Origin of the sequence: Bryocella elongata, from assembly GCF_900108185.1 — a bacterium.
In the GTDB taxonomy this organism is placed as follows: Bacteria; Acidobacteriota; Terriglobia; order Terriglobales; family Acidobacteriaceae; genus Granulicella; species Granulicella elongata.
Genome location: NZ_FNVA01000004.1, coordinates 1 through 115,343 on the forward strand (window position 1 = coordinate 1; position 115,343 = coordinate 115,343).

At 61.6% G+C, this 115,343-nt stretch carries 87 protein-coding genes, 1 tRNA gene and 1 riboswitch (1 of these 89 running past the window's edge); of the genes, 44 read left to right on the forward strand and 44 right to left on the reverse strand.

The features are described from left to right. Window positions 1-223: 223 nt before the first annotated feature. A complete protein-coding gene (locus C4S68_RS11980) occupies window positions 224-1,801 on the reverse strand; it encodes an aldehyde dehydrogenase (NADP(+)) (protein WP_235011549.1) in 1,578 nt (525 codons plus the stop codon). A 263-nt stretch (window positions 1,802-2,064) separates the two neighbouring features. Here C4S68_RS11980 and C4S68_RS11985 point away from each other — a divergent pair, with 263 nt between their 5' ends. Continuing rightward, window positions 2,065-3,414: an MFS transporter gene (locus tag C4S68_RS11985; RefSeq protein WP_235011550.1), complete on the forward strand. Its 1,350-nt coding sequence runs from the start codon at window positions 2,065-2,067 to the stop codon at window positions 3,412-3,414. On the opposite strand, the gene C4S68_RS11990 is transcribed toward C4S68_RS11985, so the two are convergent. The 3 genes from C4S68_RS11990 to C4S68_RS12000 are packed head-to-tail and all read right to left on the reverse strand — an operon-like array spanning window position 3,399 to window position 6,282. Next, window positions 3,399-4,439 carry a ComEC/Rec2 family competence protein gene (locus C4S68_RS11990; RefSeq protein ID WP_103933334.1) on the reverse strand — a complete coding sequence of 347 codons (1,041 nt, stop codon included), beginning with the start codon at window positions 4,437-4,439 and terminating at the stop codon, window positions 3,399-3,401. The genes C4S68_RS11985 and C4S68_RS11990 overlap by 16 nt on opposite strands. Further along, a complete protein-coding gene (locus tag C4S68_RS11995) occupies window positions 4,436-5,233 on the reverse strand; it encodes an SDR family NAD(P)-dependent oxidoreductase (protein WP_103933335.1) in 798 nt (265 codons plus the stop codon). Before C4S68_RS11995 ends, C4S68_RS11990 begins: the two co-directional genes overlap by 4 nt. Continuing rightward, on the reverse strand, window positions 5,230-6,282 hold the full coding sequence (locus C4S68_RS12000; protein WP_103933336.1) for a galactitol-1-phosphate 5-dehydrogenase: 1,053 nt from the start codon (window positions 6,280-6,282) through the stop codon (window positions 5,230-5,232). The genes C4S68_RS11995 and C4S68_RS12000 overlap by 4 nt, the downstream gene beginning before the upstream one ends. A gap of 406 nt (window positions 6,283-6,688) precedes the next feature. Here C4S68_RS12000 and C4S68_RS12005 point away from each other — a divergent pair, with 406 nt between their 5' ends. Both C4S68_RS12005 and C4S68_RS12010 read left to right on the forward strand, forming a co-directional pair. Then, a complete protein-coding gene (locus tag C4S68_RS12005; RefSeq protein ID WP_103933337.1) occupies window positions 6,689-8,083 on the forward strand; it encodes a GGDEF domain-containing protein in 1,395 nt (464 codons plus the stop codon). 120 nt (window positions 8,084-8,203) lie between these two features. After that, window positions 8,204-9,259, forward strand: a complete 1,056-nt coding sequence (locus C4S68_RS12010) for a 3-deoxy-7-phosphoheptulonate synthase (RefSeq protein ID WP_103933338.1) — start codon at window positions 8,204-8,206, stop codon at window positions 9,257-9,259. 15 nt (window positions 9,260-9,274) lie between these two features. On the opposite strand, the gene C4S68_RS12015 is transcribed toward C4S68_RS12010, so the two are convergent. Next, on the reverse strand, window positions 9,275-10,159 hold the full coding sequence (locus C4S68_RS12015) for a Dyp-type peroxidase (RefSeq protein WP_103933339.1): 885 nt from the start codon (window positions 10,157-10,159) through the stop codon (window positions 9,275-9,277). Window positions 10,160-10,276: 117 nt separating this feature from the next. Between C4S68_RS12015 and C4S68_RS12020 the strand changes: the two genes are divergently transcribed. Next, on the forward strand, window positions 10,277-13,132 hold the full coding sequence (locus tag C4S68_RS12020; RefSeq protein ID WP_146072128.1) for a VPS10 domain-containing protein: 2,856 nt from the start codon (window positions 10,277-10,279) through the stop codon (window positions 13,130-13,132). Between the two features lie 281 nt (window positions 13,133-13,413). Here C4S68_RS12020 and C4S68_RS12025 read toward each other — a convergent pair whose 3' ends face one another. Next, window positions 13,414-13,902: a metal-dependent transcriptional regulator gene (locus C4S68_RS12025; RefSeq protein WP_103933341.1), complete on the reverse strand. Its 489-nt coding sequence runs from the start codon at window positions 13,900-13,902 to the stop codon at window positions 13,414-13,416. Window positions 13,903-13,998: 96 nt separating this feature from the next. Between C4S68_RS12025 and C4S68_RS12030 the strand changes: the two genes are divergently transcribed. Continuing rightward, complete coding sequence (locus C4S68_RS12030) at window positions 13,999-17,451, forward strand: TonB-dependent receptor (protein WP_160115122.1); 3,453 nt, start codon at window positions 13,999-14,001, stop codon at window positions 17,449-17,451. A gap of 124 nt (window positions 17,452-17,575) precedes the next feature. On the opposite strand, the gene C4S68_RS12035 is transcribed toward C4S68_RS12030, so the two are convergent. The 10 genes from C4S68_RS12035 to C4S68_RS12080 are packed head-to-tail and all read right to left on the reverse strand — an operon-like array spanning window position 17,576 to window position 35,106. Beyond that, window positions 17,576-18,982, reverse strand: coding sequence for a sensor histidine kinase (locus C4S68_RS12035; protein ID WP_235011551.1), 1,407 nt, complete (start codon window positions 18,980-18,982; stop codon window positions 17,576-17,578). Next, entirely contained in the window at window positions 18,972-20,381 is a 1,410-nt protein-coding gene (locus C4S68_RS12040) for a sigma-54-dependent transcriptional regulator (protein WP_103933343.1), read from the reverse strand. The genes C4S68_RS12035 and C4S68_RS12040 overlap by 11 nt, the downstream gene beginning before the upstream one ends. An 8-nt stretch (window positions 20,382-20,389) precedes the next feature. Continuing rightward, window positions 20,390-22,312, reverse strand: coding sequence for a TolC family protein (locus C4S68_RS12045; protein WP_103933344.1), 1,923 nt, complete (start codon window positions 22,310-22,312; stop codon window positions 20,390-20,392). Window positions 22,313-22,315: 3 nt separating this feature from the next. Further along, on the reverse strand, window positions 22,316-23,023 hold the full coding sequence (locus C4S68_RS12050; RefSeq protein WP_103933345.1) for an ABC transporter ATP-binding protein: 708 nt from the start codon (window positions 23,021-23,023) through the stop codon (window positions 22,316-22,318). Window positions 23,024-23,053: 30 nt separating this feature from the next. Continuing rightward, a complete protein-coding gene (locus tag C4S68_RS12055) occupies window positions 23,054-25,504 on the reverse strand; it encodes an ABC transporter permease (RefSeq protein ID WP_103933346.1) in 2,451 nt (816 codons plus the stop codon). An 11-nt stretch (window positions 25,505-25,515) separates the two neighbouring features. Continuing rightward, on the reverse strand, window positions 25,516-28,062 hold the full coding sequence (locus C4S68_RS12060; protein ID WP_235011553.1) for an ABC transporter permease: 2,547 nt from the start codon (window positions 28,060-28,062) through the stop codon (window positions 25,516-25,518). Window positions 28,063-28,068: 6 nt separating this feature from the next. Continuing rightward, window positions 28,069-30,600, reverse strand: a complete 2,532-nt coding sequence (locus C4S68_RS12065) for an ABC transporter permease (RefSeq protein WP_103933347.1) — start codon at window positions 30,598-30,600, stop codon at window positions 28,069-28,071. 10 nt (window positions 30,601-30,610) lie between these two features. Continuing rightward, on the reverse strand, window positions 30,611-33,049 hold the full coding sequence (locus C4S68_RS12070) for an ABC transporter permease (RefSeq protein ID WP_103933348.1): 2,439 nt from the start codon (window positions 33,047-33,049) through the stop codon (window positions 30,611-30,613). 15 nt (window positions 33,050-33,064) lie between these two features. Then, window positions 33,065-33,817: an ABC transporter ATP-binding protein gene (locus C4S68_RS12075; protein WP_103933349.1), complete on the reverse strand. Its 753-nt coding sequence runs from the start codon at window positions 33,815-33,817 to the stop codon at window positions 33,065-33,067. A 26-nt stretch (window positions 33,818-33,843) separates the two neighbouring features. Next, window positions 33,844-35,106 carry an efflux RND transporter periplasmic adaptor subunit gene (locus C4S68_RS12080; RefSeq protein ID WP_103933350.1) on the reverse strand — a complete coding sequence of 421 codons (1,263 nt, stop codon included), beginning with the start codon at window positions 35,104-35,106 and terminating at the stop codon, window positions 33,844-33,846. A gap of 1,182 nt (window positions 35,107-36,288) precedes the next feature. Here C4S68_RS12080 and C4S68_RS23200 point away from each other — a divergent pair. The 6 genes from C4S68_RS23200 (at window position 36,289) to C4S68_RS12105 (ending at window position 42,553) form a co-directional block, all read left to right on the forward strand. Continuing rightward, window positions 36,289-37,788 (forward strand): hypothetical protein, encoded by a 1,500-nt coding sequence (locus C4S68_RS23200; RefSeq protein WP_160115123.1) that lies wholly within the window; start codon window positions 36,289-36,291, stop codon window positions 37,786-37,788. Between the two features lie 40 nt (window positions 37,789-37,828). Further along, window positions 37,829-39,205, forward strand: coding sequence for a TlpA family protein disulfide reductase (locus C4S68_RS12085; RefSeq protein WP_160115124.1), 1,377 nt, complete (start codon window positions 37,829-37,831; stop codon window positions 39,203-39,205). Window positions 39,206-39,452: 247 nt separating this feature from the next. Further along, window positions 39,453-40,958 (forward strand): lanthionine synthetase LanC family protein, encoded by a 1,506-nt coding sequence (locus tag C4S68_RS12090; RefSeq protein WP_103933352.1) that lies wholly within the window; start codon window positions 39,453-39,455, stop codon window positions 40,956-40,958. Between the two features lie 131 nt (window positions 40,959-41,089). Beyond that, window positions 41,090-41,536: a CHRD domain-containing protein gene (locus tag C4S68_RS12095; RefSeq protein WP_103933353.1), complete on the forward strand. Its 447-nt coding sequence runs from the start codon at window positions 41,090-41,092 to the stop codon at window positions 41,534-41,536. Further along, entirely contained in the window at window positions 41,526-41,960 is a 435-nt protein-coding gene (locus C4S68_RS12100; RefSeq protein WP_160115125.1) for a c-type cytochrome, read from the forward strand. The genes C4S68_RS12095 and C4S68_RS12100 overlap by 11 nt, the downstream gene beginning before the upstream one ends. A 113-nt stretch (window positions 41,961-42,073) precedes the next feature. After that, window positions 42,074-42,553 (forward strand): protein-disulfide reductase DsbD domain-containing protein, encoded by a 480-nt coding sequence (locus C4S68_RS12105; RefSeq protein ID WP_103933355.1) that lies wholly within the window; start codon window positions 42,074-42,076, stop codon window positions 42,551-42,553. A 33-nt stretch (window positions 42,554-42,586) separates the two neighbouring features. On the opposite strand, the gene C4S68_RS12110 is transcribed toward C4S68_RS12105, so the two are convergent. Then, window positions 42,587-43,375, reverse strand: a complete 789-nt coding sequence (locus C4S68_RS12110) for a hypothetical protein (RefSeq protein ID WP_103933356.1) — start codon at window positions 43,373-43,375, stop codon at window positions 42,587-42,589. Window positions 43,376-43,469: 94 nt separating this feature from the next. Continuing rightward, complete coding sequence (locus C4S68_RS12115) at window positions 43,470-44,378, reverse strand: hypothetical protein (RefSeq protein ID WP_103933357.1); 909 nt, start codon at window positions 44,376-44,378, stop codon at window positions 43,470-43,472. A gap of 560 nt (window positions 44,379-44,938) precedes the next feature. On the opposite strand from C4S68_RS12115, the gene C4S68_RS12120 reads away from it, so the two are divergent. The 4 genes from C4S68_RS12120 (at window position 44,939) to C4S68_RS23955 (ending at window position 47,183) form a co-directional block, all read left to right on the forward strand. Then, window positions 44,939-45,391 (forward strand): DUF6152 family protein, encoded by a 453-nt coding sequence (locus C4S68_RS12120; RefSeq protein ID WP_103933358.1) that lies wholly within the window; start codon window positions 44,939-44,941, stop codon window positions 45,389-45,391. 67 nt (window positions 45,392-45,458) lie between these two features. Continuing rightward, window positions 45,459-45,956 (forward strand): DUF6644 family protein, encoded by a 498-nt coding sequence (locus C4S68_RS12125; RefSeq protein ID WP_146072129.1) that lies wholly within the window; start codon window positions 45,459-45,461, stop codon window positions 45,954-45,956. Between the two features lie 22 nt (window positions 45,957-45,978). Further along, complete coding sequence (locus C4S68_RS12130) at window positions 45,979-46,458, forward strand: DUF6644 family protein (RefSeq protein ID WP_103933360.1); 480 nt, start codon at window positions 45,979-45,981, stop codon at window positions 46,456-46,458. A gap of 425 nt (window positions 46,459-46,883) precedes the next feature. Beyond that, window positions 46,884-47,183 (forward strand): diguanylate cyclase domain-containing protein, encoded by a 300-nt coding sequence (locus C4S68_RS23955; RefSeq protein ID WP_103933361.1) that lies wholly within the window; start codon window positions 46,884-46,886, stop codon window positions 47,181-47,183. A 446-nt stretch (window positions 47,184-47,629) separates the two neighbouring features. Here the strand turns inward: C4S68_RS23955 and C4S68_RS22950 are convergent, their stop codons facing one another. Continuing rightward, the gene (locus C4S68_RS22950; RefSeq protein ID WP_146072130.1) at window positions 47,630-47,872 is read right to left on the reverse strand and encodes a hypothetical protein; all 243 of its coding nucleotides are present in this window, start codon (window positions 47,870-47,872) and stop codon (window positions 47,630-47,632) included. A gap of 235 nt (window positions 47,873-48,107) precedes the next feature. Here C4S68_RS22950 and C4S68_RS12145 point away from each other — a divergent pair, with 235 nt between their 5' ends. From C4S68_RS12145 to C4S68_RS12160, 4 genes are all read left to right on the forward strand, one after another. Then, the gene (locus C4S68_RS12145) at window positions 48,108-49,649 is read left to right on the forward strand and encodes a tetratricopeptide repeat protein (RefSeq protein WP_160115126.1); all 1,542 of its coding nucleotides are present in this window, start codon (window positions 48,108-48,110) and stop codon (window positions 49,647-49,649) included. A gap of 135 nt (window positions 49,650-49,784) precedes the next feature. Beyond that, window positions 49,785-51,986 (forward strand): tetratricopeptide repeat protein, encoded by a 2,202-nt coding sequence (locus C4S68_RS12150; protein ID WP_103933364.1) that lies wholly within the window; start codon window positions 49,785-49,787, stop codon window positions 51,984-51,986. Continuing rightward, a complete protein-coding gene (locus C4S68_RS12155) occupies window positions 51,986-53,887 on the forward strand; it encodes a CRTAC1 family protein (RefSeq protein ID WP_103933710.1) in 1,902 nt (633 codons plus the stop codon). Before C4S68_RS12150 ends, C4S68_RS12155 begins: the two co-directional genes overlap by 1 nt. A gap of 74 nt (window positions 53,888-53,961) precedes the next feature. Beyond that, on the forward strand, window positions 53,962-54,354 hold the full coding sequence (locus C4S68_RS12160) for a hypothetical protein (protein ID WP_146072131.1): 393 nt from the start codon (window positions 53,962-53,964) through the stop codon (window positions 54,352-54,354). Between the two features lie 640 nt (window positions 54,355-54,994). Here the strand turns inward: C4S68_RS12160 and C4S68_RS12165 are convergent. Together C4S68_RS12165 and C4S68_RS12170 are read right to left on the reverse strand one after the other, a co-directional pair. Next, window positions 54,995-56,422: an ATP-binding protein gene (locus C4S68_RS12165; protein ID WP_103933366.1), complete on the reverse strand. Its 1,428-nt coding sequence runs from the start codon at window positions 56,420-56,422 to the stop codon at window positions 54,995-54,997. Continuing rightward, complete coding sequence (locus C4S68_RS12170; RefSeq protein ID WP_103933367.1) at window positions 56,419-57,120, reverse strand: response regulator transcription factor; 702 nt, start codon at window positions 57,118-57,120, stop codon at window positions 56,419-56,421. Before C4S68_RS12170 ends, C4S68_RS12165 begins: the two co-directional genes overlap by 4 nt. 134 nt (window positions 57,121-57,254) lie before the next feature. Here C4S68_RS12170 and C4S68_RS12175 point away from each other — a divergent pair, with 134 nt between their 5' ends. From C4S68_RS12175 to C4S68_RS12205, 6 genes are all read left to right on the forward strand, one after another. Continuing rightward, window positions 57,255-58,055: a hypothetical protein gene (locus C4S68_RS12175; RefSeq protein ID WP_103933368.1), complete on the forward strand. Its 801-nt coding sequence runs from the start codon at window positions 57,255-57,257 to the stop codon at window positions 58,053-58,055. Window positions 58,056-58,141: 86 nt separating this feature from the next. Further along, entirely contained in the window at window positions 58,142-59,368 is a 1,227-nt protein-coding gene (locus tag C4S68_RS12180) for a TolC family protein (RefSeq protein ID WP_235011555.1), read from the forward strand. A gap of 4 nt (window positions 59,369-59,372) precedes the next feature. Next, window positions 59,373-60,581 carry an efflux RND transporter periplasmic adaptor subunit gene (locus tag C4S68_RS12185; RefSeq protein WP_103933370.1) on the forward strand — a complete coding sequence of 403 codons (1,209 nt, stop codon included), beginning with the start codon at window positions 59,373-59,375 and terminating at the stop codon, window positions 60,579-60,581. A gap of 30 nt (window positions 60,582-60,611) precedes the next feature. Next, window positions 60,612-63,794, forward strand: coding sequence for an efflux RND transporter permease subunit (locus tag C4S68_RS12190; protein WP_103933371.1), 3,183 nt, complete (start codon window positions 60,612-60,614; stop codon window positions 63,792-63,794). A gap of 659 nt (window positions 63,795-64,453) precedes the next feature. Beyond that, on the forward strand, window positions 64,454-65,998 hold the full coding sequence (locus C4S68_RS12200) for a sialate O-acetylesterase (protein WP_146072132.1): 1,545 nt from the start codon (window positions 64,454-64,456) through the stop codon (window positions 65,996-65,998). 61 nt (window positions 65,999-66,059) lie between these two features. After that, a complete protein-coding gene (locus C4S68_RS12205; RefSeq protein ID WP_103933374.1) occupies window positions 66,060-68,690 on the forward strand; it encodes a glycoside hydrolase family 2 protein in 2,631 nt (876 codons plus the stop codon). Window positions 68,691-68,909: 219 nt separating this feature from the next. Here the strand turns inward: C4S68_RS12205 and C4S68_RS12210 are convergent. Together C4S68_RS12210 and C4S68_RS12215 are read right to left on the reverse strand one after the other, a co-directional pair. Further along, a tRNA-Arg gene (locus C4S68_RS12210) sits at window positions 68,910-68,986 on the reverse strand. Between the two features lie 211 nt (window positions 68,987-69,197). Beyond that, entirely contained in the window at window positions 69,198-69,662 is a 465-nt protein-coding gene (locus C4S68_RS12215) for a hypothetical protein (protein WP_103933375.1), read from the reverse strand. A gap of 243 nt (window positions 69,663-69,905) precedes the next feature. Between C4S68_RS12215 and C4S68_RS12220 the strand changes: the two genes are divergently transcribed. From C4S68_RS12220 to C4S68_RS12240, 5 genes are all read left to right on the forward strand, one after another. After that, entirely contained in the window at window positions 69,906-70,883 is a 978-nt protein-coding gene (locus C4S68_RS12220) for a glycosyltransferase family 2 protein (protein WP_103933376.1), read from the forward strand. A gap of 36 nt (window positions 70,884-70,919) precedes the next feature. Further along, window positions 70,920-71,885, forward strand: a complete 966-nt coding sequence (locus C4S68_RS12225) for a quinone oxidoreductase family protein (protein WP_103933377.1) — start codon at window positions 70,920-70,922, stop codon at window positions 71,883-71,885. Between the two features lie 120 nt (window positions 71,886-72,005). Next, window positions 72,006-72,216, forward strand: a riboswitch (cobalamin riboswitch). Window positions 72,217-72,248: 32 nt separating this feature from the next. Then, window positions 72,249-74,756, forward strand: coding sequence for a TonB-dependent receptor (locus tag C4S68_RS12230; RefSeq protein WP_103933378.1), 2,508 nt, complete (start codon window positions 72,249-72,251; stop codon window positions 74,754-74,756). Window positions 74,757-74,949: 193 nt separating this feature from the next. Continuing rightward, on the forward strand, window positions 74,950-75,879 hold the full coding sequence (locus C4S68_RS12235; protein WP_103933379.1) for a hypothetical protein: 930 nt from the start codon (window positions 74,950-74,952) through the stop codon (window positions 75,877-75,879). A 238-nt stretch (window positions 75,880-76,117) separates the two neighbouring features. Beyond that, a complete protein-coding gene (locus tag C4S68_RS12240; RefSeq protein WP_200821539.1) occupies window positions 76,118-77,224 on the forward strand; it encodes a branched-chain amino acid aminotransferase in 1,107 nt (368 codons plus the stop codon). Window positions 77,225-77,353: 129 nt separating this feature from the next. Here C4S68_RS12240 and C4S68_RS12245 read toward each other — a convergent pair whose 3' ends face one another. Both C4S68_RS12245 and C4S68_RS12250 read right to left on the reverse strand, forming a co-directional pair. Beyond that, window positions 77,354-78,127, reverse strand: a complete 774-nt coding sequence (locus tag C4S68_RS12245) for a LytR/AlgR family response regulator transcription factor (protein WP_103933381.1) — start codon at window positions 78,125-78,127, stop codon at window positions 77,354-77,356. Beyond that, complete coding sequence (locus C4S68_RS12250) at window positions 78,124-79,215, reverse strand: sensor histidine kinase (protein WP_103933382.1); 1,092 nt, start codon at window positions 79,213-79,215, stop codon at window positions 78,124-78,126. Before C4S68_RS12250 ends, C4S68_RS12245 begins: the two co-directional genes overlap by 4 nt. 164 nt (window positions 79,216-79,379) lie before the next feature. Here C4S68_RS12250 and C4S68_RS12255 point away from each other — a divergent pair, with 164 nt between their 5' ends. The 3 genes from C4S68_RS12255 to C4S68_RS12265 all read left to right on the forward strand — a co-directional run bounded on the left by C4S68_RS12255 (window position 79,380) and on the right by C4S68_RS12265 (window position 80,624). Continuing rightward, window positions 79,380-79,697 (forward strand): hypothetical protein, encoded by a 318-nt coding sequence (locus C4S68_RS12255; protein WP_146072133.1) that lies wholly within the window; start codon window positions 79,380-79,382, stop codon window positions 79,695-79,697. A gap of 271 nt (window positions 79,698-79,968) precedes the next feature. Continuing rightward, window positions 79,969-80,307 (forward strand): type II toxin-antitoxin system RelE/ParE family toxin, encoded by a 339-nt coding sequence (locus C4S68_RS12260; protein WP_103933384.1) that lies wholly within the window; start codon window positions 79,969-79,971, stop codon window positions 80,305-80,307. Beyond that, window positions 80,304-80,624, forward strand: a complete 321-nt coding sequence (locus tag C4S68_RS12265) for a helix-turn-helix domain-containing protein (protein WP_103933385.1) — start codon at window positions 80,304-80,306, stop codon at window positions 80,622-80,624. The genes C4S68_RS12260 and C4S68_RS12265 overlap by 4 nt, the downstream gene beginning before the upstream one ends. Before the next feature lie 71 nt (window positions 80,625-80,695). Here the strand turns inward: C4S68_RS12265 and C4S68_RS12270 are convergent, their stop codons facing one another. The 4 genes from C4S68_RS12270 to C4S68_RS12285 form a co-directional block, all read right to left on the reverse strand. Beyond that, the gene (locus C4S68_RS12270; RefSeq protein WP_103933386.1) at window positions 80,696-81,391 is read right to left on the reverse strand and encodes an adenylate/guanylate cyclase domain-containing protein; all 696 of its coding nucleotides are present in this window, start codon (window positions 81,389-81,391) and stop codon (window positions 80,696-80,698) included. Between the two features lie 46 nt (window positions 81,392-81,437). Then, window positions 81,438-82,346, reverse strand: coding sequence for a TIR domain-containing protein (locus C4S68_RS12275; RefSeq protein WP_103933387.1), 909 nt, complete (start codon window positions 82,344-82,346; stop codon window positions 81,438-81,440). A 114-nt stretch (window positions 82,347-82,460) separates the two neighbouring features. Continuing rightward, window positions 82,461-84,131 carry a chaperonin GroEL gene (groL, locus tag C4S68_RS12280; RefSeq protein ID WP_103933388.1) on the reverse strand — a complete coding sequence of 557 codons (1,671 nt, stop codon included), beginning with the start codon at window positions 84,129-84,131 and terminating at the stop codon, window positions 82,461-82,463. Between the two features lie 129 nt (window positions 84,132-84,260). After that, entirely contained in the window at window positions 84,261-84,554 is a 294-nt protein-coding gene (locus C4S68_RS12285) for a co-chaperone GroES (protein WP_103933389.1), read from the reverse strand. 303 nt (window positions 84,555-84,857) lie between these two features. Here C4S68_RS12285 and C4S68_RS12290 point away from each other — a divergent pair, with 303 nt between their 5' ends. Beyond that, complete coding sequence (locus tag C4S68_RS12290; RefSeq protein ID WP_103933390.1) at window positions 84,858-85,412, forward strand: peptidase associated/transthyretin-like domain-containing protein; 555 nt, start codon at window positions 84,858-84,860, stop codon at window positions 85,410-85,412. Continuing rightward, window positions 85,409-86,164, forward strand: a complete 756-nt coding sequence (locus C4S68_RS12295) for an SDR family NAD(P)-dependent oxidoreductase (protein ID WP_103933391.1) — start codon at window positions 85,409-85,411, stop codon at window positions 86,162-86,164. Before C4S68_RS12290 ends, C4S68_RS12295 begins: the two co-directional genes overlap by 4 nt. Before the next feature lie 39 nt (window positions 86,165-86,203). Here the strand turns inward: C4S68_RS12295 and trhO are convergent, their stop codons facing one another. After that, window positions 86,204-86,935, reverse strand: coding sequence for an oxygen-dependent tRNA uridine(34) hydroxylase TrhO (gene trhO, locus C4S68_RS12300; RefSeq protein WP_103933392.1), 732 nt, complete (start codon window positions 86,933-86,935; stop codon window positions 86,204-86,206). Between the two features lie 310 nt (window positions 86,936-87,245). On the opposite strand from trhO, the gene C4S68_RS12305 reads away from it, so the two are divergent. Further along, on the forward strand, window positions 87,246-87,878 hold the full coding sequence (locus tag C4S68_RS12305) for a class I SAM-dependent methyltransferase (RefSeq protein ID WP_268807282.1): 633 nt from the start codon (window positions 87,246-87,248) through the stop codon (window positions 87,876-87,878). 263 nt (window positions 87,879-88,141) lie between these two features. Here the strand turns inward: C4S68_RS12305 and C4S68_RS12310 are convergent, their stop codons facing one another. Next, window positions 88,142-88,942, reverse strand: coding sequence for a tyrosine-protein phosphatase (locus C4S68_RS12310; protein ID WP_103933394.1), 801 nt, complete (start codon window positions 88,940-88,942; stop codon window positions 88,142-88,144). A 188-nt stretch (window positions 88,943-89,130) separates the two neighbouring features. Here C4S68_RS12310 and C4S68_RS12315 point away from each other — a divergent pair, with 188 nt between their 5' ends. Beyond that, the gene (locus C4S68_RS12315; protein ID WP_103933395.1) at window positions 89,131-89,511 is read left to right on the forward strand and encodes a response regulator; all 381 of its coding nucleotides are present in this window, start codon (window positions 89,131-89,133) and stop codon (window positions 89,509-89,511) included. A gap of 239 nt (window positions 89,512-89,750) precedes the next feature. On the opposite strand, the gene C4S68_RS12320 is transcribed toward C4S68_RS12315, so the two are convergent. From C4S68_RS12320 to C4S68_RS12345, 6 genes are all read right to left on the reverse strand, one after another. Beyond that, window positions 89,751-90,593: a glycosyltransferase family 2 protein gene (locus tag C4S68_RS12320; RefSeq protein WP_235011557.1), complete on the reverse strand. Its 843-nt coding sequence runs from the start codon at window positions 90,591-90,593 to the stop codon at window positions 89,751-89,753. Beyond that, a complete protein-coding gene (locus C4S68_RS12325) occupies window positions 90,590-91,228 on the reverse strand; it encodes an LbetaH domain-containing protein (protein ID WP_235011558.1) in 639 nt (212 codons plus the stop codon). Before C4S68_RS12325 ends, C4S68_RS12320 begins: the two co-directional genes overlap by 4 nt. Beyond that, window positions 91,228-92,418 (reverse strand): glycosyltransferase, encoded by a 1,191-nt coding sequence (locus tag C4S68_RS12330; RefSeq protein WP_103933396.1) that lies wholly within the window; start codon window positions 92,416-92,418, stop codon window positions 91,228-91,230. The genes C4S68_RS12325 and C4S68_RS12330 overlap by 1 nt, the downstream gene beginning before the upstream one ends. A gap of 146 nt (window positions 92,419-92,564) precedes the next feature. Continuing rightward, on the reverse strand, window positions 92,565-93,791 hold the full coding sequence (locus C4S68_RS12335) for a glycosyltransferase family 4 protein (protein WP_103933397.1): 1,227 nt from the start codon (window positions 93,789-93,791) through the stop codon (window positions 92,565-92,567). Window positions 93,792-93,814: 23 nt separating this feature from the next. Beyond that, complete coding sequence (locus tag C4S68_RS12340; protein WP_103933398.1) at window positions 93,815-94,843, reverse strand: polysaccharide biosynthesis/export family protein; 1,029 nt, start codon at window positions 94,841-94,843, stop codon at window positions 93,815-93,817. Further along, window positions 94,843-97,161: a GumC family protein gene (locus C4S68_RS12345; RefSeq protein WP_235011559.1), complete on the reverse strand. Its 2,319-nt coding sequence runs from the start codon at window positions 97,159-97,161 to the stop codon at window positions 94,843-94,845. The genes C4S68_RS12340 and C4S68_RS12345 overlap by 1 nt, the downstream gene beginning before the upstream one ends. Before the next feature lie 148 nt (window positions 97,162-97,309). Between C4S68_RS12345 and C4S68_RS12350 the strand changes: the two genes are divergently transcribed. Both C4S68_RS12350 and C4S68_RS12355 read left to right on the forward strand, forming a co-directional pair. Beyond that, the gene (locus C4S68_RS12350) at window positions 97,310-98,719 is read left to right on the forward strand and encodes a UDP-glucose dehydrogenase family protein (RefSeq protein ID WP_103933399.1); all 1,410 of its coding nucleotides are present in this window, start codon (window positions 97,310-97,312) and stop codon (window positions 98,717-98,719) included. A 63-nt stretch (window positions 98,720-98,782) separates the two neighbouring features. Then, on the forward strand, window positions 98,783-99,748 hold the full coding sequence (locus C4S68_RS12355) for a UDP-glucuronic acid decarboxylase family protein (protein WP_103933400.1): 966 nt from the start codon (window positions 98,783-98,785) through the stop codon (window positions 99,746-99,748). Window positions 99,749-99,903: 155 nt separating this feature from the next. On the opposite strand, the gene C4S68_RS12360 is transcribed toward C4S68_RS12355, so the two are convergent. From C4S68_RS12360 to C4S68_RS12385, 6 genes are all read right to left on the reverse strand, one after another. After that, window positions 99,904-101,874, reverse strand: coding sequence for a capsule assembly Wzi family protein (locus C4S68_RS12360; RefSeq protein ID WP_235011560.1), 1,971 nt, complete (start codon window positions 101,872-101,874; stop codon window positions 99,904-99,906). A 280-nt stretch (window positions 101,875-102,154) separates the two neighbouring features. Further along, window positions 102,155-102,868, reverse strand: a complete 714-nt coding sequence (locus C4S68_RS12365; RefSeq protein ID WP_103933402.1) for a thiamine pyrophosphate-dependent enzyme — start codon at window positions 102,866-102,868, stop codon at window positions 102,155-102,157. A 243-nt stretch (window positions 102,869-103,111) separates the two neighbouring features. Next, on the reverse strand, window positions 103,112-105,793 hold the full coding sequence (gene aceE / locus C4S68_RS12370) for a pyruvate dehydrogenase (acetyl-transferring), homodimeric type (protein ID WP_103933403.1): 2,682 nt from the start codon (window positions 105,791-105,793) through the stop codon (window positions 103,112-103,114). 114 nt (window positions 105,794-105,907) lie between these two features. Next, window positions 105,908-107,332, reverse strand: coding sequence for a pyridoxal phosphate-dependent decarboxylase family protein (locus C4S68_RS12375; protein ID WP_103933714.1), 1,425 nt, complete (start codon window positions 107,330-107,332; stop codon window positions 105,908-105,910). A gap of 171 nt (window positions 107,333-107,503) precedes the next feature. Next, window positions 107,504-108,742, reverse strand: coding sequence for a bifunctional glutamate N-acetyltransferase/amino-acid acetyltransferase ArgJ (gene argJ, locus C4S68_RS12380; protein ID WP_103933404.1), 1,239 nt, complete (start codon window positions 108,740-108,742; stop codon window positions 107,504-107,506). 59 nt (window positions 108,743-108,801) lie between these two features. Beyond that, window positions 108,802-109,923 carry an acyltransferase family protein gene (locus tag C4S68_RS12385; protein WP_103933405.1) on the reverse strand — a complete coding sequence of 374 codons (1,122 nt, stop codon included), beginning with the start codon at window positions 109,921-109,923 and terminating at the stop codon, window positions 108,802-108,804. Between the two features lie 387 nt (window positions 109,924-110,310). Between C4S68_RS12385 and thiC the strand changes: the two genes are divergently transcribed. Further along, complete coding sequence (gene thiC, locus C4S68_RS12390) at window positions 110,311-111,816, forward strand: phosphomethylpyrimidine synthase ThiC (protein ID WP_103933406.1); 1,506 nt, start codon at window positions 110,311-110,313, stop codon at window positions 111,814-111,816. A 466-nt stretch (window positions 111,817-112,282) separates the two neighbouring features. Here the strand turns inward: thiC and mscL are convergent, their stop codons facing one another. Then, window positions 112,283-112,831 carry a large conductance mechanosensitive channel protein MscL gene (gene mscL / locus C4S68_RS12395; RefSeq protein WP_327333594.1) on the reverse strand — a complete coding sequence of 183 codons (549 nt, stop codon included), beginning with the start codon at window positions 112,829-112,831 and terminating at the stop codon, window positions 112,283-112,285. Between mscL and C4S68_RS12400 the strand changes: the two genes are divergently transcribed. The 4 genes from C4S68_RS12400 to C4S68_RS12415 all read left to right on the forward strand — a co-directional run. Further along, on the forward strand, window positions 112,803-113,549 hold the full coding sequence (locus C4S68_RS12400; RefSeq protein WP_103933408.1) for a molybdenum cofactor biosynthesis protein: 747 nt from the start codon (window positions 112,803-112,805) through the stop codon (window positions 113,547-113,549). The two genes, mscL and C4S68_RS12400, sit on opposite strands and share 29 nt — an antisense overlap. Next, a complete protein-coding gene (locus tag C4S68_RS12405) occupies window positions 113,546-114,589 on the forward strand; it encodes a VWA domain-containing protein (RefSeq protein ID WP_235011562.1) in 1,044 nt (347 codons plus the stop codon). Before C4S68_RS12400 ends, C4S68_RS12405 begins: the two co-directional genes overlap by 4 nt. Before the next feature lie 55 nt (window positions 114,590-114,644). Next, window positions 114,645-114,920, forward strand: coding sequence for an RNA chaperone Hfq (locus tag C4S68_RS12410; RefSeq protein WP_103933410.1), 276 nt, complete (start codon window positions 114,645-114,647; stop codon window positions 114,918-114,920). 222 nt (window positions 114,921-115,142) lie between these two features. Further along, window positions 115,143-115,343: the beginning of an inositol monophosphatase family protein gene (locus C4S68_RS12415; RefSeq protein ID WP_103933715.1), read on the forward strand. Its footprint extends 669 nt past the window's final position; 201 of the gene's 870 nt are visible here — the first part of the coding sequence; it begins with the start codon at window positions 115,143-115,145; its stop codon lies off the right edge, out of view.

The following is a 115,343-nucleotide window of genomic DNA, read 5'->3' on the forward strand; positions in this document are numbered from 1 at the left end:
CCACGCGCTACTGCAAATACGCTGCCACCTTCGCCAGCACGGTCAACATCGCCTGCGCCGCTCTACACCTCAAACAATATGTCGATACAGCCTAGCTGAGGCCGCGAAGGGGCTGACCAACCGTTATTCGGCTGGAGGGCGATGTTGGGTCGTCGGGCATCAGGAGCGACGGAGGTGATCCAGCGGATGGACTTGCGGCTGAAGCCCTCCAAACCCTTGTCTGCTACAGAGCCTCGCGAGTGAGCTCGCCATCGACGAGGCGCATGATCCCGAGAGGGTTTTCGTCGCGCAGGGAATCCGGCAGGGCCGCCTGTGGGAAGTTCTGATAGCAGACCGGGCGGACGAATCGCAGGATCGCCTGCGAACCGACGCTGGTGAAGCGGCTGTCCGAAGTGGCGGGGTACGGGCCGCCGTGCACCATCGCGTGGGAGACCTCGACGCCGGTGGGGAAGCCGTTGACCAACAGCCGGCCGACCTTGCGCTCGAGGATCGAGATGAGGTCGGCGTTCGCGAGGAGGTCCGCTTCGTCGCCCAGCAGCGTGGCGGTCAGGTGCCCTTCCATCGCTTCCGCGGCCTGGAGCATACGCTCGCGGCTGTCCCAGGAGACCAGCAGCGTGGTGGGCCCAAAGAGCTCCTCGTGCAGCACCGAGTCTCGCTGAAACCCTTCCAGCGTGGACTCAAGCAGAACAGCATGTGATTGAGGCGATGTTGCGGGAGCCGCTGCTGCTGTTTGTAGATCCAGCTTGCCGCGGTCTTCGAGGCCACGGTGGTAGGCGTCCGCGATGCCAGAGGTGAGCATCGTGAAGGGAGCGCTCGCGGAGGTGAGGGTGCGAAGTTCTTCGCGGAAGGCCGCGGCTCCGCCTGATTCGGGGAGGAAGACCAGGCCCGGCTTGGTGCAGAACTGGCCTGCTCCCAGAGTGAACGAACCGTGCAGTCCCTTCGCGCGGCCAAGGGGATCGCTGGCGAGCGCTCCCGGAAGAATAAAGACCGGATTCAGGCTGCTCATCTCCGTGAAGCAGGGGATTGGCCGTGGCCGGGATGCGCAAAGGTCCATGAGCGCGCGGCCTGCGCGGTGCGAGCCGGTGAACGCTACCGCTTCGATCGCAGGGTGCTGCACCAACTGTTGCCCCACGGCGATGCCATCGTCGAAGAGCATGGAAAAGATGCCGGCAGGAAGCGCGCTCTCCGAGACCGCCTGGGCGATGGCGAGCGCAGCGATCTCGCTGGTACCCGGATGTGCGGGATGTGCCTTCACGACGACGGGATTGCCCGCCGCTAGGGCCGATGCTGTGTCGCCACCAGCAACCGAGAAGGCGAGGGGGAAGTTGCTCGCGCCAAACACGGCTACCGGTCCAAGCGGCATCAGCACCGAGCGCAGATCGGGGCGGGGAAGCGGCTTGCGGCCCGGAAGCGCACGGTCGATACGCGCGTTCTGCCAGGATCCGTCCTCGACCACCGACGCGAACAGGCGAAGCTGTCCGCAGGTCCGAGCGAGTTCGCCTTCCAACCGGGCCTGCGGGAGACCGGACTCGGCCATCGCTCGCGGCACCAGATCCGGTGCAAGCTTCTCGAGGTGCGCGGCGATGGCTCTCAGCAACTCAACGCGAACCTTCGGTGAGGTCTTCGCGAAAACCGTGGCCGCCGCAGCTGCGGCTTTCGCGGCATCGTCAACGTCCTCCATGGACGAGCTGGTGAAGCCGGGATCGAGACGCTCCCCCGTCGCAGCTGCCTTGCCGAAAAACACCGTAGCGCCGCGCGAGATCCGCACGCCGGCGACGAATGAACGACCGAGAAGTTCCAAGGCTTTCTACCTCCAGTACGACGCAGCAATACCGCTGTGAATCAGATCCCGCAAGCGGATGCCCTGCGCAGGGGAATGTCTTCCCGGTGACAGGCGTGTCCCTGGGATCGAAGGACAAGGAACGAGGAACAAAGAACAAAGGGCACGCGTTGCCACGCAGTTATCGTACAGCGGCATGCAGGCTGTGGGCGGGTGGGACATGAACGATTGCTGGTCGCACGCACAGCCTCGCGGCACTTGCAACGCTTCTCGCGTAAGGTGGTGTGGCAACCGCGCAGCGGGGGGACTTGTTGCTGAACCACGAAATTCCTGAGCCAGTGTCCGCGCGGCACCTTCGGGATGTCACGCGTAGCCGTATTGGCGGCAGGCGCTGGGGTATCGGCTTTCTGCTGGCGGCGGGTGTGCTGATCAGCTATATCGATCGCGTGAATCTCTCCGTGGCGCACGATGCCCTGACGCAGCGATTCGCGATCAGCCGCCACACCTTTGGGTTTCTCCTCAGCGCTTACAACTTTACGTATTGCCTGTGCCAGCTGCCGATGGGGCTGATCCTGGATCGCTTTGGCGTCCGGCGTATTGGGCGCTTGTCGACGTTGGTGTGGAGCATAGCCTCGTTCGCGGCCGGCGCGACGACCAGCCTGGGTGCTCTGTTCGGAGCGAGGTTCCTGCTTGGAGTAGGCGAGGCTCCGACGTTTCCCGCAGCAGCGAAGGCCACGGGCAACTGGTTTCCGGAGCGGGAGCGCAGCCGCGCGACGGCGTTGTTCGATTCAGCGGCGAAGTTTGCTTCGGCCATCGGCGTGCCACTCATCGGGACGCTACTGCTTGCGATCGGCTGGCGGCTGAGCTTTGTGTTGACCGGCGTGCTGAGCCTGCTGTTCTTCTGGGCCTTCACCGCGATCTATAAGGAGCCAGAAGAAGATCCCAAGCTCAGCGCGGCAGAGCTCGCGTACATTCGGCAGGATGAACTGATGCAAGATGCTAATGAGCTTGCGCCGATCAAGCTTAGCCTCTTGGAATTACTGCGGCAGCGCAAGGTCATCGGCCTCGCACTCGGAGTGCTCGCCTACAACTACTGCTTCTACATGTTGCTGACGTGGCTGCCGACGTATCTTTCCAGCTCGCTGCATGTCGATCTGCAACGCTCTTTCCTGTACACGGGTGTGCCCTGGATTGTGGCTACCGTGGTGGACCTCGTCGTTGGAGGCTGGCTGGTGGACCTGCTCGCGGGGCGTAGCCGTAACGCGGGCAAGGTGCGGATCGCCTTCCTGGTGGTTGGCATGGCCTTCGGTCTGGGCATCCTCGGAGCTGCGCCCGCGCACACCGCAGGAGTGGCCTTGTTCTGGATCACGGTATCGCTGGCGGGCCTCTCGGCGCATGCACCGGTGGTATGGTCGGCGCCGGCGCTGATCGCTCCCCGCAACAACGTTGCGACGGTGGGAGGCATCGTGAACTGCACGGGACAACTTGCTGCTATCGCAGCGCCCATCGTCACGGGATACCTCAGCTTCAAGCAGGCATTCCTTGTGGCGGGAGCGCTGCAGTGCATGGGTATGCTTGCGTACGTCTTCCTGCTTCGGTCCGTGGAGCCAATGAAGCTTCAGCGTGCGGGATAAGCAACGGTCTTGCCGGTGCGCTCGTTGAAGACGGTGAAGGAACCATCACGCTTAGCGCTCACCTTCAGGTAGTAGCCTTTGTCGATGGCGGGATCGCCGGTGAGATTTGCGATGCGATCCTCTGGCACGTTATGCGGCCCGGCTTCTTCGGAGCGATGCAGCTGCCACATTGCCTTCATGCCCGGAATAGCATTGAGAGTGATGACCGTCGGAAGCGAGCCACCTTTGGTCGCGCCGTTGTCCATGATGGCAACCTGTGGCTTCACGGCGTCGACATAGGCGGGGCTGGAGCTCTGGTTCCAGCCATGGTGCGAGACGATCAGCAGGGAGTCTTCGCCGATGCGATTGACGGGACACATCAACGCGCGTTCCTTGTCCCAGGTGAGGTCGCCGAGGTCGGTGGTGTGAAAGCGTCCGAAGCGGATGGAGACGCCGACGGAGTGGCTGTTCTCGGTGGTGTCGTCGGGCCGAATCTCAGAGGCCGCACAGAAGGTATTGGGCTGGCCTGCGCCGGGCATTGGCTGGGCAATGACGTCGCCGTTGGCGCTGAGAACCTTCACCTCAAGATCGCGGAGCGGAAGGGAGTCGCCCGGCTTCACGGTGAGCCGCTTCGCTTTGCCTGCGGCGATGAGCGCCGTGTACGAGTTGAAGCCCGAGACGCACGTAGGGCACCGCTCGTAGAGTGGGCCGTGGTCGATGAAGGTGCCTACCGGCATCTGCGCGACGAGCTGCGGAACGCCGCCGACGTGGTCATCGTGGTAGTGAGTGATGATGACGTCATCGATCTTCGTGAGCCCTGCAAGCTTCGCCGCGGCGACGATGCGCCTGGCGTCGCGGGAGTCGCGTCCGGGCCAGCCGGTGTCGATCAGCAGCGAGTCATGGTGCGGCGTTACGAAGAGCGTGGCCTGCCCACCTTCCACGTCGATGAAGTAGATGTCGAGGGTGCTCTGCGACTGCGCTCGCGCCAGCTGAGCCATCGCGAGTGACAGCAAGAGCACTGCGATGCCCGTGAATCTGCGAATCATTTCGCCTCCTTTGGCGGCACGGTCGCGCGGGTTGCGCCGACGGAGATGCCGCCGTCGATCAACAACGTCTGGCCGGTGATGTAACGGCTTGATTCCGACGCGAGAAAGACGACGACGCCTTCGAGGTCGTCGGGGCGTCCGGGCCGCTTTACCGGAATCCTGTCGGTGAGGTACTCGACCCACTCCTGGTTTTCGTAGAGCACCTGGTTCTGCGCGGTCTTGAACCATCCCGGTGCGAGGCAGTTGACGGTGACGCCATGCCTGCCCCAATCGTCGGCGAGGCTCATGGTGAGTTGCCGGACACCGCCGCGACTGGCGCCATAGGGTGCGAGGCCTGCATACCCGAAGACGCTTGTGACCGAGCCGATGTTGATGATGCGGCCGTAGCCGCGGTCGATCATGCCACGCGCTATGGCCTGCGCCACGAAGAAGGTGCCGCGCAGGTTGGTGTCGAGGATCAGGTTCCAGTCATCCCAGGTAACGTCGAGCGCAGGCTTGCGGACGTTGCAGCCTGCGTTGTTCACGAGGATGTCGATGTTCCCAAAGGCCTGCTGCGCTTCGGCCGCCATCCTCTGGATGCTCGCTTCGTCGCGGACGTCGAGGTCAAGCGATACGGCACGACGGCCCATCGCTGTGATCTCTACAGCGAAGTCCGCGAGGGATTCGCGCCTGCGTGCCGTGAGGATGAGGTCGGCACCGGAGCGAGCCAGCGCGCGGGCAAAGGTCTGCCCGAGGCCGCGGCTGGCGCCTGTCACCAAGGCCACTTGCCCGGTGAGATCGAAGAGAGGATTCATGCCTGCGCCTCGTTCACGTCGGGCGAGAGAATTACCTTGATCAGGCCAGCCTCACGCGCATGGAGGCGAGAGAACCAGGACGCTCCCTCTTCGAGCGGAGCGACGGCGCTGATGAGCGGCTTCACCTGGATCTTTCCTGCAGCGATCAACTCCATGGCCTCCGGATACTCGCCTGCGGAGGCGGCTGAACCCTGCAGGCGAATCTGCCGCGTGACCACCTTCTGCAGTGGGAGACTGATCGTGGGCTGGATGTTGCCGATCAGGGTGACGCGACCGCCCTTGCGAACGGCATCAATAGCGGCACGCACCGTCTCCTCGCGGCCCACGGCCTCGAGGGCGAGATCGACGCCCATGCCTCCGGTTGCATCGAGCGCTGCGGCGACCAGCGCCTCGCCGGAGAGGTGCAGCGTTTCGGTCAAGCCAAGGGAGCGCGCCATGTCGAGGCGGCTCGCATCGACATCGGCGATCATGACGCGCGGTATGCCAAGGGCGCGTGCGGCCTGCGCGGTCAGCAGGCCGATCATGCCGGCGCCAATCACCAGCGCGGTACGGCAATCTGCAGGTTCGCTCAAGTGCACAGCGTGCAGCGCCACGGCGACCGCCTCGAGCATGGCAGCTTCGGGGAAGCTCAGGCCATCGGGCAGGCGATAGACGATATGTTCAGGGACGACGACGTACTCGGCGAAGGCGCCCGCGCGACGATAGTCGCCGCAGGAGACGCCGACGACCTCGCGATGATCGCAGAGGTTGACCTCGCCGCGAAGGCAGAACTCGCACGCGCCGCAGTAGACCGTGGAGTCGAAGGTGATGCGATCGCCAGGGCGGAAGCGCGTGACGGAGCTGCCGACCGCCTCGACTACGCCTGCGGCTTCGTGCCCCATGACGATGGGAGGGATGCGTCGGCCCGAGGAACCGTCGTAGCCATGGACATCGCTGCCGCAGATGCCGCAGGCCGCGACACGCAGCAGCAGCTCGTTTTCGTGCGGCACGGGGCGAGTGGCGTCGACGACTTCAAGCTGAGAATAAGCGGTGAGTGTAAGGGATTTCATAGCCGAACCTGCGAGATGACTTTACAACCTCCAACCACTCTTCGTGAGTTCAAGTTGATCGTCTGCACTTAGGTAATGACGCATGTGAGGGACGCGGGCAGGAGGCAGGGAGACTGTCGGCGGTTGCTGCAAGGCGATGGCAAGATGCTCTTCTGCATGAAGTTACATGCTGCGCGCGCGATGTGGGCGGCATTGCGGGTGACGGAGCCCTTGTTGATTGGCCCAACATCCGCCGAATTTGTGAGCATGGTCTACACATGTTGGGGAACTGCCGGGCGTCGAGTGTCGCATCCCGTCGGCTATCATTCCGTTAGCTGACGTGTGTGTTTCAGAGCTGAACAGCCGAAGCGGTTCATGTCCACCTTCACTTCTGGTTCGGGACCCATCTGCACTCTGACAACTGACCATGCAAAAGCGCTCACCTTCTGAATTCTCAAACCGTCCCGATCCTGCGCAGCTCAAGACGCTGGCGATCTTGCAGATCGTCTGCGAGGTCCTTGTGTTGATGGTGGCAGCGGTCGTCCTGGTGGGATGGCTGGTGCCACCGATCGGCCGGCTGCTCCCCTCAGGCTGGGACCTGATGAAGGCCAATACCGCTCTGGCCGCAGGCTGCAGCGCGTGGAGCCTGGCGCTTTCGCAGCCGCGGCGGTCCCGCAGCTCGCTCCTGGTCAGCCGAGTGCTTGCGGTGGTCGTTGCGGTTCTCGCTGCGACTTCGCTGGCCGAGTATGCCTTCCACCTCTCTGTGGGGCTCGACACGCTGCTCGCAGCCGATGCGCAGTCGCAGCATCCTGGCCGGATGTCTCCTCAGACGGCAGGCGCGTTCGCGCTGCTGAGTGTCGTGATGATCTGCATCCGCGCCCGGAAGCGGCCGTCATCGCGTGTCGCGGATTTCCTGCTCTTCAGCCTGTGCCTGCTGATTCTTACCATCCTCTCCGGATATGCGTTTGGCGCGGTGCACATGTTCGGCATCACGATGAGCACCCGGACATCGCTGCAGACGCTGGGCTCGTTGATGCTGCTCAGCTTCATCGCCTTCGCGCGGCGTGCCGAGTATGGCTCCTTCAGCATCCTTCTTGGCAATGGGATCGGTGGACGCATCGCCCGGATCGCGACGCCGTTTGCGCTGGCTCTGCCCTTCGCTCTGCAGGCCGGCAGCTTCCTGCTGTCGCACTCCGGCACGATGACGGTGCAGTATGCGACGGCTACGATGACGTCTCTCGCCGCGATGCTGGCGTTTGGACTTGTCATCCTGCTCGCGCGGCGGATCGACGCGCAGGAGCGCGAGATCCGAGATCTTTCCCTTCGCGATGGCCTCACCGGGCTGTACAACCGGCGGGGATTCTTCGTCCTCGCCGAGCAGGCTCTGCTGCTCTCGCAGCGTTCCGGCTCCCAGTTCTCGGTGCTTTTTATCGACCTCGATAACCTGAAGCTGGTGAACGATACATTTGGTCACGATACCGGTTCGATCTTCCTTACCGATGTTGCCGACCTTCTGCACCAGACCTTTCGCAAGACGGACATCATCGGGCGCATCGGGGGAGATGAGTTTGTGGTGGCCGGGGAAGCGGGTGAAGCCGAAATGGAGTTCGCCTCGCAGCGGCTTCAGCAGGCGGCTGCGCAAAGAAGTGCGGAGCTGGGCCGGCCGTTTCCGATCGGGTTCAGCCTCGGGCAGGTGACCTCGGATGCGAACGGAAGCGAGACGCTCGAAGATCTGCTGCGCGACGCTGACCACACTATGTACCGTGCGAAACGGCTCAAGAAGACGCAATCCGCAGCAGAGGGGCGCGCGGTCTTCGCGTAGAGTACGGCCGGATGGCCGCTGGCATGCGATAGATCAGAGCCACTTCTGTGCGGTTTGCGGCTGCGAGCAGTTGTCCGGGACGATGCCTTGTGCCAAAGCTTGTATTCTTAACGGGCAGCCATGGCATACCCCACAAACAACCTCAGAATCGCGTCGAGCCGGGTCGTAATTCCTCCCATCTTCCTTGAAGAGGAGATGCCTCTCACCGAGAATGCCTCGCGCACCGTCTTCGAGGCCCGTCATCAGATCGTGAACGTGCTCAACGGCCAAGATGATCGTCTGGTCGTCGTCGTTGGCCCATGCTCCATCCATGATCCGGCCGCAGCGCGCGAGTATGCGGGGCTGCTGAAGCATGCCATCGCAGAGCTCTCCAGCGACCTCATGATTGTCATGCGGGTGTACTTCGAAAAGCCGCGCACGACGCTGGGCTGGAAGGGTCTGATCAACGATCCGTACTTCGACGAGTCCTTCCGCATCAGCGATGGTCTGAGGATCGCGCGCCGCCTGCTGCTGGATCTCGCCGAGATGGGAGTGCCTGCGGGCACCGAGTATCTCGACATGATCTCGCCGCAGTATGTGGCGGATCTCGTGAGCTGGGGCGCGATTGGGGCCCGCACCACCGAAAGCCAGGTCCATCGCCAACTGGCGTCCGGGCTTTCGTGCCCGGTGGGGTTCAAGAACGGCACGTCCGGCAACACGCAGATTGCGATCGAAGCGATCCTCTCGGCGAGCCACCCGCATACCTTCCTGGGAACGACGGAGACGGGGCAGTCAGCGATCCTGCTGACGTCGGGGAATCCCGATTGCCACGTCATCCTGCGCGGTGGCCGCGGCGTGACGAACTTCGATGCGGCTTCGGTCGGTTCCACAGCGGACCAGATGGTGAAGGCCGGTGTGAAGCCGCGCATCATGATCGACTTCAGCCACGCGAACAGCGGCAAGGATCATCGCAAGCAGGGAGCGGTGTCGCACGCGGTTGCCGAGCAGATTGCAGGCGGGGATAGAAGAATTATGGGCGTGATGATCGAGAGCAATCTCGTCGCCGGGGCGCAAAGCCTCGTCGATGGCAAGGCTCCGGTCTATGGTCAGAGCATCACCGATGCCTGCATCGATTGGGCGGAGACGCTATCGCTTCTGCGCGAACTCGCCGCTGCCAGCAGGGAACGCAGAGGCTAGAGCCGCCTGCGGAGCTTACCTCAAGCGCCGCAGGCTCTCCACCGAAGGCACAAAGTAGTAGGAGCCGGTGAGCGGCTGCGTGTAGCGCGTCAAGGCATCCCGCGTTCCGTTGACCAGGCCCGCCATGCTGTCCAGCATCTTCGACAGCCGCGACTGCTCCGCGCTGAAGCCGACAAATACCGTGCCGTGGTCGTCGACCTTGCCGTAGGGCATGTTGCGGCGGAAGATGTTCCCGAACTCGTCCTGATCGGTGCGGGCGACGTGCGAGTCGGCCGGCTTGTTCTCAAGCTCGATGCTGTCTGGCTTGGTGCGGCCCATGATCAGCTCCTGCTGCCTGGTTTCAAGGGCCTCCCACTCCGCCGTCTTATGCTTCCACTTCTGCAGGAGGAGAACCGAGCCTGCGGCGCCGGGGACACCTTCCGGGATGAGCGCGTCGGCCGGAGCATCGAGCAGCGTTGGATTCTCCGAGCCATCGACGAAACCGGTCAGGTCGCGGTCGTGCCGGTAGGCCCAGCTGGATGTCTCTTCGCCCAGGGTTGCGAGACCTGCCAGGTCCTTGATGACCGATCGCGCCATATCGAAGATGACGTCGTATGCGCTACCGGAGAGCCACACGAGAGCGTCGTGCTGCGTGGCCGGCATCACGAATCCTTCAATTCCGGAGACGGGCTGGTTGAAGCCTTCGACATCTGCCGGGAGGTCACCCGGGACGACTTTGCTCCAGAGCTCAGGCCGGAAGCCGATGACGAAGTTCACGCCACCGGTCGTCGTTCGCGGCTCGCGGATCGCGCAGATGGTGGCGGCAAACTCGGCAGACTTCGCCTGATCCAGCAGGTCGAACTCGAGGTATGCATGCGATGACGTGCCCAGAGCGAAGATGCCAGCCTGTGGTGTGTACATGGAGGGAGTATATCGGCGTCCTGAGCTTCGGCCATTCCGTCTATTCTGGATACGTACCCAGGTCCAAAGGCTCGAACAGGTTTGCCGGCGTCTTTACGTCGGCCAGAAGGATTTCGCATGCGTCGACTTGCTTTGCTTCCGTTAGCTATCGTCTCGCTCGCTATAGCGGGTGTCGTCCCTCACGCGTTGCCTGCACAGGCTCCCGGCGTGTATCCCGCATCCCTTCTCGGTGGGCTCGAGTGGAGAGACGTTGGCCCGATGCGCGGCGGCAGGACGTATGCCGTTGCCGGGGCGGCGAGCCAGCCGGATACCTTCTACATGGGGTCTGTTGGTGGCGGCGTATGGAAGACGGAGAACTCCGGGCGCACCTGGTTCCCGATCTCCGATGCGGGCATCCCCATCGGTTCGATTGGAGCGATCGCCGTCGCGCCGTCCGATCCGAACGTAGTGTACGTCGGTACGGGCGAGCCCGACATTCGCAGCCAGCACTCGTATGGCATCGGCGTCTTCAAGTCCACCGATGCGGGCAAGACGTGGAAGTCGATCGGTCTCGAGGACAGCCGTCAGATCGGCCGCATCGTCGTCGATCCTACGGACCCGAATCGCGTGTACGTCGCAGCGCTTGGTCATGTGTATGACGCCAACCCGACGCGCGGCGTGTTTCGCTCTACCGATGGTGGAGCGCACTGGAAGAAGGTCCTGAACGATCAGAAGCTGCCGAACGATGTCGGGGCCGTCGAGCTTGCCATCGACCCGGTCCATGTCAAGACTCTCTATGCGTCTCTGTGGGGCACGCGTCGCCCACCGTGGTCCGTGTATGCGCCGTCGAACCTGCCCGGCGGCGGTCTATTCAAGTCGACCGATGGCGGCGACACCTGGAAGAAGCTCTCCGGCGGCCTGCCGTCGGATGAGTTCGTGGGCAAGATTGGCATCGCTGTCGCGCCGAGCAATCCCAATCGGCTGTGGGCGGTCGTTGATGACCTGGGGTCTTCAGTTGCGAAGGCGATGGGTGGTGGCGGCGGTGCCGCTGCACCACAGCCGAAGACTGGCGGTGGCGTCTACACCTCAAACGACGCGGGCGCCACATGGAAGCTCGTCAACGACGAGCAGCGGCTGTGGGGGCGTGGATGGTATTTCGAATCCGTCGCCGTCGATCCGAAGAACCCGGACCGTGCCTACGTCATCAACACCGGAACCTACGAGACCACCGATGGTGGCAAGAGCTTTGTTCCCGTCAAGGGCTCGCCGGGTGGTGATGACGATCATCAGATGTGGATCAACCCGCGCGATGGCAACCGCCTCGTGTTGAGTACGGATCAGGGTACGGTCGTCTCGGTGGATGGAGCGCAGACCTGGAGCACCTGGTACAACCAGCCCACGGCGCAGATCTATCATGTGGCCGCAAGCAACGACTTCCCGTATCACCTGTACGGCGCGCAGCAGGACTCCGGTGGCGTGGGGGTAGACACGTGGTCGCCGCTTGGCGTGTTGAACTTCCGCGACTGGGAGCCTACGTGTCTGGCGGGCGAAAGCAACACCGTAGTGCCCGATCCCGATCCGAAGCGTGCGCGCGTGCTTTACGGCGGTGGCGCAGCCAGCTGCGATCAATCGCTCAACGTCACCGTCCCCATGCAGGGTGAGTTGCCTGCGGCTGATCCTGCGGATCCGAACCGGAAGACGTGGACGCTGCCTGAGGTCTTTTCGCTTGCCGACCAGGCGCTCTATTACTCGAACCAGTTTGTCTTCCGGACGCGCAACCGTGGCAAGTCGTGGGAGAAGATAAGCCCGGACCTCACACGCGTGAATCCCGAGACGCCGAAGAACCTCGATGCCATCACGGCTACTGACATCGACCAGCCGATGAAGGATCGCTTCGGCGTGGTCTACACCATCGGGCCTTCGCCACTTGATGCGAAGACCGTGTGGGTTGGGACGGACGATGGACTCATCCACGTCACGACCGACGATGGGGCGCACTGGAATGATGTTACGCCAGCTGCGATGACGGCGTGGAGCAAGGTCTCGCAGCTTGAAGCAAGCCACTTCGATACAGTGACGGCCTATGCTTCCGTCGATCGGCATCGTCTTGCGGATCTGAAACCCTACATCTACCGCACGCATGATGGCGGCAAAACCTGGACGAACATCGCAAGTGGCATCCCTGAGGGTGCGTACGTGAACTCCGTCAAGGAAGACACGAAGCAGAAGGGCCTGCTGTACGCGGCGACGGAGCTGCGGGTCTATGTGTCCTTCGACGATGGCGATCGCTGGCAGCCGTTGCAGCTGAACATGCCTGTCACGTCCGTGCGCGACATCGTAGTTCATGGCGATGACCTCGCGGTGGCAACCTACGGCCGCGGCTTCTGGGTGCTCGACCAGATGACCTCGCTTCGCCAGATCGCTGCCGACGGTCAGAAGATCGCTGCGGAGAAAGCTCATCTCTTCGCTCCAGGAGAGACCTTCGCTCTGGCCGCTGGCGGGATGAATGGAACTCCGCTGCCGCACGAAGAGCCGCAGGAGTTGAATCCGCCCGCGGGTGTGGTGGTGTACTACTGGCTGCAGTCCGCGCCATCGGGACCGCTGAAGATCGAGCTAGTTGACGGGAAGGGTGCGGTGCGAGCCTGCCTTGCGAGCGACACCCCAGTGAAGCCGGTCGACACCGAAGCCATCAACGTGCAGGCGATTTGGGAAGAGCCAACGCCGCCGCCTTCGGCATCTGCGGGTACGCATCGCGTGGCGCTGAACGTTCGCGGCGGGCGTGGCTTTGGCGGCTTCGGTCGCGCGGCGGCGCCTCCGCCTGTGGATGCCTGCAACCCGCCGGGAACGCCTGCACCGCAGGCTCCCCAACGCGGTGGACGTCGTCAGGCGGCAGGTCTTCAGCCGGGTGCGTACACGGTGCGACTGACGGTCGACGGCCAGACCTACACGCAACCGGTCGCAATCAAACCCGACCCTCGCGCAAGCAAGGAGTAGCTGGGCCGAAGTAGAGCCCCTGCTGAGCGAGAGCTCTGCAGGGGCTTTTGTGTGAGGCGACGATCTTCGTGCATGCTCGCTGTGGACGTTTGAGTTCGAAAACGGATGCGGCTCGGCCTCATCGGCCCACGAAAAGCAACGATCGAGCAACTCTGTTGCTCACAAACCTCTGGACGTTGTCTTCGAAAGCTGGGTTGAGGCTGGGAGTCGGGCCGGCGGATGCTTACCCCTCACCCGGCCGCAAACGCGCCTTTCGGCTGCGAAGCTTAGATACTCGAACATCAGAGGCCGCAACGGCAGCTCACGCCGTGAGCGGGTGGCATCGTTCCATCCAGGGCTGGGATGCAATGGCCATGAGGGTCGGAAGTTGGATGCCCCAGCTTTGCCGCGATCCGCTCCTCAAAGGACTCCGAGATGAAGTGTTCCAGCCGCTCGGCTTCATCGTGAAGCTCGTCGATCGGGTAATCGAGCACTTGGAAAAGAAACGTCTCAACCAACCGATGATGCCGCACTACTTCCAGGGCGCGTCTTCGCCCGGCACTCGACAGTTTCACGCCTTCGCCTCGCTTATAGTCCACGAACGATTTCGGCTCGCTTGCGAGCTTCTGAAGCATATTCGTAACGGATGCCGGCGAAACATCAAGGCGTGCCGCCAGCTCTGAGCCGCCGACGCGCCTGCGCTCATCCCCGCCGATGGTGTGAATAGCCTTCAGATAGTCGTCGACGGATTCTGTATTGCGATCCCAATGCGCTCGCTTTGTTTTTTTCATGGTCTGGCTGTCCAGTCGGAGAACTTATGTTAGGTTAACCTAAACAGGAATTAGGTAAACCTAAACATGCGATCAACGATGAAAATTCCCGCTCTGTTGACCCTTCTTTGGTTCCTTCCCATCGCCCGCGCACAAAGCGGCACGTCCAGCGCCCTGGCCGGAACCGTCACCGACAAGAGCGGTGCGCTGATCCTGCACGCCACGGTGACCGCAACTGACGTAAACACCAAGGCATTCCGCACCGGTGAAACGGATGCAGGTGGACATTACCTGCTGTCGCAGATCAATCCGGCGACGTATCAGATCACCGTAGCCGCTCCTGGATTTGGCGTCGCCTCTTCTGGGGCAACAGCCGTCGGGGTAGGGCGCACCGTGACTGTGAACTTCACCCTGTCTGTCACTTCGGCCTCGCAGAGTGTCGAAGTGACGGCACAACAGGGCCTCCTTAGCCTGGACAATCCGAACACGACGACGACGCTGGAAGCGAAGACGATTAAGAGCCTTCCGAATCCAGGGCAGGACCTGACCTTCATCACCCAGTTCGCGCAGGGAGCCCTCATGAACACGGCGGGTTCGTCGAATGATGCCAAGGCGGCTGGCGGCTACGGCAACGTCGAATTCAACGGACTCCCCGCAACTTCGAATGGATACATCCTCGACGGTTATGACACGAATGATCCGTGGCTGGGACTGAACATCGGTTTGTCCACCAATCTTGTCATCGGCCTGGACGCGGTACAGGAGGCCACCGTGAGCACGAACTCCTATGCTGTTGACCAGGGCCGCTACGGCGCAGCGCAGGTCAACTATTTCACGAAATCCGGCGGGAGCCGCTTTCATGGCGACGTATACGAAGTCTGGAATGGCTCGCTGCTGAATGCTCAGGACTATTTCCTGCACGCGAATGACTCACCGGGGAACCTTGCCAGGAAGCCTCGATCCACAGTGAACGAGTTTGGTGTGAGCGTTGGTGGTCCGATCCTGCCGAAGAGGTTATTCGTCTTCGCCCACTATGAAGGGATTCGGATTGCGCTGCCGCTGGTGTCGCAGGTCACGGCGCCGTCGCCTGCGTATCAGCAATACGTGTTGGAGGCTCTGACGATGGGTGGAGTGGACCCGATCACCGGAGTCGCGCTACCGGCGCAGCCAGCAGAGATTCCACTCTATCGATCGATGTTTGGGCTGTACTCCAACACGAGCGGCACGCCAGTCCCGGTGAGTACGTGCCCTCTTGATGAAAATGGGGTACTCCTGCCTGCGCCCGTCGCTGGAACTTTACTGAACGGTAGCGGTTGTGCCAACCAGCGGCAGGCTTCTTTGAACAACAAGGATGGCGAGAATCTCATTGTGCTGAAGATCGATCATACGGTCAATGAGAGGAACAGCGTCTGGTATCGCTTTCAGCAGGACACCGGCTTGCAGGCCGCGTACACGGATCCGATCAATCCGATCTTCAATGCGTTCTCTCCGCAGCCGCAGCGCACGCTGGTCCTGGGGTACACACACCTCTTCACGCCCAACCTCGTCAACCAGATCAACCCCGGTGCAAGCTGGTACGCCAGTATCTTCGAGCCGAACAACTTCGTCGCCGTGCAACAGAAATTTCCGATTGTTCTCGCGGCCGGGAGCTCCAACCTGCCGTTCACTACCATCGGGGGCAATGACCAGACCTATCCGCAGGGACGTAAAGTCACGCAGTGGCAGGTGAATGACAACCTTATCTGGACGCTGCATCGACATACGCTGAAATTCGGGGTCAACACCCGCCGTGTGGACGTGAGCAACTATGACCTTGGGCAGGGAACAGTACCGCTTATCACCGTCAACGATCTCGCTCAGTTCACGTATGGAGCGGCCTATACCGCGACCCAAAGCTTCCCGGTGCGCACCCGGGAGCGGGTGGCGAATGGCAACTTTGAGTTCTATGCCATGGATAGCTACAAGCCCTCCGCCAAATTCACGCTGACTGCTGGCATGCGCATCACGTGGAATACAAACGTCGTCAACGATCAAGGTCTCTTCGCCCGGCCGGCGGGTTCATTTTTCGACATGCAGCACAGCAACGCTCAACCACTTAATCAGGCCATTCTTGCTGGTGTTCATGACCTCTTTCCGGCCACTCCTCTGTTTGTCTATCAACCTCGTGTGTCTATCGCCTATCAACTTCAACCTCATACTGCTGTTCACGCGGGCTTCGGGGTCTTCAGCGACATCATTCCGGCGCAGATCGCCGACCTGGCTTCGACGAACGCGCCCTATGCTCCGAGCTTCGCGGGTGGCCTGGGGGGACAGGTGGGTGGCGTGGCTATCTTCCCAGGAGTTCCAGGCAGCGCCGTCGATGCTCTTGTTTCCGCGAACAAAGCCTTGCAAACGAGCTTCAGCACTGGCGCTCCACCCTGCACGGGTATTGCTCCCGGCGATGCGGTTTGTCCGCTGGCGGTAGGGCTCGACACCTTTCCAACTGGCGTCCTGAAGACTCCTGTGTACTACCAGTACAGCGCCGGGGTGGAGCAACAGGTTAGCGGTACGGGCGCAGTGCGGGTGGACTTCGTCGGCACTCGTGGGCTTCATGAGCCGTATCAGGTCGAGCTCAATGGCTACCAAAACGTCTGCGTAGGTTGCTTCGCACCCTACTCGTACGGTCGCCCACTCGATCAACGCTTCGGCAGTGTGAATGAGTTCCGGACAGATGCAAATAGCAGCTACGCAGGGCTGCAGACCAGCTATACACAGCAAATTGCTGGCCTCACGCTGCGGGGAAACTACACACTGAGCCACTGTCTTGACGAGGTCTCTAACGGTGGCCTCCTGACGTTCTCCAGCCAGGGAATCCTCTCGCCTCTCCCTGGCGAACTCAGCCGCAGCTACGGAAGCTGCGACTACGATGTGCGGCACAACATCTCTGCCTTCGGAATCTATCAAGTCCCCTTTCATTCAAGGCACGCCCTGCTGCATGATCTGCTCGGCGGCTGGTCTTTCTCGGAGACAGCGTTTTTCCATACGGGATTGCCGTTAACGATCCTCAGCCAGCCCTACACCGCCAATGGAAACGGTGTCTTCCAATCCAGTGGCCCGCAGTTCGCCCGTCGTATTCCCGGAGTGCCGCTCTATAAGAAGACTGCGGTCGGCGGCGTCACCGTGGCTGGTACGCGGCAGTGGATCAATCCCGATGCCTTCGCCTCGGTCGTCGATCCGTCGACGGGAGCCTGTACTGGTGGCGACTCTGTGGCCAACTGTCAGTTTGGTGATTCAGGACGGAACACTGTGCGAGGGCCACACTTCATGGATTCGGACATCTACATCACCAAGACATTCAAGCTGCACGAGGGTGTGATCTTCCGCTTCGATACCCAGATGTTCAATGCCTTCAATCACGCGAACTTTGCGCTGCCCAGCAATGTGGAGGCCGGTGTGCCAGGCTCCTCAATCCCGGCTCGCTTTGGAACCCTGCAGAGCACCATCTCACCACCCACAGGCCTGCTGGGTGTGGGACTCGGCGGCGATAGCTCTCCGCGCATGATCGCTTTCCAGGGAAGAATCGAGTTCTAAGAAGGGATTACCGGGAGGATCTCCAGAGCTTTCGAGCGACGTTGTGTTCGTCCGCGACGCTCTTGAATTCGCGCCTCGGGGAAAGAAAAGAAGCGCGCTCGCATTGATTGCGAAGAGGCTGCGCTTAGAGTGGCAATCGCAGTTCCGCAGTACAGCCGCCGAAATGTTCATTGTTTGCGAGGGTGACGGTCCCTTTGTGTGCGCTTGCGATCTGCTGTGCCAGCACGAGTCCGATGCCGCTGCCTTCCGGCTTGGTTGTGTAGAACGGTACAAACAGATTCTCCGGATTGATCAGCCCGAGGCCATTGTCCTGCACTTGCACGATGAGAGTCGTGGCGTGCGTCGTCCACGAGAGGCGCACTTGTGGCGAGTTCGCGCTGGCGGGATCGAGGGCAGCATCGGCGGCGTTGCGAATCAGGTTGATGAGCAGCTGTTGAAGCTGGTCGGGATCAGCGCGGAGATACGTCTCAGGACCGGGAACGAGCTCAATGGAGAGTCTCGTTTCGAGGTGTGTCATCTTTTCCAGGAAGTCCAGCAGGTGGATGCGTTCGATTCGCGGGGAGGGCAGGCGCGATAGCTGTTGGTAAGCCTGCAGAAACCGGTTGAGCGAAGCGGCCCGATCTTCAATCACGGTGAGGCCACGCCGCATGTCATCGCTTGATGCGGCGACTTGATCCGCATTGCCCGCGACTCGCAGGCGCAGGCTGCCTGCGATTGACTTGATTGGCGTGAGCGAGTTGTTGATTTCATGGCTTAGCACCCTAATAAGACGCTGCCATGCGAGACGCTCCTCTTCACGAAGGGCCGCAGCGACATCCGAGAGCACGAAGAGTGTGTGGGGGATGCCGTGCAGCCGGAAGGTATTGCGGCGCACCGACCAGCGCACATGGTCAGCCTCTGTATCAAGCCTTGGCTTGGAACGCGCATAGAGTCCTTCATCGTTGGCGGTGAGTAAAGCTTCTAGGTCGAGCTCCCCTGCGGAGCGCCCCAGGCTCCTTCCATGCTGAAGATGAAAGGCCGCCTCTGCCGCGGGGTTCACGAGACGAAGGTAACCACCGGAGTCGAATGCCAGCACAGGGGATTGCATCGATGTGATCACGCGCTCGAGGAGTGTCAGGGCATCCTGTGCAGTGGATCGCTGGCTTTGCAGGGTGTTGGCAAGGGAGTTGATCTCGAGCGCGAGATCCCCGAGCGAATCACCCCTGCGTGCACCTCTTGCGCGGAAGGAGAAGTCATCCTCGCGAAGCGCAGCCACCACGTTGGTAAGGGTCTGAAGCGGGCGAATGAGCTGTCCAAAGAAGTAGATGGATCCGCCGGCGAGAAGCACCGCAACGCAGAGACCCACCATCACCGTCGCGGCTATGGAGTGGCTTTGCAGATAGATGAGCAGAGAGGAGACAACGACTGTAGGGAGTGCGAATGCTACCAGCCACAGACGGATGCGATGCTCATAACGAAGGCGCTGGCGGGATGTGCCGAGAGGTATCCGCTGGGGGCTGGTGCTCATGTTGGCGGTCGGCTCAGAGGCCATACTTTTCCATGCGCCGATAGAGCGCACCCCGGCTGAGGCCAAGAGCTTCAGCCGCCTGGGTCACGTTTCCTTGAGCCCGCGTCAACGCTTTTTGAATCAGGATCGCTTCGACGGCCTCCAGGCTGAGGTCATCGAGGCTCTGCGATGCGGACCGTTGAGTGTGCAGACCAAGGTCCGCTGCGGCGATGCGGGTTCCTTGTGCCATCAGCACGGCGCGCTCCATCGCGTGGTCCAGCTCGCGCACGTTGCCTGGCCACGCGTAGGAGAGCAGCGCCTGCATGGCGGGCGCATCGAAGCCCTCGATGGGGCGACGGTACCGCGTCGCATACGCTGACAGAAAATGCGCTGCGAGCGCGGGGATGTCCTCGCGCCGCTCACGCAGAGCGGGAAGGCGAATCTCAACGGTGTTCAAGCGGAAGAGAAGATCTTCGCGGAAGCGTCCCGCTGCTGCTTCGGCGTGGAGGTTGGCGTTGGTGGCGGAGAGCATTCGCACATCGACCGATCGTGTCGTGGATGACCCGACTCTCTCCAACTCTCCAGCCTCCAGGACACGAAGCAGCTTAGCCTGCTGGCGTGTGGGGATGTTCGCAATCTCATCCAGAAAGAGAGTCGATTGGTGTGCCAGCTCGAAGCGGCCGATGCGGTCGGCGCGCGCGTCCGTGAACGCTCCTTTTACGTGCCCGAACAGTTCGCTCTCGAAGGTGCCATCGGAGAGAGCTCCAGTGTTGACCGCGACCAGCGTGCGCTTCGCACGGTGCGAGAGACGATGGAGCGTTTGCGCCACGACCTCCTTGCCGGTCCCATGTTCGCCAGTGATGAGTACGTTGGCATCTGACGGACCGAAGCGTGTCATCCGCTCGACGACGGGTCGCATGGAAGGTGCATTGGCGATGAACTCCGGAGCGCCCTCCGCACGGAGTATACGGTTTTCGGCTTCAAGCCATTGGGTCCGGCGTAGCGCACGATGCAGCTCCATCTGGGTATGAAGAATGCTGAGTAGCCGGGCATTCTCCCAGGGCTTCTGCAGAAAATCACTGGCGCCGCGTTGCATTGCATCGACAGCAAGATCGACGTTGGCGTACGCCGTCATCACGACGATCGGAATCTGCGCGTCACGCCCCCGTATCGCAGCGAGCAGATCGAGTCCCTCACGTCCCGACGTCGTATCGCGAGTGTAGTTGAGGTCCAGCAGCACGCAATCAAACTGATCCTGTTCGAAGCGATCCAGGATCAATGCGGGCGATCGCGCCGTGGTCAGGCGGTAGCCTTCGGGGCGAAGCAGGATCTCCAGGGCATCGAGAATGTGGGGTTGGTCATCGCCGATGAGCACGCTGCACGCAGACGTTGCTTCCGTTACGCGGGCTGGAGCGGCGGGATGGAGGATCGTATCTTCCGGCATGGCTTCGATTACGGCTGCGTTGCCTGCGATGGCGGCACGCCAGTACGAGCCGATTCTACAGAAATAGCGTTTGCCTCGAGCGTCCGGCCTACGGCGCGGTCCAGTTCGACGCGAGCCTTCTGGTAGGCCGTACGCGCCGCGACGAGCGCGGACTCGGCCGTAGCAACGTCATGCCGGGCCGCCAGAGTTTGAAGGGCTGACCCGGCGCCGAGCGACTGTTCCTTCGCGGTGATCTCGAACGTCCGTTGAGCCAGTTCGCGGGCCTTATTGGCGAATTGAACGCGAGCCTGGCTTTGGTCAAGCGCGTACTGCGCATTGCGGACCTCAATACGGATCTGCTTGCGAAGCTGTGCCAGGCGCAACTCGGCCTGGCGCGACTCCAGTTCCGCGCGGTACTGATCGGACTTCGCAATCCGATTGCGAATCGGCACGGTTAGCGAGAGCCCCACGTAGTAGTCAGGTGCGGAGTTGTTGAAGGCATTGCTGAGAGCGCCGCTGTAGGAGCCGGGAGCGGTCGACGTAGTGTGCGATGCTGGATTTGCAGGGCCTCCCAGGCCCGTCCCTCCGTAGTAGGCGGTAAGCGCCAGCGTTGGAAGCAGAGCGTTGCGAGCTGACGCGAGCGACATGTCTCGGCTCTGCAGATCGATCTTTGACTCCGAGAGCTCGATGCGCGATGTGAGTGCTTGCTGAATGATGTCTTCCGTAGGACTGGAGGAGGCCGCAGCGGCGTCGAGCGATACTGTGCTCAAGTCTGTGGGCTGAACGGGCATGGCTTCCAACGTCGGGTCGTCGAGGTTCTTTGTCAGAGCGTTCTTGATGAGAAGCTCCTGAAATTGTAGCTGTGAGCGTGCGATGGTGAGGTCCTGTTGCCGGTTTGCGACCTCGCCCTCATCCTTTAATACATCGATCGCAGGAATCGCCTCGAGTTTGAGCTCTTTGCGGGCGGTGTCGAGGGTTTGGTTTGCAAAGTCAAGCGAAGCGCTCTTCACCCTCTCGTCTTCATAGGCACTCACGAGGTCCCAGTAGAGGTCCTCGATCTGGGTGATGGTGCTGATGATCTGCAGCTTGAATGCCTGGTCGGAGATCTTCTGATTGTTCTTCGCAATGCGTAAATAGCGGAGATTGGGGCCGAGGCCAAAGCCGGCCAGTAACTGCTGCTGGAACAGAACGCGATAGTAGGTGTCGATCTCAGGCGTCAGCAGCGTGTATTGGCTGTTGTTGGTGACACGGTCGTTGTCTAGCGTGACGGACAACGTCGTCCCCGAGGCAAACGCCTGGGAGAAATGAAAGTTCCCCACGATGGTGTTGGTGCGGAGCACGGGGACGTTGTACAGCGTAAGGTTCGACAGCGGCTCGGTGTAGTGCTCGAGGTTGGTGTTGGCAGTGAACGTCGGATCGTATGAGGAGACGTCCGTGCCTGTACCGAGTGTGGACTGCACCAGCCCGGACGCGCCTGTGCCCGCGCCACCGGCGCCACCACTCGTACCCCCGGCTCCCGCTCCGGAGGAGCTCGAGCCAAAGCCGCCAACCCCGCCGCCGGGCGTGTTCTGTACAACGCCGGTGTTTACGCCGCGAAAGACACCCCCGGCGCGTGTGCGTAGTACGTCGGCCGCAGCGATGGGCAGGTTGTAACGGGCAATCGCGATATCGAGATTGTTCTCCAGCGCGAGGGCGATGGCATCGCTCAGGGAGAGTTGTAACACGCCATCGTGGACGAGGGAATCAATGCGAGGCGTGTTGGCGAGATTCGGACGAGCCACGTTGCTGGCGCGATAGGCGTTGAATGGGTTGCTTGAGTGCGGTATATCCAGACGAAGCACGGGCTGGGGAGCCTGCACCGACTGGAACGATGCTTGTTGCGCCGCAACGAATGTCGAATACGGAAGGGCCAGCAGAGCGATGGATGCAGTCACGAAGTTACGAGGCGTCATGGTCTAGGCGGTCGTCTCCTGGACGGCGTGGAGCATTGGGTTAGCGGTATCGCGTGTGATCCAACCATCGCGAAGTTCGATCGTTCGCGTGCCGAAGGCTGCGTTCGTCTCAGAATGGGTGACCTGAACGATGGTGGTGCCCTGCTCGTTGAGCTTGCGAAAAAGCTGCATAATCTCCGCAGCCTGGGCCGAGTGAAGATTGCCGGTCGGTTCGTCCGCGAGAAGCAGGGATGGGTTGTGAATGACCGCGCGCGCGATCCCGACGAGCTGCTGCTGTCCGCCGGAGAGTTGCGAAGGATACAGGTCCTTCTTGCCTACGATGCTGAAGCGGTCCAGCGTATCGGCCACCAGCGCCTGGCGGTTGGATCGGGAGATGTCTTTGTAGCTCAACGGCAGGTCGATGTTTTCGGCGACGGTGAGGTCGTCCAGCAGGTGATAACTCTGGAACACCATGCCGATGCGCTGCCGCGCAACCTCTGCGCGCTGCTTGCGAGTCATGGTGTGGACAGCACGATCTTCGAAGGTGAATTCGCCATGCCAATGGTCATCCAGCATGGCCAGCACCTGCAGCAGGGAAGACTTACCTGCGCCGGAGGGACCCATGATGGTGACGAATTCGCCTGCACGAATCTGCAGCTGGATGCGGCGCAGGACGAAGCTCTCCGTATGGCCGGTCTTGTAACTTCGTGCGAGATTGCGGATATTGATCATCGAGTTCCTATCGTGTGTCGCGGGGCTGGGTTATTCCTGTCGCAAGGCTTGATTTGGGTCCAGGCGCGCAGCTCGGACGGCGGGTATAAGACAGGACAGCGTCGAGATGGCGAGAAGGAGCAGCGTTGTCATGCTGAAGGTGATGGGGTCCAGCGCTGGTGTATGGAAGAGCAGCGTCGCAAGGTAACGCGACAGAGCGACCGACGCGACGAGCCCCAGCGCAAGTCCTGTCGCGCACAGCACGAGACCGCGATCGAGCACCAACCGAAGCACGTCCCATCGCCGCGCTCCCAGCGTCATCCGCAATCCCAGTTCCAGCGTGCGTTGAGCCACCATGTAGCTCGTCACGGCGTAGAGCCCGAGCGCAGAAAGCAGTATTGCGAGGGTCGCGAAGATCGAGATCAGCAGTGTTTGGAAGCGTTGCTGCGCTGTAGAACGTGCGAGCAGGTTCGTGCGCATGGCGTAGACCGGTAGGCTTGGGTCCTGACGGACGACCGTGGCACGCACGGTCTGGTCATAACTGGCCGGATCGCCCGCAACGCGAATGGCGAACACCGGCGGGCCGATCGGCACCTGGGCAAAGGGAATGTAGTACTCCGGCTGGGCCGACTCCTCAAGGCTTAGACGAGTGACATTTCCGACGACTCCAACGACCTCGCGCGACTGCGGTTGGTCACTCGAAGAGATATCCGACTGGACTCGTTTGCCGAGGGGGTCTTCGCCCGGAAAGTAACGATTGGCGAACGCCTGGTTGATGATGATGGCCGGTGGGCTATCGGGTTGTTCCTCTCGCGTATCGAAGAAGCGGCCCCGGCGCAGCGGGATCTGCATCGATTGGAAGAAGTTCGCTGCAACAAGGCTGACACGGGCCGAAGGGGCTTCGGCTGCTGAGGTGGGATGGGTGGGGATCGTGAAGCTGATGTTCATGTCGCCTCCGGTCAGCGGCATCGGATAGGCGAACGTTGCGTCCCGAACGCCGGGGAGAACGGAAAAGCTCGACTGAAGTTGTTGCGCGAGGCGAAGAAGCTTGTCGTCGCGGAAGCGCTTGGAGGGCATGCCGACGCGGAAGGTAAGCAGATGTTGGGGCGAGAAACCTGGATCGACAGACAGGAGCTTGTCAAAGCTCCGGATCAGCAAGCCCGCGCCCACGAGCAGCACCAGACTCATCGCCGTCTCGCCGATAATCAGGGCGCTGTGAAGCCGGTGTTGACTCCGTCCCGCAGTGGCGGAACGAGTGCTGTGACGCAGTCCGATGGCAGGATCGAGTCTGCAGCCGCGCCACGCGGGAAAGGCGGTGAAGAGCAGCCCGGTAAGGATCGAAGCCAGGAGCGCGAAGAGTAGAACCTGCGGGTTGAGTGAGAGTTCGTGGAGTCTTGGAAGGTCGTCAGGAAGTAAGTTAGGACTGAGCCGCAGAACCACCGCTGTCAGGGCGACCCCACCTGCTCCTCCCAGGAGGGACAGGCTTAGCGATTCGAGCATCAGCTGACGCACGATGCGAAGCCGGGAAGCTCCAAGAGCAGAACGCAGCGCCAGTTCGGGTTGCCGTGCGACGGTCCGCGTTAGAAATAATCCTGCGACATTCGCGCAGGCAATGAGCAAGAGAAATGAGACGGCAGCGAAGAGGATGCGGAGTGGCCGCCGTAAATCACCCACGAGGTCCTGAAGCTCCGGCACGACAGCGACCGCTGTTTCTTTCGAATTATCGTCGGGGTACTGCTTCACCAGCGCCAGTTGGATGGTCTGCATCTCTGCACGTGCCTGGTCGATGCCGACCCCATCGGCAAGCCGCCCGAGGACGCTGATCTGGTTCCAGCCGCGCTGCTTGCCAGACGGATTCTTGCCCTCCATCGCGACGGACGGCGTCACCCATACCTCCGCATCGGGTGCGTTGGGGAATTGAAAGCTTGCCGGCATCACGCCGACGATGGTGTAGGTCTCCTCGTTGAGGAGAACGGCCTTGCCCAGGACTGCAGGGCTCGCATTGAATGCGTCCCGCCAGAGACTGTAGCTGATGATGACGGAACGATTGCCTGCCTGCTCCTCGGCTCGTGTAAAGGTGCGACCGAGAGCGGGGGCGACCCTGAGCATCGTAAAGAAGTCGGCGGAAACCCCCAGGCCGTCGATGCGTCGCGCCGGTGCATTGCTCAGTCCCAGCGTGAAGGACTGGCCTTGATAACTGGCCATCTGCTGAAAGCTCTTCGCCTGATCACGCCAGTCGAAGAAGTTCGGATACGAGGTGTCTGAGGGCGCGGTGGCAGGTTCGCCGCTGTTGCCGCGTGGCTGCTCCAGCGTGTTGAGTGCGACCAGCCGATCGGGCTGCGAGAACGGCAGCGGATGCAGCAAGACGGTGTCAACCAGTGAGAAGACCGCTGTGGTTGAGCCGATGCCGAGTGCCATAGTTGCCACAACCATCAGGGCAAACGCCGGAGCTTTTCGAATCTGGCGAAGTACGGATCGAAGGTCTTGGGGGATAGAGGTCATTGGCTCCCTTCTTATTCAGAGCGCAGGGCTTCGTTGGGGTTGACGCGAGACGCCCGATAGGCCGGGAGAAGGCATGCGAAGCAAGCGACAGACAGAAGCAGGACTGTCGTCTCGGCGAAGGTCACAGGGTCGAGCGGTGCGACCTGAAAGAGCAGCGAAGCCAGCAGGCGGGTGAGCATGGCCGATGCAACAAGGCCGAGGACGAGGCCGGCGCAGGCGAGACCAATGCCACGCTTCAGCACAAGCCACAACGCGTCGACGCGACGAGCACCGAGCGCCATACGGATCCCGATCTCCGCCGTGCGCCGCGCAACCATGTACGCCGTGACACCGTAAAGTCCGATCGCGGCCAGCAGTAATGCAAGCAGGCTGAAGAGCAGTGCCAAACGTGCGAGCAGCCTCTGCTGCGTGAACTGGGACGCAATCTGATCCGCGAATGTTGAGTAGTACGTGACAGGAAGATTGGGATTGATGCTGGCGAGGATGCGACGTGCTTCGGATTCCAGGCCCGCGACCTCGCCGCGCGTGCGCAGCATGATCGTGTTCGTATGCAGAGAACGGGTCTCGCCCTGGGGATCGCTGGCCGCGAGTTGCAGCAGCGGCCGGAAGAATCGGGGCGCAACGTCATCGCTGGGGTCTTCCCACTTGGCATCTTTCACGACGCCAACGATGGTGAAGTCGTTGGTGCTCGTCATGCCATTCGTGCCGAATCTCGCACCGATAGGATTCTCTCCTCCGTGAAAGAACTTCCGGACGAAGGCCTGATTCACGACGGCGATGCCAGGCGCCGCAGCGGTATCGTTGGCGGTGACGCTGCGGCCCTGGATGACGGCTTCCCCGACGAGGTCGAGCATCTCCGGGCTGACTCGCAGCCAGCGTGAATTGATGCTCTGGTCGGAGCCCGGCTCCGGGCGGCCGTTGAGGAAGATGTCTTCGCCCCAGCTGTCTCCCTCCAGTGGAGAGTAGCTGGAGAGCCCGACCTGGTCTACGCCAGGGATCGCGCGAAACCTTCGCTCCACCTCGTCATACAGTCCCTGCAGTTGGCCCGGCTTATAGCCTGCGCTTTCGGGATCCATGTGGATCACATAGCGATTCTCGGTCGTGAAGCCAAAGTCCTGATGCTCGAGTCGGGCAAGGCTCTTCGAGAGCAGGCCCGCGCCGACCAGTAGCATGAGTGAGAGCGCGGCTTGCACGACGACGAGGGACCGCTGCAGCCATGAAGCGTGGCTGCGAGTCGTTCGCGTGGAAGACCGCAAGGCCTCCGCAGGCTGCGCCATGGTGGTGATCCACGCTGGTGCCAGGCCAAAGGCGATCGCGGTCAGCATCGTGATGACCAGCGCAAAGGTGAAGACCGGAAGCGAGGGCGTTGCACTGATCGGGAGGCCCGGCGAATTGGGAAACGCGAGCAGCAGGAGCATCTTCGTTCCGGCATACGCGAGCGCAAGGCCTGCACCGCCGCCCAGGATTGAGAGTGTCAGGCTCTCGGTCAACATCTGCCGAAGGATGCGGGTCCGCTGTGCTCCCAGGGCCATGCGCAGCGAAGTCTCCGCGGAGCGCGCGATGGCCCTGACCAGCATGAGGTTCGCGAGGTTGGCACAAGCGATGAGCAGCACGAGCCCTGAGATCGCCATCAACAGAGATAGCCCGCTTCTGTATTCGGCCTGCATGCTGGCGATGCCCGCGCCCCCGGGGGTTAGCGTGATGTGCGATGCGTCGAGATGATGCCTGGCATCGGCACGCTGGTAGATGTCGACGTTGTCTCCCAGCCACTGACGCAGACTTGCGGAGATCTTCTCTTGCAGAGGACCGGTGGCTACGCCGGGCTTCAAACGGCCCAGAAGGTAGATCCAGTTCGTCGACCTGTTGTGAAGCAGCGAGGTCTGAGTCACGGTCGGTTCGAGGGAGAAAGGCAGATAGAAGTTCGCTGGAGTCCGGATCATGCGTTCACCGTAAAAGCCTGCGGGTGCGATACCGACGATCGTGACGGGATGGGTCTTGAAGAGGAATGTTTTCCCTACGATGGAAAGGTCCGAGCCATAGTCTCGCTGCCAGGTCTGGTAGCTGATGACGGCGACGGGGATAGCCTCGGGCTGGTCATCGGCCGGGGTGAGCAGGCGCCCCGCGAAGGGCGAGAGGCCAAAGGTCTCGAAGTAGTTTCCAGAGACGAAGCTGACGGGAACTCCCTGCGCGTAATCACCTGGTCGGTTGCTCAGCACCGTCATCTTCCACGGGTAGGACTGCATCGCGGCGAGTTGCTCGAATTCGGGCGCAGAGGCCTGCAGATGCTTATAGAGCTCCCACGGAAACAGGGAATAGCTATCGTGCGGAGGGATGCCGGAGAGCGCGCAGCAGTCCTCCCTGTCTCCCAGGCGAAGCAGCGTCTTTGGATCGGCAACAGGAAGATTACGCAAGAGGACAGCGTGCACCAGCGTGAAGATGGAAGTGTTCGCTCCAATGCCAAGCGCCAGCGTTAGCACCGCGGTGATGGCAAAGCCCGGGCTCTTGCGCAGTTGGCGCAGAGTGAAGCGAAGATCCTGCAGGATGGATGACATCATCATGTCTCCTTATTCCGAGCGAAGGGCTTGGGTGGGGTTGACCGATGCGGCTCGCTGCGCAGGCAGCAGCGCTGCAACGAACGCGACCAGAGTGATAAGGAGGACGGCGCCGAGGAGCGTGAGCGGGTCGGCGGGTGAGACGCCGAAGAGCTGGCTCGTGAGCAGGTGACTGAGCCCGTAGGCCAGCGGCAGAGCGATGGCGATGCCGATGGCAGCAAGCAGCAGCACGTCGGAGAAGACGATGTGGGCGATGGCAAGCCGCGACGAACCAAGCGCAATGCGGATCCCAATCTCGCGCGTGCGTTGTGCGGTGGTGAATGCCAGCACACCGTAGATACCGACTCCCGCAAGCACCGTCGCAAGAATGCCGAAAGCTACAGCCAGCATTGCCACGAGACGCTGGTTCGACAGGCTGTCTTCGATCTGCGCGTCCATGGTGCGGAGGTCTTCAAGGCCCAGCGAGGAATCGAGCTGCTGCATCACGCGGCGTATCGTAGGCAGCTGGTCGGAAGCGCTGCCGGAAGAGCGAAGGTAGTAGTAAAGCTCGCTGACTGCGGCATTCTGCTTCACAGGACGAAAGGAGGTGGGAATGATGGGATCGTTGACGGAGGTGTGTCTTGCGTCATGCACAACGCCAACGATCTGTGTATCGAGTTTGACTCCGTTGCCACCGCCGTTTGCCATCATGCGACCGACGCAACTGGCTGAGGTACCGCAGAAGTGGCGCGCGAATGTCTCGTTCACGATTGCGACCTTGGGGTGGTTGGCATCGTCGCTTTCGGTGAAGCTGCGCCCGGCGACCAGTGGCATCTGCAGGGCGCTGAAGTAGGTTGGCGTAATGCTGGGAAACTCCACGTCGGTTGATTCGTCCGGTGGGGCGATGTAGCCGGCGACGGTGACGTTACCTGCGTGGTTGTTATTGGCGAGCTCGGGATCGTCGGTGGCGGCTACGGACTGCACGCCCGGAAGCGTAACGAGGGTGTCGAGGATGCGCTGGTGAATGGCAGGAACAGCATCCTGAGCGTAGCCGGCAAGCCGAGGATTGACGCCGAACGTGATGAGGTTGCCGGGGCGGAAGCCCACGTCGACGTGCCGGAGGTTCTGCATGGTGCGAACGAAGAGCCCGGCGCCGATGAGAAGGATGACGCTGAGGCCCATCTGAAGGCAGACAATGAAGCGTCGCAGCTGCAACATGCCGCCTGTCCCTGTGGACGATTTCTGACCGAGGCCCTCGGCAAGGTTCGGGCGGCGGATCTGCATCGCCGGGACGAGCGAGAACGCCACGCTCACCAGCAGCGCTATCGTGAAGTTGAATATCAACGCGCGAAGGTCGAGGCTCGAGGTAAAGGCGACGTCAGGATTGTCGCCTGCGAGTTGCGCTACCAGCGCGTGCAGAGCAAACGGCGCGAGAATCAGTCCGATTGTGCCTCCGGCGATGCCAATCAGCAGACCCTCAAGCAGAAGCTGTTGCAGGATGCGTCTGCCGCCTGCTCCCAACGCATAGCGAAGGCTGAACTCGCGCACACGGGATGCTGATCTCACAAGCAACAGGCTTGCCACGTTGACCGAGGCGATGAACAGGACGAGCACCGCCATGCCCATGATCGCCAGCAGGGGTTTCTGGAAGTCTTCTCGCTGGTACGAGAAGCCGCTCGCGCCAGGGAGTACCCGTAAGCGGCTCTGGTCGAGGAACTCGGTAGTGAAGCGCTTCGAGCGCGTGCCCAGGGCCTTGAGTTCTTCAGCGCGCAGGCCATGCCACAGTGGTGCAAGGGCGGTTTCCGCCTGGGCCGGTGTCTCTCCGGGTTGCAGGCGGCCGATGATGTTCAGCCAGCGAGAGCTGTGGTCGATGAGACGGGTAGGCCGGGAGAGCGAGACCTGAGGCTGCATGGACATCGGCACGAAAAGGGCCGGTGTCTGGCCCCACACGGCACTGCGAAAGCTTGCAGGAGCGACGCCGAGGATCTGGAAGGGGTGACCGTCAAGGGAAAGAGTTTGACCCACGACGCTGGGGTTCGAACCAAGGTGGTTTGCCCAGTAGTCGAAGCTGAGGACGGCGACAGGGTTTGCGCCCGGCGCGGTATCGTCGTTCTGGGTGAGTAGGCGGCCGAGGAAGGGTTGAACTCCGAGGACGGTAAAGTAGTTGCCGCTGACGATCTCGCCCTGAGTGGTCTCGGATGAACCGTTCCGGCTGATCCCAACGTAGATGGGCGCGGTGGTGATGAGACCTGAAAAGACGTGCTTGCCGCCGGGGACGGTGCGGTCGCGGAGGTCCTTGTACATGGGGTAGGAGAAGTAGGCTGCGATGTCGCCGCCATAGTTGCTGGTGTTGCCGTCCCATGCAGCGCCGGTGCCTTCGAGGATGACGAGCCGCTGCGGTTCGTAAACGGGAAGCGAGCGCAACAGAGCCTGATCGAGCAGGGAGAAGATAGCGCTGTTGGCGCCGATCCCGAGAGCAAGGGTAAGTACTGCCGTCACCGCCAGTGCGGGCGACCGTCGAAGCTGACGGAGAGCGAAGCGAAGATCCTGGAAGATGGTGTGCATGAGGTTGTCCTTACTCCGATCGAAGGGCGTGCATGGGGTCGATGGTGGCGGCCTGTGTGGCGGGGAGCAGGCTCGCGGCGATACCCGCGAGCGCGAGTGCCAGCGTCAGGCCCGAGAGCAGCGCAGCATCGTGTGCCGCATGCATCTCGACGACAGAGCCGAGGATTCTCTGTAAGGCCAGCGTCAGCCCCCAGCCCATGGCGATGCCACCGGCCATCAGCAGCGTGACGCGTTGGATCACCTCAACGACCACTCGTAAGCGGGTTGAACCGAGGGCAATCCGCAAACCGATATCGCGTCTGCGTAATGTCACCTCATGCTGAATCAGCCCATAGAGACCGACCAGAGACAACAGCAGAGCGAAGCCGGCGAAGATGCCGAAGAGCCAATTTTCCATTCGGTCGAAGACCAGGGAGTCGCGCACGACCTGCGCCATCGTCTCCGGTGTCTGGAAGGGGATGGTCGGGTCGATCTGATGGAGCGCATCACGGATCGGAGCAATCAACTGCCCGGGATCACCGCTGGAGCGAACGACCAACGTCATCGAAGGAAGCATCTGGATGCGGTCCTTCGGCGGAAACTCGGTGGCAAGATAGTCCATCTCGGCCATCGGAGGCTGACGGAAATCCTGGCGAATGTCGGTCACCTTGCCGACGATGGTGGTTTTCAACTCCGCCTTGTCGTTGTCGTCGATATGAGCGCCAACAGGATCGCCTCCGCTCGAGAAGAACTTGCGCTGGAAGGCCTCATTGACGACGACGGTGCCCGCCGGATTCTGCCACGGGTCGAGTCCTTCCGTGAGCATGCGACCGCGCACAAGGTGAATGCCCATCGCGTCGAAGTAGCCGGGGGTGACGTAGCGCGTCTCCGCAGTCACGTCGAGTCTGGGTGGATAAGGTGGCTGGCCCGTAATGTGCGTATCGCGGTTGCTGCCGAAGTTTTGAATCGGGAGCACGTTGATGAAGCCTGCCGCCTGGACTCCAGGCATGTGCGAGACACGGTCCAGCAATGGTTGATAGAGAGTCGCGATCGGATCTTTGCCGGCGTAGCTCGCAGGCGACAACGTTACCTGGGTCGTGAGGATCTTTTCGGCGGGATACCCCAACTCGGTTGTGAGCATCGAGGCAAGATTCCGCAGAAGCAGCCCTGCGACGGAAAGCAACACCATTGAAAGCGCCACTTGCATCACAATGAAGCTGGAGCGCAGCCGGTGCTGGCTTCGGCTGGGACCGGTCGAGACACCGGAACGTAGCGCGAGGACTGGATCTGTTCCTGAAAGTCGAAGCGCTGGCGCCATCGACGCAGCAAGACTTGTAAGTCCCGAAAGCAACAGTGCGACGCCGAGCGCGGGCAGGTTAAGGTGTACATCGATACCGCGCGCCAGGGCAGAGATGAGGAAGGTTCGCATGGCCGCAAGCAATAACCACGCAATGGCCATTCCGAGACCAAGTCCCGCGGCAGAAAGCGCAAGGCTTTCTGTAATCATTTGCCGGATGATGCGGGCACGCCCCGCTCCAACGGCGGCACGCAACGCCATCTCACGTTCCCGCTTTACGCCACGTGCCAGGAGTAATCCCGCGACATTGACACACGCGATCGAGAGCAGCGCGAGCGCGGCAAAGCCAAGGGTCTTCAAAGGCGCTCCGGCCTGCTTGTTGATTGAAACCTGCAACGGGAGCACATGAACGGTGCGTCCCGTATCGCTCGCGGGATAGGAGCGAGCAAGATTGGTAAATGTCTCGTTGAAGTTGGCTTGTGAACGCTCCAGCGTCACTCCGGGCTTGAGCAGGCCAACTGTCTCCATCCAGTGGCATGCTCGGCACGAGATATAGAACGGATCCGCATGCAATGGGATGTAGATGGCGTGGATCGTCTGCAGTGGAAAGCGGAAACCGGCGGGCATCACGCCGAGGATGGTGAAGGGCTTGCCGTCAAGCCGAACAACTTTGCCAACGACATCCGTCTGGCTGCTGAACTCCCGTTGCCATACCTCATAACTGAGCACGGCCACGTCGTCCCGGCCGGGTTGATCTTCGCCGGGCAGGTACGTACGGCCAAGGAGCGGCTTCACGCCAAAGACCGTGAAGAAGTTATCGGTGGACTTTACCGCGGGTAGAGAGACGGGTCCACTTGGGCCTTCGAGATTGACCCTTGCAAAAGTGCTGTAACCTGCGAGCGCGGAGAAGGTGTCAAGCTGCTGACGGGCATCGAGGTAGCTCGGCAAGGACCATGGCTGGTGGAAGCCCGCAATCGCGAGCGTCTCGGGTACGACGATCTCGCCTTGATGTGCGAATGGCAACGGACGCAGTAGAGTCGCATCGATCACGCTGAAGACAGCGGTGGCGCATCCGATACCCAGCGCCAGGGTAAGGATCGTGGTGATCGCAAAGCTAGGAGCCGAGCGCAATTGGCGAAGAGTGAACCGGAGATCTTGCAGGATCGTGTGCATGACGGGCTCCTGACGCTATAGCGTGGCGGTGGTCGAGGGATTGTGCGCTGGGTCAGCGAGAAGCTGCAGCAGCTCGCCTTCGGCGACCACCTTGCCGTCGAAGAGATGAATCTGCCGCTGCGCGTGGGCGGCGAAGCGCGGATCGTGCGTGACCATGCATATGGTCGATCCTTCCGCATGCAGCTCCTGCAGCAGCTTCATCACAGCTTCCCCATTCTTGGAGTCGAGGTTGCCGGTGGGCTCGTCGGCGAGAAGGATTGAGGGCGAACCACTGAGCGCTCGCGCTACAGCGACACGCTGCTGCTGGCCGCCAGAGAGCTGTGCCGGATAGTGCCGCGTTCGATGCGCCATGTGCACGCGCTCCAGCGAGTTCATCACGCGCTCCTTCCGTTCGGCCGTGGACATGCCGGAGCGATACGTCAGCGGAAGCTCGACGTTCTCGAAGACCGTCAGGTCGCCGATGAGATTGAAGCTCTGAAAGATGAAGCCGATCTCCTGATTACGGATGCGGGAGCGCGCGGCAAAGTCGAGGTTCGCGACCTCCTTGCCGTTCAACGTGTAACGTCCGCCCGTGGGTGTATCGAGCAGCCCGAGGATCGACAGCAGCGTCGACTTGCCGCAGCCGGACGGTCCCGACATCGCCACGTACTCGCCACGGGCAATGTCGAGATGAATGCCCGAGAGCGCATGGGTCTCGATCTCGTCGGTGTAAAAGACCTTGGTGAGCTCCTCGATGTGGATGAGACTCTCGGATTCCGTGATGGCCATAAAGATTCCTTTCTGAGCAGCTGCGTCTATGGGTTCTGGAGGCGGACCTGTTGTGTGGAGTCCCAGCGAGACATGTCGGAGAGGATGACGGTATCTCCCGCGTTCAGGCCTTCGATGACCTGGATGCTGTTCACTGAGGCGCGTCCTACCTTCACCGGCACTCGTGTCGCGGTCTTGCCGTCGGACGAGACGCGGAAGAGGGAGATGGTTGAGTTCTCGTTGCCAAAGGCGGGGCGTCCAACATAGAGCACATTACTCAGTCGATCCAGGTCGATCGTCCCGTCTACGGAGAGGTCGGGCCGTGCTCCCTGCGGCAACGTTCCGGTCAGTTCGACATCCACCGTGACGGTGCCGTTCTGTACGGCCGGATCGATGCGTGTGACCTTGCCATCGATGACGCCGTTATGCGTGTCGATCTCGGCAGGCTGGCCGATCTGGATGTCGCGTGCCTGGGTCTCCGCGATCTTCAACGAAGCCTTCAGCTGGTCCGGCTGCACCACCTTGGCGAGCGTTGTCCCGATCGCGACGTGTTCTCCCACCTGGTGCGGAAGATCGACCAGTACACCGGAGATGCCGGCGCGAACGCTGAGTGCATCCTGTTGCTTCTGCCGGAGCATGAGGATCGCTTCGGCCTGTTGCACCTTGGACTGCTGCACCGCGAGTTGTGTTGCGATGGCCTTGCGGTTGAGGTCGAGGCGCTGCCCCTCGAGCTCATTGCGTTGCCCCAGTTCATCGGCCTTACCCTTGGACGCGCTGTAAGCGAGGCCGCTGATGACGCCGAGGTCATAGAGACTCTTGTCCGTTTGCGCCTGCAACTGGGCCTGTTTCTGGTCGGCGCCCACGGTTGCTGCACCGGCACGCTGCGTCATCAGGTCGCTCTGGAGACGAGCCTCGGTGTTCTTGTAGTCAGCCTGCGCCGCCTGCAGCTGGAGCTTCGCATCGAGCAGCTGTTGCTGTAACTCAGGATCGACGAGATCCATCACCACCGAATCCGGCTCGACGCGAGCGCCTGGGAGCACCCGGATTCGAACGACCGTCGCTTCGGTCTCTGCCGGGATGAGGCGAATGCGGTCCTCACGCGGGACAAGCGTACCGGGTCCGCGAACCTGGCGCACCAGGGAACCACGCTTGACGGTGTCGGTCCAGACGGCCGCATCCACCGTCGGGATGGCAGGCTTGAGCCGCATGAGGAGAAAGGCAGCCAATGCAAGGGCCGCAATGCCGGCCGCGGCCAGCGCAAGATTTCGCCGCATCTTTTTCTTGCGAAGATCAGGTCGTGAGATGTCCATTGCTTATAGTGAAGAGCACGCAGGCTGCCAGAACTCTCACCGCTCATGCTTCTTACAAGTCAACGACTTAGCTCGTGGGGGCAAGCTCCCACGCGTTCGAAGGCGAACAGCAGTGTTCGGAAATGGACAGGCATTCGAAACCTGGTCATCAAGGGCGATGTTGCCGTCGAGCATCTCATTGCCCGGCGAAATGAGTTGTCCTGAAAACAAACCCACGTGAACGCAACGCGTAAGACAGATCCCTGATGGTCGAGGACAAAAAGGGGGAACGCTGGTGGCGTGGTGGCCCGGGCAGGAGTCCAACCGGTGAGCTTCGCGATAGCAGCCCAAGGACTCTCGCGCGACTGATACTCCCCGGCAGTGCACCTGGATTTCCGAGCACTTGCAGGCATCTGCGGGTGGCAATGGCCATTCGGGTTCTAAGGAACTCGGCAGGCGCAAACGATTGCGTCTCCTGCCCTTGTAAATCAGCCTTTAGAACTGCTGTCCATTGGGCACCAGAAATGCCCCCAAAGCCCTCTGAATTACATCGCAGCCCAACCAGCGAAAGAAACGGGCAGATCATGGAGTCGACGCATCTACGAAATAGCCAAGGCAAGCCTCGATTCTCAATAAAACAACCGATGTTGTTCAGGGCAAGCATTCCCAGGTATGCTCGAGAATTTTTCGTTTGCACTTCTCTCGAAATGAAAACCTGGGGTCTAAATCGTGTGAATTCAAGTGGTGGAATCTGGAACTTGGCGCTCGTTTTACCCCGCGCATGTTGCTATTGAGCACAGACTACCTGTGTGAGCCAAATCATTCTCCCGCTATGCTTGGCTGCATCTCTCACTTCGTATCCGCAAGATGACTCTTCGCAGAACTTGCGACTTGCATCTTGACAGCCGAGCAGGACGTAGGTAAATTCCAGCCTATGGCACGTAACTCCAACATGCTTTGTTGTCCGTCGCACATTGCTGTCGGCGGATGCGGGTTTGTGTCCTACTGTTCCTGAAAAGGAATACTCATCGTTCCCAACGGTGATCGATCGCCCGCTCGCCACTCTGGCTTGAGCGGGTTTTTTGTGAATCGCGACCTTGTGACGCGCGCTTTCCGATGGCCCTGCTCGCGCGGGCGGATTCGGGTGCGTACTCCCCTGCGCACCTGCCCTCCTTATCAGTTGAAAGAGACAGGTCGATTGTCGTGATGAAGATCGAATGGCATGGCCGGGGATGGTTCTCCGGATCGCAATGGGCACGATCCTCAGGGTCGCAAAGGGCATTGCTGCAATCGCCGCGCGCGGTGCTGTTTGCGCTGGCGTGGAGCGGGTTGTCGCTGGCTGCGGTGTGGGCGGTGCATCATGCCGGGGCGCAGATTGCGGTGCGCAACCAGGGCTATGTGCCCTTCAGCGAAGCACCGATCAACTACCGGTCCGAGGATCTGCATGATCCTGTGGCGAAGCTGCAGCAGCGGCTCAACGACGGGAAGGCCACGCTGGCCTATGAGCCGCAGTTCGGCTATCTGCGCTCGGTGCTGAAGCAGCTGAACGTGCCGGTGGAGTCGCAGACGCTGGTGTTCTCGAAGACCAGCTTTCAGTACAAGAAGATTTCTCCTGACCATCCGCGTGCGTTGTACTTCAACGACGACGTGTATGTGGGCAAGGTGCATGACGGCAAGGCGATCGAGATCGTGTCATTCGATCCGGTGCAGGGCGCGATCTTCTACCTCCTGGATGAGCACCAGTCGGAGCATCCGGTGTTTCAGCGTGCGGAGCTGGACTGCACGCAATGCCACATCGCCGCGGGGACGCGGGGAGTACCGGGTGTGCTGCTGCGGTCGATCTATCCGACCGAGACAGGGACGCTGGCGAGTGACTCGCGCTCGTACATCACTGACCAGGAGAGCCCGCTGTCAGAGCGTTGGGGCGGATGGTATGTGACGGGTGTGAAGCAGGGCCATGCAGGGCTGGCGAACGCGGTGGTGCCGCAGGGCAGCGGCGATCAAGCGGCTGCGAGCGCGCCGGAGCTGCACCTGGCAGCGCTGGGAAAGAACGCGTTCGATGAGGCGAGTTATCTCTCCAACAGCAGCGATGTGGTGGCGCACCTGGTGCTGGCCCATCAGACGCAGATGCACAACCTGATTACGCTGACGAACTATCGCACGCGCATTGCGCTGTACAACGCAGCCAAGCGCGAAGGCGCGACGGACCCAAGCGCGGTGGTGCTGAACGACGGCGACCGCGAGCAGTTTGAGCGGCCAGCGGAGCAGCTGCTTCGCTACCTCCTGTTCACCAAGGAAGCTTCGCTGGCAGAGGGTGGTGCGGCGATTGATCCGCACTCTTCGTTTGCGAAGGAGTTCGCTGCACAGGGTTTGCGTGACGCGCATGGGCGGTCATTGCGCGACTTCGATCTGCGTACACGCACCTTCCGCTATCCCTGCAGCTACCTGATCTATTCGGAGTCCTTCGACGAGCTTCCCGAGCCGGCGAAGAGCTATGTGTATCACCGCTTGTTCCTGGTGCTTACGGGCCAGGACCAAAGTGAGGCCTTTGCGTCCCTCACCGAGCAGGACCGCAGCAACGTATTCGAGATCCTCCTCGCGACCAAGCCTGGTCTGCCAGAGGAGTGGAAGACCTACGCGAAGGCCAACCATCTTCGTGTCCGCCTGGCGCAGTCGCGCGCCCGCCCAAGCCGGCAGGGATAAGCGCTTACCCAAGCTTCACCAACCCCGAAAGGAAGGCAACATGAAACGCATCTTCCGCAGTGCGGGCCTCGCGGCCCTCGGTACAGGACTTCTTGCCGGCGCAGCGGCCGCGCAATCGACTCATAGCGCAACATCCGTGGACGGCCGCTGGGACGCGGCGCTGACGCGCAACGGCGTGAGCGTACCGTTCCGGCTGGACATCGAAGGCGATGGCCCAACGCTTCGCGGCGTGCTGTATGACGGTTTTCAACCGTATGAGCACACCACGTCGGCGACGTTCCAGGATGGCAACCTGACGTTGCGTATCGACCACTACCTGACGACGATCAATGCAAGCCTGCAGGGCGACAAGCTGGTGGGCGGTATCGGGTACCAGGCGCGTTCGGCGAACGTGGACTATGAGTTCAGCGCGACGCGTCATGTGGATGCGGCCGTGACGGAGTCGAAGGCGCCGTCGATCGCGGGATCGTGGATCATACCGCTGGATCGTCCTTCGGCGAAGGGTGAGAAGGCGTTCCACTTCATCGTGGAGCAGCGTGGCACCGAGGTGGCTGCGTCGATCCTGCGTGTGGATGGCGACACGGGGTCGTATAGCGGCAGCTTCCACGACGGCAAGTGGGTGTTGAGCCACTATGACGGCTCGAGGCCCGGTGTGATCGAGGTGACACCGAACAGCGACGGCACGCTGCAGGTGAAGCAGCTGAGCTTCAACCCTCAGGCTGAGAATACGAAGCCTCAGGACAATGCGTACACCGTTGCTGAGGCTGACAGCCGGTACTCATCGAACCTGGTTGCGTACCGTGCCGAGGTGGCGAAGGCCAAGGGACTGCCGGAGCCTGAGAACTACCTGGCGCACACCACGGTGCGCGATACGCATGAGGCCTTCGCGTTCAACTTCCCGGATGTGAACGGCAAGGCGGTGTCGAACGACGATCCGCGCTTCAAGGGCAAGGTGGTGCTGGCGATTGTGACCGGCACGTGGTGCCCGAACTGCCACGATGAAGCGCAGTATCTTGTCCAGCTCGACAAGAAGTACCGGGACAAGGGGCTGGCCATCGTCGCGCTGGACTTCGAAGAGCCGGAGCAGCAGGCGAGCCTGGAGCGCGAGAAGGCGTTCGTGAAGCAGTATGGCGTGGAGTACACCTACTTGATCGCGGGTGCGCCTTCCGACATGTGGGAGAAGGTGCCGCAGCTGGTGAACCTGAACACGTGGCCGGCGACGGTGTTCGTGGGGCGCGATGGCCGCGTGCGTGCGGTGCATTCGGGCTTTGCTTCACCGGCGAGCGGAGAGTTCCATCGCGACCTGGAGAAGGAGTTCACGGCGCAGATCGAGCAGCTGTTGAGTGAGACGCAGCAACAGGCGGCGGCAGTGAACATCGTTCCGCCGTCGGTTACGCCAGCGAAGGCGGGCGAGTAAGCAGCGCCGATCCATTCCTCCGGGCCACCAGGCGATAGAACGGCGCGGCCCGCACCGGTACAGCTCCGGTGCGGGCTGCGCTGAGCAAAGAAGACGAAGTAGATGGAGAAGACCATGAATCGCAAGATCACGATGTCGTGTTGCAGCTCTCCCACATGCACGAAGAAGGCTTTGCCGGAGCAGAAGCCAATCGAGAAGCAGGAGTCATCGCGCGCCCGGAACCGGCGCATCGTGAAGGAGAGAGGTTATGCATCAGCAAGGAACGGAAGCCGCACTGGGAATCACACGCCGTAGTTTTCTGCGCGGCGGCGCGCTGACTGCGCTGGGTCTGCCAACGCTGAGAGGCAGCTCCGAGATCACGCGCAACGCGCAGGTCAGCTTCAAGCCGAGCGCGGATTTGCTGGCTGCGTCGGTGCAGACGGCGAGCTGGGTGCGCAGCGCGGAGCGCCGCACGCCGCAGGGGAGCTTCTGGCTGCCGGAGCCGGATCATCCGGAGAAGCTCGCCACGATCTCACCGGCACAGGGTTTGTACAGCGGCAGCGCGGGCACGCTGCTGTTCTTCCTGCAGCTGGCGAAGGCCACGCAGGACCGCTCGTACCTGGAGGATGCGAAGCGCGCGGCGGACTATCTTGCGTCGACGTGGCGCGAGGGCGATGAGGCGGCGCAGCTTCCTGCAGCGCGGCGGTACTCGTTCTACAACGGCCTTGCGGGCACGGCCTTCGCGCTTACAGAGACATGGAAGGCCACGGGCGATGCGCGCTACAAGGACGCTGCGATTGCCATCACGGACAAGCTGGTGGAGGCGGCGCAGCCGGCGGGTGCAGGGATTGCGTGGTCTAGCTCGCCGGGTGTTGGAGCCGATGGCGGCGTGGTGCTGTACCTGCTCTACGCGGCGAATGCGCTGGAGCGCGGAGACTATCGCATCGTGGCGAAGAAGGCCGGCGAGCGGATTGCGGAGCTGGGCGAACGGAGCCCGCAGGGAGGTACGCAGTGGCGTGGCGGACCACCGCCGAAGGGCTTGCCTGCGGACACGTACTTTCCTAACTTCGAGATGGGAACAGCAGGGATTGCGTATGTGTTGGCGAGGCTGTTCGAAGAGACGGGCGATGCACGTTACCTCGATGCAGCGAAGAGTGGAGCGGAGCACCTGCAGAACATCGCGGTGGTGGACCATGACAGCGCGTTGATTCCGTATCGTCTGCCGGACCTGGCGAACATCTACTACCTGGGTTTCTGCCATGGGCCTGCGGGATCGGCGCGGCTGTTCTATCAGCTGCATAAGATCACGAAGCAGGATGCCTATCTTGAGTGGACGGAGAGGCTGGCGCATGGCGTGATTCGCAGCGGGATTCCGGACACGCAGACGCCGGGCTACTGGAACGTGGTGTGCCAGTGCTGCGGCTCGGCGGGTGTGACGGACTTCTTCCTGGGGCTGTGGGCCGCGACGGGCAAGGATGAGTATTATGCCTTCGCCAACAAGGTGGCGGAGCAGACGCTGGGGCAGCATTCGAACCTGGATGGCAAGGGCTATCGCTGGTACCAGGCATGGACAAGGGTGAAGCCGTGGGACGTGAACGCGGAGACGGGGTACTCGATCGGCGCATCGGGCGTGGGATCCGCGTTGCTGCATGCGGCGCTGGCGCAGCAGGGGAGATATGAGGCTATCGTGCTGCCGGACAATCCCTTTCCCGCGAGCCGGCATGAAGATCTCGAAGCAGCACGGCGGCCCATTGAGCTTGAGTTCTTACCTTGAGGTTTCAGTTGGGCGAAGCTGACTTCCGCATTTCGTGCGGGATGAAGGAGCGCCTCTAGGGCTGCCGTCACGAGACGCCCTAGGTCCGCGGCAGCCGCCAACATCTATCAACCCGATATGAGGACAATCCGATGATTCGCACTGCCCATGTTCTACGTTCCATCACATGCGCTGCGGCGCTGCTGGTTCCTGCCATCGTTGCCAGCGCTGAGACGTTGCACTTCAAAGCGGAGCTCAAAGGAGCTTCGGAGGTTCCGGCGAAGGACAGCCCAGGGACGGGTACGCTCACCGCGACGCTGGATACGACGACCAACGAGTTCAAGTATCACGTGGAGTACAGCGGGCTGACGGGCCCGGTGGTGGCGGCGCACTTCCACGGCCCGGCAGTGGCGGGTGCGAACGCGCGGCCCACAGTGCCGGTGAAGATCAGCCCGATTGCCAGCCCCATCGACGGCACCGCGACGCTCACGCCGGAGCAGATCAAGGACCTGGAGGACGGCAAGTGGTACTTCAACCTTCACACCAGTGCGAATCCTTCCGGAGAGGTTCGCGGGCAGGTGCAGAAGAGTGAAGAGTAGCAACGCTGGATTCGTGTGGGCCGGGTTGGCCTTTGCGGCAGCACTTGCTGCTGTGAAGGCTCCCGGCGCCGTGGTGTATGGAGCGCAGTCTGCGGCTGCAGCAGAGAGCACGGTGCGCAACCTGAAGGTGCTGCCGAAGGACATCTCGCCCGTGGAGCTGAACCGGTTGATGCTGCAGTACAAGCAGGGGTTGGGCGTGCCCTGCGGGTACTGCCATGCGGAGACCCAGGAGGGAAGGCCGGATTATGCCTCGGACGAGAACCCGATCAAAGAGACGGCGCGGGTGATGATCGGCATGACGCGGGACATCAACGAGACGTATCTCGCGAAGGTGGGGGACCGCCGGTACGCGGACCCGATTACCTGCGGCAACTGTCACCAGGGGCTGCCGCATCCGCCGGTGTTTACGCCCAAGGCGCAGTAAGCCGCGGGCCTAGGTGAGCGTGCTGCAAGCGTGCTGCGAGGAGATGAGCCTCCGTCCTCGCAGCATTATTCCGTTTCCATGAATGCAGACCCCGGTAAGGAACCGAACCTCGAATGACCGCACGTGCTCTAAGGATTGTCGTCGTTACGCTCGCTGTTGGGAGCCCGTTACTTGTCGCGCAGGGGCCTGCGCCGCAACCTGTGCAATGGAAGGTTGTGCGTGCTGAACGCGGCGCGGGCGGGGCCAGCACGTTCCGTGTCGAGCTCGCGGGCAGCGTTACGCCGGGATGGCACGTCTACGCGCAGCAGGAGCCGGAGAACGGGCCGATACCCTTGCGTGTTGCGGTTGAGGACAGCAGCCGTGCGGAGATCATCGGCACGATCGGCGGAACAGCGCCGACGCGACGCACCGACCCAAGCTTCGAGCTGGAGACCGAGGTGTACCTGAGCGACTTCACGCTGGTGGTGCCGGTTCGATGGAAGCACGAACCGGACACCGGCGGGCCCATCGTACTCAACGTGCGCTACCAGGCGTGCAACGACCACACATGCCTGCCTCCGCGGACGGTCCATCTCTCTGTGCCGCCGAGCTGAGTGGAGGCAGGCGAAGGCCAGCGATGTGGCCAGCTACTTGGGGATGATGGAAGTTGTCGCGGGATGATCGGGTGTGGGACGGGGCGGCAGCGGGGTGAGCGGGGTCTTGCCCTGCGAGCCGTCCATGTCTGCCGGAGCGCTGCTGCGGTGCAGGGCGGCGAACTCCTTGTTCTCGGCTTCGAGCTCGGCCGGGGAGCCATCCACGGAGCCTGGGACGATCCTCGGGCGCGGCTGCGCAGTAAGTGTCTCTTCGTCGGGCGAGTAGCAGGGTGTGATGGTGCAGGGCTTCTCGTTGGTCTTGGTGACGCCGAGAAAGTTGTGGTTGTAGTCGGCCGAGGAAGGCACGAGATAGAAGGTGACGGTTTGCGCGAAGTAACTCTCATCCGTTGTGGGGATGATCCGCGTGGCGTCCGAGCGGAGATAGTGCACGAGATACCACTTGGTGTTGACGGCGCGGTAGGCGGAGAGATCTTCGAGGCGCACATCGAAGCCGGTGGCGTCTTCCTCTTCGCGGCCGGAGCCGTTGCCGGTGAGCTCATGGTCCTTGGCGGGGTCCTTGACGCCGACGAGGACCAGCTTGCGATCCGCACTTGCCTTCAAGCGCTCGGCGGCTTCTTTCAGGCACGGCAGCGCGCTGTTTTCGATGCGTGCGGGACGGCGTGCGTCCTTGTCGAAGGCGATGGAGCAGACCTCGTCTACACCGGCGGGGGGCGCGGGTTTCTGATGTGCCTGGGCCAACGATGGCGTGGTGACGGCGAGGGCTAGCAGGAAGGGAAGCATTGCGAACGGGTTCTTCGCGGAATGTTTGATCTCGAATTTCATTGAGGTCTCTCTTCGTTATGTTGCGGAGGCAGCTTGATACGGTTCCACCGCTGTGAGCCGCACAAGCGCACGGCTTGCAGCGATGGGAGCGTGTCTACTGCGGAATCGATGTCACCGCAGGATGATCCTTGGTGGGCGGCGGAGGCAAGGGAGTCAGCTTGTCGAAGCCGCGCTGTCCATCGGCGCCGATCTTGCCGGGGCCGGGCCCGAGGTGCGGAGCGTCCACGTTGTCTTCTGAGCAGGAGTATTCGTGCACCTCATCGCCGGGCTTACCCAGCAGCCAGGTGCGTTGGTAGTGGACGGGCTCGGTGTAGAACTTGGAGTCGTTGACGACCATCTCGAGATGCAGGTGGCCGGCATCGGGGCGGGTCCAGCGCTCGAGGACATGCTGCGCGTCGCTGTGGGGATTGGCGTTCTCGTCGGCCCAGGTGCGCTCCTGCTTGAAGCCGGTGGAGTCGATGACGAAGGTGTCGCCATCCCAGGAGCCGATCTCTTCGCCGAAGAACGAAGGGTCGGGATCGTCGCTGTGCTTGCTGCCATCAAAGGGCACGAGGCGATAGGTGGTGTACCAGTAGAGGAAGACGGCGTGGTCCTGGCCCTGCAGCAGCTGGAAGGGAAGGCCGCTGGCGTTGTGGCGCGGCAGACCACCGACGATGCAGAGCGCTTCGGGGTCGACGGTGTGCTCGACGTTGTACTTGTGGGCCTTTTCGCCGGCCGGGGTGAAGGGCAGCTTGTAGCCGGGGAAGTCCTTACCGAGATTGCCGACGGGCTTGTCGGCGGGTGCATGCGAAGGGACCCAGTAACCGGAGAGATCGGGGTGTTCGCCGAGACGCGGCGCAGGGCCCTTGGGTAGATCGGCTTCGCTGCGGGAGAAGGGCGAGTTGGAGCGGCCGGTCTCATCGGTGGCGGCCTTGGCGGGCTCCTGCGCATGGATGGCACAGGAGAGCAAAAGTGCAAGCGCGGCTGCGAACGCAGGAGCGCCGAAGTGTGGCTTGAGCCTCAAGCGAAGATCCTTTCTATTCCGTCGAGGACCACACCGCCGCGCGGCGACGACATGCCAATAAAGGCACGCACGTCATCTCACAGATGCGGCAGTGAATGGCAGACGGGGCTTTGGGGGTGAGTGGAGGAGACATGCCGTCACTGCAAGGTGCAGTGAGCGTTCACGCGGTTGTGCTTAGCGACCGTCCTTAGCGACAGGAGCAGCAACAACAGCGGCGTGAACAACGCATCGTGGAGATGCAGGGCATTGCCAGAACGTAACGGATTGTGAGCAACGCGTCAAGCCCTGCGCTTGACATCGAGGGGCCACATGCCTACATTGCGAATATGCTCTTTCTCGCAGTCGCGTTTTGTTGTTGCTGTGCACTCCTCGCTGGAGTGGACGGCTTCGGTGCGCGTCCGGCTGTGAGGCGTGTGGTTCCTGCGATACGCAGGAGACCGCGCGCGTAAGCGGCTCGGCCGCAACACATCGAAGGCCCGCTCCACTCGGAGCGGGCCTTTTCGTTTGTCCCAAAGACTCTCCTGATCATTCAAGCCCTCAATTCTTACAAAGGAACTGACATGAAAGCCAAGTTCGCGATGTATCCGCTTGCCGTAGCCGCACTGATCTCTGCAGTGCCTGCTTACGCGCATCATTCCTTCGCCGCCGAGTTTGACGGCACCAAGCCCACTCGCCTGGTCGGCAAGATTACGCGTGTGGAGTGGACGAATCCGCATTCATACTTCTACGTGGACGTCATCGACCCGAAGGGAGGCAAGTCAACGAACTGGGGTTGCGAGGGCGCTGGCCCTGGCGCACTCAGCCGCCGCGGATGGAAGAAGGGTGATCTCAAGATCGGCGACCAGATCGTCGTCGATGGTTACCGCGCGAAGGACGGGTCGCATCTCATCGATGCTCGTCGCGTGACCTTCCCTGACGGCCGTTCCGTGTACGGCGGAAGCCCCGGTGATGGTGGCCCTGGCGACAACGGCACGGATCAGGGCAACCTCCCTGGCTCAAACAAGAAGAGCTAGGATTTGCTGGCTGCCGGCGTCGTCTCTCCTGCGGCGCCGGCGATTTTTCCCCATGGTGTTTCTCTCGATGACCGAACCCATTCTCAAGCATGTCTGCCAGGTCTTCTACGACTCGCACTTTGGCACCGCCATCCGTGAGTCCGACAACTCGTTCTCCATCATTGAGTCGGTGCATGTGCTGGCTATCACGCTGCTGGTGGGGACTATCTCGATCCTCGATCTCCGCATGCTTGGTCTGGTTCTGTGTGAGATTCCTGTGACGCGCATCGCACGCGCCGTCTTCCCCTTTACATGGGCGGGCTTCGGTGTGATGTTCGTGAGCGGGTTTCTGCTGTTCTGGGCGGAAGCTGCAAAGAACTACGTGAATCCCGCCTTCCGCGTGAAGGTGATCCTGCTGCTTCTGGTTGGCTTGAATCCGCTTCTCTTCCACACGTCCGTGTACCGGCGAGTGACCGAATGGGAGCACGAACATCGCTCGCCGTGGAGAGCACGTGCGGCGGCGCTTGCCTCGCTCACGTTATGGAGCGGGGTCATCGTCGCTGGACGGGCCATCGCGTACTTCTAACGCCGCTACAGGAAGGATTGTTTTGCTTTCACCGCAGCATTGGTTCACGGCCCTGGCGCAGTCTGCGCTTGGACACTACATGCAGACGAGCCAATGGGCCTTCGCGATTACGGAGATGGTCCACCTGCTCGCACTCGCTGCGCTCGGCGGCTCGGTGCTCTTCATTGACCTCAGGCTGCTTGGCGTGGTGCTCAAGAAGGAATCAGCCGCGGGGATCAGCCGAGACCTGGGACGTATCCTGCTCGTGAGCCTTACCGTGATGATCGTATCCGGCATAGGCCTGCTTTCGGAGGAGGCGATGAAGTGCTACTTCAGTCCTGCCTTCCGTTGGAAGATGGCCCTGCTGGCTGCGTCCGTGGTGTTCTACTTCACGTTGCATCGGCGAGCCGTGCAGCTTGCTGCAACCGGCGCCGCTGATTTGTGGCAGCGCACGATCGCAGTCATCTCGCTCACACTTTGGCTTGGAGTGGGTGTTGCCGGGCGGGCCATCGGTCTTGTATGACTCGCTTGCGGAGAGCACGAGGGAATGGCATTACCGGAATTGGTCGAAATGACCATAAATCGGCGTGGCTCTTCTCGGCGAGGGCGAGCTTGCGCAACACCGAGGGGCGGTGGGGCGCAGTTTCCTGCTTCGGAAGGTGGTTGTAGGTGTGATGCCGTTTCTCTTCGGCTGCTCTCAAATTATGTAAGTCATCGGGCAGGAGAAACAAGTCGATTGGGAGCGCCTTGGACATACCCTGTCTGGAGCCGCTGAAATAATTTTCGCCATTCGCACGTCACGACGCCGCCAGAGCACAGTGCATCGCTTTCCCAGCGAGCCGGATTTGCCGAAGTCGAGATTGCAATGAGTGTCGGGCCGTACGCCCAGATCACCACCAACCGACGGGCGTCTGAGTCCCGCGCCACCGTGGAGTTCTCGAGGGCCTGATGCTCTCATCGCCCCCCTTGTCGATCCTGTTCGCAGACATTGACAACTTCGAGCCGCGTAACGAATTGCAAGGTCGTGCGGCCGGGGATGCTGCCCTCAGGACGATCGGCGCAGTCCTGAACTCTGCAATCCGTGTGACTGAGCTTGCGCCAATCTTGCGGAGAGGAATTCGCATTCCTGTTGTCCAACATGTCTGCGGAGGCGCGATGGAGCTAGCGGTTCGAGTTTCGTCTACGTTGCGCCAAGCTGAGCACGGCCCGTTAACCCTTAACGGTAAGCATCGGGATCGCAACACTTGACGATCGCGCAGGCTCGACGGAAGCGCTGATTTCATTTGCCGATGCGGCAATGTACGCTGCGAAGGGAAACAGGAAAGATTGTGCCCTGCATCGCGTTGCGCTGCTTGTGAGCGCTTCACGGCCTGTCGCGCAGCATCCGATTCCAACGTATCCGATGATATTCAGACAAGGCGCGAATCTGCAGCGCGAAACAGATGACATCACTTTCCGTGGTACTCGGAATTGCGCAGATCCGAGCTTAAATCAACACACTCAGTGGGGCTTTCCTCGAACGGATCTGGGTCTGTCAATTCGTGTCTTCATCGCTGCTCCCGCTAGGGAGATCCGTCGCTCCCATGATCGTCTCCGTCTCGCGAATCTGGGGGCTCTAGCGCCGTTCGACGAACTGCGCTACTCTCGGGGTGCGGGAGCCGAGCTGATCCTCGCTATTCAATAACCGGATCGAACTATGCCCCAAGCTCAGATGTGTCCCGATTGTGGAACGAGTGGCGCAGTGCGATCACGACGCCGATTCTACGAGAGAATTCTCTTCTTTCTGAAGCCATTTCGTTGCCCTGGATGCGACCGCCGCTTCTACGTTCGAGATGCGAGTTGAATCGCCCGAGCGCGCGCGAACCCAGCTCGAGCGTCTCTCCCTGAAGCCGATCGGTGTTCCGGGCGTGCTCTTCGGCCGTGATCTCGATCCCCATCGCGGCTCGACCGTTGGGGAGCTTCTGCATGAAGGCAATCAGGTGCGTGCTCGGCTTCAGCGAGGCCCTGGCGACTTAAGCTAACGCCGAAGTGGGGAGCTTGCATGCAGCCCGTAGCCTTCTCCGCGCGAACGGCTGCCTCAGGATTTCCGGAGATCTGTTGCGAGTGCTATCGTCTTGTGCGATGGCACCAACTGCAAAGAACGCGCTGAAGCCACTGAAAGCAAGGAACGCGATGTATTGCGGGGTCTTACTTGTCTCGGTCTTCTTTGCCTTCGGGGCAGTAGGTCAGCAGACCGCGGACTCTGCCTTCAGTGCGGGGCAGGCTGCCCAGGCGCGCGGTGACCGCACCGGAGCCGCGCGCCAGTTTGATCTGGCCGTGAGGCTGTACTCCCAGATGGAGTCGCAAGCTGAAGTGCAGCATCGGTCGCTTCGGGGTGACACCTTACAGCGCTACGCCTTTGCTTTGGCGATGCTTGGCCGCTCGGATGAAGCGACCAGGGAGATGAAGGCTGCCTCCGCCGCCGACCCGAATAATGCGACCCTGCATGACAGCGTTGGCTCTCTCTACGCCCAGCAGCGAAAGTGGGCGCAAGCGCAGGTGGAGTTCGCAGCGGCCTCGCACCTGATGCCTGCAAACGCTGAGATGCACCTTCACCTGGGGCTGGCGATGCGAGCGCAAGGTCAGGCCGTCGGGCTCAAGGAGATAGAGCGAGCCTCGAAGCTGGATCCAGCCAATGACGCCATTGCCCTGCAGTATGGACTCGCTCTGTCTGCATCGGGGGACGATGCCCAGGCGATCCCGGTTCTCCGCAAACTTCAGGCCAAGGATCCTGCGAATATCGAGCTCATGTACGCACTCGCTCTGTCATTGCAGCGGACAGACCGAGCGGTGGAGGCAGTCGCTCTGTTTCAGAAGGTTGTCAAAGCACAGCCTGGCAACGCGGATGCAATGACAAACCTAGGCATGGGCCTGGCCCAGGAACGCCGCGCCAGGGAAGCTGTGCCGATTCTGCAGCGTGCTGTGGCCCTTGCGCCCCAGAACGTGACCGCGAGGGAAGATCTGGCTGCAGCGTATGTGCAGTTGAACCAGTTTGGGGACGCGGTTACGGAATTGCAGCGCGCCCTTCGACTCGCTCCGGAGATGTCGCAGCTGCATTACGATCTGGGGCTTGCCTACAAGATGGAAGACGATGCCATGCACGCAACTCCAGAGCTGGAGCGAGCGGAAGCGCTCAACCCCAGGGCTCCGGAAGCACCGCTGGCGCTGGGAATGCTCTATATGCAGGCGGGACGTTACGCGGACGCTGCACGGGAGTTGCAGACTTCTCTCGCAATGCGGCCGCAGAACGGCGATTGCTGGGCCACCCTGGGCAGTGTGTACATCAAGCTCGACAAGCTTTCCGACGCCGAGCTGGCGCTGCACAAGGCGATCGCGCAACTGCCGAAGCAACCGGACCCTCATCTCACTCTGGCCTCGGTGTATGCCAAGGAAGGCAAGAGCGCGGACGCCGTGGCCGAGCGCAAGCTGGCCGCAGAGTTGATGCGGACCAACATGAACCGTCAGCGCGCGGAGGTGGCGACACACTCTGGGGAATCGCTGCTGAAAGGCGGTGACGCGGCCGGCGCGGTGGTGCAATTCAAGGATGCACTGGGATTCGATTCCAACTATAAGGCTGCACATGAAGGACTTGCCCGAGCCTATGACGCACAGGGGAAGCGGTCTGATGCCGCTGCCGAGCGGGCCAGGGCGAAAAGCTCTTCGGAGACTTTCTAGCTGACATGACAGTTCGCCCAGATGGGCGTGTACATCTTCATGACAGCCTCGCTATAATCCGCACCGATGCTGAAGCCAGGACAAGGTCGTGTTCGCAGGTACACGCTGGCGTTGGCCTTGGGAGCCGGTCTTAGCATGCTGGTGTGGTCGAGCGCTTCGAGGCTGCGCATCGCACACGCCGCTGAAGATCCTGTCACAAAGCAACAGACCGAGCGCAAGGTTTACGCCGACGGCGTGCGACAGACCTATCTCTACATCGCTGCAGGCGCCTCCGAAGCGGTGTATGGAAAGGGCAAGCTGGCGTTGCCTGGCAATGCCGCGATAGAAGGCGGCGACTTCATCCCATCGACGGCCTTCCCGACGGCAGAGTACTGCGGACATTGCCATCAGGAGGCGTACGCGCAATGGCGGCAGGCGCTTCATTCGAACTCGTTCCGGACGCCGTTTTATCGGACCAGCGTCAACCTGCTGATTCACGAGAAGGGCATTGCCTTTGCGCGGCACTGCGACAGCTGCCACAACCCCATCGCGGTTGTTTCAGGATCTCTGGACGCTCATGCCACGGCGGACAGGAGCTTTGACCGCGATGGCCTGACCTGCATGACCTGCCACTCGATTCAACAGGTGGACAGCAAGCTTGGCAACGGCAGTTACGTGCTGGGCGTCCCGGCAGTGATGGTGGATGCGGATGGGAAGCGCATCCCCGGCATGGTGCCCGATGCGGAGATCCTTGCTCACCTGGATCGTCACTCCCAGGCGGTGATGCAGAAGATCTATCAATCGCCGGAGTTCTGCTCCGCGTGCCACAAGGCGAACCTGCCCGTGATGCTGAACGACTACAAGTGGATCAGAGCCTTCAGCGCGTACGACGAATGGCAGGGCTCGAAGTATTCCAAGCAAAATCCTCTGGTCTTCTACACGGCGGACTACACGACGTGTCAGGGCTGCCACATGAAGCGTGAGGCCATCATGCTGCGGGAGCCAGGCGCGAAGCGAGGCATGTTTACATCGCACCGTTGGCTTGCCGGAAACACCGCCGTTCCCTTCTACATGGGATTCGACGAGCAGCTGAAGCGGACGACCGAGTTCCTGCAGTCCGGCAACTTTCTCAACGTGGATATCTTTGGGATGAAGACCTCCGGGACGGATGCATTGCAGGCGCCGCTCGGATCTGTTCCGTTCAAGGTCGATCCCGCGAAGACGCTGGAGACCTACGTGGTCATCCAGAGCAAGGCGATCGGCCACTCATTGATCCCCGAGGTGCGTGATCTCTATGAAGCCTGGGTCTCCTTCAAGGTCACCGACGCGAAAGGAAAGACGGTTTACGAGAGCGGCTACCTGCGGCCGGATGGAACGCTCGAACCTGGCGCGCATAGCTTCACGAATCGACCGGTGAACTCGGCCGGTGACTTTGTGGACAACCACAGGGTCTGGACGATCCACTCGGTTGCCTACGATAACTCGATTCCGGCAGGGCGCTCGACCCTGGTGCGGTACCGCTTCCGAGTTCCGGACGGGGTGCAGTGGCCCATCACCGTGAGGGCTGCGGTCGAATACAGGCACCTGCGCCAGAGCTATCTGAACAATGTTCTTGGGGAGGGCCACCCTGCGTACCCGGTCGTCGAAGTGACCTCGCGCAGCCGAGTGATCAACGCTGGAGACAACAGCGTGACGCCGGCGCTGGCGACCGACAATCCTGACTGGATGCGCTGGAACAACCTTGGCATATCGTATTTGGATCAATTGCAGTACGCGGAGGCTATGGATGCGTTTGAGCACGTAACCAGGCTCCGGCCCGACTACAAGGATGGCTTCATCAACCTTGGTCTCAATGACATCGAGTGGGAGAAATATGCCGACGCCCGGGCGCCTCTTGAGAAGGCACTCGCGCTGGCCCCGCACGATGCGCGAGCGCTCTACTACCTGGCGCTGGTGGAACGTCGCGGGCACCACCCGGAGCAGGCGATCGCAGATCTCGAAGAGGTGCTGTCGCAGTATCCGCGGGCACGTGACGCATTGCGGGAGTTGGGCATCAGCTACTACCAGCAACATCGCGCCGAAGAGGCCGTGGCGACGTTCAAGAGATTACAGAACGTTGATCCGGACGACCTTGCTGCTCACTATAACTTGGCGGTGCTCTATCGGCGACTCGGGATGAAAGCCGAGGCGCAAAAGGAATCCGCCCAGTATGCGATGAAGTGGATCGATCCCGGGGCACCGACGTACTCCCTGGAGTATCTGCGCAAGCATCCCGAAATCTCCAATGAAAGCGTGCCATGGCATGTCCACGCCGATGACGCGCACGAAATGAGCACCGCCAAGGCAGGAGCCCAGTGATTGAACAGAACCGCAGGAGCTTTCTCAAGTCACTGAGTCGAACGGCCCTGGTACTGCCATTTGCGGATGTTCTCGCGCTTGCAGCTCCTCCTCAGCAGCAGGCTCCGATCAAGGTGGGTCCCCAGGAGCGGAGCTACGATGCGAGGCCTGCGCCGCCGCCAACGAGTGGGCCCAAGTCTCCCATCGAAGGCACACCGCTCGGGATTAGCTTCGTGGACGTGGCGGCTAGTTCTGGCCTGAAGCTGGAGACCATCTACGGCGGAAAGTTCACCAACAAGTACCTGCTCGAAACGACCGGCTGCGGGTTGGCCTTCTACGACTACGACAACGATGGCTGGCAGGATCTGTTCCTCGTCAATGGATGGCGGCTCGAGGGCTTCCCGGAGGGCAAGGAACCGAGATGCCATCTGTTCAAGAACAACCGTGATGGCACCTTCACCGACGTCACGGCGGGCTCAGGGCTTGAGCACAAGACTGGCTGGGGACAAGCGTGTTGTGTCGGGGACTACAACAACGACGGCAACGACGATCTCTTCGTTACCTACTACGGACAAAACGTGCTGTATCGCAATAACGGAAATGGCACCTTTACTGACGTCACGGCGAATGCTGGACTCTTGCAGCCCGGCCCGAAGATCCGTTGGAACACAGGCTGCACCTTTGTGGACTACAACAAGGATGGGCACCTGGATCTCTTCGTCGCCAACTACGTGGACTTCGACCTGAAAACAGCGCCCAAGCCGGAGGACGGCCCCTGCACCTACAAAGGGATGCTCGTGGCCTGTGGTCCGCCGGGGCTGCCGGGTGGACGCAACATCCTCTATCGCAACAACGGTGATGGCACCTTTACCGATGTCAGCGAGAAGTCCGGTATGTGGACCGCGATCGGTACCTACGGCCTAAGCGTCGCGGCTTCGGACCTGGATAACGATGGCTGGCCGGACATCTATGTCGCCAACGATTCCGCTCCCGCGACGCTCTACCAGAATCAGCATGACGGCACCTTCAAGGACATTGCGATCGAAGCCGGAGCCGCGCTCTCAGCGGAGGCCAAGCCGCAGGCTGGCATGGGTGTTTCTATTGGGGACTACAACCGCGACGGCAACATGGATGTCGTGAAGACGAACTTTGCAGGCGATACCGACTCCCTCTACACCAACCTCGGCGAGGCCGTCTTCGAAGACCACACGTATCCTGGAGGACTTGGCGAAAACACGCGTCTTCTTGGATGGGGAGTCGGGTTCTTCGACATGGATAACGATGGCTGGCCGGACATTCTGATGTCGAACGGTCACGTCTACCCCGAGGTCGACAAGTCCAAGGCCGACCTGAAGTATGCGGAGCATAAATACCTCTACCGGAACCTGCAGAACGGGCGGTTTGAGGATGTCACGCTGCAAGGCGGCCCAGGCATCCTGGAGGACGCACCTGCGCGCGGTTGTGCCTTCGGGGACTACGACAACGATGGCGACATTGACGTCGTCGTGAACTGCATCAACTCGGTGCCTCAGCTGCTTCGTTGCGACTCAACTCTCAATCGAAACTGGATCAAGATCAAGCTGGTTGGAACAAAGTCGAATCGCACCGGCATCGGGAGTCGCGTGATCGTGACCGCAAAGACGCAGGCTGCCGCAGCGAAGCCTCTCCAGCAGACCGACGAGCTGCGCAGTGGTGGAAGCTACTTCTCGCAGAACGATCTCCGCATGCACTTCGGACTGGGAGAGGCGAAGACGGTTGATATGGTCGAGATCCGCTGGCTTAGCGGACAAGTGGATAAGCTGACAGGCCTTCAGGCCAATCATCTCTACGTGATTCAGGAGGGCGGAAAGATCCTGTCGAGCGGTCCCCTGACACCTGCAGCGCGTGCTCATGACGGAAAGTCCACGGAGAAGACATCCTAGTGTGGCGACTCTGCCTGCTCGTGCTGCTGCTCCCGCTCTGTGCCCAGGCGCATGCGCAAGCAGCCTGCCCCTGGATGACGAACGGTACCGCCGCCAAGGCGTTAGGAGGAGATGTAACCGTCATCGTGCGCGTCTCGGGGGGAGCGGGCACATGCGACTTCCTGCGGGACGCAGGAAAGGGCTCCGAAGGACGCACGCCTGAAGAGAGTGATCGGCTCATGATTCAGGTAAGCCCACTGCCGCCGAAGGAATGTGTCACCGGAGAGCCCGTCGTCGGCATCGGGGAAGATTCCCTGTACTGCACGAGTACCTTTGACGGCATGCAACGTGAGATCATCCGCGGGCGGGTCAGGGAGACTTACTTCGTCGTAATCCTGTCCTCGGACACGAAGGGTGCCACTTCCAGAACCACCGCACGAGCCAACCTGGAGCAAGCCGCGGAACAGATCGCTGGCAACCTGTTTTGAGCCCTCTCCGCTGAAAGCTGCCCCCCCTCGTAGTTCATGTCGAGGAGGTATCTGGTGAGTTTCAAGTTCCATCAAGAGGTTGTTTTCCGCCATCGTGGGCCTATATGCCGGACTCCCCCGATCCTTGTGACTGTCGTTGTTCCCCTCTGGTGCCAACACGAGCGCCAAACCCTCTCGCTTGCTGATCTGCAGAATGAGATTGCACACGCAGCCAGTCAAACTTGCGCGCTAAGGCACTCGCTACCGGGTGGATGTTCGGGCTTAGGCTTTGATCGAGGAGTTTGCTGAAATGAGGGTGGTCTTCGATGCCTCGAATGACCCGGCGAATCTCTCCCCGCTTCTCCAGTAGGTGAAGCCCGGAATCCCCAATTGCGGCCTCCCCGTGATCCACGGACAGTCGATTCCTGCCCGGTCAGGATTTTGGTCGCAAATCGGTAGCATTGAGCACCGATTGGGCCGTTTCCGCTGACGGAGCCGGTATAAGTTCCTTGCCGTAAACAAAACGCCTATATTGCCGTTCATGTTACGGAAGCACCTTTAGCTGTTCCCCCACTCTCTTGACGTGAATCCAACTTCTTGCGTCCACTCGGTCGGCAAAGGAGCGCTGGGACTGGCTATCCATGAATCGAGAGATGAAACGTCAGTCAGGCAAGACCACTGGAAAGGAAAATACAAACGTTGCTCCCTCCCTTGGGGTCGGTTCAAAACGTAGTGTGCCCCCGGAGCGCGTCACAACCAGATCTGCAATGGCCAGCCCCAGTCCGGAGCCATAAGGCGAACTCTCTGGCTTTTCGTTTCCGACGTAGAAGCGATCGAAGATACGGCCCGCGGACTTGGTCGGGATACCTGGCCCCTGATCCTCGATCAACAGTTCGACCATTGAGGGGCTGCCATTGGCGATGAACGTTGCGACAGTGACGGTGCCGCCTGCAGGCGAGAACTTGACTGCATTGTGGAGGACGTTGAGGATCGCGAGCCGCAGCAAACTCCGGTCACCAAAGATCCGGCTCTCCCTTTCAGCTGGGTTCTGCTCGATCAAGCGAATTCCGCGATCCTCGGCCAGGACCTCTAGCACGCCGATCACCTCTCTTATGAGGGGCTGCAGGAGGAACACAGCCTGGTTGTTACTAAGTTGCGTCGCCTCAGCTCGAGCGAGTAGCAGAAGGCTTTCGATCGTAGAGCCTAAGCGGCTCGTCTCTTCCAGCATGCTGCTTAGTGTGTCGCGATATTGCTCCACGGATCTGGCCTGCTGTAACGCGACTTCACCGGTGGCGCGGAGGGCGGCGAGCGGTGTGCGGAGTTCGTGGGCAGCATCCGCGGTAAAACGCTGTAGCTGGGTGAACGCCGCTTCCAGCCGCTGCAGTAGGGCATTGAAGACATTTGCCATCTGCCCAAGCTCGTCGTTGCGATCGACAGTAGGCAGGCGGTCGTGGAGGTCATGTGCTGTGATGCGCTCGGCGTGGGAGATCATCTCGCCGAGGGGTTTGAGCGCACGCCCCGTTACGGCCTGCCCGATCGCACCCGCAAGCAACAAGGCGAGGGGGACTGCGAGCAATAACAGCAACAGGAACTGGCGCATCCGCGCGTGGAACGGATCGAGGCTATACGCGAGACGGATGACGAAAAGCCGCTGTCCCATGCCGTGGATGTGACTTACGAGGAAGACGTGCGTCCCATCGGTGAGCGTGAAGCGCCGCTCGTCGAATCCATGCTCACCCTCCGCGGGCAGTAATGCACCTCCGAGAGACATGCCATGAAGCGTGGGGCTTCTGTAGACGAGAGTATCTGAGGCCGCGTCACGAACCTCCAGCATGCGATCGACGAGCAGGTGTGACTGCGGACGAGAGAAGTAGTCCTGGTGCAACTGGAGTTGGCCATGTGTGTCGAAGTACAGCAGCCCTTCCACCGTGACGATGTCCTGCACCTCGTCATGCAGCATCTGCCGGGTAAGCACGGCACTCTGAAAGGCGAAGACCAGAGCGGCATAGACCAGCAACAGGACGCCGAGCACAGAGAGGTAATAGAGGGTAAGCCGCGACCTCAACGTGGTCGCTCTGGGTAACTTCATGCCTGCGGCTCCCGCAGGCAGAAGCCAACCCCGCGCACCGTCTGCAGCAGCTTTACGCGGAAAGGATCGTCGATCTTCCTGCGCAGCCTCGCCATCTGCACATCGATGACGTTGTCGATGGGAGTGAAGCGTGAGGTTTCGCGCCATACATCGCGAGCGAGCATCTCTCGGGAGACCGTTCGTCCGCAGTTGCGCGCGAGATAGAGCAGCAGATCGAACTCTCGCGCCGTCAGCTCCAGGTTTGCATTCCCCCGCGATGCCGTGCGGGCCTTGATGTCGAGCAACAGGTCGGCGATTCGCTCGGTCGAACTCTCTCGGGCAGGCAGCAGGCGCCGCAGAAGGGCATCAATCCGCGCCAGCAGCTCCGCGAAGGAGAATGGCTTGCCCAGGTAGTCGTCTGCGCCTGTGGTCAACCCGGACACGCGGTCCTCGACCGTATTGTGCGAGGTCAGGATCAGCACACGGACATCGACGCCTTCTTCGCGAATCTGGCGAAGAATCTCAAGCCCGTTACGGTGCGGCAGCGTGAGGTCGAGCAGGAGAAGATCCGGCCGTAGGCGATGGACGAGGAAGAAGCCTTCCTCGCCGGAGGAGGCAGTGGTTACCTCATAGCCAGCCGACTCGATGCCGGAGACGAGCGCCTCGGTGAGCTTTCGGTCGTCTTCGATAATCAGGATCTTCGGCCGCGCTGCAGTCATGGAGTTCCCGTCTATCAACATCATTTCTCAGGCTGCGAAGAGAGACAAGGCCGACGGTGAAAGATGTCAGGAAGTCGTCAGGCTATGTAAGGCGGCGAGATGGTCCACTCCGGCTAAGAAGACTGGAGGTCCTCATGACCACACGTTTCGTCGCTTCCTCGTTACTCGCCGGTGCCGCGATCACAGCCGTCGCGCTTGGGGCAGCAACACCCACGCTGGCTCAGACGGCAAACAACTCCTCTCCTGCACCGGAGCTACCCGCGCGCACAACTATTCCTATCGTCTTCACTCGCACCGTCTCCGCGGGGAACGCTCACCCAGGCGACGTAGTCGAGGCGCGCACGACGCAGCCGGTGCACCTGGCCGGGGGCAGTGCGATTAAGAGTGGAGCGGTGATCCGTGGCCACGTAGTGACCTCGAGCAGCTTCGCGTATGACAAGACTCCCTATGCGCGGCAGAGGCCGGCGGTGCTCGCAATTCAGTTTGACAGCCTGAACCTCGGCGGGAGCGCCCTGCCATTGCGCGTGGTGGTTCGCGCGGTGGCGAGTCCCATCGCCACGAACGATGCATTGACTTCTGGCCCGTCCGACATGGACCCACTCCGCACGCTGAAGCTGGTCGGAGGCGATTTGCTGACACCTTCGCAGAAAGAGGTCACCAATGCCGAGGGCGATGTGGTCGCGTATCAGCATAAGGATGGCGTGTATGCACACTTGATCGCGAATGGACGCTGCGATGGAGGCGAGGACGAGGTGCCTATGGGTGTGTTTTCCGCCAATGCCTGCGGCCTTTACGGCTTTGGCGATGTGGCTGCGACGGAACTTGGCTCGGCGACGGTGCCCTCACAGATGACGCTGGTGTCAACGCATACCTCGCCCAAGCTGTGGAAGAACACGAGCGCGCTGCTCGAGGTACTTCCGGCGCGGTCGCGCTAAAGCTGATGGTAGCCACTCTTCGACTGCTGGTGCTCACGCTGCCCATCTGCACGGTTGCCGCCTCTTGCGCGCAGACGGAGGTACCAGTGAGCAGCACTTTGACGCTGGCACACGCTGAGGCCATCGCACTCGCGCATCAGCCCGCCATGCTTGCGGCCCAGCTGCGTTCACAAGCTGCAGCGGAGCGGACGCGGGAGGCGCGCTCAGGACTGTTGCCGACCGTGGTGTTCAATGCTTCGGGTGTTCGTGTAGCGGATGCCGGGACGTCCACTGCGGCGGGGAACATCACGACGTCCTCGATCTCGGGCCGTTTTGCTTATGGAGCGAATCTTTCGCAGCTGGTGACGGATTTCGGACGCAAGCATGCTCTCGTGGAAAGCTTGCATGCGAGCGCTGGGGCACAGGCCGAGATGGCCACACTCTCGAGAGCGCAAGTGCGTCTCAACGTGCGGGAGAGCTACTTCGCGGTGCTCGGTGCGGAGGCCGTTCTGCGGGCGGCGCAGGCTGCACTGGACAGCCGCCGGCTTGTAGTGCGGCAACTCACCGCCCTGACGCAAAGCGAGCTTCGGTCCACACTGGATCTGAACTTCGCGAACGTGCTTGCGAGCCAGGCGGAGCTCGCGGTCGTGGAGGCGCAGAGCAACGTTGTTCAGGCACGTACCCATCTCGCCACGGCCATGGGACAGGCCCAGGAGGTGAGCGCGGCGCTCGAGGACATTGCGGCGACTTCGCAGCCGCTTCCCCCGCTTCCCGAGGGCCTGCAACACGAGGCTCAAACACAGCGTGCGGACTTGAGCGCGGCGAAAGACGAATCGCGCGCCGCCACGGAGTACGCGGCTGCTGAGAAGCGGCTCGACCGGCCTACGCTGAACGTGCTGGCGGCGGCGGGGCAGGTCCCATTTCACGATCACACGCTGAAGGATAATTACGCCGCTGCCGGCTTCAACCTCAGCATCCCCGTCTTCAACGGGGGCTTGTTTGCGGCTCGCCGCCGGGCAGCGGAGCTGGAAGCAGGCGCCCGTGTTGAAGACGAGCAACAGGTCTCGCTTGTTGTGAACGAGCAGGTGCATGACGCGTGGCTGCATGCCGATGCCGCCTATCGCACCCTCGATGTAACCGCGCGGCTGGTCGCACAAAGCCGCGAAGCGCTTCGACTGGCGCAAGACCGCTACGACGCCGGTCTTGGTTCGGTCGTCGAGCTTAACGAAGCCCAGCTCAACGAAACCTCCGCGGAGATCAGTGCAGCTTCCGCGGTCGACACCTACCTCACCCGTCGCGCCGAGCTCGACTTCGCGGCTGGACTTCTCAACTGACCTCATGACCCCTACGCTCAGAAGCTACGCCATTCTCCCGCTGCTCGCGGCCGCTGTGACGCTCACCTCTTGCCGGCAGCCTCTGCCGCCGGCCGCAGCTGTGCCGGTGGTGCCGGTCGCAACCGTGGGTCTCGCGACGCTGAGCAACGATCTTTCCGTGACCGCCGAGTTTCGTCCCTACCAGGCTGTCGACGTGATGTCCAAGGTTGCGGGCTACGTTCGCAACATCAACGTGGACATCGGTGACCAGGTCCGGAGTGGACAGGTGCTCGCGACGCTTGAGGTTCCGGAAATGCAGAGCGATGTCAGTCGTGCGAAGGCCGGAGTCGCTGCAGCCGAAGCCAACGTCGCCACAGCGCAGACAGCGATCGACCGCGCCCAGGCTCAGACCAACATCGCGGCGCTTTCGTACCAGCGGATCCAGGCGGTTGCCATGAAAGACAAAGGCCTGGTACCCCGGCAGGAGGTCGACGTAGCGCAATCGCGGCAGTTGGAGGCCGCAGCTCAGCTCGCCAGCGCGCAGAGCACACTGCAGGCCGCACAGCAGTCCGGGCTGCAGGCGCAACAGGAATATGCACGCACGCAACAGATGTTCGAGTACACCATCATCCGTGCGCCTTTCGCTGGTGTCATCACCAAACGGTATGCGAACACGGGAGCGATGATTCAGGCTGGCACCGCGTCGCAGTCGCAGGCAATGCCGGTCGTCACGCTTGCGCAGGATAGCCCGCTGCGTCTCATCCTTCCTGTGCCCGTCACGGACGTGGCCTTAATTCGCGATGGCCAGATGGCGGATGTCGTTGTTGCCAGCCTGCATCGCACGCTGCACGGCACGGTCACGCGCTCTGCCGACGCCATCTCGACTTCAACGCGCACGATGGATACCGAGATCGATGTGCCGAATGTTGACGGCTCTCTGATCCCCGGCATGTATGCCGAGGTGCATCTGCATCTGGCCGCGCGCCCTGATGTGCTCAGTGTTCCCCTCGATGCAATCGACGGGTTGGGGACCTCCGTCGAGCAGGCATATGTGGTTCGGGACGGCATCGTTCACCTGGTTACGGTGACCACCGGGCTACAGACCCCAAGTCGCATTGAAGTGCTCTCGGGCCTGCGCGCTGGCGATGAGGTGATTGTTGGCCGCCATACCGGGCTCTTCGACGGCGAGAAGGTTCAGCCGCAGCCCGCCGGCTACGAAGCCAACCACACATAACGCCAAAGCCACCTAAGCGAGCGCACAAGAATGTCTGGCTTCTCGATCCGCAATCCGTATCTGATCGTCGTCCTCTGCCTGGTCGTGATGATCCTGGGTAGTGTGAGCGTCGGTGGCATGGCCGTCGACATGTTTCCACCCGTGGACCTGCCCGTAGTCGCGGTGGCCACCTTTTACTCCGGCATGCCGCCGCAGCAGATCGAGACCAATATCACGTACCACCTCGAGCGGCAGTTCACGCTTGCCGGCGGCATCGACCACATGGAGTCGCGATCCCTGCCCGGTGTCTCGCTGATCAAGGTGTACTTCCGCAGCGGGACCGATGCGGACGCCGATGCCGCCACCATCTCGTCGCTGGCGATGAGCGATCTCCGCGACATGCCGCCAGGCACCTATCCGCCGATCGTGCTGAAGCAAGACGCGTCTTCCATTCCCGTGGCGCTGGTTCCGCTTTCGGGGTCGGGACTCAACGAATCGAAGCTGAAGGACGTTGGCCAGAACTTCGTGCGCAACCAGCTTGCAAGTGTAGCCGGCGCCAGCGTGACGCAACCGTTTGGCGGACGTTGGCGGCAGATTATGCTCTACGCTGATCCCAACAAGCTTGAGGCCAACCAGCTTTCGCCGATGGATGTCGTGCGCTCGGTGAATGACGCCAACGTGGTGCTGCCTGCGGGCGATGTACAGATCGGGCGCTACGACTACAACATCTACACAAATTCGATGCTGCAGGGGATGAGCGATATCGAGCAGGTGCCATTGAAGATGGTGGGCCAGTCACCGGTTCGTGTGGGGGATGTCGCCACGCCGCAGGACAGCTTTGGCCTGCAGTACAACATCGTGCGCGTCGACGGCCAGCGCGCCGTGTACCTTCCCATCTTCAAACAGGGCTCCGATTCCAACACCATCGCGATCGTGAATGGCGTACGCGAAAAGCTCGCACATCTCGTCGATGTGCCCGCATCGTTGCAGACGCGCGTGGTGTTTGATCAGTCGCGCTTCGTCAAGACCGCCATCACAACTCTCCTTCATGAGGGCGGCGTCGGGCTGTTCCTTACCTGTCTCATGATCCTGATCTTTCTCGGCAGCATGCGCGCAACGATTGCCGTGTTTTTTTCGATCCCACTGTCATTGCTGACAACGTTCCTCGTGCTCAAACTGCTCGGAGGGTCGGTCAATTCCATGGTGCTGGGTGGGCTGGCGCTGGCGCTCTCGCGACTCATCGACAACTCCGTTGTCGTGCTTGAAAACATCTTCCGGCATCTCGAAGAGGGCGAAGATCCGGTGATCGCGGCCGAACAGGGAGGAAAGGAGGTTGCACTGCCGGTGCTTGCAGGCACGCTGACGACGGTTGTCGTCTTCTTCCCCGTCACCATGCTCTTCGGCGTGAGCCGCTTTCTGTTTTCCGCACTCGCGCTGGCAGTGGTCATCTCACTGTTCGCGTCGTATTTCGTTGCGCTCACCGTTGTTCCTCTGTTCTGCGCCCGTTTCATCAAGTCCGCCCACGGAGATGTTGTGCATGAGGACGCCGAGATGGAGCAGGCGTACGCGGCAGATCCTGAGGCCGCGAAGCATCACACCGGTCTGTGGTCGCGGTTCAATGCTGCCTTCACACGTAGCTTTGACCAGCTGCTGCATCGCTACGACGCGCTTGTGGCTCGCGTGCTCCAGGCACCCAAAGCCACGCTGAGCATCTTCGGTGTTGTCTTCGTACTGGGCATGTGCCTCTTTCCGCTGCTCGGTCTGTCCTTCTTTCCGCGCACGGACGCAGGGCAGTTTGTCGTGAGCTTCAAGGCGCCTTCGGGAACGAAGCTCGAGGCGACCGAGCAGGAAGCAGCGCACCTGGAACAGATCGTTCGCCGTATCGTCCCCCCGCGTGACCTCGGCATGACGGTCACAAACATAGGCGTGGACCCAGGCTTCTCCGCGCTGTTTTCACCGAATGCCGCAATGCACACGGGCTTCACTCAAGTGGCTCTCTCACCCGAACACGTTTCCTCGAGCTTTCAGTACATCGATGAGGTGAAGGCCGCGATTGCACGCGAACTTCCAGAACTTCAGACTTTCTACAGTTCGGGCTCGTTGGTGGACGGCGTGCTGAATATGGGGGCGCCGGCCCCGATCGATGTGCGTGTGGAAGGCAACGATACCAATGCAGACTTTGCACTGGCGTCAAAGCTCGCGGCACAGATCCGCGGAGTGCGCGGCGTCGCCGACGTATACATCCCGCAGGACATCGACTACCCCTCCCTGCGCATCGCTATCGACCGCACGCGGGCTGCCGAATTGGGCCTCGCGGAAAAGGAAGTCGTCTCTAATCTCATCACCGCGCTCACGTCGAATCAGATGATCGCGCCATCCATCTGGATCGATCCCAAGTCGGGCAACAACTACTTCCTCACCGTGATGTATCCCGAAGGTCAGGTCAAGTCGCTCGAGGATTTGAAGGCTATCCCGCTGCATGGCGAGCACATCGCGCAGCCCACGCGCCTTGACATGGTCGCAACGATCCAGCAGTTCAACGCACCCACCGAGATGGACCACACACAGATTCGCCGCGTGATGGACATCTATGTACGTCCGCAGAGCGAAGACCTGGGCCGAATATCCAGTGCAATTCGGCGCATCGTCGAAGGCAGCCATCCGCCCCACGGGATCGATGTCGTGCTCACCGGCTCCGTCGCGTCAATGAATGCAAGCTTCCGTAGCTTCGCCATCGGCCTCACCCTCTCCGTACTCCTCCTCTATCTCATCCTCGTCGCGCAGTTCCGCTCGTTCAAAGATCCCTTCATCATTCTGTTGGCGTTGCCACCGGGGATCCTGGGGGCGCTGCTGGCGCTGCTGCTTTGGCACACGACGCTCAATGTGATGTCACTCATGGGCGTTGTGATGTTGGCAGGTATCGCGCTATCGAACTCCATCCTCATCGTCGAGTTCGCGCATACGCTATTGCATCGCGGCCTTAGTGTGCGGGAGGCCATCACCACATCCTGCAGGGTCCGTCTGCGGCCGATACTTATGACCTCGCTGGCGACGCTGATCGGGCTCATGCCCATGGCGCTCAAACTTGGCGAGGGCTCCGAGGCTTACGCGCCGCTCGCGCAGGCACTCATTGGAGGTCTCACTGTATCGGTGGCCTTGACCGTATTTCTCGTTCCCGCGGGCTTCTATCTTGCCTATAGTGGGCGCTGCCTGGCCTCTGATGCAGGTCAATGAGGGGTGCCTCACCCGAGGGCCCGGTTTTTCCTGATAGTACGTATGGTTCGCTATGAGCCGACGATACTCGGCATTTCGCATGCTCGGGTGGGGAACTACGTTCGCGTTTCCATAGACTCGCAGGACGCTACCGTCGAGGGTGATCACCTGCTCCGCGCCGTTGTGATCGAAGTCGAACATGTGATAGACCTCACGCTTGAAGAACAGAGTCGCCGCACCCTCTGGTTCCAGCTTGAAGCGGAACCAGAAGAACGTCCGTTTCCCTGTGCCGTATCAGTCGCCGCGAACAAAGTTCGGATTGCCACTAAGGGGATGCGTGGGCCAGGTCGCAAGCTTACGGCCCGCGTTGTCGAACCAATAGAGCTGAGCCCCCAGGCCCCCGCCTATAGCAATCTGACCGCCGGGAGAGTATCCCAAATGAAATTGTTTCAGCAAGAGAAAAGTCGCGTCCCGTCCGGATTTCTGCGGCGAGGTCCCCCATGCGTCCCGGCGGCGGCTTCCGGACGCAGCCTCGGGGCTGTTGACGGCGATGCGGCGTCTCCGATAGGGTCTCTTCCGCAGGGAAATAGTTTCTGTATCGAATTTCAGCGCCATCCGTGCGGCAGGATGTCTGATCTCCGGCAGTCGTGAACCGCTTCGTCTCGAAGGGGAAGGTCACCATGAAGAGAATTCGTCCGTATACCGCCGCCCTCATCCTGTCTTTCGCGGCAGCCGCCTTTGCGGAGGTGAAGCCCAATCAGCTCTTCACCGATCATGCGGTGTTGCAGAGCGGGATGCCCGTTCCGGTGTGGGGGACTGCGGATCCCGGGGAGCGGGTTGTCGTGACTCTGGGGAAGCGCACGCAGTCCGCCATCACCGGCCCCGACGGAAAGTGGATGATCAAACTCGGCAAAATGTCTCCCGCTGGCCCATTCACGATGACCATCCAGGGGAAGAACACCGTCGTCGTGAACGACGTCCTCGTGGGGGAAGACTGGATCGGGTCTGGGCAGTCGAATATGGCGTTCACGGTCTCGAAGAAGGCGGCCAGTTTCGCGGGCATGCTGGATGAGGACAAAGAAATCGCTGCGGCAAACTATCCGCAACTGCGCATCTTCATGGCCGTGACGAACAAGACGTATGAGCCGCAATCAGAGATCAAAGGTGAGTGGAAGATCGCAACGCCGGAAAACGCAGCTGCCTTTTCCGCGGTGGCCTATCTCTTCGGACGGGACCTGAATCAGGCCCTCAAAGAGCCAGTAGGCATGATCGTTGTCGCGTTCGGAGCAAGCACTGCGGAATCCTGGATCTCGCGACCGGTCATGTCGGGCGATCCTCAGCTCAGGCCCATGCTCAGTCGCTTCGACGATCTCTATCGCTTTTATCAATCGCATCCGAATGCAACGACGGACCAGTCGCCACCCGGGCCCCAGACCATCAACTCGCGTCCTGGAAAGCCGGGGCCGCTACGCGACCCGGTGCAGGATCAGCATCAACCCACGGTCCTCTACAACGGCATGGTGCATCCCATCCTTCCCTTTGCAATGCGCGGTGTGATCTGGTATCAGGGCGAGTCGATCGTTGGCGGTAAGGCTGGCGTGGCACTCTACCCGCATGTGATGGAGACGCTGGTGAAGGATTGGCGTGCGGAGTGGGGCGAAGGGGACTTCCCGTTCTACTGTGTGCAGCTTCCGCCGCTCAAGAACCCAAGCAACAATCCGATGGTGCGGGAGGGGCAGGCGAAACTCCTGTCTCTGCGCCATACCGGCATGGCTGTCACTTTGGATGTCGGAGATCCGACTAACGTTCATCCGAAGGACAAGGAACCTGTAGGAGACCGCCTCAGCCGCATCGCTCTGGCGAACGTGTATGGGAAAAAGCTCGAGTTCTCCGGCCCGGTCTACACCGGCATGAAGGTGAGAGGCTCGGAGATCGTCGTCACGTTCAAGCATGCCGAGGGGTTGACCGGAAAGGGTGGCCCCCTGGAATGGTTCCAGGTTGCGGGTGCTGATGGGAAGTACGTCGACGCGACGGCAAAGGTGCGAGGCAAGACCGTCGCCGTTCATAGCGATCAGGTGCCAGCGCCCGTCTCCGTTCGTTATGCGTGGGATAACTATCCGCAGGGCGCCAACCTTGTGAACAGTGCAGGATTGCCAGCAGCGCCATTTCGCAGCGATTCCCAGGATGCACTGGCGACCATCTCGAAGGAATTCACGGGCAAATGAACGAGGCTCGCACGAAATCCGCCACAAGGGCAGGGAATTTGAGCAGAAGCAAGGAGGCAGCATGCGAGAGACACTGAACCGCCGAGTCTTTATCAGGAACTCCACCGTCGCGGCCCTCGGGCTTCCGATCATCCTGCGATCAGGAGCTCCCGTGCTTGAGGCCGGAGATTCCGCGGGATATGCTCCGCCTGCTTCTCCACGTGAGATGTTCAACTTCAATATCGACTGGAGGTTTCTTCGCGAGGATGTGGACGGCGCGGAGGAGATGACGTTCGATGATGCGAAGTGGACGACCGTGACCACTCCACATACGTGGAACGATGTGGACTCCTATCGCACGATTATCTCGCACAGCGGAGGCGATAAGGGGACGTACAAGGGAGTCGGGTGGTACCGCAAGCACTTTGTCTTGCCGCAGACGATGGCGGGCAAGCACCTCTACCTGGAGTTTGAGGGGATGCGGCAGGCGGGTGACATCTACCTGAACGGCAAGGCCATTGGTCTCTATGAGAACGGTATTACGGCGTATGGCCTGGACATTACCGATGGCGTGAAGCTTGGCGAAGAGAACGTCCTGGCTGTGAAGGTGGACAACCGCACGACCTACCACGAACGCGCGACCGATACTGCGTTCGAGTGGAATGCCAACGACTTCAATCCGGACTTTGGAGGTATTAACCGGCACGTCTGGCTCCACGCGATGGGACCGATCCACCAGACGCTCCCGCTGTACTACGGTCTGCAGACCGAAGGCATCTACATTCACGCCGACAACTTTGCGATAGCGAAGAAGACTGCGGACATCACGGTGGAGTCGCAGGTGCGGAACGGCAGCGGCGATCGTGCGACGGTAGGCATCACCGTAGTGATCGTCGGAGCCAATGGCAAAGTGACAGCGCAGTTCGAGGGCGACCCAGTCGACATGGTGGCCGGCGAGAAGACCACGCTGCAGGCGAGCGGCGGCCTGAAGAACGCGCGCTGGTGGAGCATCGGCGATCCCTATCTCTACGACGTCTACACCGTGCTGAAGGTGGAGGGGAAGGTCGTCGATTGCGATCGCACGACCACAGGCTTTCGCAAGGCGGAGTTCAAAGGCGGCATTGGCACGGGAGGCGTGCACCTCAACGATGAGTTTGTCTATCTGAAGGGCTTTGCGCAGCGCTCAGCGGATGAATGGGCAGGTCTTGGACAAGCGTATCCGGACTGGATGCACGACTTTACGGCGAAGATGATTCGTGAATGCCATGGAAACTACATTCGGTGGATGCACGTCGCGCCACAGAAGGTCGACGCCGATGCGATGGCTCGCTACGGAATCGTGCAGGTGTGCCCTGCGGGCGACAAGGAGCGCGATGCCATAGGACGGCAGTGGGACCAGCGCCTCGAGGTCATGCGGATCGCGATGATCTACTACCGCAATAACCCGAGCATCCTGTTCTGGGAAGCTGGCAACACCGTCGTCACCGCAGAGCACATGCAGCAGATGGTGGACCTGCGGAAGAAGTGGGACCCCGAGGGCGGTCGTGTCATGGGGACACGCGGCAATGGCGATGATCCCGCAAATACAGCCATTACTCCGGTGGCAGAGTATTACGGCGTCATGATCGGGCAGGACGCCAAGACGGATGCGCTGGCCGGCCAGGACGCGATCTTCCGCGGATACAGCGCAGCCCGGCGTGATCGTGCCCCGTTGATCGAGACGGAAGATTTTCGCGATGAGGGCGCGCGACGCTTCTGGGATCCGTACTCGCCGCCTTACTACGGCTTCAAGAAGGGGCCGGACGATACATACCAGTATGAGTCCGAGAGCTTTGCCCTGGCGGGCGTGAAGCGCTATTGGGAGTATTGGGAGAATCGCATCTCCAACACCGACCCTGCGCATGCGAAGTGGGCAGGGTATGCCTCCATCTACTTTACGGATGAGAACGCAGATGGCCGGCAGGACTCAAGTGAAGTGGCGCGTGTGAGCGGCAAGGTCGATGCCGTGCGTCTGCCCAAGGGGATCTACTTCGCGCATCGCGTGATGCAGAGCGAGACGCCAGATCTGCATCTGCTGGGGCACTGGAGCTATCCTCTGGCGCAGCCGGATGGCAAGCCCACGGTGAAGACGGTCTACGTCATCGCCAACCATGTGGACCAGGTAGAGTTGCTGCTCAATGGAAAGTCGCTTGGCGTGAACAAGACACCGGAGAACGGGTATGTGTATTCGTTTGCGGCCGTAGCGTTTGCGCCCGGGATGCTGAAGGCAGTGGGGACGCTGAACGGCAAGCCCGTCGCCGAACAAACGCTGACAACAGCCGGAGCTGCTGCGCGGATCAAGTTGACGCCCATCCTCGGCCCTGAGGGTCTGCAGGCGGATGGTGAGGACGTGGTGCTGATCGATGTGGAAGTCGTGGATGCTAGAGGCGAACGTGTGCCGACCGACGACGACCGCGTCGATTTCGCCTGCGTGGGGCCTGCAACATGGCGCGGCGGTTACAACAGCGGCAAGGTCGATTCGACGAACAACCTGTATCTCAACACGGAGGACGGCATCAATCGTGTGTCGGTGCGCGCAGGGCGGATTCCAGGGGAGATTACCGTGACAGCGAGCCGCAAAGGATTGCAACCGGCGACGGTTCGCGTGACCTCGCAGGCGGTGGAGTTCAGCAAGGGCTTATCAACGAAGATGCCGCAGCGGCTGAGCCTTTGAGCCTTGCGCTTGGGAAGCCGGGACTCTCGCCATCTTCGCAACGCTTGCGCTGATACTCGCAGGCCCCGGTTCATCGGTCGCCAAAGGTGGAACGGGTTACCGTGAACGTTCCGGTACCCCTCATGGGCATGCGTGACAGCTGGACGCTGGACGCGGCAGCATCAAGGCCAGGATCCCCAAGCGCGACGGCAATCTCTCACCGTTGAAGGGTGTTTGGAGTGGTGGCCCGGGCAGGAGTCCAACCTGCGACCTTCGCGTTAGGAGTGCGCTGCTCTATGCAACTGAGCTACCGGGCCATTAGGAATGGCGGACGAGACGCGCGCCGCAGGAATCAACGATCCGCAACAGCCAGCGTCCCACCTTGGTCAGTGTACCTGCCTCCCGCCACATCGCAAAAAAGAACTCCCGCCTAGGAAGCGGGAGTGCGAAAGGACCGGAGAAATCTGTCGTTGTTCTTGGTGCGTTCTAAACCCCTGGTGCGTTCCAGACTTTAGGTGCGTGCCAAACTCACGCGTTGCCGCAACCGTGGCTGTAGACGAGCGGCTTCTTCCACTCCTCCATAGTTGCGAATGCAATGCAGGCGGCGCCGTCCTGGGTGTCCACACGCCAGGTGAGATTGTCCTGCCGATACCACTGGTAGCGGCCTGTGCCGCCAAAAGCGAGGCCATTGGGAGGGTTCGGAGCTACGGTGTCGGCTGCCGGCTGCAGTGTGGCGTTCGTCGGAGAGGTCGCGGGAAGGATGACAGGCTCGGAGCTGCTGCTTTGGGCGACCTGCGCCTTCGAGCTTTCGGGCGGTTGATTGCTCACTCGTCCGCCGCCGGTGCCTTGCGGGGCCTCGCCGCCTACGGCGGAACCATCACGGCTCGTGACGGTGCCATTTCCGAGCGTCGAGCCGGACTGGTGCTCCTTGATAGCCCAGAACGCGACAAAGCCAAGGCAGACCACAACGACCAGTATCACCACACGATTCATTGAGACCCCACTCCTTGCTCCCTGCGGGACTGCCAAAGGGAAGACCCGCACTGTACTTCGGGCCGGGCTCTTCTTCGGCCAAACTTACTCGTTATGATGACTCGCGTCGGGGCCGAATGGAGATCAATCGAGCGCTGCGGTATCCAAAGGGTCAAGGGCTGGAGGGTGCCTCCGAGGTCGGAGGGTCTTGGTGCGGGCGCGTGCGCAACTCCGAACGGAGCGTCCGGGCGTATCATCGAAGACGTGCCGAAGTACTCTATCGTCGTCCCTTTTCACAACGAGGAAGAGAACGTCACGAAGCTCTACGACCGCGTCAAGGACGTGATGGAACAGGTCGATAGCAGCTTCGAGATGGTCTTCGTCGATGACGGCTCGCGGGATCGCACCTACCGGCTCCTGGAGGAGATCGCTGCGGTCGATTCGCGTGTGCTGCTGATTAAACTGCGCCGCAACTTCGGTCAGACCTCGGCGCTTGCCGCGGGCTTCGACCACGCTTCGGGAGATGCCATTCTCGCGATGGATGGCGACCTCCAGCATGATCCCGCCGAGATCCCCGCCTTCCTGGCAAAGCTCGAAGAGGGCTACGACGTCGTCAGTGGCTGGCGGGCGCAGCGGGCAGATAACGTGGTGATGCGTCGCATTCCTTCGTCGATCGCGAACTGGTTGATGGCCAGGCTCTCTGGTGTGGATATTCACGACTTCGGAACGACCTTCAAGGCGTATCGCCGCGATGTCATCCGCAACGTGCCGCTGTATGGGGAGATGCATCGCTTTATCCCCGCACTGGCGAGCTGGTATGGCGCGTCGATCTGCGAGATTCCGATCTCGAACCCGGCGCGTGAATCCGGCAAGAGCCACTACGGCATCTCGCGGACCTTCCGCGTGATGTTCGATCTGCTCACGATCCGGTTCCTGCTGAAGTACATGACCCGTCCGCTCCATTTCTTCGGCGGCCTCGGCTCGCTAGGCGTGGTCTCGGGGACCGGGATTGCGATGTGGCTGCTCATCCACAAGCTGTTGAGCCGGCATGATGTGGCGGGGGAGCATGGCCCCTGGTTCGTGATCGCCGCTGTACTCATGCTTGGCGGACTGCAGATGATCGGCTTTGGCCTGTTAGGCGAGCTGCAGGTGCGCCACTACTTCACGGATTCTGCACGCACTCCCTACGTGGTCGATCGCGTCGTCCGGCTGAAGCCCAGTGAAGAGAGCATGAGTCGCTAAGCCTTTCCGCAATCCTTTCTAAGAGACGAGACCGCGATGTACGCCATTCTGATTTCGCACACCGGTGGACCTGAGGTCCTCCAGCTTCTCGAGCTTCCCGATCCAAGGCCTGCCGCAGGGCAACTGCTGGTGAAGGTCCACGCTGCCGGGGTCAACTTCATCGACGTCTATCTACGCGAGGGCCGGTATCCCTCGCCACTGCCATTTACTCCCGGGCGGGAAGCTTCGGGCACAGTAGAGGCAGTGGGTGAAGGCGTAGCAGGTTTTGCGGTGGGCGATCGTGTCGTGTGGGATGGAGGGCGGGGAGCGTATGCGGAGCTGGCCTGCGCTTCCGCTTCCGAGTGCGTGAAGGTTCCCGAAGGCATCGATCTCGATACCGCTGCGGCGCTGCTGACGCAGGGCCTTACCGCGCACTACCTTTCGCACGACACGTATGCGATCCAGCCTGGGGACACGGTGCTGGTGCACGCCGGCGCCGGCGGGGTGGGGTTGCTGTTGACGCAGATGGCGAAGTTGCTCGGCGCGAAGGTGATCACCACCGTCTCCACCGAGGAGAAGGCTGAGCTCTCTCGCGGGGCGGGAGCGGACTTCGTCACTAACTACGTGACCGAGAGCTTCGCCGATCGTGTGCTGGAGATCACCGAAGGCAAGGGCCTGCCGGTGGTGTACGACTCGGTAGGCAAGACCACGTTCGAGGACTCGCTAAAGTGCCTTCGTCCGCGAGGGGTGATGGTCCTCTATGGAGCTTCGAGCGGCGCTGTGCCTGCGATGGATCCGATCCGCCTCATGAGTGGCTCGCTGTATCTCACGCGGCCTACCGTGAAGGACTACGTCGCTACGCACGCCGATCTGGAACGACGTGCGAGCGATCTCTTCCGCTGGGTCGCCGAAGGCAAGCTCAACGTCCGCATCGGACATCGCTATCCGTTGGCAGAGGCTCCGCAGGCACACATCGATCTCGCAGGGCGCAAGACGACGGGCAAGGTTCTCCTGCTGCCCTAGGAGTGATCCTTGGTCGGTAGCGGGGATCGCACAGCGCAGATTTCGTTCGCGCGCTGCCTCTCGTACACTAAGGGTTCACCCTTCCTTCGCGATGGCGCTATTGCGCATCGTGACTCAATCCACTGCTACCCGCCCGCGAATGTTCGGGAAGCGCGGTGAAACTCCGCCACTGCCCCGCAACTGTGAAGCGCATACCTGTGGCCGTATCGCAGGTGAGGTTGGACCGAAGCCCCCACTGATCGCCTCTGTGCATCGGGAAGGGACGGCTTCGTACAAGGTTCAGCTCGTAAATCGCGCCAGTCAGGAGACCGGTTCGTCTGCGTACAGCCTGCCACGCCTCCGTTGGGGAGGTGAGGAGATTCCATGAATTCCTTCGTTTCGGGCCGCCAGCGCGCGGCTGCAACCTTCTTTCCCTCGCGACAATCCTTCCGCACCGCTGCGATCACGGCGCTCTCGTTGCTGGGCTTTGCGTCCGCGCATGCCGTGGTGGTGCGGGGCCGCGTGACCGATGCCCTCGGCGCTCCGCTCTCGGGTGCTCGCGTTCAGCTGATTGAGAATGGCAAGTCTGTGGCCTTCGCCTATGCGGGTACAGACGGCTCCTACGAGATTCGCTACTCGAACGGCGGCCGCTTCACGCTGCTTGGCTCCGGCGCTCCGTATCTTCCCTATGTGAGCCCCGACTTCTATGGCGGCGCCACCGATGTGCTCGAGCAGCCGGTTGTGCTTGCACTCAACACCGTACGCCAGGATGTATCAGTGTCGGCGACCGGCATTCCCACACCACTGCCGCAGCTCACCGCTCCGGTCACCGTAATTCCCGGCGATCTTTTCGCCGATCAGCTCGGCGTCAGCGACCTCGTGCGCCAGTCTCCCGGCGCGTTTGTGGTGCAGACGGGCCAGACCGGCGGAGTGACGTCGCTGTTCCTGCGCGGAGGCAACTCCACGGCGAACCTGGTACTCATCGATGGCATCCCGGCCGACGACATCGGCGGCATCTTCGACTACGGCACGGTCAGCTCGACCGCTGTGGGCCGCATGGAGATCGACCGTGGCCCGAACTCCGCGATGTACGGAACCGATGCTGGAGCTGGCGTCGTCACCATCGAGACCCCGCGTGGATCCACGGTCAAGCCGGTGCTGAATTATTCCGGCGATGCCGGTTCGCTGCATGAGTACCGCAACGAGGTGAACGCCAGCGGCACGCTCAGCCGGTTCGACTACTTCGGAGCTTTCTCGCGACTCGACAGCTCCAACGCGCTTCCCAACGACCGCTATCACGATGCCACTTCGGCCGTGAACCTTGGCTATGACTTCAACGGCAACACCACGCTGCGGGTGACGCTTCGTAACTCGGACTCCGCGACAGGACTGCCGGGCGCGCATGACTTCATCGGCATAACGAATCATGCCAAGCAGGAAGATCAGGACCTCTACGGCGGCGTGACGCTCGAGAATCGCTACCACGACAAGTGGCACAACCTGGTGCGTTATGGCATCGCTCGCAAGCGGGAGCAGGCATACCAGTACGGCAACGTCGGCACGCCCGTAACGTATACCTACTCCTGCGGCACCAACTGTACCTACAACTACACCGAGTACTTCGGCAACGTCGTTACGATCCGCGGGGCAAACGGCTACACGGCAACCGGACAGACCAGCATCTACGGTTCAAACAGCGACCAGGACTCCAACCGTGACCAGCTCTACTACCAGAGCGACTACTCGTTCTCGCCGCACCTGATTGCGCTCTTTGGCTTCCGTTACGACAAGGAGCGTGGCAGCTTCAACGACGCAGAGTTCTTCGAGAACGAGAAGGTCAAACGCACCAACTTCGAGTACAACCTGCAGTTCCAGGGTGAGTTCAAGAACCGGTTGTTCTACTCTCTCGGGGGTGCGGTCGAGAAGAACCACCTCTACGGCATCGCAGGAACGCCGCGGCTTGGCCTGTCGTATGTGCCGGTACGGCCATCGCTGAAGGCCTTCCACGGTACGAAGCTGCGCGCCAATGCCGCGACCGGTGTGCAGGAGCCATCGCTGGCGCTCGAGTACAACAGCTTGTACTCGCAGCTGCTGGCAATGGGAGACGCTGCAGACATCGCGGCGTATCACATCGGCAAGCAGTCGGCAGAGCGTTCCCGCACGTATGACGTGGGCGTGGACCAGAACATCTTCGGCGAGAAACTGGTGCTGAAGGCGGGCTACTTCCACAACGTCTTCGATCGCCAGCTGGAGGCCGTGACCAGCTCGGCGCTGGTGCAGTACTTCAACTATCCGTTCATCTACAACACGAGCTTGTACTCGGCCTATCTCAACTCGTTGGCCTATCGTGCACAGGGCGCGGAGCTGGAACTGGTGTGGCAGCCGAAGCCGCGCTTCCTGCTTCGTGGTGGCTATACCTTCCTCGACGCCCGCGTGCTGCAATCGTTCGCTTCGGATGCAGTGGATGCCAACAGCGGCTCCCCAACCACCAATCCCAGCTACCCGACGATCGCCATCGGCGCGGAGAGCCCGTTGGTCGGCGCAAGGCCCTTCCGCCGCGCACCGAACACCGGCTACTTCGATGCACAATACACGTACAAGCACCTCGGACTGCAACTGCTCGGCGCAATGGCGAGCCGCAGCGACGACTCCACGTTCCTCGACTACTCCGATCTCTACGGTGGTAACTCGCTGCTGCTTCCCAACCGCAACCTGGACTTCGGCTATGTGAAGCTCGACCTGGGGGCGACTTATGCGTGGAAGTACGGTGTGACGGTCTTCGCGCAGGTGAATAACCTGCTCAACGACCAACACATTGGCCCCATCGGCTTTCCGGGGTTGCCGCTGACGGCACGCGCTGGCCTCAAGCTGAGGCTCGGTGGCGACAAATAAGCGTCTGGAAAAGTAGCGGCTTAAACGCGGCCCTCGAACAAATGTTGCGCAGCTGTTCAGCGACAACATCTGTTCGAGGGCCGTTTGTATGCGTGCCTGGCTACAATGCGTTGTCCGGAAACTTCGTGCCACCTGCGGATGCCAGCACCCGTCTAACCTACAGAGAGAAGTTCGTGGAAAGAAGGACCAGATCATGTTCAAGCCATTCGCCCTCGTTCCACTCGGCCTCCTGGGCATCGCTGCTGCTTCCGTTTGCGCGCAGGGGATGCCGGTAGAAGGCCCCGCCTCGACGACCGCCATCGTCTATGCCGAATCGAAGTCCAACGTGCCGCTCGATCCGCAGTCGTTGCAGGTGCAGGTTAACGGACATAATGCGCAGGTCACCGGTGTTGAACCGGTCACAGCAGATCGTGCACAGGTTGCCATCCTCATTGACGGTGGGCTGCGGTCGTCCTTCAACCTGCAGATCCGCGACATCCAGCAGTTCGTCAACGGCCTTCCGCCCACAACCGAGGTACTGATCGGGTACATGGAGAACGGTCGCGTGGTCTCACCGGTCGGTTTCACCACGGATCGCGAGCGCCTGATGAGCAGCCTGCACGCTTCGATCGCGATTCCGGGCCTCAGCGCGAGCCCCTACTTCTGCCTGTCGGACTTTGTGAAAAACTGGCCGGCGAGCAACCGGTCCGCTCGGTTTGTCCTGATGATCACCAACGGCGTTGATCCCTACAACGGTGCGCCGACGCTGATGAATCAAGACAGCCCGTACGTCGAGACCGCGCAGAACGACGCCGCGCGCGCCGGTGTCGCGGTCTACTCGATCTACTACCCGGATGCGGGCTTCCGTGGCGGACGCGGCAGCCTGAGCGGTCAGGGCTACCTCTCGCAGGTGGGCGACGCCACAGGCGGCATGGTCTTCAACAACGGTTCAATCCCGCCGGTAAGCATCAGCCCGTATCTGGATCAATTCAGCCGCGCGATGAAGGAGAGCTATCTCGTCACCTTCATGGCGGCCACGGGAAATCGCAAGCCCAATACCATGGACCGGCTGAAGGTGAAGACCTCGCAGCAGGGCGTCAAGGTGCATGCACCTGAGTCTGTGCATCCCGGTATGACCGAGTAGAGCTTCCTCTCGAACGCCAGGAGTGGAATGAGGCCCGCAGAGATACGGGCCTCATTCACTTGAGCCGCAGGGTTTCGCGCCTCAGCGCCGGAAACCGTCTTTGTGGCCAATATCCGGCCCAAATGGAACATTCTTGTCATTCCTGGGGGCCCAAATACCATTCAACCGGACACTTTGGAGTCTAGGATTGAAGAGTGACGTATGCAGCAGTGATCTCCTGATTGGAACGGAATTGAAGATGTCAGAAAAAAGCTTCGTTATCACTCCTACCGAACATCCTGTGTCCGACGCGGATCGGGCAAGACTCCTTGAGCACCCGGGATTTGGCGCGGTATTTTCCGACCACATGGCGACCCTGAAGTGGACGTCGGACAAGGGCTGGCACGATGGACTTGTCGGCCCGCGCCGTCCGTTTCAAATCGATCCTGCCGCTGCGGTTCTCCACTACGGGCAGGAGATCTTTGAGGGCATGAAGGCCTACCAGACGCAGAACGGCGGTGTCGTGCTGTTCCGTCCGGAGGCGAATGCGAAGCGGTTCGGGCGCTCGGCCGAGCGGCTTGCGATGCCTGTACTGCCCACAGAACTCTTCATCGAAGCGATCGAAGAGCTGGTTCGCCTGGACCACGAGTGGATTCCGACCTCGGAGGGCGCAAGCCTTTATCTGCGGCCCTTCCTGTTTGCGACCGAGGCGTTCCTCGGGGTGCGTCCTTCGCGTGAGTTCACGTTCTGCGTACTGGCGTCGCCGGTAGGGCCATACTTCTCCGGTGGGCAGAAGCCGATCACGGTGTGGGTATCGAAGGACTACATCCGCGCGGCGAGCGGCGGGACGGGTGCGGCAAAGTGTGGCGGCAACTATGCGGCTGGACTTCTCGCGCAGGCCCAGGCGTACGACCATGGCTGCGACCAGGTCGTGTTCCTGGATGCCGTGGAGCGTCGCTGGATCGAAGAGCTCGGCGGAATGAATGTCTTCTTCGTGACGAAGGACGGGAAGCTGATGACGCCACCGCTTTCGGGAACGATCCTCGAAGGAATTACGCGCGATTCGATCTTGAAGCTGGCTGCGGAGCAGGGCCTAACCGTACAGGAGACTCCGTACTCGTATGAGCAGTGGAAGCTCGACGCCGCGAGCGGTGTGCTGACGGAGGCGTTCGCTTGCGGAACCGCCGCGGTCATCGTGCCGATCGGCGTGGTGCGCGACGCTGCGGGCGAGTTCACCATCGGGAACGGAGCCGCAGGCCCGGTCACGGAGACGCTGTATCACCGGCTGGTCAACATCCAGCGCGGCGTCGAGGCTGACACCCACGAGTGGCTGCACAAGATCGAGATTCTGCAGCCAGTCGGTTAATCCGCTCATTTTCTGCAGTAGCAACGACACAGGCCCGGAGATCTCCGGGGCCTGCGTCGTTTGCCTTTCTTTGTAGCAGACCGTGCTGGGTCAATTCCAATGCGTCACGATATCGCCTGTGGCTCGGGTTCAGCCGCTGGAGCGGCGTCTTCCGGTGAGCCGTTCGACCGCGTCGGTCTGGTAGCGGCTGAGGCGCACGAGGGCTCCATCCTTCATGAGGAGCTGGTGTCCACCACGGAACCAGGTCTGGATCTCGCGGACGAAGTCCATGTTCACGATGGTCGAGCGATGTACGCGGACGAAGCAGGCGGGATCGAGCTTCTTCTCGAGCGATTGCAGGGTCTCGCGAATCTCGTGGCGTTCTCCGCGCGCGTGAATCTGCGCGTAGTTGCCCATGGCGTCGATGCGGTCGATGGAGGCCACGGAGATGAGGTGGATGCGCCCATTGCGGTTGGCGGGGATGCGCTCCAGGTATCGCGGCTGGCTATGCTGCTCGCGGAGGGTGGTCAGCAGGCGCTCCAGCGATTCGGCTGAGACCGGTTGCGCGGCGCGGTCGCGGACGCGAGCGAGGGCCTGGGCGAGGCGTTCACGGGTGAAAGGCTTCAGCAGGTAGTCGAGCGCATTGAGGTCGAAGGCCTGAAGCGCGTGGCTGTCGTGAGCGGTGACGAAGATGAGCGCCCCGCGATATTTGCGGAAGAGTTGGCGGGCGATGCCGAGGCCATCCTGGCCGGGCATGCGGATGTCGAGGAAGACAAGATCCGGATGGGAGCGTTCGATCTCTTCGATTGCGGAGTCGCCATCGCCGGCTTCGGCCAAGACGAGGACGTCGTTATGCTCCTGGAGCATGCGGACGAGAGCGCGGCGGGCGAGCGGTTCGTCATCGACGATGAGAGCGCGGATCAAGCAGGAATCTCCACGGGGAGGATGACGGTGGTGCAGACGCCGGTGGGGCTCAGCGGCATGAGATTGAGCGAGGCGCGGTCGCCGTACATCTGTTCGAGGCGGGCTCGTGTGTTGCTGAGACCGACGCCGTGGCCGGAAGTTTCACCCTCGTTGAGCGAACTGGCGAAGTTCTTCACCTGGAGCAGAAGGGTTGTACCGACGCGCTGCGCGAAGATCTCGACGGTGTCGCTGCCCTTGTGCCGGCCGATGCCGTGGTGGATGGCGTTTTCGACGAGGGGCTGCAGGAGCAGGCTGGGTACGGGGATGGAGCGCGTGCCAGGAGCGATGTTGAAGCGGATGGTGAGGCGGTCGCGGAAGCGTTGCTTCTGGATCTCGACGTAGTGCTCGAGGAAGGTGATCTCCTGCTCGAGCGGGACCTGCATGCTGCGCATGTCGTCGAGGACGACGCGGAGAAGTTCGCTGAGGCGGTGGAGGACGTCCTCGGCGGCGATGGGGTCTTCCTGCACGAGAACGATCGCGGCTTGCAGGGTGTTGAAGAGGAAGTGCGGCTGCAGCTGCGTGCGCAGCAGGTGCAGCTCCGCGGTGACGACGCGGGCCTCGAGCTCGGCTTCGCGGCGTTCGCGCCAACGGTCGCGCCAGAGAAGCTCGCGGCGATGGTTCTGATAGGCGGCGAGGGCGTAGAGGAAGATGCAGAGCTGAATGTTGCCGATGAACTCCTTCTCGCGCAGGTGCGAGTAGGTGTCGGCGAAGGTCTGATGCTGATCGGGCTTGTACAGCCAGCCGACGCTCTTCAACAGCGGTTGCACGAAGGTGACCGCGAGCGTGAGCAGCATGTACTGCAGCAGGCGGCGGAACCAGCGGTCGAGGTGGAAGGGGAAGCGGCGGGAGAAGAGGAAGATGAAGGGCGTAACGATGGCCCAGGCGTAGGCTTCCGCGCCGGACCAGACGAAGTAGTGGGCGTAGGGAAGGTAGTTGCGGTCGTCACGGTCGCCGCTGAACATGCCCCAACCCTGAAAGATCCCGATCGCGGTGAAGCAGACGACCGCGACGCCGAAGGATCTCCAGAACGAGACTCGCTCTTTCTCCACAGGATGATGATGCCTCAAGCGGTGGCTGGCTGGCTTGGGGCGAACTTCGATTCATCACTGCCTATTGCTACTCGTCCTCCTCATTTTCCGGTGGACACAATGCGGGCAGGGAATCACGGTGGAGAGACATAGGCTGGCACTCGAAAGCCTGGGAGGGCTTGCTTATGCGTCGTCTCCAATTCATCGTTCTTGCCGTTCTTGTCATGGCTTCTGTTGCGTCTCCGGTCCTGGCGGAGGGTATCCCGCAAGGGCCCCTACCCGGTCGTGCGATGCCCATCCGGGTGGTGCTGGTGAATATGTCCGGCAAGTCGCGCGAGGCGCATTTGGGCCACGCGGTGGTCGCGCTGCCGGTGGCGGAGAAGGTGGTGTTGCAGGTGATGCCAGGCGAGAAGGTAACGATCACCAGCGCCACGGATCGTCACGTGGACAAGGTGATGATGGTGTCGGCTGTGGATGGCGGACGGGTGATTCCGGTGCAATGATGCAAGCCCCCCCCCCCCCCCCCCCCCCCCCCCCCCCCCCCCCCCCCCCCCCCAAAGTATTCAAACAAGAGACTTTAGGGTCGGACCTGGGGTTTCTGTGTCGGTTTTGTCCGGACTGGAGCAGATGGGCTTCTGTGGGTGATTTGCGGGCCTATGTCTAGTGTAGTTGTCTGGGCGAGTTAGTCTGCCACGTTTGGCGAGGAATTCGTTGAAGGGCTGGCATGGTACATCGGAGTCTTGATTTGCGGTGTCCAATGGAGTACAAGGTGGGATGCACACGGTTGTGGAAACGCCGAGCTACCTGACGCGTGCAGAGCCGGTTCTGAACGAGGCGACGATGAAGGCAATCGTCGATGCGGTAGCGGAAAACCCTGAGGCGGGCGAAGTGATGTCTGGGACGGGCGGGTTCCGTAAGCTGCGTGCCGCGCGACCGGGGATGGGTAAGCGCGGCGGCGTTCGCGTGATCTATCTGTATCGCAACCTATCTATGCCGGTGTTTCTGATCACGGTGTATGCAAAGAACGAGAAGGCGAACCTGACGGCGGCGGAGCGAAATGCCTTGAAGGCTCGAGCGGACGCGATCTTTGCGGAGTATGGAGTTGGGCGATGAGCCAGATGTTCGAAGACATGATGCAGGGGCTGGATGAGGTCCAGAGCTTTCTGGAAGGGAAGCGCGACGGCTATCGCGTGCATGTACCTGCGGCGGTGAATGTGAAGGAGATTCGCGGGCAGTTACAGATGACGCAGGCGAAGTTTGCCGAGGCGTTCGGGTTCAGCCTGGATGCGATCAAGCATTGGGAGGGTGGACGGCGGCAGCCGGAGGTCTCGGCGCGGGCGTATCTGACGGTGATTGCGAAGGAGCCGGAGGCGGTGATGCGGGCGCTGGGGCGTGAGAAGGCGGCGAAGAAGAAGCGGGCGGCGGCGTAGGGGGCGGGATCAGTGACTCATCAGCGGGCCGTCAGCACCCGGCGTCGTGCTCTAGGTGTCAGGACGCGCTGCTAAGAATTTGGTACGTGCCAATAGTAGTGCGAGCGGTAGATGGTTTTTCCCTGCCAAGCCCTCTCTTCCCACATGTTTTTGCCGTCTGACCCAATCTTCGCGTCTTCGCTTAGCCGGGCATACACTGCCGCGCTGATGTAGGTCGAATATAGCGGCTCGCTGATGCCGCTGAGTTTAGCGGCGTGATTTGCTGCGGGGCCTACCCAGACGAGGTCATTGGAGCCGCGAATTCCGGTTCGAGCGACGAGAAGCTGACTGGTATCAATTCCGACTACTTGCCGTAGTTGGAAGTCCGAGTTGTATTGGTTCTTGATCGCCGGGTTGATGATCTCGGTCACCGCCGCTTTAATTTTTAGGCCACAGCGGACGGCAGATGAATTCTTTGAACCGCCGATGAAAACAGCCATTACTCGATCACCGTCGTATGCAGTGATGACTCCGCCTTCAGACTTGATAAGACGTGCTGCGCACAAAAGATAGGTCTTATAGACTTCCGCTGCAAATTGCGGCGGGTTAGCGTCCACCATGCTAGTGGACCCGTCTATGTCTGCGTAGAGTACCGTTGCCTCGAGTTCTACTCCGTCGTTCGACATCTTGAGGTCAGGAGTGTCAGGAACAACCTGACCTTTTCTTGTCGACCAGACTTCACGGAAAACTGCTGCCACTTCAGACTTCAAGTCTTCAGCGAGACCCATGTTGCTCTCCTTCCTCTGGATGACGGGTATGTCGCGACTGTTGGTTCTAACGGTTTGGTCCGAGTCCGCGAATGACTTCACGAAGACGGTTACATGCCGGAGCGAGGGAGCGCGTCACGTCGTGAGGGTCGTACCGGTATGTAATTGCGTTGATCCCGTGGAGGTCTGACGGCAAATTGATCTCTTCACCTCGCGGCTCGACCAAGAGCGCGCGGTGTCGTCCTAAGCGACCCATGAAAAAACCTAACTCGAAAATTACATTGTCACGTGGTGTCGCCCTTTGTTGCCCACGACTCTCTGTAATGTCGTCCGGTTGAGCAACGGCAATTGCAATGTCAGATGCGTCTAGGGCGCGCTCGAGGCTTTCGATCGCGTATTGGGACGCACGAAAAACTCCGTCAGTCCACACCGTCACGTTGAATGGATCGTGGTCAAAGGCGGTTTGAATGGTACGCGCGATTTCAATCGCTTCGGAAGAAGATATTATGAATACGCGTATCCGATCACTCACCGTTGTGACTAATGCGTTTCGCTGTTCGAGCCTCCGGGCTAATTCCTTCGAAACGTGAAGCCGTATTTGTGGGTATTTGCTATAAAGCGCCGCGAACTGATTTTCACTTAGCTTTAGGATCACTGACGTTTCTCGCGAAGTTACAGTCGCCGACCTTCTCTGAGTTGGCTGGATGGCGACCATTTCTCCAACATGATCGCCTGTGAAGCGTGCCGCGACGATTCGGTTGTTTACGATGATGTCGAATACACCCGCAACAATCAGGTAGACGTCGTTGTCATCACCGCCTTGATGGATGATTGACTCACCTGCAGTTATTTGGCTCAGTTCTCCAATCGCAGCGGCTTCAGTTGCGAGGTCTAGATTACCCGCAATCAGCTTCTGGCTCAGGAGCGCGTCAAGCAGGACTCTTCGATTTGATTCTCCGGCGAATCGTTCAATCATCAGATTTCTCTCGTGAACCAGAAGGCCCCGGATCTCTCCGGGGCCTTCGCTATTGCTGGGCCGACCCCACCCTTCGACGATGGTGCTGTCGAAGGATGGGCCACCCGGTGGGGCTTAGTACATGCCGTCCATGCCGCCGCCACCGTGGTTGTGGCCGCCGGCTGCTTCCTTCTTCTCGGGGATCTCGGCGATCATGGCTTCGGTGGTGAGCATGAGGCCGGAGATCGACGCTGCGTTCTGGAGAGCGGTGCGGGTGACCTTGGTGGGGTCGATGACGCCGGCAGCGACGAGGTCCTCGTAGGCACCGGTTCCGGCGTTATAGCCAAAGTTGGTGTCCTTGGACTCGTTGATCTTGCCGATGACGACCGCGCCTTCTTCGCCCGCGTTGTGGACGATCATGCGGAGGGGCTCTTCGATGGCGCGGCGGATGATCGTTGCACCGATCTTCTCGTCACCTTCGAGGGTCTTGATGAGGGCGTCGACTGCGGGAGCGCAGCGGATGAGCGCCACACCGCCGCCCGGGACGATGCCTTCCTCAACGGCTGCACGGGTTGCGTGCATCGCGTCTTCCACGCGGGCCTTCTTCTCCTTCATCTCGGTCTCGGTAGCAGCACCGACCTTGATGACGGCGACGCCGCCGACGAGCTTGGCGAGGCGCTCCTGGAGCTTCTCACGGTCGTAATCGGAGGTGGTCTTCTCGATCTGAGCGCGGATCTCCTTGACGCGGCCTTCGAGCTTGGAGCCATCACCGCCGCCATCGACGATGGTGGTGTTGTCCTTGTCGATGGTGACGCGCTTGGCGGTGCCGAGGTCTTCGAGCTTGACGCCCTCGAGCTTGACGCCGAGGTCTTCGGTGATGGCCTTGCCGCCGGTGAGGACAGCGATGTCCTCGAGCATGGCCTTGCGGCGATCGCCGAAGCCGGGCGCCTTGACGGCGGCGACGTTGAGCGTGCCACGCAGCTTGTTGACGACGAGGGTGGCGAGCGCTTCACCGTCCACGTCCTCAGCAATGATGAGGAGGGGCTTGGCGGTGCGGGCGATCTGCTCGAGCAGGGGCAGCAGGTCCTTCATCGTGGAGATCTTCTTCTCGTAGATGAGGATGTAAGGGTTCTCGAGGGCCGCTTCCATGCGCTCTGCGTCGGTGACGAAGTAGGGCGAGAGGTAGCCGCGATCGAACTGCATGCCTTCGACGGTCTCGAGCTGGGTCTCCATGGTGCGGGACTCTTCGACCGTGATGACGCCATCCTTGCCGACGGTGGACATGGCAGCGGCGATGATCTCGCCGATCTGCGAATCCGAGTTGGCGGAGATGGTGCCGACCTGGGCGATCATGTCGCCGGAGACGGGCTTGGAGAACTCGGAGAGAGCTCCGCCGACTACGACGCCATTCTCATCGCGCTTGCCGATGATGGCGGCGACAGCCTTGTCGATGCCGCGCTTGAGTGCCATGGGGTTTGCACCGGCGGCGACGGTCTTGACGCCCTCGCGGTAGATGGCCTGGGCCAGAACGGTGGCGGTGGTGGTGCCGTCGCCGGCGATGTCGGAGGTCTTGGAAGCGACTTCCTTCACCATCTGTGCGCCCATGTTCTCGAGGCCGTCCGCGAGCTCGATCTCCTTGGCGACGGTGACGCCGTCCTTGGTGATGGTGGGGGAACCGAACTTCTTCTCGATGACGACGTTGCGGCCCTTGGGGCCGAGGGTCACCTTGACTGCGTTGGCGAGGGTGTTCACGCCACGCAGGATCGCCTGACGCGAATCTTCTCCGTGCAGAATCTGCTTTGCCATTGTGTTGTGCTCCGTCGCGGCGCCGAGGCCGCGGATGATTTCAGTAGGGTTCAGGGCCCAGGGCTCAGGGCCAAGGGTCCAAAAACGGGCAGGTTCGCTGGGCCCTTGGCCCTGGAACCTGTGCCCTCGTTACTTGAGGATTCCGAGGACTTCTTCTTCGCGCATGATGAGGAACTCATCGCCGTCGAGCTTGATCTCGGTGCCGGAGTACTTGCCGAAGAGGATGGTGTCGCCAGCCTTGACGTCGAGCGGGAAGACCTTGCCTTCGTCGTTGGACTTGCCCTTACCGACGGAGATCACCTCGCCCTGCTGCGGCTTTTCCTTGGCCGAGTCGGGGATGATGATGCCGAAGGAGGTGGTCTGGGTCGACTCTTCCTTGCGCTTGACCAGGATGCGGTCGTGGAGCGGCGTGAATGTAGCCATGATTCGTAGTTCTCCTTATGACTTGTGGGCGGAAAGGACCAGCTTTCGGGCTGGAACCAGGAGGGAAGTGGCAACTCGCAGAAGCCGCCGGAACGCGGCCAGGCTCGAGCTGGCAGTCTCCCTTGCCGATTGCTACTTTAGGCCTTAGCAATCGACCGTGTCAACTGCCAAGCGAGAAATCTCAGTGAATTACGCTCAGGTTTCAGCGGGCTGCGGAGTGGCTATGTCTGGAGGGAGTCTGGAGCGGCCAGAGCCGCGCGGCGGATAGGCCATTTCCTGGGCTGTCCCTGTACAATCTCTGCCATGCTGTCCGTGTTTCGCCTCCGTAAATTTGCTCTCGCCGCTGCCGCCGTCACCGCTTCGGGCCTCGTCTCCGCCTCGGCCCAGGACCCTGCCCATGGCCGCAAGTACAAGCCGCTTCCTCCGATCGCACATGTTGTGGTGACGGTGGAGAAGGGCTTCAACTCGAAGCCGTTGCCGAACGTTGCGGTGGTCTTCCACGCGACCCGCGACGGACGCGACGATGGGAACCTGGAAGTGAAGACCGATCCCGATGGGCGCGCTGCGATCGACGTGCTTGAAGTGGGCAGCCACGTGACGCTGCAGGTGATCGCCACCGGCTTTGCGACGTATTCGACGGAGTTCGACCTTACGGGAGACTCGAAGGAGATGCTGGTCAAGCTGCAGCGGCCGCGTGCGCAGGTTTCGGTCTATGAGGACAACGACGGCAAGGCTGCGCAGGTAAAGCCGGGCACCCAGGAGCGGGTGATCCCGAAGACGGCTCCTGCGACGACGACTCCGCCTGCTGCCCCAGCGACTCCGGCGACCACCACGCCGCCGGCTGGTGAAACACGTTGAGCCGCGAGCCGGGGGACCTTGCGGCTTCGAAGGCTCTGACCGGCCAGCGTGTGCTGATTACGGGCGGAGCCAAGCGGATTGGGCGGGCGATTGCGCTGGATCTGGCTGCGGCTGGCGCTCGCGTGGCAATTACGTATCGTGAGTCGAAGTTTGAGGCTGACCAGACGGTTGCGGATCTCGCGGCGGAGGGTTCGGATGCCTTTGCCGTGAAGTGCGATGTGAGCGACGAGGCCAGCGTGAATGCGGCTGTTGCGGAGGTCGTGCAGAAGATGCATGGGCTCGACCTCCTGATCAACAACGCGGGCGCGTTTGAGACTGCTCCGCTCGAGCAGATCACTGCGGAGCAGTGGGACGCGATGTTCGCGACCAACACGCGCGGGCCGTTCCTGGTGGCGAAGGCCGCGCATGGAGCGCTTGCGGCGGGAAGCGGGCGCATCGTGAATATTGGGTCGCTGGGCGGGCTGCATCCATGGCCGACGCATGCGCACTACTGCACGAGCAAAGCGGCGCTGCACATGCTGTCGCAGACGATGGCGAAGGCGTGGGCACCGGAGATCAGCGTGAATTGCGTGGCGCCGGGGATGATTGCGATTGGCGCGACCGATGCGGCGTATGAGCACCTGGCGGCGAAGACTCCGATGAAACGGAACGGGACCCCGGCGGATGTTGCGGCGGCGGTGTTGTTCTTCGCTACGGCGCCACACTTCATCACGGGGCAGCTGCTGGCGGTGGATGGTGGGCTGGCGCTGTAGGGGCAAGACCGCAAAGGAATAAACAGTAGACAGTAATCCTTAGTCCTCTGTCTGTTCTTCGAGGCGTAGGTCGTCGTGGTTGACGGCGACGCGCTCATCGAAGATGTAGCAGTCGCCGTTCCAGCGGCTTTCGGAGGGCTGCGTCTCCTGGAGGTAGCGGAGGATGCCTCCGCGCAGGTGATAGACCTCGGGAAAGCCCAATTGCAGCATGTAGGCTGAGGCTTTTTCGCAGCGGATGCCTCCGGTGCAGAACATGGCGACCTTCGGAGTTTGTGTGGGCTCGAGGTGCTCGGTGACCCAGGTGGCGAAGTCGGAGAAGGTATTGAGCGGCGGGGTTACGGCTCCGGCGAAGGTGCCGATCTCGGTCTCGTAGGTGTTGCGGGTGTCGAGGAGCAGCACGTTGGGGTCTGCGGCGAGGGCGTTCCAGTCGGCCGGGTCAACGTAGGTGCCGGGGCGGGTGGGATCGACGGGGTTTTCCGCGCGGAAGGTGATGATCTCGCGCTTGCGCTTGAACTTGAGGCGGCGAAAGGGTGGGGTCTCGGTGGTGGAGAACTTCACCTCGGAGCGCTCGAGGCCGCAGCGCTCGTCAAGCAGGGTGAGGAAGCGGTCGATGGACTCCTGTGAGCCCGCCATGGTGCCGTTGATGCCCTCGGGCGCGAGGAGGGTGGTGCCGCGAAGGTCGGTGTTCACAAAGGTCTGGTGCAGTTCGTCGCGCAGGGCCTGCGGATCGGATAGAGCGAAGAAGCGGTAGAAGGCGGCGACGGTGTACATGCTGAGTTCTAGTTTAGTGGGACGATGACGGGATGCGCTTCATTCCAGACTCAATGAGTGCATTGGCCTGAAACAAACAGTTGAAGGCGAAGATCATTGGATTACCGTAAAGCGAGAGCCGGCGACATTCGACGCAGCAGGCCATACCCCATCCTCTTTGCATAGCTAATTGATAAAATTGCACCAATGAGCGACGTTCAAGACCATTACAGTAATCTTCTCGCAAAGCACTACTCATGGATGTTTGGTACGTCATTCTCGGCAAAAGTAGCTGAGCAAAAAAAACATTCTTGAAGATGCGCTCCAGCCGATTGCGGACGATTCTGGACTCGGATTAGCAGTAGATCTAGGAAGTGGCCCAGGATTCCAGACCATTGCGCTCTCCGAGATGGGATATTCTCCGGTGCTTGCCTTAGATACGAGCGAATCTCTCCTCAAGGAGCTTCAGCTTCACCAGAAAGAACTGCCCGTTAGAACGATTTGCGCTGATCTATTGGATCTGAGCCATTTTGTATCTCCAGCGTCTGTGAATGCGATCGTCTGCATGGGGGATACGATCACTCACCTTGAGACCAAAGACGCTGTTGAAAGCCTTCTAGGCTCGGTCTTTGACGCCCTCGTTCCCGGTGGGAGACTTGTAATCAGCTACCGAGATCTCAGCGTCGAGGCTACCGGCCTCGATCGTTTCATTCCCGTCCATGCGGATGAAGATAAAGTCATGACCTGCTTTCTGGAATTCGATAAGACGGATACGGTCATGGTTCATGATTTGGTCTACAGCCGAGTGAATCACCAATGGCTACTCGAAAAGAGCAGCTACCGTAAGCTGCGCCTGCCTATTGGCTGGCTGGACGATGCGATGGTGCGGGTTGGTTTCGTCGTCCATAAGGGCCAAGCGGGGAGACTTCTTCGCCTAGTCGGGCGGAAACCGCAACCTCGATAGGCGCCTGTCCTACGGACGTTGGCTGCTCAGAGGCATCGGTGGCTGCGAGGTCGAAAGAGCGCATCATCGCCAAGGCGCGCACTGTCACCGGGTCTTGTGACGATAAGTCGGCGTAAGGTCATCCACTCCTCTTTCTCACGATGCTGAAGTGAGGGAAGGGAAGAGGATTCCCTTCGGAATGACAACCAAAGGATGCCGGGCGACGGGCCGGAGGCAGAGGGTTTGCTGCTGGTCGTCAAGCGGAGACTGTCAGTCCCAGATCGTCAGCGCCTGAAGATCTTCTTCCACCAGGGCCGGGGGGCGTCGTCGTCTTCGTCGTCGAAGAGGTTCCGGGGTGGGTCCTGTTCGGGAAGGGGCTGGCCTTCCCAGACGGACATGGAGTTCGTGAGGCAGAGGCGTTCGGCGTACTCTTCGCCGTGTTTGCGGGCGACCCACGCGCGGGCGGTGCTCATGCGGGGGAGGCGGCGGATGGGGTCGTGGGCGTCGGTGGCGAGGAAGTGTACCCAGCGGTCGGCGAGGAGCTGGTGGGCCATCTTCTCGGCGGGTCTGCCCATCTCGCCGGTGACAGACTGGCAGGTGACCTGGCAGAGGAGTCCGGCCTGCATCCACTCGCGGAGGCGCTCAGGGTCGCGCTGGAGGGTGGGGTTGCGCTCCGGGTGGGTGAGGATGGGCGTCATGCCGGCCTGGCGAAGGTCGTAGAGGGACTCCCCGAGGTTGCGGGAGATGGCCATGTCCGGGAGCTCGATGAGCAGGTACTCGGTCTGGCGGATTGTGTATTTGCGCGGGTTGGCGAGCGCATCTTCCACGTTGTCGTAGTTCATGTGGAAGTCGCAGCCCGTGCTGAGGTTCAGGGGGAGTTCCTCGGCGGCGAGGGCCTCGCGCAGCATGGCGAGACGCTCGGCGATGAGCTCGGGCTCGAAGGTGTATTTTCCGCTGGCGTGGGGGGTGCAGACGACGTGGGTGATGCCGTCGGCGACAGCAACCCGTGCCATATCAAGGGAGACGGCAAGATCCTTGGCGCCGTCGTCCATCCCGAACAACAGGTGGTGGTGCAGATCGACCATCGGACTTAAGCGTAACACCGTACAGCGTTTGGCCCAGGGGACGCATCGAACCGCTGAGAGTGCCCCGAGTATCGGCAGCGAGTGGGACGTCGTATGATGGCAGTTGAAACGCTGCTCGTCAAAACGTCCTGCGAACGTTCAGGGCACCCGGGCCCAGTTTGATTCCAAGTACGACAGGAAGTCTATTCATGTCTGACGTAACGACTCCGAAGGCGAAACCGCGTGTGCTGGTGGCTGACGACGAGCAGGTCATCGCCAACACCCTCGCCATCATTCTCAATCAAGCAGGCTTTGAAGCACGCGCCGTGTACAGCGGCGAGAAGGCCCTGGAAGCTCTCGACGGGTTCCAGCCGGACATGCTCATCTCGGACGTCATCATGACGGGGATGACGGGTATCGAAGCGGCGATCCAGACCCGCGCGAAGCTGCCGAACTGCAAGATCCTTCTGTTCAGCGGTCAGGCCGCGACGGCTGACCTGCTGGAGCGCGCCCGCACGCAGGGGCACGAGTTCGAGATCCTGGCCAAGCCGGTGCATCCGACGGACCTGCTCGCGAAGCTGCGGGCGTAAAATAGAAGATTCGAGAAACGAGAGGCGAGATGCGAGGCCCGGGGCGAAAGCCGGGGACTTGCATCTCGTTTTTTGTGCGTCGGGGCTGCGTCGGTGCTGGTCCCCGTGAGCTTGTGGCGCTGCGGAGAGGTTCTTTTCTGTAGAGGTATGAGGTTTTCAGGTCGCGGAGGATGACTCTTCGAGTCTTCCTCCACTGCAGCTGCGTGGTGAAGCTGTGGCTGGCGAGGGTAAGACGGTTGTTAGAGCGGGAGGCTGGCATTCCTGCGGCGGATCTCTTTGGCCTTCAGCTCGATGAGGTACTCGTAGAAGCTGGCCAGCGTGGCGTAGGCGATGCCGGCTGAGCCGTCGAGCACTGCGCCGCGCACGAACATCATGTACGCCCACTTGATGAGCGGGCGGCCGGGCAGGCGATAGAAGATGGCCTTCTGGGCGACGCGGCGTTCGTGGAAGTTCTTTGCGAAGAGAGCCTTGCGCAGGGAGGCGGAGCTATCGTCGGCTCTGGCGGCGAGGAGCTCGGCTTCCATCGTGGAGTAGGTGTTGTGCTTGGCCACCCAGTGGCTGATGCCCTTGGAAAAGGGATGATGGTCGAGTGGCGCGGTGAGGTTGGCGATGTCGCCCTCGACCTCGACGACCTCGTTGATCTCGCGGGTGTAGCGGGCGCGGCCGACGCGGAGCAGACGCACATAGAAGGGAGTCATCTGCGCGTGCCTGAGCCATGTGCCCCACAGGAAGTCCCGGCGGCGCATGCGGAAGCCGGCGACGTCTTCGGCGACGTTGGAGACGACCTGCTGCATCTCCGCGGCTAGTGCCGGGGTGACGCGTTCGTCGGCGTCGAGGACCAGGACCCAGGCATGGGCGAGGGAAAGCGCCAGGCCGGCGTTGCGCTGCTTTGCGTAGCTGTCAAAGGGGCGGATGGTGACCTTCGCACCGCGAGCCACGGCGATCTCACGGGTGCGGTCGGTGGACTGGGAGTCGAGGACGTGGATGTCGTCGGAGAAAGCGGCTGAGTCGAGGCAGCCGGGCAGATCCTGCTCCTCGTTCCGGGTGAGGATGAGAACGGAGATGCCGGTAGAGTCGATCAATCGGCAGGCACTCCGCGAGCTTCGGACTCCACGGGAAGCGGTCGACCGGCTTCATCGATGGTGCGGTTGCGCTCGCGGATGGGGACTGCGGGGTGGCCACTGTAGACGGTCCAGGGGCTGAGGTCGCGGGTGGCGACAGAGGCCAGGCCGAGGACGGCGCCTTCGCCGACGGTCACTCCGGGCGCCACACAGGCGCGGGCACAGATCCACGCATAGCGGTGGATGTGCATGCGATAGGAGAGCAACGGGAAGGCCGGATCGTCGGAGTCGTGGGTTGCACCACACAGGTAGGAGCCCTGCGAGAGGATGACGTGCGAGTCGAGCTGGATGGGCGAGGGGTTATAGATCTCGACACCATCTCCTGCGGCGACATGGTCTTCGCAGATCAGGTTCCAAGGCGCCCATACCCTGGAGCTCGGATAAAAGTGGCAGTCGGGGCCAACGGTGGCGCCAAAGCAACGGAGGAGCAAGGCCCGCCAGCGGTGCATGGTGCGGGGCGACGGGCGGTACAAAACAAGCCAGGTGATGTTCCACACCAGGCGTACCACGCGGTTGATGAGGGAGAACGAGGGCCGGGTATAGGCGTCGGCGTTATCCAGACCCTCCTGCGCGCGATAGTCGGGGAGACGCGCCATCAAGAGGTACCCTCCACGGGTGAGCCGGAAGGAACTTCGGCTTCATGTTGAAAGACGCGAAGTATGGCTTGCGCGTTGCGAGGCATATCGAATCGTTCTTCAAACATTTTACGAGCCTTGACCCCCATCTGCACCCGTTCATCGGAAGGAAGGCTGATCCAGCGTTGGAGGAGGGTGGAGACGCCTCTTGGGGTGTCGGCCTCCACCAGCGCACCGCCGGCATCTGCGATCTCCTGCGCGATGTTGACGGGGAAGGTGAGCAGCACGGGCCTGGAGGCCGCCATGGCTTCTGCAACGGCGACGCCGAAGTTTTCCTGGTGCGAAGTCAGGACAAAAGCCTCACAAGAGGCCAGCGCTCCGTACTTTGCATCGCCGCGAAGCATACCCGGCCAGTGTACGCGATCCGCGAAGGGGGAGGTCACCAGGCGCTGGCGAAGCTGCTGGCTCCAGCCGTTGGAATCGGGACCTGCCATGACGAGATGCAGGTCGGGATCGTTGGCCGCAGCGCCTTCGGGGGCGGTGAAGGCGTCCAGCAGGAGGTCACAGCCTTTCTTGGGGTCGATGCGCCCGAGGAAAAGGAGAAAGCGGTGGCCTGCGACACCGGGCACGGCTGCGGCGAAGGCATCGCCCTGTTCTTGGGTGTAGGGGGGAGGAGATTCGCACCCGATCGGCGTCACGGCGGAGCGCCACCGGGAAGGAGTGAAGGTCAGGAGGGCGAGATCGCGTTCGGCCGTGGCCGTGAACAGCACCCGATGGGCTCGTCGCAGCGTCCAGTACTCCTCCGTGAGCCAGTAGAGGCACTTCTTGAGGTGTTTGACTGGGTGCGCGCGGCGGAAGTACGGGTCGAGCATGCCGTGCGGGAAGACGGCGTAGGGAACCTTACCGTGGAGGGCGATGCGAGCAGCAACGCCGGTGTATTCCCAAAGGCCGTGGACGATCACACCGTCGTAGCGGTCGCGATGGACGATGAGCCAATCGCGAAGGGCTGGAACGTACCATTGCTTGCGGGCGGAGCCGAGGGCGTGGACGGTACAGGGCATCTCATGGAGAAAGCTGGCGAAGGGATCGTCGATCGTCGCCACTTCGCTTTCGAAGTCCGGAGGGGCGTGCTTCACGAGCATTCGGATCACCTCGGTGGGCCCTCCGGCGGCTGGATCCACCGTACCGATGAGATGAAGAATGCGCTGCATAAGTCCGACCTTGTCCCTTACGACCTTGTGTAAGACCCTGAAGCAAAAACGCGAAACCCGTTATGTGGGGACTATCGGGCGCACTGGAAGTGCTGGGTTTAGCAGCCGCAAGAATAACAGCGGTGGTGTTCGATCGGCTCTAAATCTTACTGCGACAAAGAGATACGTCTTGTTGCATAGGCGAGTGCCTCCCTGAGACCCACCACGTCCTGTTCAAAGCTCCAGGCTTCCATTCGTTCGACGGCGGCGCGGCCCATACGGTTGGCCGTGCCGGGTTGCTGGAGGACATCAAAGAGTGACTGTGCGAGAGCGCCAACATCTTCAACCGGAAAGACGTATCCCGCGACACCTGGGGTGACAAGGTCGAAGCTCGAGCCGACGTCCGAGGAGACGATGACTGCACAACCAGCGGCCATCGCCTCATTGACGATGAGGCCCCAGGGCTCATGGCGCGAGGGCAGCACAAAGACGTCGCTCATGGCGAAGAAGCCGGGGAGCTCGCTCTGATTGCGGAATCCGGCCAGGCGGACGTCGTGAAGCTGGTGATCGTGGATGTAGGCAGCGAGAGCCTGACGCTCCTCGCCGTCTCCGACGATGACAAGGTAAGGGGCAGGGCCAGCGAGGCGCGTGAGCAGCAGCTCGTAGGCTTTCACCAGGTCGATGGCTCGCTTGCGCTCCTGGAGCTTGGACGCGAACAGGATGATGGGCCGGCCGGGCTCGAGGCCGAGCTCTTCGCGTGGCGATCGGCTGGCGGCAGCCTTTGCCGCGAAGTAGGAGTTGTCGACGGCGTAGGGCATGAGGAACTGCGGGAAGTCGTCTCCGAAGTAGTGCTGCCAGTATTCGAGGTTGGCGGTGCCGATGGGCAGCGTTGCGGCGATGCCGTGGCTTAGCGCGCGCAGGAAGAGGCCTTTGAGCGCGAGCTTCCAGGGGCTGCGTGGCCGGTCAGCGAGCCAGGATTCGGCACGGAGGAGGACCGGAATCCCCAAAGCGTTCGCGCAGAGAATGCCCTGCAGGGCGTTGACGCTGGCGTAGCCGTGGACCCAAAGGGCGTCGAAGGCCGACGCCGAGCCCGAGCCGCGCAGGCGGCGAAAAAGGCCGCGGCTGATGGGGCTGGTGGCGGAGACTCCGCGGGTGTCCCGCAGCGGGGGAAGGAACTCGTGGTGATAGCCGTCGAGGAGCGGGGTATCCCAGGTCACCTCGACGCCGAAGCCCTCGTCTTTGTACGAGCGCACGGAAAAGTCGGAGCCGAACAGGACGGTAAGGTCGATGTCCGGCTCTCGAGCGATGCGACGCAGCAGCGGCGCCTGGTACTGGATCGGGTGGCTGACGAGGTAAGCCAGCCTGACCCTCTTGTCCTGCGCTGTTTGATTCATCAACGTCTTAGACGCGTTTCGGACTACTGCCGCGCGATGGCAATGGCGGTAACAGCCAGACTGACGGCGCCGATCAGTGTGCCCAGGCCACCCTGTTCGATGGCGAGCTTCAGACCGCTCTGGGGGACGAAGACGATGTCGTTGGGCTGAAGAATGGGATCCGGAGCCTTGCCGTAGAAGACTGCGGAGGCATCCAGCTTGACGACGGTGCGCTTGTCACCGATGGTGCGGATGATGCGGACGTCATGGGGCTTGGCATCGAAGGCGAGGCCGCCGGTGAGGGCGGATGCCTGCATCAGCGTCAGGGGAGCATACGGTGTCAGGTTGATGACCCCGGGGTTCTTGAACTGGCCCACCATGTAGACGACGCCGATCCTTGCGACGATGACGGTGTCACCGGGGAAGATGGGCACGTTGGAGCGCGCGCTGTGGAGCGGATCGCTTCCGAGATCGACCACGATCGGTTCGAGGGAACCGGGGCGATTGATGGTGATGACGTGGCTCGCAGTGGGGGGAAGGCCACCGGCGGCAGAGAGAACCTCAAGCAGGGGACGTGAGCCGATGATGGGCACGACGCCGTGCATCTCGCCGATCATGGTGGCGGCCGTGTTCGGGCCTTCCGTTACGGTGAGGGTGACCGCCGGGTCGCGGTACATGCCAGCCTGATCGAGTGCGTGGGCGATGTGGACCTCGGCCTCGGAGATGCTGAGACCGGCGAGCTTGATCTCTCCAATCAGCGGAAGGAGGATGTTGCCGTTTGCTCCGATTCGCCCGATGGGGACGTATTCGGGCTGATTGAAGATGTGGACCTGCACTTCGTCGCCCACCGTGAGGACCTGGTCGTGCTCGACGGGGTAGAGCAGTGACTGGTCGGTGGTGATGCTGGTGGGCCGGTTGAGCTCCGCGCCGACGGAGCTTGTCGCCGGTCCATTGAACTGAGCTCGAGCTCCGCTTGCAGCGAGTAACAAGGGGAGAAGGACGAATGAGAGCCGGGCGAGGCGGGCAGTGGAGCTGCCAGTACGCACCGCAAGATTGCTGAGTTGCGTGCGCATTATTCCCCTCCTCGCTCTTCTTTGCTCTTGGACTTGCGCTTGTCGGACTTGGAGGCCCAGCCGTCGTGCTCGACGCCCTGAGAACCGTATCCGGAGTAGCCGTAGTACCCGTAGTAGGAGTAGTACTCCGGCGAGTTGAGATCGACGGCGTTGAGGGCGATACCTGCCAGTGGAGCTCCCGAGCGGATGAGGAGGTCGCGGGCGCGGCGCACAGCCTGCTTGCCGCTCTTGCCGTGGCGTACGACGAGGACGACGGTGTCGACCTCAGGCGCGAGCACGATGCTGTCCGTTACGGAGAGCAGTGGTGGTGAATCGATGACGATGTGCGTATAGATGCCGCGGCACTGCTCCACGAGGTTGCGCATCACCTGCGAACTCAGCATCTCGGTGGGGAACGGAGGAACGGGGCCGCTGACCAGTACATCGAGGTTGGGCAGCTCCGGGACGCGCTGCAGGGCCTGTTCCAGCGTGGCGCTGCCGGTGAGTACGGAGCTGAGGCCGATCTTGCCATTGAGGCCGAATCGATGATGCACGGTCGGCCGCCGGAGATCGGCGTCGATCAGCAGCGTCTTGACATCGCGCTGTGCCAGTACTGTGGCAAGGTTCGTAGAGACGGTCGTCTTGCCTTCGGAAGGGGTGGAGCTGGTGACGAGGACGACCTTGGGCTCTTTGCCCGCCGTTGCGAGCAGCAGCGAGGTGCGAAGGCCGCGGAAGGACTCGGCGAACTGTGACTTGGGAGCCGCCAGAACACCAATGTTGCGAGCGACGAGGCCAGTCGCGTTCTGCTCGGCGCTGGTGCGGCGGGTCTTCGGGATGACGGCCAGGGATGGCAGGCCGGTGATCCGCTCGATCTCCATGACGTCACGGAGCCCGGTATCGAGGCTGTCGAGGACGAAGGCCACGATGAGGCCGACGATGAGCGCGACGACGAGGTCGATCATCAGGATCGTCGAGCGAGGTTTGAGCGTCGGATAGACGGGCGGAACGGCGTTGTCGACGATCTCGATCTCGGTGGACTCGAGGCCGGCTTCAACGGCAGCGGAGCGCAGTCGCTGCAGGAGGCCATCGTAGAGCTGCCGGTTGGTCTCATACTCCCGCTGGCGAAGCGTGTACTGGACCATCTGGTCGCGGAGCTGGTAAGCGGTGGACTTCTCCGCTTCGAGAGCGCCGCGGGTCTGTTGCTCGTTGGTCCGTGAAGCGATGTAGTTCTGCCTGGCCTGGGCGAGGATACGATCCTGCTCGGCGCGGATCTCCTGGTTCAGGGTGTCGACCTGAGCGCGCAGGGCCCTGATCTGCGGGTTTCTGTCGCCCATGGCGACGTTGAGCTTGGCGAGATCCGCCTTGGTGGTCTCCATCTGCGTGCGAAGAGTCGCAAGCTGCTGGTCGCCTGCTCCGGGAGCTCCGCTGGTCAGGTTGCCGCTGGAGCCTACCTGGGTGGATGCCACCGAGTCGTCGATCTGGTTCGGATCCATCCCGCTGAGGGTGTGGTAGCGGACTTCCGCCATGATGCGGGAGATCTGAGCCTGCCCCACGGCGCGGTTCAGATCCTCGAGGCTGGTGGTGATCTCATTGTGGGTGGGATCAAAACCAAGTATGCCGATCTTCTTCTGAAGATCGATCATCTGCTCCTGAGAGGTCTCAACCTGCTGCTTGAGGTCGCCGAGCTGGGTAGACAGGAAGTCGGAGACGCGCTTCTGAGCCTCGGCGCTGGACTCGAGGCTGCGGAAGATGTATTCGCGGATCAGCTTGTTGACGATCTCTGCGGAGAGATCCGCGCTGAACGTCTGGCAGCTGATGTGGATCAGGTCGGTCTTGGCGATGACCGATACATTGACGTCGGCACGGAGGGTGTACAGGACCATCTGGCGAACGACGGGGTCGTCGATGTTGCGATGGGGCTGCGCTTGCTTGGACTTCTGGGTGCCAAGGAACCAGGGGTTATTGGCGAGATCGAGGTCGCGGGCGACGGTGAGCAACAGCGTGTCGCTCTTGAGGATGGAGACCTGGGTCGGCAGGTGCGCGGACGAGCTTTCGATGCCGCTGCCGCCGGTTGCGGCGCCAATCTTGTATTCGTTGGAGGCGCCGCTGCGGATTTCGATATTGCCGTAGGCTTCGAACAGCCGCGGTTGCGTCGCGCTCTGATAGAGCGCGAGAAGGATGCCAATCAGCGCGGCGGCCAGGATCCAATATTTGCGTTTGCGTATGGTGAGCCAAGCGTCCGATAAGGTCGTATCACCGGAGGCCCGATCCTGCATCGCCTGCGGCATCACGACCTCGGACTCGCTCGCCTGGGAAGTCTGGGCGCGGACCGGAATCATTGCGTTCAGTGTACGCGATCCGGTGCGCAAAGCGATGACGACATTGGGCGAAGCAGTTGTACGACGCAAATCGTGACAGTGTCTGTGATAATGAGCAAAGAAATCCATCCCTGCCAGTAGCAGGACGTGCACGAAAGGGTGTATCGAGATGAAAGAACCCATCCGAATTGCGGTTGTGGGCTCAGGGTATGTAGGACTTGTCGCAGCCCTCTGTTTTGCCGAGATGGGCCACGAGGTATTGTGCGTCGATAACGACGAACGCAAGGTGGCCGCGCTGCAGGGTGGCGATACCCTCATCCACGAGAACCATCTGCCTGAGTTGCTGAATCGCTACCGGAACCAGCAGGTGCGATTCACGACCGATCTCGCCGAGGCGACGCGCCTGTGCGCGGCGATTTTCATCGCTGTGGGTACTCCGCAATCGGAGACGGGCGACGCGGATCTGTCCTATGTGGAGGCTGTCGCGAGCGAGATTGCACGGCACATCGACAGCTATAAGGTCATCGTCGAAAAGAGCACCGTTCCGGTGTACACGAATGAGTGGATTCGCCGGGTGATCGAGCGGAACGGCGTTCGCCGGGACGCATTCGATGTCGTGTCGAACCCGGAGTTCCTTCGTGAAGGCACAGCAGTGGAAGACTTCCTGCACCCGGATCGCATCGTCGTGGGCGCTGACTCCGAGCGTGCAGCGAAGGTGCTGAATGCGATCTACGCTCCGTTGACGGACGGCAGCTACTACGACAGCCCGACGAAGATTCCGGGCTGCTGCTCGCGTGAGAACCTGCCGCCGCTGCTCAACACGTCGACCAAGAGTGCCGAGATCATCAAGCATGCGTCGAATGCGTTCCTGGCGCTGAAGATCAGCTTCATCAATGCGGTGTCGAACCTGTGCGAAGCTGCAGATGCCAACGTGGAGCAGGTAGCTCGCGGCATTGGGCTGGATTCCAGGATCGGGCCGAAGTTTCTGCGGCCGGGTATTGGATACGGCGGATCGTGCTTCCCGAAGGATGTCGCAGCGTTCCGTTCGGTCGCAGACCAGATGGGCGTGGACTTCAACCTGCTGGCAGAGGTTGAAAAGATCAACGTCAACCAGAAGAAGCGTTTCCTCGCGAAGGTTCGCGGCGCACTGTGGACGCTTCGAGGCAAGCGGCTGGCGGTGCTGGGCCTGGCGTTCAAGGGCGATACCGACGACATCCGCGAGAGCCCCGCGATCGACCTGGTAGAGATGCTGCTGGGCGAAGGCTGCGTGGTGGTGGCTTATGATCCCGCAGCGATGAAGCGTGCGCAGGCGGAGCTTCCTCCTTCCGTGCAGATGCGTTACGCGGAGTCGGTGGATGACGCTGTGCGGGATGCGGATGCGGTGCTGGTGCTTACGGACTGGCGCGAGTTTGCGGAGATCGATCTCGAGCAACTCCATAGCCTGCTGCGCTATCCGATCGTGATCGATGGTCGCAACCTGTTCGATCCTGCACGTATGGCCGAAGCGGGGTTCACGTACCTGAGCGTAGGGCGTGCGACCGTTACCCCCGTCCGCGAGACGGTCGATAATGTGGCCTGAACGAGTCATGCGCTTCAACAGGGCCGATGAGCCCGTTGGGGCCGGGAAGAACGCAACGAGCTGATGGCATCACAGAACATTCTGGTAACGGGGGCGGCCGGGTTTCTCGGCTCCCACCTTGTCGATCGACTTCTCGCCGAGGGCAACACTGTGCTCGGCGTCGACAATCTTTCGACCGGTAGCCTGGCGAACATTGCTCATCTTGAGCGTGAGCCGCGCTTCGGTTTCGAGGAGCACGATATCTGCACGCCTTTTGATTTTGGGCGGGTGGATTACGTGTTTAACTTCGCTTCGCCGGCGAGTCCGATTGACTACATGCGGCTCGGCGTTGAGACGTTGGATGTGGGGTCGACTGGCACGAAGAACTCTCTCGAGGTGGCACGGAAATACGGTGCCGGGTACCTGCATGCTTCGACGTCGGAGTGCTATGGCGATCCCGAGGTACATCCGCAGGTCGAGACCTACTGGGGCAACGTGAATCCCATCGGGCCGCGGTCGGTTTATGACGAGGCGAAGCGCTTCTCGGAGGCGCTGGTGACCGCGTACTTCCGGTACTACGGTGTGAACACGCACCTGGTGCGGATCTTCAATACGTACGGCCCGCGGTTGCAGCCGAACGATGGCCGCGTGATCAGCAACCTGATGATGCAGGCGCTGCGGGGCGAGTCGCTGACGGTGTACGGTGATGGCTCGCAGACGCGGAGCTTCTGCTATGTGTCGGACCTGATCGATGGCATCTACAAGCTGTCGAAGTCGCCGAAGCATGGTCCGGTCAATATCGGCAATCCGACGGAGTGGACGATCCTGGAGTGCGCGAAGGAGATTCAATCGCTGATTGGGTCCGACTGCGAGATCCTCTTCAAGCCCCTGCCGCAGGATGATCCCAAGCAGCGCCGCCCGGACATTACACGAGCCCGTGAGCTGCTGGGCTGGGAACCGAAGGTCTCACTGAGTGAGGGACTCGCGAAGTCGCTGGACTACTTCAAGGAATGTGTGGCGGCAGAAGAACTGGCGAAGAGTGGTAAGTGATAAGTGCCAGGTGAGAAGCGTAAAAAGAGCGGAGCCCAAGGGCTCCGCTCTTTTCATTGACGCGCAAATGAGGCAGGTGGCGGCTCATTCTTGAGCGCCGCCACGTCTCTCACTTGCCACTTGCCACTTGCCACTTGCCACTTGCCACTCTTCCACTACTTCCCATTCAGTCCCGTCGTCTTCATTCTTGGGTACCAGGTGAACTGTGCGGCGATGGTGGAGTCGGTCTGCTGGCCGGTCTTCCAGATGGGGGCCTTCCAGCGCTCGTAGGTGTACCAGGCGTTGAGTTCGAGTTCGGGGCGCAGGCGCTTGACCACGTCGATGGTGAACTGGTTTTGCGTGGTGCCGCCGGGGATAAAGTCCTTGGCGTTCTTCTTGTTCAGGTAGCTCATCTGGACCCACTCGTTGCCGGAGAGGTGATATGTGAGCCAGGCTTGTCCGCCTTTGGCTTCGCGCCCGATCCAGTCGCCGAGGATGTAGCCCTTGTTGGTGTAGCCCTGGACCTGAACGACCTCCCAGTACTGATGCGAGCCATTGACGCTGGCCAGGGTGGCGCCGTCGGTGCTGGTGGCTTCCACGCGGAGATCGAGCTTCGGCATTCCCGGAAACTGCGAGAGGTAGATGCCCGGCCGATAGGCTGCGCGCCGGGGTGCGCTGATGGGGAAGACGTCGTCGTGGGTCTCGGAGTCGGTGTAGAGCGTGAGGTAGTGACTGAGAAAGGGAAGTCGCCAGGAGAAGTTGAAGGCCGTGAAGCGAGCTCCGGGGTCCTCCCGCGAATACTTCACCGCGCCGGTTGTGTCCGAGGTGGAGAAGAAGCTCTTGAGGAAGGTATGGAAGGTGACGGGCTCATGTCCCTTGCCGCCCCAGATGACCGAACGCTGGAAGCCGAACTCGAAGTCCTTGGTGGGGTGGAAGGAGATCATCTCGGAGTGGATCCAGGGATCGTTGGGATCGGTGTGGCCTTTGAGCGAACCGACGAAGAAGTCATAGCGGGTGGGGCCGAGGACACGGCTCAGTAGCGGGATGTGCAGCGGCTCCACGCGGTTGATGCGGAAGGAGTAGATATTTTCGGCGTTGTTGCTCCACGCCATGGCTCCGCCCATGCCCGGGCCAAGCCAGGAGTCGGTCTTGCCGCCGGAGATCTCGTGTCCGAGGATGTGGAAGGAGATGGCTGCTTCCTGGAGGCGAAGAGGATTCTGCGCGCCGGTGTTGCCGTAGGGGATGGTGGCCTGGGGGTTGTTGGGCGCGCTGAAGGGCGCGATCTCGTCGATGCTGGACAGCTGCTGCGCGAGCGCGAGGGGATAGCCGGAGTACGCCGGAGCGTGCTGGAACTCGCCGCGCACGTAGAACGAGAAGCGCCACCACTCATTCACGCTGGAGAAGCCGGTGACGTTGTTGAAGCCTGTGGCGTAGGGGCGGCCGTAGTCGTTGTAGCGGGTCTGTCCGAGGTGGAAGCTGTCGCGCAGCACCGGCCCGGCTATGCCCATCATGCGGGTGTAGTAGGTGTCGAAGCCGTAGACGGCGCCGCGGTCCTCGGCGTTGCGCGGCTCCTCAAGGAGGTAGTCCTGCAGCTTGGCGAGGATCTCGATGGCCTGGTCGTTGCCGCTGGAAAGCACATCGTCCTCGGTCTTCTCGATCATGTGGAGGACGCTGCGGCGGGTCCAGGGACGCATGCCGAGGAAGGCCGAATCGAGGTAGCCCATCGAGTAGAGCCGCATCGCCATGGCGTAGATGGGGCTGTCGACGGGGATGTAGGTCGAGCCCAGGGCATCCTTCACGGCCTCGGCGAAGGGATCATACGGCGGCATGGCGGTGAAGACCCTGGGCTTCACGTTGGCTGTCTGGGTCTGCTCGGGGGTGAGTTCGCCGGGAGTGGAAGGGGTCGGCGAGGTCTGCACGGGAGCGCCGCTGGGGATGGCCGGGGCGACGGGGGCCTGCGGGACGGGGGCAGCAACAACCGGGGCGGCAGGCTGCGGGGTTGCGGTGACCGCGGGCGTCACCGGGGCTGGAGCAGGCGTGGTCTGGGGCACCGGGCTCGGTGACGGGGCGGAGGTAGTATCTGGTGCTGCTGGTGCCGCACTCGGCGGCGGATAGGTCGGCTCGGCCGCATCCGTGGGGATGGGCATGGAAGGCAGGCTGCTCGCCGGAACGGGCGTGGCCGGGGGCAGGGAAGGCAGTTGCTGCGGAGTTCCCTGGGTCTGCGAGAACGCAGCGAACGGGATGGAAACTGCTGACAGCAGACAGATTGCGTGGAGCCTGAAACGAAGCTGCGACGGGCGCATATGCCCCTTAGTGTACCGGTGTGACATCCGAGAAGGGTTCCCTGCTGCGTTCGATGCAGAAAGGAGCCTCTGGGGCATCCCGTCTTTCGGTTGCCAGTGAAGGCTGCTCAGGTGGAGGCCCCTGCTAGCGTTCGAGCGGGATGCTCCGGACGCTCATATAGTCTTCGAGGCGCTGGATGGGCTGCTCGGCGGCCTTGAGTTTGTTGGGCGAGCAGAGGGCCCAGACCAGGATCGGTCCCGCGCCAAGGCGGACGTGGATCATCGACTCCTGCATGACGCGATATAGGGCGACGGCATCCTCACCGTCGACGGAGACGATGGGCACCTTGCTCCTGGCGGAGAGTTTTTCGGCGGCAGGCCAGTCGAGAGCGCCTGGGGTGGCGGAGGGCTTGCCATCGGTGGTGTCGATGCAGAGGACGATGAGGGCGAGTTCGGCGCGCATGGCGTAGTCCAGCGCCTCAGCCCAGGCGGTTTCGGAATTGGAGCCGGCCTCGGTGAAGACGATGGCGGCGCGGTCGAGCTTTGCAAGCTTGAATCCCTGAGCGATGCCGGCGGCGGTGGCGATGCGCTCGCGCGTGGGCTTGGCTGGGAGAGGAACGGCTTTCTTTGACTCGGCCTTCGTTGTCTTCTTCGGAGCCTTTGTTGTGGCCGAAGGCAGAGCGGCTTCGGTGCCGGGCGCGGCGGCATAGTCCCCGGCCTCGAGGTGCATGATGGTCGCGGCCTTGAGGGCTTCGAGGCGCGGGCCCTTGGTGGTACGGCCATCGAGCGCGCGAAGGCGGAGCATCAGCGCGCGAAGCTCCTGGAGCTTGCGATGGGGAAGCAGGGGATTCTCAGCCAAGTGTTCGTTTCCTTGCAGGGAGTGCGCTCGTGAAACGCTCGAGCTTCGACAAGTATGCCGGAGCGAGCGGGTTTGCTTGGAGGATTTCTTTTACCGCATGTTGACTTTCGGTCATGGTGGCGAATCACAAAACAAAAGGCACGACCGAAGTCGTGCCTTTGCGTTCGTGCGTGGCCGTGGAGCACCCCACCCTTTCGCAAACTGCGCGAAAGGATGGGCCACCCAGTGTCGTACCCGGTCTGGCTAGGCTTTGGCGGCGCTGGGAGCGTCGGCCGAGAGGCCGAGTTCCGCAATGGCCTTCTCTGCTGCCTTGGGCTTGATGACGCCTTCGCGCGCGAGCTTGGAGAGCGTGGCGGCGACGATCGACTCGGCGTCCACCTCGAAGTGACGGCGGAGGTGCGCGCGGTTGTCGGAGCGGCCGAAGCCGTCGGTACCGAGGGAGAGCAGACGGTTGCTGAGCCAGGGCGACAGGGCATCGGGCATGGACTTGATGTAGTCCGAGGCCGCGATGATGGGGCCAGTGGTCTTGCCGATGACGTCGACAAGGTAGGGGGTCTTTTCCTTCTGCGCGGGGTGCAGGCGGTTCCAGCGCTCGGTCTCGACGCAGTCGCGGCGAAGCTCGTTGTAGCTGGTGACGCTCCAGACATCGGCGGCGACGTTGTACTTGGCCTCTAGAATTTCCTGGGCGCGAAGTACCTCGTTGAGGATGGGGCCGGAGCCGAAGAGCTGCACCTGCGCGGGCTTTGCTGGCTCCGTTGAGGCGGCCTTGAACTTGTAGATGCCGCGCAGAATGCCTTCGCGGATGGTGTCTACGTTCTCGCAGGCAGGCTGGACGTAATCCTCGTTGTACATGGTGATGTAGTAGAAGGTGTCTTCCATCTTCTGGTACATCCGCTCGATGCCGTCCTGCACGATGACGGCGAGTTCATACACGTAGGCGGGGTCGTAGGTCTTGCAGGTGGGGATGGTGCCGGCGAGGACGTGCGAGTGGCCGTCCTGGTGCTGTAAACCCTCTCCTAACATTGTGGTTCGACCTGCAGTCCCGCCCATGAGGAACCCTTTTCCACGCGAGTCGGCGAAGGCCCACGCCATGTCGCCGATGCGCTGGAAGCCGAACATGGAGTAGTAGAGGTAGAAGGGCACCATGGGCACGCGGTAGTTGGTGTACGCGGTGCCTGCGGCGGTGAAGCTGGCCATGGAGCCGGCCTCGGTGATGCCTTCCTCGAGGATCTGGCCGTTTTTCTTCTCGGAGTAGCTGAGGAAGACGTCCGAGTCATGTGGCGTGTACTTCTGCCCTTCGGGCGCGTAGATGCCGACGGCCTTCATGACGGACTCGAAGCCGAAGGTGCGGCCCTCGTCAGGGATGATGGGCACAACGTACTTGCTGATGCCCGAAGCGGGCTTGAGCATGCCGTTGAGCATGTTGACGAAGCCCATCGTTGTGGACGCGGCGCGACCCTTGGAGCCACCGAGCCACTCCTTGAAGAAGTCCATCGACGGGGCTTTGAACTCGAAGGGCTTGACCTCGCGCTTGGGCATGTAGCCACCGAGCTCGGCGCGGCGGGCGTGCATATAGGCCATGGCCGCGTCGTCGTTCGCGGGCTTGTAGAACTGGGCGCTGTCGATCTGCTCCGGTGTGAGCGGAATCTCGAAGCGGTCGGCGAAGGCTACGAGGTCCTTCTCGGAGAGCTTCTTCTCGGAGTGGGTGGCGTTGCGGGCCTGGGCAAACGCCAGACCGTAGCCCTTGACGGTGTGCGCGAGGATCACGGTCGGGCCGCCCTTGTGCTCGGTGGCGCGCTTGTAGGCGTTGTAGACCTTGGCTGTGTCGTGGCCGCCGCGATGGAGGTGGGCGAGCTCTTCGTCGGTCTTGTCTTCGACCAGCTTGAGCAGCTCGGGATACTTGCCGAAGAAGTGCTCGCGGAGGTAGGCGCCGCCCTTGGCCTTGAAGGCCTGGTACTCACCGTCGACGCACTCTTCCATGCGTTTGAGCAGGAGGCCCTGGTGGTCGCGGGCGAAGAGCTCATCCCAGTCCGAGCCCCAGATGACCTTGATGACGTTCCAGTTGGCGCCGCGGAAGGTGGACTCGAGCTCGTCGATGATGCGCGCGTTGCCGCGGACGGGGCCGTCGAGGCGCTGCAGGTTGCAGTTGACAACGAAGATGAGGTTGTCGAGCTTTTCGCGCGAGCCGAGGTTGATGGCGCCGAGGGTGTCGACCTCGTCCGTCTCGCCGTCGCCAAGGAAGCCCCACACCTTGCGGTCGGTCTTCTCGATGAGGCCGCGGTTCTCGAGGTACTTCATGAAGCGGGCCTGGTAGATGGCGTTCAGAGGGCCGATGCCCATGGAGACGGTGGGGAACTGCCAGAAGTCCTTCATCAGCCAGGGGTGCGGGTAGGAGGACAGGCCGGGGGTGTCACGCAGCTCGTGGCGGAAGTTCTTGAGGTGCTCTTCGGTGAGGCGGCCTTCGAGGAAGGCGCGGGAGTAAACGCCGGGCGAGGCGTGGCCCTGGAAGTAGATGAAGTCGCCGGGCTGGTCGCCATACGAGGCGCGGAAGAAGTGGTTGAAACCGACTTCCAGCAGCGTGGCCTGCGAGGAGTAGGTGGAGATGTGGCCGCCGATGCCGGCGTCGTACTTGTTCTGCTTGTGCACCATCGCCATGGCGTTCCAGCGAAGGAGGGATTCGACGCGGCGTTCGAGGGTGCGGTCTCCGGGGTAGGGGACCTCGTCATGCTTGGGAATCGTGTTCAGATAGGGAGTGACGGTGCTGCCGGTGGCGGGCACGCCAGCCTCGCGAGCGCGGGTGCGCAGCGCTTCGAGCAACTTGGCGCCTTGTTCCCAATCCTCGGCGACTACCTGGTCGAATGCCTCAATCCACTCCGAGACCTCTGCGGTCAAATCCTTCTTTACTGCCTCGTCGAGTACTGCCATCGCTTATAACCCCTGTCGAACGCACTTATATCCACTGTCTACGATAAATCCGTCTGCGGTCGTTGTCACACGTCACTGTGATGTGCGCACGCCGGGGAGGGCGGGAGGTGGGCGCTATTCGGAACGGAGGGTAGCGAGGATCTCGGAAACCCCTGCAACGACGCGGTCTACGTCTGCCTCGGAGGTCTGCCAGTTGCAGACGCTGACGCGCATGACCCGCTTCCCGCGCCAGTTGGCGTTGGAAAAAAGTGCGACGCCAGAGCGGTTGATGGCGGCGACGACCTGGTCGGTGAAGGCGTCGTGATCTGCACCAACGGCGGCAGATTTGGGGCTGAGGAAGCGGACGAGGCCCTGGTTGATCTGCGGCTTCCAGAGCATTTCGGCTCCGTCGAGCGCGCCGATGCGGGTGACGAGGGCGTGGGAGTGAGCGCAGGTTCGCTCGATGAGTGCGGCGACGCCGTTGCGGCCCAGCTCGCGGAGCACGGCCCAGGCAGAGAAGCCGCGCGCTCGACGAGACCACTCGGGGGTCCAGTCAAGCTGGTCGCGCCCGACGGAGGCCTCGACGTAGGAGGTGCTGATGGCGAAGGCGCCGCGGTGCGCTTCGCGATCCCGGACGAAGGCGAAGCCGCTGTCATAGGGGACGTTGAGCCACTTGTGGCCGTCGGTCGCCCAGGAGTCGGCAAGATTGCAGCCAGCGACGAGGTGCGCGAGCCTGGGCGTGGCGGCGGCCCAGAGGCCGAAGGCTCCATCGACATGCACCCAGGCTTTGTGAGCCTTGGCGATGGGAATGAGTGTGGCGAAGTCGTCGTAGGCGCCCATGTTGAGGTCGCCGGCCTGGAGCAGCACGATGGTGGGTGCGTCGGGCTTATCGGCTAGGGCTGCCGTGAGGACCTCGGCGGTGAGTCGGCCATTCTCGTCGCTGGGGAGTGAGTGGATGTTGGCGGTGCCGAGTCCGAGCAGGCGCACGGCACGCAGAGCGGTGCCGTGGGCTTCTTTGCTGGTGATGATGCGGATTTGTGGCGCTCCGGCGAGGCCATTGCGCTCGACGTCGATGTTGCGGTCGGCCATCAAGCGCCAGCGCGCTGCGGCGAGGCAGGTGGTGTGAGCCATCTGGCAGCCGGTGACGAGGGCGAAGCTGGCCTCGGCGGGGAGGTGGAGGATGTCTTTCAGCCACTCGCCTGCGACTTCTTCGGCGACGGCTGCGGCAGGAGCGACGGCGTAGGCTCCGGCATTCTGGTCCCAGGCGGAGGTGAGCCAGTCGGCGGCAAGTGAGGCGGGAGTGGAGCCTCCCATGACCCAACCGTAGAAGCGTCCGCCGGTGTTGCGGGAGATGCCGCCTTCGGCTGCGTGGATGAGTTCGCGGATGACCTGCTCGGAGGGGAGGCCTTCGTCGGCGAGCGGGAGGTTGAACTTCGCGAACAGGCCTTCGTGGGAGGCTTGGGCAGCGACGGGGGCGTCGGCGTCGGCGGCGCGGAAGGTAAGGGCGTGGTCCAGGGCAGCGCTTAGGGCGGCGCGCAGGGAATCTTTCTGGTCAGGCATGAGCGCCATTCTAGTCAGCGCGCAGGAGTGGGACTATCCGGTTTGTGCGGGGGAAGTCCTGGCGCGCAGGCACAGGGAGGTTCAGTCCGTAGCCCGGGTCCGAGAGTCCGGATCCCCACCCCACCGAGCAAGTACGCTCGGTGGGGTGGGGATCCGGGGCACCCAAATCTTCTAGGTGGAGTAGTCGGCGTTGATGGAGACGTACTCGTGGGTGAGGTCGCAGGTAACGAATTTGCAGGTGCCTGAACCCATTCCGAAGTTGATAGCGATGGTGTAGTGGCGCTGGCTCATGCGCTCGTGGGTGGCGGTTTCGTCCCACGCCGCGGAGCGGACGCCGTTGGCGAAGACTTCGAGGCCACCGATGGCGATGGTGACGGTGGCGGGGTCGAAGGGTACTCCAGCTTTGCCTGCGGCTGCGAGCAGACGTCCCCAGTTGGGATCGCCGGAGGACCAGGCGGTCTTGACGAGCGGAGAGTTGGCGATGGACTTGGCCATGGTGGCTGCGGCCTCGTCGGAGGCGGCTCCGGTGAGCTGCAGTGTCACCACATGGGTGACACCTTCGCCGTCGTCGACGACCTGGTAGGCGAGGGAGTCGCAGACGCGCTGGAGTGCGGCGTCAAATTCGTTGGTGATGTTGGCGTCGAGAGCGACACCGCTGGCTCCGCTGGCGAGGAGCAGCACGGTGTCGTTGGTGCTCATGTCGCCGTCGACGGAGATGGCGTTGAAGCTCTTTTCGACGGAGTCGTGCAGGATCTCCTTCAGCTGCGAAGCGGATGCAGCGATATCCGTGAAGAGGTAGACGAGCATCGTCGCGTGGGGAGCGGCATTGGCGAGCTTCGGCCCGATCATGCCGGCGCCCTTGCAGCAGCCCCAGAGGCTGACGCGCTTGACCTCTCCCGCGATATCGATTTCGAAGCTCTCGCTGGCGACCTTGGGCTTGGTGTCCGTGGTCATGATGGCGTGGGCGAAGGCGTCGGCGTGGTCGGGCGTGTTCCCGAGCGCTGCGACGGCTTTGGGGATGCCGGCGACGAGCTTTTCGATGGGCAGCGGGACACCGATGATGCCGGTGGACGAGGGGAAGACCTCGTCGAAGACGCAGCCGATGGCGTCGCCCATCGCCGCGCAGGACTGGCGGCAGTGTTCGAGGCCGGGGTCGCCGGTGGCGCAGTTGGCGTTGCCGGCGTTGACCAGCACGGCACGCATCTTGTGTTCGGTGGCCTTGAGATGGCGCTGTCCGATGAGGATAGGCGCCGCGACGAACTGATTTGAGGTGAACATCGCAGCGGCGATGGCGGGCTGGTCGGCGACGGCGATGGCGACGTCGGGCTTGCCGGAGGCCTTGATGCCGGCGGTGGTCGCGCCCCAGCGGAAGCCGAGAGGAAGAGAAGCGGAAGATCCGTTACGTGTCACAACAATAAATCTAAGCCATCCCGATGTTCACCGTGTGAGCGCGGGTGGAATGCGGTTTGCTAAAGAGCGCGGCCTGGAGTGGCGGAGGGCGCGAGCCTGTGTCCGAGGCGGATCAGCGGCTTTTCGATGCCGTAATAGCTGGCGATGGCGACTGGGAAGACCAGCAGCACGACCCAGGGGCTTTGGTTCAGGCGGCCAAAGGCGTGGACCTGGCCGCGGGTCCAGTAGTTGGACAGGAAGAGCTCCTGCCAGACGTAAATGCTGTATGAGATTCGTCCGAGGAATTGTAGGGGCGGGAGTTCCAGCACTCTTGAATACCACTCGGTGGGATGGGTGAGCGTGGTGACGATCAGGAGGGAGTCCACCAGGGCGGAGATGGGGTGCAGCGGGCTGATGGGTGGAAGGGCGAGAAGCGCCAACGGAAGTACCCACATCAGCCGGAGATAGCGGCGAGCCGCAGCCTGCATGGCGGGGCGCTGCAGCAGTACAGCGAAGGATGCGGGAATCAGCAGGAAGCAGAGGCTGAGGTCGGTGCGGACATCGATCGCGAACGGGAGGGAGTTGCCGTGGGAGACGTACTGGTAGGTCCGCCAGAGGACTCCTGCGGACCCGAGCGCCAGAATCCACTCCGCCCGACGCCTGCGGACGAAGAGCAGGAAGGAGGGGAGGAAAAGGTAGAAGTGCTCTTCGACGGAGAGCGACCAGAAGTGCGCGGTGGCCCAACCCAGGGCTGCGGGCGCGCGCATTCCGACGAAGTTCCGGACCAACAGGTACGCGGAGGCGATGCCGGCGGGGAAGTTGGGAATGCGGTGCAGCAACGTCAGGCCCACCACGACCGTGACATAGAGCAGCGCCAGCGGCTGGATGCGGAAGATTCGCCGCACGTAGAAGCCTTTGAGGTTCAGGCTGCCGGTGAGGCGTTCTTCGTCGAGCAGCCGGTTGCAGATGAGGAGACCGCTAAGCTCGAAGAAGATCTCAACCCCGATTGGGCCGAAGTAATGGAAGGTCGCCGTATTGAAGTGCTCGCCACCGAGTGTGACGGAGTGATTGAGCAGCACAAGGAGGATGGCGATGGCGCGCCAGCCATCGAGCGTCGGAAGGTAGCTTGGCCGGGTGCCGCCAGGCACGTTTTTTTCAAGTGCTTCGAGGCCAGGCTGTAGCCGGGGCTGTTGAGCGATCATGCGTGATCAGTCCTGCTCTGCGATCGGAAGTTGGTAGGCAGCTCCCAAGGATGGATCCTGGGGTTGTTCTCGGTACGGATGCGGCTGGAAGCTATCTTGTCGGCGATTGTATCGAAGTGTCGTGTGAAGCGGAGGTTAGCGTGGAGGTACTCATGTTCAGGGCGTGATCGGCCTGAGCCCGGGTAACTTTGTCGATGCCGCAGACGCCGACTGCATTGAAGATGATTTTCTTCATGCGTTGGAGTGTTGTTCTTCCTGAGCGCCCAGCGTATGCCGCGTGGGCGGGATTGGGGTTACCGTATCCGGTCGCGTGCCATGGACGACGTCACCGACCCTCAGGGGTGCGCGGCGTATACTTTTTCGATAACAGTGGGAGACTCTGGATACATGAGCACAAACGGTAACGGCCACTCGAACGGCAACGGCAATCACTTGAACGGCAACGGCCACAAGCACGACAACAATTACGTGGTTCCGCAGCCTCGCCGCGACTGGATCGTGAAGCGCAAGGAAGAGGCGGCTCGGACCGGCGACTGGAACATGAGCCAGATGCACTTCGCACGCAAGGGCCAGATCACCGAGGAGATGGCGTACGTTGCGCACAAGGAGAAGCTGGACGCCGAGTTTATCCGTGCCGAGATCGCCAAGGGCACGATGATTATCCCGGCGAACATCAATCATGTGGAGCTGGAGCCGATGGCCATCGGCGTGGGCTCGCTATGCAAGATCAACGCGAACATCGGCAACTCGGCGCTGAGCTCGAACGTGGATGAGGAGCTGCGCAAGCTGCACACAGCGGTGCACTATGGCGCCGACACCGTGATGGATCTCTCCACGGGCGGCGATATCCCGATGATCCGCGAGGCGATCATTCGCCACTCGCCGGTGCCGATTGGAACTGTGCCGTTGTACGAGGCACTGAGCCGCGTGAAGCGTGTGGAAGACCTGAACATCGACCTCTACCTTGAGGTCATCGAAGAGCAGGCGCAGCAGGGCGTGGACTACTTCACGATCCACGCGGGGGTGCTGATCCAGTACGTGCCGATGGTGTCCAAGCGCATCACGGGTATCGTGAGCCGCGGCGGCGCGATCCTGGCGCAGTGGATGACGTCGAACCATAAGCAGAACTTCCTGTACGAGAACTTCGACCGCATCACGAAGATCATGGCGAAGTATGACGTGAGCTACTCGCTGGGCGATGGGCTGCGGCCGGGCTCGGTTGCGGATGCCAGCGACGAGGCTCAGTTTGCGGAGCTGAAGACGCTGGGCGAGCTGACGCGGCAGGCGTGGAAGGACGATGTGCAGGTGATGATCGAAGGTCCCGGCCATGTGCCGATGGACAAGATCAAGGAGCAGGTCGACAAGGAAGTGGAGCTGTGTGATGGCGCTCCGTTCTACGTGCTGGGACCGCTGGTCACGGACATCGCTCCGGGGTACGACCACATCACGAGCGCCATCGGCGCGGCGATGATCGGCTGGCACGGCGCGGCGATGCTCTGCTACGTGACGCCCAAGGAGCACCTCGGACTGCCGAACGAAAAGGACGTGAAGGACGGCATCATCGCGTACAAGATTGCGGCGCATGCGGCGGATATTGCGCGGCATCGTCCGGGCGCGCGTGATCGCGACGACGCGATCTCACATGCACGGTACACGTTCGACTGGGATGCGCAGTTTGCGCTGTCGCTGGATCCTGAGACGGCGAAGTCGATGCATGACGAGACGCTGCCGGATGATTACTACAAGGAAGCGGCGTTCTGCTCGATGTGCGGACCGAAGTTCTGCTCGATGAACTGGTCGTCGAAGGTCGATAAGTACAACGAGGAAGTGCACGGATTGAAGAAGCCGGAGCTGACGCAGATCATGACGGACCAGATGGCTTTGAGAAGCTAGCAGAACAGCTGATTAGCGGAACAGCAGAACAGTAAAGGTACGGCGGCCGCCCTTTGGGGTGGCCGTTTTGCTTGCGCGGGTGGGCGGGGAATTGGCCGGTTAAGAAAGTGAAGCCCACGCTGTCGTGGCGTGGGCTTCTTTCAGGAGGTTGTCGTATTTGTGTTGCGGGCCCATCTTGCTTTGCCGCTTCCGCTGGTTACGCTGGTGAACTCTCGCAAGGAGGTACGAGGTTCGCATTCAGCTGGCCCGCGGAGCCTGGCTCCCCATGGTTCCCATTCGCCAGGCTCACCCAAGCCCGGCGTATTTGTCAGGCTCCCCAGCCCAACGTTTCGTCAGGCTCACCCGGCCTGACAAAATGATCATCTCGCGGCGGGAAGAGTTTGCCTACATCACGGTGGTGCTGTCCGTCGTAACGTGGGTGCTGTTACTGCGGGTACCGGCAGGTACCTCTGTTCTTCGCGCCGAACTAGACGGGCTGGGTGCAGAACTTGCAGCGGGTGGCCGCCACGGGAATATCGCTGAGGCACTGTGGGCAAGGCTTGGTCGGATCAGGTACGGGCGCGGGGGCGGGAGGATTGAACCGCTTCAGGAGGTATTGCGTGGGCAGCACGAGGAAGAAATAGACCACCGCCGCGATCAGGAGGAAGTTCACAACCGCCGTGAGGAAGGTGCCGTACTTGATCTCGCCGCCATGCAGGTGCGCCACGAGGTAGTCGAAGTTCGGCTTGCCAATAACAGCGCCGAGGAGCGGGTTGATGATATTCGTCGTCAGCGCGGTGACGATCGAGGTGAAAGCCGCACCGATGATGACGGCGACTGCCAGATCCATCACGTTGCCGCGGAGAACAAAATCCCGGAATCCCTTGAGCATTTTCTTGACCTCACTTGGTTCGGCTTGCAGGTTGCCCCGCGAGTATATCCCACGAAAGGGGGCTTCCAGCTGGTCCAATGTGTTGTAACGAGACAGCGTCGCAAGGCGATCACGTATGCTCTTTATCGTGCGTTCTACGACCATCCACGTGCGTTTGCTTTCCTTCGGTCCGCTTCGATCGTCCCTGCCTGAGGGAGGTGCGGTTTGCGAGCTTCCTGCCGGTGCCAGGGTGAGCGAGTTGCTGGAGACTTTGACTGCCGACGGCACCCTGACGGCGCGGATGCTGACGTCCGCGGCCATCGCCGTAAACCAGGAGTACGCGAAGCGCGACCACGCTTTGTCGGATGGGGATGAGGTGGCGATTCTTCCTCCGGTAAGCGGAGGGTTGGATGAAGCGGAGGTTCAAGCCGAGGTGAAGGCGCCGAAGATCTTTCTTACGCATGATGTCATTGATGCGAAGGCTGTGAGCGAGGGCTTGGTCGCTGGTTCCGACGGCGCGGCGGTGATCTTCGATGGCGTCGTGCGGGACAACACGCGCGGTCGCAAGACGCTGTACCTCGACTATGAAGCCTATCCGGAGATGGCATTGAAGCAGATGCACCTGCTGCGCGAAGAGGCGATCGAGCACTATGGAGCGCGGGATGTCGCGATCGCGCATCGGCTCGGGCGGATTGAGATTGGCGAGTCGAGCGTGATCATCGCCGTCGTTTCGCCGCACCGGGCCCAGGCGTTTGCGGCTTGCCGGTTCGTAATCGATACGCTGAAGAAGACCGTCCCAATCTGGAAGCGGGAGCAGTTTGCCGATGGTGCAGTATGGGCCGATGGCGAGCCGTTTCCGGAGGAGATTGCAGGAGCATCGTGAGGAGAAGTTGGCATTCCGGGCCCACGCTGCTGCTGGGTTTTGCGGTTGTTTCCGCAGGCTTTTGCGGAGCCGCGGGGATGCAGGCGGTCGCGCTGCAAAGCGCTTCGGCGACTTCCCAGAGCGCACCTGCGGGCCAGCAGCAGGAGCCCATCCGTGATCCGGCGCCGATTGTCCGCCGGACGCCCGATGTGCCGACGATCCACGTTGAGAGCCGGCTGGTAAACGTGGCGCTGAATGTGACGGACGAGCACGGCGCGCAGGTGCCGGGGCTCACGCAGAGCGACTTCGAGGTGCTGGAAGACAATGATCCGGTCAGGATTGCGGTCTTCGACCGGGAGTCGGTGACGCCGCTGGCGATTGTGATGGCGGTGGACGCGAGCGGGAGCATGGTGTCGGATGACCGGCTGGAGCGGGACGCCGCGAAGGACTTTGTACGGTCGATCCTGCGCAAGCAGGACCTGATCGACCTGATGGATTTCTCCGACCAGGTGGACGAGGTGGTGAGCTTCACGAACGACGCGAAGCTCTTCGAGTCCGGGCTGTCGCGGATCACGAAGGGCGATGCCACGGCGGTCTACGATGCGATCTATCTCGCGAGCCAGCGGCTGGCGCAGACGTCGCAGGCCAATGGAGAGCGTCGGGTGATTGTGGTGATCTCGGATGGTGAGAACACGACGCATCACGGGAGCTATCCGACGGCGCTGGAAGAGGCGCAGCGTGCCGGCGCCATGTTGTATGCGCTGATCATCGTGCCGGTGGAGGCCGATGCCGGGCGCGACACCGGCGGAGAGCATGCGCTGATCCAGCTGGCCAATGACACCGGCGGGAAGTACTACTACGTGAGCTCGAAGCATGACCTGGCGCCGGCGTTCGCGCATGTGTCGGATGACCTGAGGACGCAGTACACGCTGGGCTACTACGCTCCGCAGCGGCCACTGAATCGCGGCGGGCTGCGGCACATCACGGTGCGGATGAAGGACCCGGCCCTGCGCGCGAAGTACACGCTGCGTTATCGCACGGCGTATTACGCGCAGAAATAGTTTCGAACCGGAAGTGCAGCGTCCTGCATCCAACTGCGCAGATATAATGTTGCGTATGCCTCTCTTTCGTCGCCGCAGTAAAGGTGCGCCTCCGGGTGATACCGGCCAGGAAGCCTTGTACCTGAAGTCCCTTTCGGACCGCCAGGTGCAGGTGGCGGTGAAGCTGCGCGATGGCGAGGTTGTGTCGGGATGGATCGAGTACTTCGATGACAGCATGTTGCGCCTGACGCGCGACGGGCGTCCGAATCTCTTCATCTACAAGACACAGATCCGCACGATCACCGAAGGCAGTGGCCTGGTGGCGAAGCGCAGCGGAAACAGAGCGGAGTAGCAGCGCTGCGCGTTAGCGGGCGGACTCGCTTCGCTTGTCCTGCTGGTAGCGCTTCGCGTTAGAGCGCTGAGGCGCGTTAGCGGATGTGTTGCTGCGATTGGACTTCAATCCCTCCATGTTGGAGCGGATGTGTTTTTCGGTTGCTATCGCTCACGCGCGCAGCGCGCTACCCCGCAGGGCTATCGCGCAAGGCGCGCTAACGCGAAGCGCTACACTACCTTCGTGCCCGAACTTGTCTCCATCGCTGAGTCCATTGCGCGCGAAGCGGGCGCGTTGTTGCGTGATTACTACCACCGCGGCGTTCGCACGGAGTACAAGGGCGATGTCGACCTTGTGACCGAGGCGGATCGCGCGAGCGAGAAGCTGATTGTGGAGCGGCTGCGCGAGGCGCTGCCTTCGCATGGCATCTATGGCGAGGAAGGC

Bases quoted from the DNA above. Each gene is read 5' to 3' on its own strand.
- C4S68_RS11990 (WP_103933334.1), bottom strand. From the start codon at position 4,439: ATGATTCGCAGATTCACGGGCATCGCAGTGCTCTTGCTGTCACTCGCG.
- C4S68_RS11995 (WP_103933335.1), bottom strand. From the start codon at position 5,233: ATGAATCCTCTCTTCGATCTCACCGGGCAAGTGGCCTTGGTGACAGGC.
- C4S68_RS12000 (WP_103933336.1), bottom strand. From the start codon at position 6,282: ATGAAATCCCTTACACTCACCGCTTATTCTCAGCTTGAAGTCGTCGAC.
- C4S68_RS12005 (WP_103933337.1), top strand. From the start codon at position 6,689: ATGCAAAAGCGCTCACCTTCTGAATTCTCAAACCGTCCCGATCCTGCG.
- C4S68_RS12010 (WP_103933338.1), top strand. From the start codon at position 8,204: ATGGCATACCCCACAAACAACCTCAGAATCGCGTCGAGCCGGGTCGTA.
- C4S68_RS12015 (WP_103933339.1), bottom strand. From the start codon at position 10,159: ATGTACACACCACAGGCTGGCATCTTCGCTCTGGGCACGTCATCGCAT.
- C4S68_RS12020 (WP_146072128.1), top strand. From the start codon at position 10,277: ATGCGTCGACTTGCTTTGCTTCCGTTAGCTATCGTCTCGCTCGCTATA.
- C4S68_RS12025 (WP_103933341.1), bottom strand. From the start codon at position 13,902: ATGAAAAAAACAAAGCGAGCGCATTGGGATCGCAATACAGAATCCGTC.
- C4S68_RS12035 (WP_235011551.1), bottom strand. From the start codon at position 18,982: ATGGCCTCTGAGCCGACCGCCAACATGAGCACCAGCCCCCAGCGGATA.
- C4S68_RS12040 (WP_103933343.1), bottom strand. From the start codon at position 20,381: ATGCCGGAAGATACGATCCTCCATCCCGCCGCTCCAGCCCGCGTAACG.
- C4S68_RS12045 (WP_103933344.1), bottom strand. From the start codon at position 22,312: ATGACGCCTCGTAACTTCGTGACTGCATCCATCGCTCTGCTGGCCCTT.
- C4S68_RS12050 (WP_103933345.1), bottom strand. From the start codon at position 23,023: ATGATCAATATCCGCAATCTCGCACGAAGTTACAAGACCGGCCATACG.
- C4S68_RS12055 (WP_103933346.1), bottom strand. From the start codon at position 25,504: ATGACCTCTATCCCCCAAGACCTTCGATCCGTACTTCGCCAGATTCGA.
- C4S68_RS12060 (WP_235011553.1), bottom strand. From the start codon at position 28,062: ATGATGATGTCATCCATCCTGCAGGATCTTCGCTTCACTCTGCGCCAA.
- C4S68_RS12065 (WP_103933347.1), bottom strand. From the start codon at position 30,600: ATGCACACCATCTTCCAGGATCTTCGCTTCGCTCTCCGTCAGCTTCGA.
- C4S68_RS12070 (WP_103933348.1), bottom strand. From the start codon at position 33,049: ATGCACACGATCCTGCAAGATCTCCGGTTCACTCTTCGCCAATTGCGC.
- C4S68_RS12075 (WP_103933349.1), bottom strand. From the start codon at position 33,817: ATGGCCATCACGGAATCCGAGAGTCTCATCCACATCGAGGAGCTCACC.
- C4S68_RS12080 (WP_103933350.1), bottom strand. From the start codon at position 35,106: ATGGACATCTCACGACCTGATCTTCGCAAGAAAAAGATGCGGCGAAAT.
- C4S68_RS12085 (WP_160115124.1), top strand. From the start codon at position 37,829: ATGAAACGCATCTTCCGCAGTGCGGGCCTCGCGGCCCTCGGTACAGGA.
- C4S68_RS12090 (WP_103933352.1), top strand. From the start codon at position 39,453: ATGCATCAGCAAGGAACGGAAGCCGCACTGGGAATCACACGCCGTAGT.
- C4S68_RS12095 (WP_103933353.1), top strand. From the start codon at position 41,090: ATGATTCGCACTGCCCATGTTCTACGTTCCATCACATGCGCTGCGGCG.
- C4S68_RS12105 (WP_103933355.1), top strand. From the start codon at position 42,074: ATGACCGCACGTGCTCTAAGGATTGTCGTCGTTACGCTCGCTGTTGGG.
- C4S68_RS12110 (WP_103933356.1), bottom strand. From the start codon at position 43,375: ATGAAATTCGAGATCAAACATTCCGCGAAGAACCCGTTCGCAATGCTT.
- C4S68_RS12120 (WP_103933358.1), top strand. From the start codon at position 44,939: ATGAAAGCCAAGTTCGCGATGTATCCGCTTGCCGTAGCCGCACTGATC.
- C4S68_RS12125 (WP_146072129.1), top strand. From the start codon at position 45,459: ATGACCGAACCCATTCTCAAGCATGTCTGCCAGGTCTTCTACGACTCG.
- C4S68_RS23955 (WP_103933361.1), top strand. From the start codon at position 46,884: ATGCTCTCATCGCCCCCCTTGTCGATCCTGTTCGCAGACATTGACAAC.
- C4S68_RS22950 (WP_146072130.1), bottom strand. From the start codon at position 47,872: ATGGGGATCGAGATCACGGCCGAAGAGCACGCCCGGAACACCGATCGG.
- C4S68_RS12145 (WP_160115126.1), top strand. From the start codon at position 48,108: ATGTATTGCGGGGTCTTACTTGTCTCGGTCTTCTTTGCCTTCGGGGCA.
- C4S68_RS12150 (WP_103933364.1), top strand. From the start codon at position 49,785: ATGCTGGTGTGGTCGAGCGCTTCGAGGCTGCGCATCGCACACGCCGCT.
- C4S68_RS12160 (WP_146072131.1), top strand. From the start codon at position 53,962: ATGACGAACGGTACCGCCGCCAAGGCGTTAGGAGGAGATGTAACCGTC.
- C4S68_RS12165 (WP_103933366.1), bottom strand. From the start codon at position 56,422: ATGAAGTTACCCAGAGCGACCACGTTGAGGTCGCGGCTTACCCTCTAT.
- C4S68_RS12170 (WP_103933367.1), bottom strand. From the start codon at position 57,120: ATGACTGCAGCGCGGCCGAAGATCCTGATTATCGAAGACGACCGAAAG.
- C4S68_RS12175 (WP_103933368.1), top strand. From the start codon at position 57,255: ATGACCACACGTTTCGTCGCTTCCTCGTTACTCGCCGGTGCCGCGATC.
- C4S68_RS12185 (WP_103933370.1), top strand. From the start codon at position 59,373: ATGACCCCTACGCTCAGAAGCTACGCCATTCTCCCGCTGCTCGCGGCC.
- C4S68_RS12190 (WP_103933371.1), top strand. From the start codon at position 60,612: ATGTCTGGCTTCTCGATCCGCAATCCGTATCTGATCGTCGTCCTCTGC.
- C4S68_RS12200 (WP_146072132.1), top strand. From the start codon at position 64,454: ATGAAGAGAATTCGTCCGTATACCGCCGCCCTCATCCTGTCTTTCGCG.
- C4S68_RS12205 (WP_103933374.1), top strand. From the start codon at position 66,060: ATGCGAGAGACACTGAACCGCCGAGTCTTTATCAGGAACTCCACCGTC.
- C4S68_RS12215 (WP_103933375.1), bottom strand. From the start codon at position 69,662: ATGAATCGTGTGGTGATACTGGTCGTTGTGGTCTGCCTTGGCTTTGTC.
- C4S68_RS12225 (WP_103933377.1), top strand. From the start codon at position 70,920: ATGTACGCCATTCTGATTTCGCACACCGGTGGACCTGAGGTCCTCCAG.
- C4S68_RS12230 (WP_103933378.1), top strand. From the start codon at position 72,249: ATGAATTCCTTCGTTTCGGGCCGCCAGCGCGCGGCTGCAACCTTCTTT.
- C4S68_RS12235 (WP_103933379.1), top strand. From the start codon at position 74,950: ATGTTCAAGCCATTCGCCCTCGTTCCACTCGGCCTCCTGGGCATCGCT.
- C4S68_RS12240 (WP_200821539.1), top strand. From the start codon at position 76,118: ATGTCAGAAAAAAGCTTCGTTATCACTCCTACCGAACATCCTGTGTCC.
- C4S68_RS12255 (WP_146072133.1), top strand. From the start codon at position 79,380: ATGCGTCGTCTCCAATTCATCGTTCTTGCCGTTCTTGTCATGGCTTCT.
- C4S68_RS12260 (WP_103933384.1), top strand. From the start codon at position 79,969: ATGCACACGGTTGTGGAAACGCCGAGCTACCTGACGCGTGCAGAGCCG.
- C4S68_RS12265 (WP_103933385.1), top strand. From the start codon at position 80,304: ATGAGCCAGATGTTCGAAGACATGATGCAGGGGCTGGATGAGGTCCAG.
- C4S68_RS12270 (WP_103933386.1), bottom strand. From the start codon at position 81,391: ATGGGTCTCGCTGAAGACTTGAAGTCTGAAGTGGCAGCAGTTTTCCGT.
- C4S68_RS12275 (WP_103933387.1), bottom strand. From the start codon at position 82,346: ATGATTGAACGATTCGCCGGAGAATCAAATCGAAGAGTCCTGCTTGAC.
- groL (WP_103933388.1), bottom strand. From the start codon at position 84,131: ATGGCAAAGCAGATTCTGCACGGAGAAGATTCGCGTCAGGCGATCCTG.
- C4S68_RS12285 (WP_103933389.1), bottom strand. From the start codon at position 84,554: ATGGCTACATTCACGCCGCTCCACGACCGCATCCTGGTCAAGCGCAAG.
- C4S68_RS12290 (WP_103933390.1), top strand. From the start codon at position 84,858: ATGCTGTCCGTGTTTCGCCTCCGTAAATTTGCTCTCGCCGCTGCCGCC.
- trhO (WP_103933392.1), bottom strand. From the start codon at position 86,935: ATGTACACCGTCGCCGCCTTCTACCGCTTCTTCGCTCTATCCGATCCG.
- C4S68_RS12310 (WP_103933394.1), bottom strand. From the start codon at position 88,942: ATGGTCGATCTGCACCACCACCTGTTGTTCGGGATGGACGACGGCGCC.
- C4S68_RS12315 (WP_103933395.1), top strand. From the start codon at position 89,131: ATGTCTGACGTAACGACTCCGAAGGCGAAACCGCGTGTGCTGGTGGCT.
- C4S68_RS12325 (WP_235011558.1), bottom strand. From the start codon at position 91,228: ATGGCGCGTCTCCCCGACTATCGCGCGCAGGAGGGTCTGGATAACGCC.
- C4S68_RS12330 (WP_103933396.1), bottom strand. From the start codon at position 92,418: ATGCAGCGCATTCTTCATCTCATCGGTACGGTGGATCCAGCCGCCGGA.
- C4S68_RS12335 (WP_103933397.1), bottom strand. From the start codon at position 93,791: ATGAATCAAACAGCGCAGGACAAGAGGGTCAGGCTGGCTTACCTCGTC.
- C4S68_RS12340 (WP_103933398.1), bottom strand. From the start codon at position 94,843: ATGCGCACGCAACTCAGCAATCTTGCGGTGCGTACTGGCAGCTCCACT.
- C4S68_RS12345 (WP_235011559.1), bottom strand. From the start codon at position 97,161: ATGATTCCGGTCCGCGCCCAGACTTCCCAGGCGAGCGAGTCCGAGGTC.
- C4S68_RS12350 (WP_103933399.1), top strand. From the start codon at position 97,310: ATGAAAGAACCCATCCGAATTGCGGTTGTGGGCTCAGGGTATGTAGGA.
- C4S68_RS12355 (WP_103933400.1), top strand. From the start codon at position 98,783: ATGGCATCACAGAACATTCTGGTAACGGGGGCGGCCGGGTTTCTCGGC.
- C4S68_RS12360 (WP_235011560.1), bottom strand. From the start codon at position 101,874: ATGCCCATCCCCACGGATGCGGCCGAGCCGACCTATCCGCCGCCGAGT.
- aceE (WP_103933403.1), bottom strand. From the start codon at position 105,793: ATGGCAGTACTCGACGAGGCAGTAAAGAAGGATTTGACCGCAGAGGTC.
- C4S68_RS12375 (WP_103933714.1), bottom strand. From the start codon at position 107,332: ATGCCTGACCAGAAAGATTCCCTGCGCGCCGCCCTAAGCGCTGCCCTG.
- C4S68_RS12385 (WP_103933405.1), bottom strand. From the start codon at position 109,923: ATGATCGCTCAACAGCCCCGGCTACAGCCTGGCCTCGAAGCACTTGAA.
- thiC (WP_103933406.1), top strand. From the start codon at position 110,311: ATGAGCACAAACGGTAACGGCCACTCGAACGGCAACGGCAATCACTTG.
- C4S68_RS12400 (WP_103933408.1), top strand. From the start codon at position 112,803: ATGCTCTTTATCGTGCGTTCTACGACCATCCACGTGCGTTTGCTTTCC.
- mscL (WP_327333594.1), bottom strand. From the start codon at position 112,831: ATGGTCGTAGAACGCACGATAAAGAGCATACGTGATCGCCTTGCGACG.
- C4S68_RS12410 (WP_103933410.1), top strand. From the start codon at position 114,645: ATGCCTCTCTTTCGTCGCCGCAGTAAAGGTGCGCCTCCGGGTGATACC.